At 62.0% G+C, this 106,381-nt stretch carries 90 protein-coding genes, 1 tRNA gene and 3 pseudogenes; 42 read left to right on the forward strand and 52 right to left on the reverse strand.

Going from position 1 to position 106,381, the window contains the following annotated elements; translation table 11 throughout:
- Window positions 1-324: 324 nt before the first annotated feature.
- From ABIB91_RS30760 to ABIB91_RS30770, 3 genes are read right to left on the reverse strand one after another with little or no spacing between them, the layout of a single operon-like run.
- Window positions 325-675: a phasin gene (locus ABIB91_RS30760; RefSeq protein WP_007601250.1), complete on the reverse strand. Its 351-nt coding sequence runs from the start codon at window positions 673-675 to the stop codon at window positions 325-327.
- A gap of 17 nt (window positions 676-692) precedes the next feature.
- Window positions 693-1,556, reverse strand: coding sequence for an alpha/beta fold hydrolase (locus ABIB91_RS30765; protein WP_007601249.1), 864 nt, complete (start codon window positions 1,554-1,556; stop codon window positions 693-695).
- Between the two features lie 9 nt (window positions 1,557-1,565).
- Window positions 1,566-4,073, reverse strand: coding sequence for an alpha/beta hydrolase (locus tag ABIB91_RS30770; RefSeq protein WP_354170233.1), 2,508 nt, complete (start codon window positions 4,071-4,073; stop codon window positions 1,566-1,568).
- A gap of 133 nt (window positions 4,074-4,206) precedes the next feature.
- On the opposite strand from ABIB91_RS30770, the gene ABIB91_RS30775 reads away from it, so the two are divergent.
- From ABIB91_RS30775 to ABIB91_RS30795, 5 genes are all read left to right on the forward strand, one after another.
- Window positions 4,207-5,133, forward strand: coding sequence for an alpha/beta fold hydrolase (locus ABIB91_RS30775; protein ID WP_354170231.1), 927 nt, complete (start codon window positions 4,207-4,209; stop codon window positions 5,131-5,133).
- The gene (locus ABIB91_RS30780; RefSeq protein WP_007601246.1) at window positions 5,130-5,723 is read left to right on the forward strand and encodes a hypothetical protein; all 594 of its coding nucleotides are present in this window, start codon (window positions 5,130-5,132) and stop codon (window positions 5,721-5,723) included. The genes ABIB91_RS30775 and ABIB91_RS30780 overlap by 4 nt, the downstream gene beginning before the upstream one ends.
- Before the next feature lie 89 nt (window positions 5,724-5,812).
- Window positions 5,813-6,460, forward strand: coding sequence for a CoA transferase subunit A (locus tag ABIB91_RS30785; RefSeq protein WP_007601245.1), 648 nt, complete (start codon window positions 5,813-5,815; stop codon window positions 6,458-6,460).
- A 4-nt stretch (window positions 6,461-6,464) separates the two neighbouring features.
- Window positions 6,465-7,115 (forward strand): 3-oxoacid CoA-transferase subunit B, encoded by a 651-nt coding sequence (locus ABIB91_RS30790; RefSeq protein ID WP_007601244.1) that lies wholly within the window; start codon window positions 6,465-6,467, stop codon window positions 7,113-7,115.
- Window positions 7,116-7,126: 11 nt separating this feature from the next.
- Window positions 7,127-7,585: a MaoC family dehydratase gene (locus tag ABIB91_RS30795; RefSeq protein ID WP_007601243.1), complete on the forward strand. Its 459-nt coding sequence runs from the start codon at window positions 7,127-7,129 to the stop codon at window positions 7,583-7,585.
- A gap of 17 nt (window positions 7,586-7,602) precedes the next feature.
- Here ABIB91_RS30795 and fabI read toward each other — a convergent pair whose 3' ends face one another.
- The 4 genes from fabI to ABIB91_RS30815 are packed head-to-tail and all read right to left on the reverse strand — an operon-like array spanning window position 7,603 to window position 12,819.
- Complete coding sequence (gene fabI / locus ABIB91_RS30800) at window positions 7,603-8,391, reverse strand: enoyl-ACP reductase FabI (protein ID WP_007601242.1); 789 nt, start codon at window positions 8,389-8,391, stop codon at window positions 7,603-7,605.
- Window positions 8,388-9,602 carry an acetate/propionate family kinase gene (locus ABIB91_RS30805; protein WP_354170228.1) on the reverse strand — a complete coding sequence of 405 codons (1,215 nt, stop codon included), beginning with the start codon at window positions 9,600-9,602 and terminating at the stop codon, window positions 8,388-8,390. The genes fabI and ABIB91_RS30805 overlap by 4 nt, the downstream gene beginning before the upstream one ends.
- Before the next feature lie 5 nt (window positions 9,603-9,607).
- Complete coding sequence (locus ABIB91_RS30810) at window positions 9,608-10,570, reverse strand: phosphate acetyltransferase (RefSeq protein WP_007601240.1); 963 nt, start codon at window positions 10,568-10,570, stop codon at window positions 9,608-9,610.
- Between the two features lie 23 nt (window positions 10,571-10,593).
- Window positions 10,594-12,819, reverse strand: coding sequence for a DUF3141 domain-containing protein (locus ABIB91_RS30815; protein WP_354170226.1), 2,226 nt, complete (start codon window positions 12,817-12,819; stop codon window positions 10,594-10,596).
- A gap of 262 nt (window positions 12,820-13,081) precedes the next feature.
- Between ABIB91_RS30815 and ABIB91_RS30820 the strand changes: the two genes are divergently transcribed.
- From ABIB91_RS30820 to ABIB91_RS30850, 6 genes are all read left to right on the forward strand, one after another.
- A complete protein-coding gene (locus tag ABIB91_RS30820; protein WP_354170224.1) occupies window positions 13,082-13,615 on the forward strand; it encodes a GNAT family N-acetyltransferase in 534 nt (177 codons plus the stop codon).
- Window positions 13,616-13,885: 270 nt separating this feature from the next.
- Window positions 13,886-14,344 carry a hypothetical protein gene (locus tag ABIB91_RS30825; protein WP_354170222.1) on the forward strand — a complete coding sequence of 153 codons (459 nt, stop codon included), beginning with the start codon at window positions 13,886-13,888 and terminating at the stop codon, window positions 14,342-14,344.
- Between the two features lie 807 nt (window positions 14,345-15,151).
- Window positions 15,152-16,417 carry a glycosyltransferase family 2 protein gene (locus ABIB91_RS30830; RefSeq protein ID WP_354170220.1) on the forward strand — a complete coding sequence of 422 codons (1,266 nt, stop codon included), beginning with the start codon at window positions 15,152-15,154 and terminating at the stop codon, window positions 16,415-16,417.
- Window positions 16,414-17,466 (forward strand): HlyD family secretion protein, encoded by a 1,053-nt coding sequence (locus ABIB91_RS30835; protein ID WP_007601235.1) that lies wholly within the window; start codon window positions 16,414-16,416, stop codon window positions 17,464-17,466. Before ABIB91_RS30830 ends, ABIB91_RS30835 begins: the two co-directional genes overlap by 4 nt.
- Window positions 17,467-18,417: 951 nt before the next feature.
- Complete coding sequence (locus ABIB91_RS30845) at window positions 18,418-19,182, forward strand: outer membrane protein (protein WP_354170218.1); 765 nt, start codon at window positions 18,418-18,420, stop codon at window positions 19,180-19,182.
- 277 nt (window positions 19,183-19,459) lie between these two features.
- Window positions 19,460-20,509, forward strand: coding sequence for a SphA family protein (locus ABIB91_RS30850; protein ID WP_354170216.1), 1,050 nt, complete (start codon window positions 19,460-19,462; stop codon window positions 20,507-20,509).
- A 211-nt stretch (window positions 20,510-20,720) separates the two neighbouring features.
- On the opposite strand, the gene ABIB91_RS30855 is transcribed toward ABIB91_RS30850, so the two are convergent.
- The gene (locus ABIB91_RS30855) at window positions 20,721-21,254 is read right to left on the reverse strand and encodes an HdeA/HdeB family chaperone (RefSeq protein ID WP_007601232.1); all 534 of its coding nucleotides are present in this window, start codon (window positions 21,252-21,254) and stop codon (window positions 20,721-20,723) included.
- Between the two features lie 1,114 nt (window positions 21,255-22,368).
- Between ABIB91_RS30855 and ABIB91_RS30860 the strand changes: the two genes are divergently transcribed.
- Window positions 22,369-22,851, forward strand: a complete 483-nt coding sequence (locus ABIB91_RS30860) for a T6SS phospholipase effector Tle1-like catalytic domain-containing protein (RefSeq protein WP_354170214.1) — start codon at window positions 22,369-22,371, stop codon at window positions 22,849-22,851.
- Between the two features lie 1,320 nt (window positions 22,852-24,171).
- Here the strand turns inward: ABIB91_RS30860 and ABIB91_RS30865 are convergent.
- Together ABIB91_RS30865 and ABIB91_RS30870 are read right to left on the reverse strand one after the other, a co-directional pair.
- Complete coding sequence (locus ABIB91_RS30865; RefSeq protein ID WP_354170212.1) at window positions 24,172-25,761, reverse strand: ABC transporter substrate-binding protein; 1,590 nt, start codon at window positions 25,759-25,761, stop codon at window positions 24,172-24,174.
- Complete coding sequence (locus ABIB91_RS30870; protein WP_354170210.1) at window positions 25,758-26,315, reverse strand: MarR family winged helix-turn-helix transcriptional regulator; 558 nt, start codon at window positions 26,313-26,315, stop codon at window positions 25,758-25,760. The genes ABIB91_RS30865 and ABIB91_RS30870 overlap by 4 nt, the downstream gene beginning before the upstream one ends.
- A gap of 249 nt (window positions 26,316-26,564) precedes the next feature.
- On the opposite strand from ABIB91_RS30870, the gene ABIB91_RS30875 reads away from it, so the two are divergent.
- The 5 genes from ABIB91_RS30875 to ABIB91_RS30895 are packed head-to-tail and all read left to right on the forward strand — an operon-like array spanning window position 26,565 to window position 31,621.
- The gene (locus ABIB91_RS30875) at window positions 26,565-27,536 is read left to right on the forward strand and encodes an ABC transporter permease (protein ID WP_354170208.1); all 972 of its coding nucleotides are present in this window, start codon (window positions 26,565-26,567) and stop codon (window positions 27,534-27,536) included.
- Complete coding sequence (locus tag ABIB91_RS30880; RefSeq protein WP_502917027.1) at window positions 27,533-28,414, forward strand: ABC transporter permease; 882 nt, start codon at window positions 27,533-27,535, stop codon at window positions 28,412-28,414. The genes ABIB91_RS30875 and ABIB91_RS30880 overlap by 4 nt, the downstream gene beginning before the upstream one ends.
- Window positions 28,411-30,123 carry a dipeptide ABC transporter ATP-binding protein gene (locus ABIB91_RS30885; protein ID WP_354170206.1) on the forward strand — a complete coding sequence of 571 codons (1,713 nt, stop codon included), beginning with the start codon at window positions 28,411-28,413 and terminating at the stop codon, window positions 30,121-30,123. Before ABIB91_RS30880 ends, ABIB91_RS30885 begins: the two co-directional genes overlap by 4 nt.
- 35 nt (window positions 30,124-30,158) lie before the next feature.
- Window positions 30,159-31,058 (forward strand): polysaccharide deacetylase family protein, encoded by a 900-nt coding sequence (locus tag ABIB91_RS30890; RefSeq protein WP_279664056.1) that lies wholly within the window; start codon window positions 30,159-30,161, stop codon window positions 31,056-31,058.
- Between the two features lie 14 nt (window positions 31,059-31,072).
- On the forward strand, window positions 31,073-31,621 hold the full coding sequence (locus tag ABIB91_RS30895) for an LOG family protein (RefSeq protein ID WP_354170204.1): 549 nt from the start codon (window positions 31,073-31,075) through the stop codon (window positions 31,619-31,621).
- Window positions 31,622-32,145: 524 nt separating this feature from the next.
- Here the strand turns inward: ABIB91_RS30895 and ABIB91_RS30900 are convergent.
- The gene (locus ABIB91_RS30900) at window positions 32,146-32,283 is read right to left on the reverse strand and encodes a hypothetical protein (protein WP_354170242.1); all 138 of its coding nucleotides are present in this window, start codon (window positions 32,281-32,283) and stop codon (window positions 32,146-32,148) included.
- Here ABIB91_RS30900 and ABIB91_RS30905 point away from each other — a divergent pair.
- A pseudogene (locus tag ABIB91_RS30905) lies at window positions 32,269-32,677 on the forward strand (transposase); the annotation flags it as partial. The gene ABIB91_RS30900 and the pseudogene ABIB91_RS30905 overlap by 15 nt on opposite strands.
- A gap of 103 nt (window positions 32,678-32,780) precedes the next feature.
- Here ABIB91_RS30905 and ABIB91_RS30910 read toward each other — a convergent pair.
- From ABIB91_RS30910 to ABIB91_RS30955, 10 genes are read right to left on the reverse strand one after another with little or no spacing between them, the layout of a single operon-like run.
- Window positions 32,781-33,575 carry an SDR family NAD(P)-dependent oxidoreductase gene (locus ABIB91_RS30910; protein WP_354170202.1) on the reverse strand — a complete coding sequence of 265 codons (795 nt, stop codon included), beginning with the start codon at window positions 33,573-33,575 and terminating at the stop codon, window positions 32,781-32,783.
- A 26-nt stretch (window positions 33,576-33,601) separates the two neighbouring features.
- On the reverse strand, window positions 33,602-34,783 hold the full coding sequence (locus ABIB91_RS30915; protein ID WP_354170200.1) for a lipid-transfer protein: 1,182 nt from the start codon (window positions 34,781-34,783) through the stop codon (window positions 33,602-33,604).
- A complete protein-coding gene (locus tag ABIB91_RS30920) occupies window positions 34,780-36,315 on the reverse strand; it encodes a class I adenylate-forming enzyme family protein (protein WP_354170198.1) in 1,536 nt (511 codons plus the stop codon). Before ABIB91_RS30920 ends, ABIB91_RS30915 begins: the two co-directional genes overlap by 4 nt.
- 14 nt (window positions 36,316-36,329) lie before the next feature.
- Window positions 36,330-37,880, reverse strand: a complete 1,551-nt coding sequence (locus ABIB91_RS30925) for an AMP-binding protein (protein WP_354170196.1) — start codon at window positions 37,878-37,880, stop codon at window positions 36,330-36,332.
- Between the two features lie 9 nt (window positions 37,881-37,889).
- A complete protein-coding gene (locus ABIB91_RS30930) occupies window positions 37,890-39,125 on the reverse strand; it encodes a thiolase family protein (RefSeq protein WP_354170194.1) in 1,236 nt (411 codons plus the stop codon).
- A 9-nt stretch (window positions 39,126-39,134) separates the two neighbouring features.
- Window positions 39,135-39,773, reverse strand: coding sequence for an ABC transporter ATP-binding protein (locus tag ABIB91_RS30935; protein ID WP_354170192.1), 639 nt, complete (start codon window positions 39,771-39,773; stop codon window positions 39,135-39,137).
- A 59-nt stretch (window positions 39,774-39,832) separates the two neighbouring features.
- Entirely contained in the window at window positions 39,833-40,591 is a 759-nt protein-coding gene (locus tag ABIB91_RS30940) for an ABC transporter ATP-binding protein (RefSeq protein WP_354170190.1), read from the reverse strand.
- Window positions 40,588-41,487: a branched-chain amino acid ABC transporter permease gene (locus tag ABIB91_RS30945; protein ID WP_354170189.1), complete on the reverse strand. Its 900-nt coding sequence runs from the start codon at window positions 41,485-41,487 to the stop codon at window positions 40,588-40,590. The genes ABIB91_RS30940 and ABIB91_RS30945 overlap by 4 nt, the downstream gene beginning before the upstream one ends.
- A gap of 47 nt (window positions 41,488-41,534) precedes the next feature.
- Window positions 41,535-42,407, reverse strand: coding sequence for a branched-chain amino acid ABC transporter permease (locus ABIB91_RS30950; RefSeq protein WP_354170187.1), 873 nt, complete (start codon window positions 42,405-42,407; stop codon window positions 41,535-41,537).
- Window positions 42,408-42,454: 47 nt separating this feature from the next.
- The gene (locus tag ABIB91_RS30955; RefSeq protein ID WP_354170185.1) at window positions 42,455-43,639 is read right to left on the reverse strand and encodes an ABC transporter substrate-binding protein; all 1,185 of its coding nucleotides are present in this window, start codon (window positions 43,637-43,639) and stop codon (window positions 42,455-42,457) included.
- Between the two features lie 187 nt (window positions 43,640-43,826).
- Here ABIB91_RS30955 and ABIB91_RS30960 point away from each other — a divergent pair, with 187 nt between their 5' ends.
- Both ABIB91_RS30960 and ABIB91_RS30965 read left to right on the forward strand, forming a co-directional pair.
- Window positions 43,827-44,477, forward strand: coding sequence for a TetR/AcrR family transcriptional regulator (locus ABIB91_RS30960; protein ID WP_354170183.1), 651 nt, complete (start codon window positions 43,827-43,829; stop codon window positions 44,475-44,477).
- Between the two features lie 155 nt (window positions 44,478-44,632).
- Window positions 44,633-45,511, forward strand: a complete 879-nt coding sequence (locus ABIB91_RS30965) for a hypothetical protein (RefSeq protein WP_354170181.1) — start codon at window positions 44,633-44,635, stop codon at window positions 45,509-45,511.
- A gap of 614 nt (window positions 45,512-46,125) precedes the next feature.
- Here the strand turns inward: ABIB91_RS30965 and ABIB91_RS30970 are convergent.
- The 7 genes from ABIB91_RS30970 to ABIB91_RS31000 form a co-directional block, all read right to left on the reverse strand.
- A complete protein-coding gene (locus ABIB91_RS30970) occupies window positions 46,126-46,623 on the reverse strand; it encodes a Zn-ribbon domain-containing OB-fold protein (protein WP_354170179.1) in 498 nt (165 codons plus the stop codon).
- Window positions 46,620-47,813, reverse strand: a complete 1,194-nt coding sequence (locus ABIB91_RS30975) for a thiolase C-terminal domain-containing protein (RefSeq protein WP_354170177.1) — start codon at window positions 47,811-47,813, stop codon at window positions 46,620-46,622. The genes ABIB91_RS30970 and ABIB91_RS30975 overlap by 4 nt, the downstream gene beginning before the upstream one ends.
- On the reverse strand, window positions 47,813-49,093 hold the full coding sequence (locus tag ABIB91_RS30980; protein WP_354170175.1) for a CaiB/BaiF CoA transferase family protein: 1,281 nt from the start codon (window positions 49,091-49,093) through the stop codon (window positions 47,813-47,815). The genes ABIB91_RS30975 and ABIB91_RS30980 overlap by 1 nt, the downstream gene beginning before the upstream one ends.
- A 48-nt stretch (window positions 49,094-49,141) precedes the next feature.
- Complete coding sequence (locus tag ABIB91_RS30985) at window positions 49,142-50,329, reverse strand: ABC transporter substrate-binding protein (RefSeq protein WP_354170173.1); 1,188 nt, start codon at window positions 50,327-50,329, stop codon at window positions 49,142-49,144.
- A gap of 65 nt (window positions 50,330-50,394) precedes the next feature.
- The gene (locus ABIB91_RS30990) at window positions 50,395-51,357 is read right to left on the reverse strand and encodes a PDR/VanB family oxidoreductase (protein WP_354170171.1); all 963 of its coding nucleotides are present in this window, start codon (window positions 51,355-51,357) and stop codon (window positions 50,395-50,397) included.
- A 35-nt stretch (window positions 51,358-51,392) separates the two neighbouring features.
- Window positions 51,393-52,712 carry a Rieske 2Fe-2S domain-containing protein gene (locus ABIB91_RS30995; RefSeq protein WP_354170169.1) on the reverse strand — a complete coding sequence of 440 codons (1,320 nt, stop codon included), beginning with the start codon at window positions 52,710-52,712 and terminating at the stop codon, window positions 51,393-51,395.
- 36 nt (window positions 52,713-52,748) lie between these two features.
- The gene (locus ABIB91_RS31000; protein WP_354170167.1) at window positions 52,749-53,060 is read right to left on the reverse strand and encodes a hypothetical protein; all 312 of its coding nucleotides are present in this window, start codon (window positions 53,058-53,060) and stop codon (window positions 52,749-52,751) included.
- 162 nt (window positions 53,061-53,222) lie between these two features.
- Here ABIB91_RS31000 and ABIB91_RS31005 point away from each other — a divergent pair, with 162 nt between their 5' ends.
- From ABIB91_RS31005 to ABIB91_RS31015, 3 genes are all read left to right on the forward strand, one after another.
- Window positions 53,223-53,717 carry a MarR family winged helix-turn-helix transcriptional regulator gene (locus tag ABIB91_RS31005; RefSeq protein ID WP_354170165.1) on the forward strand — a complete coding sequence of 165 codons (495 nt, stop codon included), beginning with the start codon at window positions 53,223-53,225 and terminating at the stop codon, window positions 53,715-53,717.
- Between the two features lie 353 nt (window positions 53,718-54,070).
- On the forward strand, window positions 54,071-55,210 hold the full coding sequence (locus ABIB91_RS31010; RefSeq protein ID WP_354170163.1) for an acyl-CoA dehydrogenase family protein: 1,140 nt from the start codon (window positions 54,071-54,073) through the stop codon (window positions 55,208-55,210).
- 37 nt (window positions 55,211-55,247) lie between these two features.
- Window positions 55,248-56,462 carry an ABC transporter substrate-binding protein gene (locus tag ABIB91_RS31015; RefSeq protein WP_354170161.1) on the forward strand — a complete coding sequence of 405 codons (1,215 nt, stop codon included), beginning with the start codon at window positions 55,248-55,250 and terminating at the stop codon, window positions 56,460-56,462.
- Window positions 56,463-56,573: 111 nt separating this feature from the next.
- Here the strand turns inward: ABIB91_RS31015 and ABIB91_RS31020 are convergent, their stop codons facing one another.
- Both ABIB91_RS31020 and ABIB91_RS31025 read right to left on the reverse strand, forming a co-directional pair.
- Entirely contained in the window at window positions 56,574-57,350 is a 777-nt protein-coding gene (locus ABIB91_RS31020; protein ID WP_354170159.1) for an SDR family NAD(P)-dependent oxidoreductase, read from the reverse strand.
- Window positions 57,351-57,410: 60 nt separating this feature from the next.
- The gene (locus ABIB91_RS31025) at window positions 57,411-58,274 is read right to left on the reverse strand and encodes a MaoC/PaaZ C-terminal domain-containing protein (RefSeq protein WP_354170157.1); all 864 of its coding nucleotides are present in this window, start codon (window positions 58,272-58,274) and stop codon (window positions 57,411-57,413) included.
- 154 nt (window positions 58,275-58,428) lie between these two features.
- Here ABIB91_RS31025 and ABIB91_RS31030 point away from each other — a divergent pair, with 154 nt between their 5' ends.
- The 3 genes from ABIB91_RS31030 to ABIB91_RS31040 are packed head-to-tail and all read left to right on the forward strand — an operon-like array spanning window position 58,429 to window position 60,982.
- A complete protein-coding gene (locus tag ABIB91_RS31030; protein WP_354170155.1) occupies window positions 58,429-59,595 on the forward strand; it encodes a thiolase family protein in 1,167 nt (388 codons plus the stop codon).
- A gap of 1 nt (window position 59,596) precedes the next feature.
- A complete protein-coding gene (locus ABIB91_RS31035) occupies window positions 59,597-60,001 on the forward strand; it encodes a Zn-ribbon domain-containing OB-fold protein (protein WP_354170153.1) in 405 nt (134 codons plus the stop codon).
- A 21-nt stretch (window positions 60,002-60,022) separates the two neighbouring features.
- A complete protein-coding gene (locus tag ABIB91_RS31040) occupies window positions 60,023-60,982 on the forward strand; it encodes an NAD(P)H-dependent flavin oxidoreductase (RefSeq protein WP_354170151.1) in 960 nt (319 codons plus the stop codon).
- Between the two features lie 126 nt (window positions 60,983-61,108).
- On the opposite strand, the gene ABIB91_RS31045 is transcribed toward ABIB91_RS31040, so the two are convergent.
- The 10 genes from ABIB91_RS31045 to ABIB91_RS31090 all read right to left on the reverse strand — a co-directional run bounded on the left by ABIB91_RS31045 (window position 61,109) and on the right by ABIB91_RS31090 (window position 71,879).
- Entirely contained in the window at window positions 61,109-62,305 is a 1,197-nt protein-coding gene (locus tag ABIB91_RS31045) for an acyl-CoA dehydrogenase family protein (protein ID WP_354170149.1), read from the reverse strand.
- 8 nt (window positions 62,306-62,313) lie between these two features.
- A complete protein-coding gene (locus tag ABIB91_RS31050; RefSeq protein ID WP_354170147.1) occupies window positions 62,314-63,462 on the reverse strand; it encodes an acyl-CoA dehydrogenase family protein in 1,149 nt (382 codons plus the stop codon).
- A gap of 62 nt (window positions 63,463-63,524) precedes the next feature.
- Window positions 63,525-64,763, reverse strand: a complete 1,239-nt coding sequence (locus ABIB91_RS31055; protein ID WP_354170145.1) for a cytochrome P450 — start codon at window positions 64,761-64,763, stop codon at window positions 63,525-63,527.
- Between the two features lie 22 nt (window positions 64,764-64,785).
- The gene (locus ABIB91_RS31060; protein WP_354170143.1) at window positions 64,786-65,889 is read right to left on the reverse strand and encodes an NAD(P)-dependent alcohol dehydrogenase; all 1,104 of its coding nucleotides are present in this window, start codon (window positions 65,887-65,889) and stop codon (window positions 64,786-64,788) included.
- 67 nt (window positions 65,890-65,956) lie between these two features.
- Window positions 65,957-67,225, reverse strand: coding sequence for a cytochrome P450 (locus ABIB91_RS31065; protein WP_354170141.1), 1,269 nt, complete (start codon window positions 67,223-67,225; stop codon window positions 65,957-65,959).
- Between the two features lie 100 nt (window positions 67,226-67,325).
- Window positions 67,326-68,558: a CaiB/BaiF CoA transferase family protein gene (locus ABIB91_RS31070; protein WP_354170139.1), complete on the reverse strand. Its 1,233-nt coding sequence runs from the start codon at window positions 68,556-68,558 to the stop codon at window positions 67,326-67,328.
- On the reverse strand, window positions 68,555-69,439 hold the full coding sequence (locus ABIB91_RS31075) for a CoA transferase subunit A (protein WP_354170137.1): 885 nt from the start codon (window positions 69,437-69,439) through the stop codon (window positions 68,555-68,557). Before ABIB91_RS31075 ends, ABIB91_RS31070 begins: the two co-directional genes overlap by 4 nt.
- A 49-nt stretch (window positions 69,440-69,488) precedes the next feature.
- A complete protein-coding gene (locus tag ABIB91_RS31080; protein WP_354170135.1) occupies window positions 69,489-70,427 on the reverse strand; it encodes a CoA-transferase subunit beta in 939 nt (312 codons plus the stop codon).
- 55 nt (window positions 70,428-70,482) lie between these two features.
- The gene (locus ABIB91_RS31085) at window positions 70,483-71,364 is read right to left on the reverse strand and encodes a FadR/GntR family transcriptional regulator (protein ID WP_354236392.1); all 882 of its coding nucleotides are present in this window, start codon (window positions 71,362-71,364) and stop codon (window positions 70,483-70,485) included.
- Between the two features lie 26 nt (window positions 71,365-71,390).
- Window positions 71,391-71,879 (reverse strand): hypothetical protein, encoded by a 489-nt coding sequence (locus tag ABIB91_RS31090; RefSeq protein WP_354213155.1) that lies wholly within the window; start codon window positions 71,877-71,879, stop codon window positions 71,391-71,393.
- 78 nt (window positions 71,880-71,957) lie between these two features.
- Here ABIB91_RS31090 and ABIB91_RS31095 point away from each other — a divergent pair.
- A pseudogene (locus ABIB91_RS31095) lies at window positions 71,958-72,350 on the forward strand (acyl-CoA dehydrogenase family protein); the annotation flags it as partial.
- A 60-nt stretch (window positions 72,351-72,410) separates the two neighbouring features.
- Window positions 72,411-73,655 carry an acyl-CoA dehydrogenase family protein gene (locus ABIB91_RS31100; protein ID WP_354170238.1) on the forward strand — a complete coding sequence of 415 codons (1,245 nt, stop codon included), beginning with the start codon at window positions 72,411-72,413 and terminating at the stop codon, window positions 73,653-73,655.
- A gap of 67 nt (window positions 73,656-73,722) precedes the next feature.
- Here the strand turns inward: ABIB91_RS31100 and ABIB91_RS31105 are convergent, their stop codons facing one another.
- The 6 genes from ABIB91_RS31105 to ABIB91_RS31130 form a co-directional block, all read right to left on the reverse strand.
- A complete protein-coding gene (locus ABIB91_RS31105; RefSeq protein ID WP_354170131.1) occupies window positions 73,723-75,261 on the reverse strand; it encodes an acyl-CoA synthetase in 1,539 nt (512 codons plus the stop codon).
- A 101-nt stretch (window positions 75,262-75,362) separates the two neighbouring features.
- Entirely contained in the window at window positions 75,363-76,556 is a 1,194-nt protein-coding gene (locus tag ABIB91_RS31110; RefSeq protein ID WP_354170129.1) for an ABC transporter substrate-binding protein, read from the reverse strand.
- 216 nt (window positions 76,557-76,772) lie between these two features.
- The gene (locus tag ABIB91_RS31115; RefSeq protein ID WP_354170127.1) at window positions 76,773-78,914 is read right to left on the reverse strand and encodes a 3-hydroxyacyl-CoA dehydrogenase NAD-binding domain-containing protein; all 2,142 of its coding nucleotides are present in this window, start codon (window positions 78,912-78,914) and stop codon (window positions 76,773-76,775) included.
- Window positions 78,915-78,927: 13 nt separating this feature from the next.
- Window positions 78,928-80,136 carry an acetyl-CoA C-acetyltransferase gene (locus ABIB91_RS31120; RefSeq protein WP_354170125.1) on the reverse strand — a complete coding sequence of 403 codons (1,209 nt, stop codon included), beginning with the start codon at window positions 80,134-80,136 and terminating at the stop codon, window positions 78,928-78,930.
- Between the two features lie 90 nt (window positions 80,137-80,226).
- The gene (locus ABIB91_RS31125) at window positions 80,227-81,480 is read right to left on the reverse strand and encodes a cytochrome P450 (protein WP_354170123.1); all 1,254 of its coding nucleotides are present in this window, start codon (window positions 81,478-81,480) and stop codon (window positions 80,227-80,229) included.
- Between the two features lie 99 nt (window positions 81,481-81,579).
- The gene (locus ABIB91_RS31130) at window positions 81,580-82,554 is read right to left on the reverse strand and encodes a helix-turn-helix domain-containing protein (protein WP_354170121.1); all 975 of its coding nucleotides are present in this window, start codon (window positions 82,552-82,554) and stop codon (window positions 81,580-81,582) included.
- A 130-nt stretch (window positions 82,555-82,684) separates the two neighbouring features.
- Between ABIB91_RS31130 and ABIB91_RS31135 the strand changes: the two genes are divergently transcribed.
- The 4 genes from ABIB91_RS31135 (at window position 82,685) to ABIB91_RS41775 (ending at window position 86,680) form a co-directional block, all read left to right on the forward strand.
- Entirely contained in the window at window positions 82,685-83,893 is a 1,209-nt protein-coding gene (locus tag ABIB91_RS31135) for a CaiB/BaiF CoA transferase family protein (RefSeq protein ID WP_354170119.1), read from the forward strand.
- 69 nt (window positions 83,894-83,962) lie between these two features.
- Window positions 83,963-85,219, forward strand: coding sequence for an ABC transporter substrate-binding protein (locus ABIB91_RS31140; protein ID WP_354170236.1), 1,257 nt, complete (start codon window positions 83,963-83,965; stop codon window positions 85,217-85,219).
- A gap of 132 nt (window positions 85,220-85,351) precedes the next feature.
- Window positions 85,352-86,332, forward strand: a complete 981-nt coding sequence (locus ABIB91_RS31145) for an NADPH:quinone oxidoreductase family protein (RefSeq protein ID WP_354170115.1) — start codon at window positions 85,352-85,354, stop codon at window positions 86,330-86,332.
- Window positions 86,333-86,431: 99 nt separating this feature from the next.
- Window positions 86,432-86,680 (forward strand): hypothetical protein, encoded by a 249-nt coding sequence (locus ABIB91_RS41775; RefSeq protein ID WP_502917031.1) that lies wholly within the window; start codon window positions 86,432-86,434, stop codon window positions 86,678-86,680.
- Here ABIB91_RS41775 and ABIB91_RS31155 read toward each other — a convergent pair.
- The 6 genes from ABIB91_RS31155 to ABIB91_RS31180 form a co-directional block, all read right to left on the reverse strand.
- On the reverse strand, window positions 86,674-86,901 hold the full coding sequence (locus ABIB91_RS31155) for a hypothetical protein (protein ID WP_354170113.1): 228 nt from the start codon (window positions 86,899-86,901) through the stop codon (window positions 86,674-86,676). The genes ABIB91_RS41775 and ABIB91_RS31155 overlap by 7 nt on opposite strands.
- Before the next feature lie 317 nt (window positions 86,902-87,218).
- Window positions 87,219-87,294: transfer RNA gene (locus tag ABIB91_RS31160), tRNA-Lys, on the reverse strand.
- Window positions 87,295-87,483: 189 nt separating this feature from the next.
- The gene (locus ABIB91_RS31165; protein WP_354170111.1) at window positions 87,484-88,119 is read right to left on the reverse strand and encodes a Spy/CpxP family protein refolding chaperone; all 636 of its coding nucleotides are present in this window, start codon (window positions 88,117-88,119) and stop codon (window positions 87,484-87,486) included.
- A 196-nt stretch (window positions 88,120-88,315) separates the two neighbouring features.
- Entirely contained in the window at window positions 88,316-89,320 is a 1,005-nt protein-coding gene (locus ABIB91_RS31170) for a TRAP transporter substrate-binding protein (RefSeq protein ID WP_354170109.1), read from the reverse strand.
- A 223-nt stretch (window positions 89,321-89,543) separates the two neighbouring features.
- Window positions 89,544-91,106: a 2-isopropylmalate synthase gene (locus ABIB91_RS31175; protein WP_354170107.1), complete on the reverse strand. Its 1,563-nt coding sequence runs from the start codon at window positions 91,104-91,106 to the stop codon at window positions 89,544-89,546.
- 438 nt (window positions 91,107-91,544) lie between these two features.
- Entirely contained in the window at window positions 91,545-91,808 is a 264-nt protein-coding gene (locus ABIB91_RS31180) for a hypothetical protein (RefSeq protein ID WP_007601111.1), read from the reverse strand.
- A gap of 280 nt (window positions 91,809-92,088) precedes the next feature.
- Between ABIB91_RS31180 and ABIB91_RS31185 the strand changes: the two are divergent.
- The 10 genes and pseudogenes from ABIB91_RS31185 (at window position 92,089) to ABIB91_RS31230 (ending at window position 106,122) form a co-directional block, all read left to right on the forward strand.
- Window positions 92,089-93,308 (forward strand): annotated as a pseudogene (locus ABIB91_RS31185) (SMP-30/gluconolactonase/LRE family protein).
- A gap of 435 nt (window positions 93,309-93,743) precedes the next feature.
- Window positions 93,744-94,691 (forward strand): calcium-binding protein, encoded by a 948-nt coding sequence (locus tag ABIB91_RS31190; RefSeq protein ID WP_502917032.1) that lies wholly within the window; start codon window positions 93,744-93,746, stop codon window positions 94,689-94,691.
- Between the two features lie 10 nt (window positions 94,692-94,701).
- Window positions 94,702-95,805: an NAD(P)/FAD-dependent oxidoreductase gene (locus ABIB91_RS31195; RefSeq protein ID WP_354170103.1), complete on the forward strand. Its 1,104-nt coding sequence runs from the start codon at window positions 94,702-94,704 to the stop codon at window positions 95,803-95,805.
- Window positions 95,806-96,056: 251 nt separating this feature from the next.
- Window positions 96,057-97,298 (forward strand): ABC transporter substrate-binding protein, encoded by a 1,242-nt coding sequence (locus tag ABIB91_RS31200; RefSeq protein ID WP_354170101.1) that lies wholly within the window; start codon window positions 96,057-96,059, stop codon window positions 97,296-97,298.
- Window positions 97,299-97,399: 101 nt separating this feature from the next.
- Window positions 97,400-98,275 (forward strand): branched-chain amino acid ABC transporter permease, encoded by an 876-nt coding sequence (locus ABIB91_RS31205; RefSeq protein WP_007601104.1) that lies wholly within the window; start codon window positions 97,400-97,402, stop codon window positions 98,273-98,275.
- A gap of 1 nt (window position 98,276) precedes the next feature.
- Window positions 98,277-99,203, forward strand: a complete 927-nt coding sequence (locus tag ABIB91_RS31210) for a branched-chain amino acid ABC transporter permease (protein ID WP_219683503.1) — start codon at window positions 98,277-98,279, stop codon at window positions 99,201-99,203.
- A complete protein-coding gene (locus tag ABIB91_RS31215; RefSeq protein ID WP_354170098.1) occupies window positions 99,203-100,684 on the forward strand; it encodes an ATP-binding cassette domain-containing protein in 1,482 nt (493 codons plus the stop codon). Before ABIB91_RS31210 ends, ABIB91_RS31215 begins: the two co-directional genes overlap by 1 nt.
- Before the next feature lie 43 nt (window positions 100,685-100,727).
- Window positions 100,728-101,969, forward strand: a complete 1,242-nt coding sequence (locus tag ABIB91_RS31220; RefSeq protein ID WP_007601098.1) for an ABC transporter substrate-binding protein — start codon at window positions 100,728-100,730, stop codon at window positions 101,967-101,969.
- A gap of 172 nt (window positions 101,970-102,141) precedes the next feature.
- Window positions 102,142-104,655, forward strand: a complete 2,514-nt coding sequence (uvrA, locus tag ABIB91_RS31225; protein WP_354170095.1) for an excinuclease ABC subunit UvrA — start codon at window positions 102,142-102,144, stop codon at window positions 104,653-104,655.
- A 156-nt stretch (window positions 104,656-104,811) separates the two neighbouring features.
- Window positions 104,812-106,122 carry an ABC transporter substrate-binding protein gene (locus ABIB91_RS31230; protein WP_354170093.1) on the forward strand — a complete coding sequence of 437 codons (1,311 nt, stop codon included), beginning with the start codon at window positions 104,812-104,814 and terminating at the stop codon, window positions 106,120-106,122.
- Window positions 106,123-106,381 lie beyond the last annotated feature (259 nt).

A 106,381-nucleotide genomic window follows, 5' to 3' on the forward strand; every position in this document is an offset into this window, starting at 1 on the left:
CGCTTTCCACGGCATCTACACCTCCCGCAGAACAAAAGCGGAAAGTGTAACCCATGTGTCCGGTACGAACTGTCACCTATGTCTCGGGTCGCTCACCACATGACGCCAATCTGCGATATTTCCTCCGATCGTCCGCCTAAACGGTGGGTTAGATCAGGGTAGGTGCTCGCGCACGGGCAAGGCCTTCCGTCATGAGACGGCGGAACCTCGGAAAACCCAAATGCAGAGTTGCCTGGTGGGGTTTCATCACGTCACTCATTGATCCTAGTTGCTCAATAAACGATTCCCAGCTTTGCAAGCGACAGCGTCCGCGACGAGCGTGGCTCAATTCTTTGGTGCAAACGCTTCGGTCGCCGCCTTCATGGCAGACTCGCTCATGCTTTTGCTTTGCTCGGTGAGCAATCGCATTTGCGCCTGGAAAAAATCAGATTGAATCTCGAGCGCGTCCTGCATGTCCTTGGCCTGCATGAGTTTGTCGCCGAGGCCGAACGTCGCCGTGACGTTGCGTTGCATGTAGCCGCAGAACTCCTTGGCGTGGTTTGCTATCGGCAGCTTCGAGGCGTTCAGTCCCATTTCCAGCTGCTCGAAATACTCCGCGTTGGCCTTACGCAGGCGAAGAAGCGTCTCGGCGAGCATGGTGCGGATATCCGCTGCGGATGGATTGATATCGGCCATGGTGTCATTCCTCCTTGTTATGCCGCAAGTCCCCCGAACCACGCACCAAAATAGCCGGCGTAGAGCGCGGGCATTTCGAGATTCATCGAATGTCCGATACCGGGCACGACGACGAGGCGGCAGTCCGGCATTGCCGCGGCCATCGCATGAAGATCCGCGGGAGGGATCCAGCCGTCCCGTTCGCCCCACAATACCAGGTGCGAATGCCCGATCTCCGGCATGCGGCTCTCCAATTCCCGACTCTCCCGCTCGCGCGTGAGATTGACGGGCGTCCCGATCCAGATCCCTTCGGAGACGCCGAAGGTTTGTTCGATGATCCGGTCGAACAGCGCCTGGATGTCCGCGCCCCCTGGACGGAATTGCGGGACCTTATTCGGCGCCATGCTTTCCGGCACGAACAGCGATGAGGCCGCGGTCGCCATCACCGACCGGGTCACCTCCTTGCTCGCCATCATGGCGCGGAACAGCCCGATCTGGTCGGCATTAAAAGCCATGCCGAGCGGCGTGACCGGATCAAGCGCAAATACCCGCCCGAATCGCCGTGGCTGCATCAGGAGCATGCGGGCCGCGATGATGCCGCCGGTTGAATGCGTTGCAAGATGGCAGTAGTTGATGTCCAGGGTATCGAGCGCAGCCAGCATGTCCTTTGCGTGCTGCTGCATCGTGTAGTTGGTGTAATCAACCGCAGGTTTCGGCCGGTCGCTGTCGCCGCAGCCGCGCCAGTCAATGCCGATGACGCGAAGACCAGAAGGAAACAGCGGCGCAGCGAGTTCGATCCAGTCCTTGCTGGCGAGATTGCCGTGGATGAAGACGACGGTAATGTCGCCTTTGCCCCACTCTCGCCAGCCCAGCTGGACTTCGCCCGCCTGCACCATCGGCATGGACCGGTCCTACTTGTTCAGGCCGGCGGTGGGCGCGGCGCCGGCCGGCGTCGGTGCCACCGGCAAAGCAGAAGCTACCGAGCCCTTGATCATACGATCGGTTCCGACCGGCGACGACGTGTCGACGCTTCCGCGCGTCACGAAATCCACTACATCTACCGGGTATTCAACCGGGTTGTCCGTGTGGATGAAGTGCCCGGTCTCCGGATAAATCTTGAGGATCGGCCGGTTGCCCGCATTGGTCATGCGTGTCATGAAGGGCGTGATGGCATCGCGTCCGAGATCCGTCAGTCCATTGAACGCCGGCGTCGGGATGAACGGCTCCTTGTCGCCGAAGGCGAGAAAGATCGGAGCCTTGATCTGCGTGAGCCGCTCGTACAGGTTTTTCGGATCATCCTGCTGGAGCTCCGCTCCGATCGTGTAGACGTCGTAGATGAACACGTTGCACCACTGCTCGAGCTCCTTCGGATTGCCTTTAGTCAGCCCAACGCGCTGCTCGGTGTGGAAGCGGGCATATTCGCTGTCGCTGAAGAAATAGCCGCTCTTCGCCGCAGACACCGCGCCAGTCTCCGGATCGCGTTTCTTGAAATAGAAGAAGTCGCGGATGTTCTGCTCGTCACGCGCCTTCTCGGCGGCCAGAATGCCGGTCTGCTCCCAGGTCGCCCTCCACTTGTCGAAGTCATGATCGAAGGCCGGGTCGAACAGCGGCGCCTTTTTGCCCTTGGCGATGGTGATCTCGCGAGGATATTCCTCGAGACCTGATGGCGCCTCCAGCGCGAGACCCTGCACTGCATCCGGCCAGGTCAGGGCATAACCCATCACGAACTGACCGCCGAGCGAATGGCCGAGATAATACGCCTTCTTGACGCCGAGCTGGTTGACGACGAGATCGTAGATGACCTCGCGCATGTCCTGCATGGTGCGCGCCGGACTCTTGTCGAGATTGCCGGGTCCGGACATACCGTAATGCGGCAGGTCGGGCACGATCACGCGCAAGCCGCTACGCAGCGCATACTGCATGATGTTGCCGTAGTGCCCGCCGAACGCGCCTTTGCCATGGACGATCACAAGGATCTTCGGATCCTTCTCCGTGCCGGCGTATTCATCCATGTAGCCGATCTGCCAGGAATTTCCGCCCTTGTCTTTGGCATTGGCGTATTTGACCGGATAGGGATAGGTCACGAACTCTTTCCAGAACGACTTTTTGGGGTCGATGTTCTCGGCGACGCCGGGCACGCGATAATTCTTGTCAACGAATTTCTGCGCGCGGTCGAGGCTCGCCACATCATCCATGAAGGCAACGAACTTCGGGTCGTTCTTGCGCTGGTTGATGATCGGAAACACACCATAATGTGCGACAGGACTTTCCTGAGCGATAAGGTCCGCACCGGGTACACGGTCGACAGCCTTCTGAGCCAACTTGAAGTTCAGCCACAGGTCGTTGGTAATGTGCATCACCAGCGTGCGCGCCTGGATCCGGCCGAGATAAGCATTGATGTTGTGGGTCTCGCCGACACGGTTGCGCCAGACCAGGTCGACCGCATCGTAAAGCTTGGCACGGTTGACGACGTTCAAAGCCGCCTTTTCGTTCGGGGGGTCCCAATAAAAAATTTCGGGCTGGACGGCGCCCCAATTCTGGGTCGTACGGAACGCAAAGTCATAGCCGGTCATGCCGAGGATCGACCAGCCGAACGCCACGCCCGGCATCGGATGCTTCTCTTTGGGCAGCTTGTAATAATCACCATTCGTTTCCTGCCACACCGGATCGGATTCGATCGCCGCGGTCATCATCTGGAATGTCCAGTTGCCGACAGGATCTTCCCCATCCGACTGCGTGGTGCCACCGATCGGCATCATTGCGCCGATATATTCGGGATGCATCACGCCCCAGACATAGGTCTGCGTGCCGCCCATGGAAACGCCGGACACTAGGGCCACGCGCGCGACCTTCAGCCCGTCGCGCAGCATGCGATAATTGGCCTGGACCATGTCATAGTAGCTGTACTGCGGAAACTTTACGCCGAGACCGTCCGAAGGTTTGCTGGCGCCCCAGGTTCCGAGCGGATCGACCATGATGACATAATAACGATCCGTATCGATGGGACGGCCGGGACCAATAATTGGCACGGTGCCTGACAAGGCTGCTCCTTTGACCCACTGCTCGTACATGTCGGTGGCATCGCCGGAATAATATGAGTTGATGACGACGGCATTGGTGATCTCACCGGCGGCGTTGCGCCGCGGCGTACCGACCGCGATATAGGCGGTGTGCAATTTCCCGACGCCCAAAGATTCGAGCGTGACGCCGCCCTCGCCGCCATTCTCCCACTTCGAGGGATCGGCCAGATCGTACTTGCCCCCAAGTCGAAAATTCGCGATCTCGTAGGTCTTCTTCAGCCCGTCATGCTGCATCTGCGACGAGCGGCGCGTGAAGGGCTGCGCAACCGCGAGCGATGTCCCGATCAACAGCAACAGCAGGCTGATGAGATATCGCCGCATGACATGTCTCCCGACCATGGCGAATTCCTCCGGCAGGCTTTGATTTTGCCAAACGCTAGGAGAGGACGCGGCGCGACCCTTGATCTAGCGCAAGGGAATTCGCACTGCCCGCGCGAGTGTCTTGGCACCGAATTACATGCCGGACGCCGCGATGCCTTTCCTCACGCACGGCTCCTACCGGATCCGGTATGAGCTCGACGGTCCTGTGACGGCGCCGGCCTACGTGCTGGTCAATGGACTGACTCAATATTCCGAACTGTGGACCGCTTATCGCGACGCGCTCATCGCACGGGGATTTCGCGTTGCGACGTTCGATCTGCTCGGCCAGGGCGCCTCCGACAAGCCTACGCTTTTCATCAACCAGGACGACCATGTCCTTGCGCTGCATCGCCTGATCGAGATGCTCGGCGAAGGTCCAGTCTTCCTCAGTGGAATTAGCTTCGGCGGCCTGATCGCGCTGCGCTACGCGATCGAGCATGGGGCGCGCCTCTCGGGTCTGGTGCCAATGAGTTGTTTTGCCGAGCTTTCGCCTCAACTTCTCCTGATCGGCAACGCACTACGCACCGGCCTAATTCTGGGTGGAACCGGCTATCTCCAGGATCTGCTGCTGCCGATGAATCTGTCCGATGAATGGTTGAAGCCGCTGCTGGATAAGCTCGACGGTGTCAAGCGGCAGGGCTGGCTGGTCAATGACCTCTACGCGCTGCAGAACCTGATGGAGTCGTTCCTCGACTTCCAGCCGCTGACGCCGCAACTCGCCTCGATCGCCGTCCCAACCATGATCCTGAACGGAGAGTTCGACTTCCTGACGCCGCGCGCCCTACACGAGACGCTGCGAGTCGGAATCCCCAACAGCGCGCTCGTGATCATCCCGGGCGCCTATCACGCTTTCACGTTGGAAAAGGGTGCGCTCACAGCCGACCTGCTCGCGCGCTTCGCCGATGACGTGCTGGCCGGACGCTGGCAAGGTAACAAAGCGGTCTGGATTGCGCCCGAAGACCCTGGTGGTGAGCTCACTCCATTTCCCGCCAGCTACGACCATCTGCGTGCCATCCCCGTCCAGAGGACCCGGGCATGAGCGGACTTCTCGGACCACTCGACTCCGAAGGCCGAGTGCCGCACAGCCAGCAGACTCGCGTCGCCGCTTTCCTGATCTCGGCCCATGGCGCTCTCGCAAGGCAATTCGCCCTCGCCCTGCCGGCGAAGTTCGAGGCCGGCTGGCAGACAGAATTGAACGCTCAGTTCTACCGAGAGAGCGAGATCGTGTCGCTTCTGATGCGCGCAACCACATGGGTGCCGGACCTTGCCCTGGGCTATATGGCCATATCCTGGGAGGCCGCCTGGCTTCCGACGCCGAACGAAGGCATTGCCGATCGCATTCTTTGGCAAGCAGTCCACCTCGCCACGCTCGCGCATGCCGTCCACGCCGGGATCCGGCCAGCGGCGTTACTACCGCTTGAGGCAAACCCGAATGACCCCTTCGTGATGGCGCTACGCCGCATCGAGTTCGAGAGCGGACGTCTGTTGCAGGCGCAAATCCTGTTCCTGAAAGGTCCCGACCTGTTACCCTTCCGTGGCACCGTCAGCACAGTCCTGGAAAGCCGACACACCGAACTGCGCAAGCTCTGGCACGACGCGCTCGCGAGCGTGGGAATCGTCCGCGAATGATGCGGAGCCTTGACGCAGATCAAAGCAGCGCGATTTCCGCCCTCCAGCATTCATCGACGCCCTGCACGCGCCGACCGGAGTTCTCCCTCATGAAGGCCATCTCCCTCGAAGAAGCCGTCGCGATGATCCCGGTCGGCGCGAGTGTCATGGTCGGCGGATTCATGGGTGTCGGAACACCGGAGCGCCTGCTCGACGAGGTGGTGCGGCAGAAGAAGGGCGGTCTGTCGCTGATCTGCAATGATGCGGCGATCCCCGGCAAGGGCGTCGGCAAGCTGTTCGATGCTGCGCTGGTCGCGCGATTGACCGCAACGCATATCGGTCTCAATGCGAAGGCACAGCAGCAGATGCTGGCAAACCAGATCACCGTCGATCTGGTACCCCAGGGAACCTTCGTCGAGCGCATTCGTGCGGGTGGATGCGGGCTAGGTGGAGTTCTGACGCCAACCGGCGTCGGCACGCTGGTTGCGCAGGGCAAGCGCGAGATCGAAGTCGACGGAAAGCCTTTTCTGCTGGAGACAGCCTTGCGTGCACAGTTTGCGCTAGTGCACGCCTTCCTTGCCGACTACCTCGGCAACTTGGCGTACGCACTGACCTCGCGCAACTTCAATCCAGTCATGGCGATGGCCGCCGACACCGTGATCGTCACCGCGGAGAACATTGTGCCAATCGGCGTGATCGCGCCCGACCACGTCGTGACCCCGGCGCCGCTCGTCGACTACCTCATTACAAACGGGTGACGACATGGATCCGCAGATCATCATCGCCCGGCGCGTCGCCAAGGAGCTTCGGAGCGGCGACCTCGTCAATCTCGGCATCGGTATCCCGACGCTCGTCGCGAACTACGTTCCAACGGACCTGAAGGTATTCTTCCAGTCGGAAAACGGCCTGATCGGAACGGGGCCTATCCCCGAGCAAGGCCTGGCGCATCCGACGCTAACGGACGCAGGGGGGCGCCCGATCAGCGCGCTGCCCGGGGCCTCGACCTTCGACAGCGCGATGTCGTTCGGACTGATCCGCGGCGGCCATGTCGACGTCACGGTGCTTGGCGGCCTTCAAGTCGATGCCCATGGCCATCTCGCCAACTGGATGATCCCGGGCAAGATGGTTCCAGGCATGGGCGGCGCCATGGATCTCGTGAGCGGCGCGAAGCGGGTCATCGTCGCCATGCAGCACGCAGCAAAGGGCAAGTCGAAGATTGTTGCGAAATGCAGCTTGCCGCTCACCTCGGCGCGGCCAGTGAATCTAGTCGTCACCGACATGGCTGTCATCGGCTTTGCCGATGGCACGGCGACGCTTCTTGAGACCGCGCCGGGCGTCACGATCGGCGAAGTGATGGCTGCGACTGAAGCCGACCTTCTCGTCGGCGACCATGTCCCGGAGATGATGATCTGAAGGTGAAGGACATGCGGATATTCGGCAATTTTGATGAGATAAGATCTGCGGTCGGTACCGAAATCGGCGCTAGCGACTGGATCGAGGTAACGCAGGACCGGATCAACAAGTTTGCGGAAGCGACCTGCGATGAACAGTGGATCCATGTCGACCAGGAGCGCGCGAGGAAAGAAATGCCCGGCGGCACTACCATCGCCCATGGCATGCTGTCCCTGGCGCTGGCACCGATGTTCATCCGCTCGGTGATGGGGTTAAAAGGCCTCCGAAACACCCTGAACTACGGCGCCGACAGGATCAGGTACCTTTCGCCGGTCCCGGCGGGCTCAAAGCTGCGTGGCCGCGTCAGCGTTGCTGAGACGGAGGATGTCCCTCCCGACGGGCTGCGCGTGAACTATCATCTGGTCATCGAGATCGAAGGCGGCAATCGACCGGCCTGCGTGGCCGAGCTAATCGCCCTGCACTATCGCTGAGTCGCATCCCGTCCCCTTCAGTCGATGATGTGATAACCACCATCAATATAAAGAACGCTTCCTGTAATGAGCTTGGCGCCGTCGAGCGCGAGAAATGCCGTGGCGTTGCCGACGTCTTCAATGCTGACCAGGCTGCGCGACGGGGCCTTGGATTGCGCCTTGTCCATCAGTTCGTCGAACTCTGGAATGCCTGATGCCGCTCGCGTAGCCAGCGGCCCGGGCGAAATCGCGTGCACGCGGATGCCCTTCGGCCCAAGCTCGGCGGCGATGTAGCGGACGGAGGCTTCGAGCGCCGCCTTGGCCACACCCATCACATTGTAGTTTTCGACCACCATCTGGCTGCCGTAATAGGTCATCGTGAACATGGTGCCGCCGTTCTTCATCAGCGGCTCGGCCAAATGCGCCATGCGCATGAAGGACCAGCAGGAGACCTCCATCGTCTTCAGGAAGCCGTCGCGACCGACGTCCACCACACGTCCGTGCAAGGCTTCCTTCGGTGAGAATGCGATCGAGTGCAGCAGGAAATCGAGCTGGCCCCAGTCCCTCTCGACCCGGGCAAACACTTCTTCGGTCTGCCCCTCCGTCATGACATCGAGTGGCATGAAAATAGACGCCTCAAGTGCCTGGGCAAGAGGCTCGACGTGCTTCTTCGCGCGGTCGTTCAGGTAAGTGACAGCTAGATCGGCACCAAGCGCACGAAAGGCCTTGGCGCATCCCCACGCGATCGACTGGTCGTTGGCGATGCCCACGACGAGGCCTTTTTTCCCCTTCAGGGCAATCTTGGTATCCGGAAATACGGGAATCATGATGCCCTCTCCTGTCTTTGATTGCTCGATGTTCTGTTCATCAGCACTGACAGAGTGTGCTGCGCGATCATCAGCTCCTCGTCGGTCGGCACCACATAGACTGGAATGCGACTGTCGGGACCCGAGATCAGCTGTGAGTGGCGCGTATTCTCGGCTTGATTGAGGGTGACGCCCAGCCACGCAAGCTGGCCAGCGACATGCGCGCGAATTGTTGCGGAGTTTTCGCCGATACCAGCCGTAAACACAAAGGCGTCCAGCCCCTGCAGCGCTGCGGCAAGCATGCCGGCGCTGAGGCCTATGCGATAGCAGAAATATTCGACGGCCAGTCTGGCTCTCGGATCGTCACTGCTCTCCAGCACGCGCATATCGTTGCTGACGCCGGATAACCCCTTCAAGCCGCAATCGCGGTAAAGGAAGTTCTGGATGTTGGAGGCAGACATCCCCTTCTCGGAAATGAGATAGAGCACCACCCCAGGGTCGATCTGACCAGGGCGGGTTCCCATCGGAAGCCCGTCGAGAGCGGTGAAGCCCATAGTGCTTTCGACGCTTCGTCCCACGCTGAGAGCGCACATCGAGGCGCCGCTTCCGAGGTGAGCGACGATAACCCGCCCATTCGCAACTTTCGGCGCGACCTTTGGCAAGGTCTTCGCAATGTACTCGTAAGAGAGACCGTGAAAGCCGTAGCGGCGTACGCCCTCGGCATAAAGATGATGTGGAATCGCATAATGATCGGCCACCGCGCTATGTGTGCGATGAAATGCGGTATCGAAACAGGCGACCTGCGGAAGCTCCGGGAAATTGCCGAGAATCGAGCGGATCGGCGCCAGATTATGGGGTTGATGCAGCGGCGCGAGCGCGATGTACCGCTCCAGCCGGGTCACGACACCATGATCGAGCTGGATCGGCCGATCGTAGTCCGGGCCACCGTGAACGACGCGATGACCGACCGCGATCGGGTGAATGCGTTGCTCGTCCCGCAACCAGGCGCCGGCAATGTCCATCGCGGCCGGAACATCCGGCACCGCCTCGATCGGATAGGCGCGATCCGCAACCGGATCGCCGGTGGAGCCACTCGCGCGCAAACGCGGGCGGCTGCCGATCCCATCCATCTGCCCTTTCAGCTGTCGCCGCAATATTCCGTCCCCCTCGATCGAGTAGACCTGGAACTTGACGCTGGAGGAGCCGGCATTGACCACAAGGATGGTGTCCATGGCGTTCACGCGGCAATCGTTGGAGCACGCCGGCGCCGGGCATGGGCATACAGCGCTGCGACCGCGCACGAGGCCATCCGCGCACGCGCCGAATCCGCGCGTGAGGTCAGGACGACCGGGACCCGGGCTCCGAGCACGATGCCCGCGCCGTCCGCCTTGGCGAAATAGGCGAGGTTCTTTGCCAGCATGTTGCCGGCCTCCAGGTCGGGAACGACGAGGATCTGCGCGCGACCGGCGACCTCGGACTTGATCCCCTTGATGCGCGCCGCCTCCAGGTCGATGGCGTTGTCGAAAGCCAGCGGTCCGTCGAGGATCCCTCCGGTGATCTGCCCGCGATCCGCCATCTTGCAGAGTGCTGCCGCCTCGATCGTAGACGGAATTTTCGAGGTCACGGTTTCAACCGCTGACAGGATTGCCACGCGCGGTGACTTGCCGAATCCAGCTTCCACGTAAAGATCGATCGCGTTCTGGATGATGTCGCGTTTGGCGTCCAGATCAGGGAAGATGTTGATGGCCGCGTCCGTCACGAAGATGGTCTCGGCATAGGCCGGCACGTCCATCACGAAGACGTGGCTGATACGGCGGTCGGTGCGCAGGCCTCCGGCCTTCGCGGTGACCGCGCGCATCAATTCGTCGGTGTGCAAGCTGCCTTTCATCAACAGCTCACCTCGGCCGGCGTGGATCAGCTCTACCGCCTTTGCAGCGGCTTCATCGCTATGCGCTGCGTCAACGAGCTCGAAGGCCGCGATGTCGAGACCATGCCTGGCGGCCGTATCCCGGATCTTCCTTTCAGGTCCGACCAGGAGCGGCCGGATGATGCCGGCCTGTGCACTATCGACAGCGCCGCGCAATGAGCTTTCATCGCAGGGATGCACGACGATGGTTGGGGCCGGCGGCACGGCCTGCGCGGCCGCTATCAGACGGTCGTACTTGCTCGGGGACTGTGCCTGCGACGTGTCGGCTGACATGAGCCGGTTCCTTCCAGACAGCGTTACGATGCCTTCGCCTTGGGGTCGAAAGGGGCAACGTTCGACGCCCTCCCCGACGTTTCGGCGTCGAGACCGAACAGCTGCGCGACACGCTGCAGGCGGCTGGCGCGCTCGCCTGTGATGTCCTCGCTGGCCGACAGCACCTCGCTCATCGTCGTGAAAGCCGCGCGGCGCTGATTGACATCGTCGGGAAGCAACTTCGGGATAACGGCCAGCGCCGCCTCGCGATCGAGCAGCAGCATGAAGAACTGCTCGCGAACCAGCATCTTAAATTCGGCAAGCGCTAATCGCGCTCCGCTGTTGTCGTGACGAGCCTGACGCAACGCCTCGATGCTGCGTTCATCCACCATTCCTCTCGCCGAGCCGATATAAAGCAGGGCACGGATGGCCGCCTCGCGAAGCCCGCCTTCGCCAATCCTGGATCGGAGCTCGGCGATCCGTTTGTCGAGCATGGCACGGTGTTCGGCCGGCATCTCGCGCCCGCGCGACGGTTCAGCTTTCGGATCTATGCCGACCGCCGCCTGTAGCGCCGGGGAGCCGTAGACGTTGAGGAAGATCGCCTCGCTCATCGCTTCCTGCGAATCGCGCCAGCTGTCCAGCGCATGAACGATCTGCTTAGAGACCTGCTCCTGAAATGCCAGGAACGGATTGTCGTTCGAAACCGGCTTGCGGTTCTCTTCTAGCCCTTCCGCTGCCGATTTCACCGCCGTCATCCATGGATTCTGACTGCTGAAGGCCTCATACTGCGTCCGCAGCGGGTGCAGGTTACGCATCAAATCTGCCGTCTGCGGCGCCACCATGCCCTTGATCCAGGGCTGCACGAACTTGCGATAGGCGGCAAGATTAAGCTCCGAGACGCGTTTGGCCGCGGCAAAGCGCCGCTCGTCCTCAGGCGAATTGCCGCCCATGGCACGAATATCCTCGAGCGTTCGGGCCTCGCAGCGCATCACCCATTGGCCAACAACGAGATCGGAACTGGTGGTTTCCTCGTCCTTGGCTTCGAACGTCGCTTCGTAAAGGCCGGGCGGTAGTACATCGATCAGATCGATGTTGCTGGAAAATTCAGCGTGCTCCTTCTTGGCGACGCCGCCCGAGACGAAGATGCCGAGATGGCCGACGCTCTCGTGAACGGTATAGACGATCGTTTGCCCATAGGCCCTGATGTCATCCACGTCGGCGTAGCATTCGAGGATCCAACCCAGCGCCTGCTGCGGCGGAGTGATGTTGTCGCCCTTGGAGCAGAACACCACGATCGGCGAACTGATGTTGCGCAGGTCTACCTTCTGCCCGTCGGATAGGGTGATATTGCCAGCGGCCAAGTTGTTGCCAACGAAGAGTTCGTCGACAATGAACTGAATCTCCTCGGCGTTGAGATTGACGTGCCCACCCCACCAGCGCTCGAACTCGAGGTAGCGATCGGCTTCGGTATCCACCTTCGAATAGACATTGTACTGCTTGGTCCAGAGCGTGTTCGACGGGTTTTGGCCTTCGAAGTTCTGGACCAGCCAGGCACCATCGAACTTCCCACCGCCGAGATCGCTAACGAGCGCAGTTAGCCAGCTTCCGCCCAGCAGGCCGCCCGAATATCGCATCGGATTTTTACCATGCACGCCGGCCCAGTACGCGAGCGGGGCTCCGGCGATGATCAGTGGACCGAACAGATCCGGCCGAACCGAAGCCAGGATCATGACCGCCCATCCGGCTTGGCAATTGCCTATGACGCAGGGTTTCCCGTCAGCGTCCGGATGGAGACTGATCACCTTTTCGATGAACAGTGCCTCGGCACGCGCGATACGCTCGATCGTCTGGCCCGGCACCGGCTCCGGCAGGAAGCCGATGAAGTAGCAGGGATGTCCCGCCTTCATCGCGACGCCGATCTCGCTGTCGGCCTTGAACCCGCCGATCCCTGGACCGTGCCCGGCGCGTGGATCAATCACGATGAACGGCCGCCGTGTGGAATCGATCTCGACGCCGGCTGGCGGGATAATGCGGACAAGCGCGTAATTGACGGGCTCGTCCAGCTTGCGGCCATCGATGATCAGTTCGGCCGCATATTGCAGAACGTGTGGCGCGGTTTGGGCGACGTGCTCCCGATATTGGTCGCCGCGCCGGCGCATCACATCGAGAAAGAGTATGCTCCGTTGTCCAGCATCGACCATGTATTCAACGGCCGAGGCGACGAGACCGGACATCGAACCGCCGGGTGATCTAGGCACTTCCATCTGCATGCTCCGACCTCAATGTCGTATGAAGGCATCCAAAGCCCGCCGCAACTGCAGGCCTTTGATATAGGTCAATGCTGGACGACGAGTATGCCGACCCAGTCGTGTCACGTCGTCATCCCGCCCGAATGTGTCGAGCTGACTGCCGAGATTCAGGCCGCCCGCTTTTTGCGGGCCCTTGATACAAATCAAACGGGCAACCGACCGCCCCGTTCATAGACCAGCCTCAGGCCGACGTGTTTTCCGGCCGCCTGAGCCGAGACCTCGCATGTCGGACATCGCCAAATACAGCGTGACGGAACACTTGCGGGACGGCAGCACGGCCGAAATCCGAGCGCTGCGGCCGGCCGACGAGACGGCTGTCCTCGACGCGCTGGATCAGACCAGCAAGCAGTCGTTGCAGCGCCGTTTTTTTGGGATCAAGCGTCATTTCTCGGACAAGGAGCGCGCGTTCTTCATGGATATCGACTTCATGAATCACGTCGCGCTGGTGTGCGAGGTCGGGCAGCCCGAGCGGAGAATGATTGTCGGAGGCGCTCGATACGTCATGTTTGAGCCCGAACGAGCCGAGTTGGCCTTCGTCGTTGTCGACGCTTGGCAGGGCCGAGGCATCGGCTCCATCTTGATGCGCCACCTTGGCGAGATCGCCTCCAATGCCGGATTGCGTGAACTCATCGCGGAGGTCCTGCCCGAGAACAAGTCGATGCTGACGGTGCTCGGCAGGTTCGGCTTCAGGCCGGCCGGGAATCGCGACCCACAGGCAATGCATTTGGCGCTACTCCTGGGCAAAGAGGGGCAGTGATCAATGAGCGGTACATGGTTCGGGTCCGCGCTCAAACTCAACGCTGGTTCAGAGACCACAAGAACTCCAGCAGGATCATGCCGCGAGGTGCATCCGTCGGCGTTACGGAAAGCGTGGGCCGCCGGCATGAGCACGTGTTGCTGTAAGGCGGGTCCGAGAATACCGGACGCACCACCAGAGAACACGCTCTCGCGCATCGCCAAGCCGCGGGTTCTCTCGCGCACGAGCCATCATGAACCTTGCTGATGTCGCAGTCGTAAGAGGCACATTATGAAACCCTTTACTCTGCTGCTCGCTTCAGCATCTATGTTTGTATGCGCTGGCGATAGCCACGCAGTCGTGAGAATTGCCAATGACCGTGGTGGCTTGATTCAACGTTACCTTGATCGATATGATGAGTTGAATGAGACTGGCCAGACTGTGATTATCGATGGCCTCTGCGCGTCCGCCTGCACGATCGTATTAGCAAAGATCCCATCAGATAGAGTTTGCGTGACAGAAAGGGCAAACCTTGCTTTCCACGCAGCTTGGGATCTCAGCGCCGGCGGACGCCATATTACAAATCGAGAAGCTACACGGATGATCTATTCCATGTACCCGGCTCCAGTTCGGAGTTGGATCTCAGGCCGGGGTGGTTTGTCGCCTCACACAATCTTCCTTCGCGGTGCGCAGTTGCAGACGATATTTGCGCGCTGCTATTTGGACTCTGCAGTCTTCCTGCGGTCATAGTCCTTCGCCGGCGTCTGGCCTGCTATGTACAGCGATTGCCGCATGGGAAGTCGAAAAAGGCGCTTTGATCTATCTCAATTCTCTGACAGCAGCGGGCCTCAGTTTGAGGGAGTCGCGTCCATCGCTCCGCCGCGCCGGCCGGGCGGTTGGGCGCTTCCAGGGAGCTCGATATGATCAAGTCGCTCGGAATTGCCACGTTCGCCTTCTTCTTCGCAGTATCCGCTCAGGCGATGACACCTGCCCCGATTGCACAGCCCGAAAGCCTGATTACGGAAGTTGCTGCTGCCTGCGGCGTCGGTAGAACACGTATCAACGGCGTGTGCGTCGCACGGACGACGGTCCGTCAAACCCGTCGGGCGGTCCGCAGATGTGTTAGAGGGACAACGTGCTGATTGGTTGTCCTCAAGGACAATACGCAAAGTGGTTCGTCGTGATTAGATTTAGCAAGTACCGACCCCAACGGTACACCGACGCCCCCACCGGCCTCAGCCTTTCCAGACTGAGGCCGTCTTGCGCCTGAAAGGTTGGACGGACCGGTCACCTTGTGGGATTTATCGACGCGGCGAACAACTCCAACCGCAACGCTGATGCCGGCACGCCAACAATCAGCCTCAAGAGCAAGCTGTCATCGTCAACTGACGAAGCCAACGCTGCAGTTGAATAGCGCAGACACAAAAAGCAAATGTTTACGCAATTTACCACTCGACCATCAACGTGATGGTCTTCATTTTCCCGTCTGATAATTGCCTTGCGCGCCTTGTTTGGTCGGATGCTCGGAATGGTCCTGTCGTAGCGGAGGTGGCCGGCATGTCCGAAATGATGGAAGTGCTCGCCGGAACGAGTTTATTTCTACTCGCCTTCTCGCTGCTGATATTCGACATCCCCCGCTACACCTTGTCGCTGGTGTCTCTTGCTCTGTTCAGCTCGAAGCGGCGAAGCGTCGGCGGGACGGTTTGCCAGGCGACGGTAAGCGTGATTATCCCGACATTCAACGGCGGCTCCGGGCTTGCTCCTTCGATCAGCTCGCTGCGCCGGCAAACCCTCCGACCTGTCGAAATCATCGTCGTCGACGACGGCTCCACCGACGCAACACGCGCGGTCGCGGAGCGGGCGAAAGCGCAGGGCCTGGTTGACATGGTCATCTGCCATGGAACGCGCTGCGGCCGCAGCGCTGCCATCAACGCTGCAGCACGGTTTGCACGCGGCGATCTTCTTTTGACCGTAGATGCCGACACTGTCTTCGAACCGAACGCGGTTGAGCGCCTCGCGGCTGCCTTCGACGATCCGCTCGTCGCCGGCGCAAGTTGCAACATCGCGATCAGTAACGAGCGCGACTCGATATGGACAGGACTTCAAAGCGTCGAATACCTGATGTCGATCACCGCGGGGCGGTCGATCCTCGACGTGGTGGATGCGATCGCGTGTCTGTCCGGAGCCTGTTCCATGTATCGCCGGGATATTTTCGCGCAGCAGGGCGGGCTCGACGTCGGCCCGGGAGAGGATATGGAGTACACCTTGCGGCTCCGCAGACTCGGCTATGTCATTCGGTTCGTGTCCGACGCCTGGGCGGAAACAGCCGGCCCCGCAAGCGGCGTAAGTCTATTGCGACAGCGCGCGCGCTGGGATCGCGATGCTCTGCGCATCCGCTTCATGATGTATGGCGAGCTGAGTTTTCGCCATCCGCTGGAGCGTTTACCGGACACGATCCAACGGCTGGACTTCATCGTCTTTGATCTCGTCCCGACGCTCAGCCTGCCGTTCTACTTGGCCTACATTGTGCTGTTGTTCGGCTCGGATGCCGTGCTGTTTCTGTCGGCGGTCTACCTGGTGTTGCTCTGGATCTCGGTCTTCAATATGGCACTTGTGTTCGCCCTGTTCCATCGATCCGTCGGAACGTTTGGCTGGAAGATGGCTCTGATCTTTCCCTTTTACCAGGGTGTCTATCTGAAGTGCGCGCGGTTCTTTTCCTACTCTTCGGAAATCATCTTTGCCTCGTCGCGGAACGATGATTTCGTGCCGCCGCGCGTTCGCCGTGCACTATTCGGCGATCCGACGAAGGAAGTGGCCAAATGACCGTCACCCTAACACGACTCGATCCCCATATCCCCGATCCCATCGAGAGCCGTCGGCGTGCGGCCGGACGGGCCGTCCGCGCCGCCTATGCGACAATCGTATTCGGCATACTCGCATTCTTTGTCGTCTATTTCGGGAGGCCAATTCTTTATCTCGGCGGCCCGGGCAGCGTGTCCTCACCGAGATATTTGGTTTCACTGCCTTACATCGTGCAGATCAACAGCATCACCGTGCTGAGAGGTGCATCGGTCAAGGCCGGCGACGAAATCGGAAGGGTTCGGTCTCCGCAGCACGATGAGATTGTCGCCACCTATATGCGCTCGCTCGCGGACATCGCCGGTCGCAAAGCGGAACTGCGTGTTAAGGCCCGGGTTGCGCGCGAATCTCTCGACGCGGCGCGCTCACATCTGCGGCTTGCTGAGGAAGCTGTCGAACTTATCGCAAACTCATCGGCCGCGAGCCTGAATTACCGCATAGACATGTCCCGGGAGCGCGCCTTGGCGAACAAAGCCGTGGTCTCGCAGGAGGCGGAAGCCGCCGAAGCCAGCACTCAATTGGCCGCTCTCGACGAATTCAGCCGGCAACTCGGTGATCGCCTCGAAAAGGTTGAAAGCAGCTTTGCAGACGGGAGAGTCTTCGCGCCCATAGCTGGCATAGTCGCGAACAATCCTGCGCGCGCCGGCCAATCCCTGGTGGCGGGCACTCCGATTGCAGAAATTCTCGACCCCACGGATGTCTTTGTCGACTGGTACGTTCCTAACGAACGCCTGTCCGATCCAAAAGTTGGCAACGAAGTCTTTGTGCTGTTCGGCAACCGACGAATTCTGGGCAAGATCGCGGAAATCCTCCCGGTGTCAGATGTGTACCCCGGGGCGGGTTCGTCGGCGGCGCGCGAGCGTACCGCCTCGCAAATCGCGCGAATTCGCTTCAACCCAGGCGCTCATCGCCCGGCGCTGAACTCGGCCGTCGACGTTCACATGCACTACACACAACTGAGCGCGCGGATCGCTTCAGTGCTGGTGAGATTATTCGGGCTCGACGAGCTGTGAGAGTGCGCGAGGTGCAGCATGCAGGTCGAAGCGAACCAAACGGGTTGCCCGGCTTGCGGCTCCTCCACGCTAGAATTGTTTCCAGTATTCCACCACATGATGTGCGCCTATGTTGGTCCGGAGTATGACTTCACGCCAAACATCGCGGGATATACGTGCCCGAAGTGCTGCCGGGGCATTGTGCCAGCTGACCCAGCTTGCGAGATCGTGGGGACTAGCGCGCGCTGCACCCGATGTCGGGGTGAGATCGTCATGGCGCCAGAGTGTGCCGGCTAGCGCGTAAGGGTCAGCGGTCCGTCTTGTATGCCGGCAGCCCGAAAAGCTATTTCCGGCCGGGGCATTCACCCATTGGCACAAAGTGCACTGGCCAAGCACTGCGCATCTGCTTGTCTAGAGTGCGCCTTGCCGATTCTTTCCAGCCCCCAAGCTTCCAGGATTGGCGAGATCGTACAGGCCCCGGCGCGGCATCAGCTTCGCCGGGGCCACGGACGCGGGGATGGTCCTGGACTATGGACACAGAGGCAGATCGGCAACGAGGTTTGGAGTTGGGTCGCCGCTGGGCAGAGCATGCTTCGGCGCACGAGCTTGCCACCATGGTGAGCGGGTCGTTTGATGATCTCAGCGAAATTCTGCCGGCGGACGCATCTGATGAGTTCGTCGGCGGCTTCCGCGAAGGCGTGTTGCACGTCTGCGCGGGGCCTAGGATCTCAGCATAAGGGTGCGGAGATGAGACCAAGCGCCCTTGCCCCCCCATCGCGGAAAATTCCAGGCGGCCAGTTGACTGGTCAACATTCCTGACACAACTCAAACGCGCAAGTTGCTCAATTTTCCCAACTGTTGCCACGTAAGCACACCGAATTCCAGGCGGCTCAGCTAGCTTCGAGCTGGAATGCGGGACTGCCAAGAAAAGAGCCGGCATCGTTAGGGTGAAACGTGGATGGAGCAAAAAGAATGAAGAAGATTTGGTTGAGTGGCATGGCCTTGCTGGCCGTGAGCATGGCGGCACCCGCGTCAGCGGCTGATCTGGCTGCTAAACCTTATGTCAAGGCCCCGCCCCCGGTGATCGCGCCGATCTATGATTGGACCGGGTTCTACATCGGCGCCAACGGCGGTTGGGGACAAAGCCACGGCTGTGTGGATTTCGTGACGCCAGCAGGAACGGTCGCAGGTGGTTGCGCCGATCGCTCCGGCGGCCTCGCTGGCGGACAGATCGGGTACCGCTGGCAAACCAATCAGTTTGTGCTCGGCCTGGAAGCGCAGGGAGATTGGGCAGAAATCAAGAATACGCGCGTCAGTCTGATCGACCCGCTGATTTCGACAACCGGTAAGATTGACGCCATCGGCCTCTTCACGGCGCAGCTCGGCTGGGCGTGGAATGCCTCGCTGTTTTACGTGAAGGGCGGCGGCGCCGTGACGCGCAACCGATTCGATATATTCAACAACGTCACCGGGGTCGGCCTGGCATCGGCGGGCCACACGCGCTGGGGCGGCGCCCTTGGCGTGGGCTGGGAGTACGGCTTCACGCCCAATTGGTCGTTCGGTATCGAATACGACCATCTCTGGATGGGCCGTGATAATGCCGGCTTCGCAGGCATAGTCACTCCCGGAGGGTTCGTCCTCACCGGCAGCGGCGTCAGCCAGGATGTGGATATGGTCACGCTTCGGTTGAACTACCGCTTCGGTGGATACGGCGCACCGGTCGCGGCAAGATATTGATCGCACCCACCTTGGCAAACCAAAGCCCCGGCATGCCGGGGCTTTTTTGCGCTTATGAATCTTGGCGCTCGAGAAGCCGAGCATCTCCAGCGCAAGCACCTTGAGGGCTGCAACTGCGTCATCGCCCAAGACAATTGTCTCGAGCTGTTACCATTCTGTGTCGCATTTGGACGTTGCTTGTGCCTAGTAGTGAAGGCCGTCGTAACCTGGGTCCTGCGGTTCGCGGAGCGCTTTGCTGTAACAGCGCTTGCTGCAAGTACTGCCCAGAGGTTTGCAAATGGGATCAAACAAACAGGGAAGCTGCGTCATCGACTATCTGGCGGTGGCCGCTCTCGTGCTTTGCGCTGATGTTTCGCATGCCGACCAGGGCGGTAGCTCATTCTGGTTTCCGGGTCAGTTTGCAAGTCTCTCCGCGGTGCAGCAGACACCGGGCTGGGCGCTCAGTGTCATCGATTACCATTCCAGCGTCGCCGCCGCGGGGAGTGCTGCTGCGGCCAAAGAGATCCTGGCCGGCAAAATCCCCGCGAACGTCAACGTTAATTTGAATCTGCGTCTGAACGGGCGGGCCGATCTGGTCGCCCTTACGCCATCGTATACTTTCGCTACGGCGGAGCTTGGCGGTCAGTTGGTCGTAGGTATATCGGGCCAGTACGGCAGAGCCGCCACTAGTATCGCCGGAACACTGACAGCGATAGCCGGACCGATTGTGGTGACGCGTACCGGAATGCTCGAAGGCTCGCTTACCTCCTACGGCGACCTCGCGCCCTTCGCGCAACTACTATGGAACCTTGGCGTCGACAATTACATGGCTTACGTCACGGGCAATATTCCCGTCGGCGACTATGATCCGACGCGGATTCCCAATATCGGGCTCGGGCACGGCGCGATCGACATTGGGGGCGGCTACACCTATTTCGACCCGGCGGCAGGAAACGAAATCTCGGGCGTCGCCGGCCTGACCTACAATTTCAGGAATCCCGACACCCAGTACCGGAGCGGCATCGATTTCCACTTCGACTGGGGCGCATCGCACTCCCTCACTAAGCAGCTTTTCGTCGGCATTGTCGGATACGCCTACCAGCAAGTCACCGACGATTCCGGCCAGAACCCGATCCTCGGTAGTTTCAGGTCACGCGTTTTCGGTGTCGGTCCGCAAATCGGGTACAGCTTCCCGGTCGCAGACATGCAGGGCTTCCTTGGTCTGAGGGGATACGGCGAATTTGGTGCAGCGAACCGTCCCTCGGGATGGAACACCTGGCTAACGTTCACTATTTCCCCGTCCGCTCCCGCCGCCGTAGCCGCCAGGAAACATTTGGTTGTGAAATAAATCGGTTCCGAACTGGAAGGTCGGCTGCGGTCGGCCGAGGTCTCAAATGAGTCAAACTGCGAAAAACTCCAAGCTTCGCAAATCTTGTCCGACATGCGTCACTGAGCGAACCTCGATGAAATGCGCCGCTACTTGGCTGACGGCCATCAACAGGAGTCAAACTAATACAGGGCGCGCTCTGTTGCTCGCAAGCGGCGGGAGACTGGTCCAGCTAACTAGCTCTATTCTGAATGGCCGTTGGTAAAGTGCGGGATTTGTTCTTCTTGCAGTATGCGACGACCGCACTGGAGTTCCTCTGCAGGCGCTCGTAGTCCAATACACTGTTGCTTGCTGCTGCGTTGTAGTAGCCGCTCATGAAGTATCTTACAAAATCTTGATCCGCTGGACCGTATGCCAACCAAGTTCCGCAGGTGATCTTGTTAAAATCCAGCGTAGCGTTAGGCACCGCAGTTACGCCTATCGATTTTTCCAGCCCTACCATCACACTGGCATTCGGGTTGGACTGGCACCACCCTCTTACGTTTGTGACATTTGCCCGATGCAGGTCAAAATCAACAAACGTCCTCCGACTTTCATAACTAAACCAGCCGGTCATCCAAGCCGAAAATTTGCCCGACGGTGTAGCCGGCATGGCGAGATATTCGCTACAGGTGATGCTGCGAATGTCCGTCGTTGTGCCAAGCGCCTCACTGGCGAACGTTGGGGCGATTAGGACGAACGTAACGATACTGAACCTGCACCTCATTGTGACGACTCCCGTAACGAGTGACCGACAGACTAATCGCGATTTGCTGTCACAGGACCTGCATCCCGCGGCTCCAAAGAGTAATCACCCATAGTGGCAAGTGCCCGATTTGATCTAGATCAACCCACCAGGTAAGGAGGAGAGTCAGCCCGCTGCGCGGGACGCGATAAACTGCAAATCGTGTCACCGTTGTGACTGATGTCACGTGGAATCCCGTCTTGCCAAACACGTTCCAATGCTGTGCTTCGGTGTGCTCCCTGCCAGCGGGTCCCCGCGGCATGTGCAGGTCGCTCATTGATATTTGCCGATCGGACATTGACTTGGCGATCGGTTTTGCAAGGGGCTTTGCTAAACATAAGCATGCCGCGTTAGGCCGCGTTTGTCCGTGCGCGGTGGCTCTGTCCACCGCCCAGGGAGCGGCTTTTCTCGCGATGCGACGACAATTGCGATCTGTTCTCATTCGCCGGCGGTAACTGGCCTAATGTAGCCGGTAATGGCAAAAATCGATTTGCGAGCTGCCTGCTTGATCTGCTTCAATTCTCTTCTGGCTATCGGACGTAAGCTAAGCTTCTTGACAGGAGCAACAGCAGTGCCAAGCGCAGAACAGTGCCGAGAGTATGCTGCCAAAGCAAAGGAGGGGCGGATTTCTGCCCGCCGGTGCTCGGTACTAATGAATGTCGCCCGTAGCTGGACAGCGCTGGCCCACCAGCTTGAGAGCCTGACAGACATCGTCAAGGACGAGGCCAAGTGAAGGCTGCCTCGCTGGCCCGCACTGCGCCTCAATAATGAGCGACGACCGCATCCCCACCAAATTTGTACGATAGACGGGCGCGTACCACATCCAGTGTCTGACTTCCGCCCCTGTCCGCCGAACTAGGAGGGCTGGTGGAGATGGCAGTGAACTGGAGATGTGCGCTACCGAAGTCGTAGTGCTGGTACTCAAAGCGACCGATCCAGTTGCTGCCAAGCAGCTTCGCCTTGACGCCCGCGGAAGGCGCCAAGTTGATCCCGCCGCCCTCGGCCACAAATATCTGGGCGCGGCGCTCGTGACCTCCGGCATTGCGCTACTGATCGGGTTGCACTGGCTAGGTGGCTTCCTTCAGCCGGTCTTTCCATGGTCCAGATGGGTGGCCTGGATTCTGAGCTACCTCGGCATCGCCACAGCGCCGATTGCTTTTTTCATGAACTATCTGAAGATCGCGCCATCTTGCCCGGTTATGGATTCTGGAAGCGCCTGCAGACGGTGCATCTCGCTCCGCCGAAGCACAAATTCTACGACACGACCCTCAATCCGAGGGTGGGCTACGCTAAACATGCGATCTCGATCGACGAGAGCCGCGCCGATTTCAAGCGTGTCACTTGGTCGCCCACGGCCGAGAAGCAGGACAAACGAGACGTGCACGACAACCTTTTCTTCGAACAGGTCTGGTTTTCGGGCGTGCACGCCGATGTCGGCGGCGGCTATCTCGAGAACGAGGCTCGGCTCTCAGACGTCGCGCTCAACTGGTTGTTCGCCGGAGCTTCGCTCATCCCTGGCGGCCTGAAACGGGACGGCAGTATGCTACGGCTGTCGCCCAATCCCGCGGGTGCACAATGAGCAGGCGGGAGGCTTCCTCAAGGCCGGGTTCGTGACCTGCCGATCGACCCGGAGACGGAAGACTCGAGATCACCGATGCACAAATCGGTCTATCGGCGTTCGGAGCAGCGTCCGTTCTTCTCTACGATCGCATGGCGGCCTACCGCCCGGACAACATGAGGGTGCACGCGACTTCAACCACTACTTCGATGGGAACGCGGCGCAGCTGCCCCAATGCGCCGCCGATGACATTGAAAGGAAGTGGGAAGATGCCGACCATGTCTCGGGCGGCTCTGCCCCAGATGCAACATTGATGGAGCAGTTCTGTCGGGCGGCCTTCGAGACGCCTTTGGCCTCCGCGGAGACGAGGAGAGCACATCACAATGCCGAGAGTCGCCGCCCGGCCGTCAAAAAACACCGTTTGAAAAACCGTTTTAGTTCGGCCTTCTCAAACGGTTTCTCTCGCTAAGGTCTTGATTTAAATGGTGGGCGCACCAGGGCTCGAACCTGGGACCCGCTGATTAAGAGGCGTATGATTTCGCAACAAAATCAAACGTCATTCCGACAAACGTTTCGTTCAACCTGCATTGAACTCGCAATAGGATTTCTCGTTGTCGGAATGATTGCCCCGGGGGCACCGAGCGGTAATAACCTCGCTCGAAGTGCGCAAATGGCGGCGATTCAATGCGCGATCCACGTGGCCTCGGCAGGTTCAAATCCCGCAGGCGCAACCACCGATACCGACATTCGGTCCAAGTTGCGATCTGACTGAGTGACGCCCTGCGTCCCGAACGCAAGGGCTATCTGCTAAGTTATTGAATTTTATGAAATCGGCGTTCAACTTTCCTCGTTTTGTTCACGTTCGTTCGCCTATTTCGATGCGATTTCGTTACGCCTTGCCCAAGCAGAAACAAGGATCATGGCGCGAGCTCACTGACCGCTGGGTCAGGCAGCTTCCCCACCCGGCTTGGGGTTATGGTGCGCTCGGAAGGCGGAGAAAACACGTGCAGTTTGAGACCTTGATCGCCCGAAGTGTTCCTTAAGGCAGGCTTGGAGCCCAAAAGTGCATTTCAGCATGCATGTGGAGTGCGTGCATTTGTGCATAGCCTGCTGATCGGCATCCCGGTTTAAAGCAATCGCGTACAAGTGCGACGCGCGCCAATTCTCACGTCGGACTCAGATTATCTCGTCTCTTCCATGCCTAGCTCGTCCACCTCGTCGCGCTATCGCCAGGTGGCGCCTTTGTCGCCTTTCCCGGCCGACGGTTGCGGTAGCTCCCTCACACTTGTTCCGGCTCGCGCAGAACGACCATGAGCAGCGCGGCCCCGTCTGCCGACAAGCCTAGTCGATCCGGCGAATGTCCGTCGCCAGCGTATCCTCGTCCGACCGCGGCACGATGGTCAGCTTCTTGCGCATGGCCCAGGCGGAGACCACGGACGCGATGCCGAGATAGGGGCGGGCGGCGGCGACCAGGGCGTTGGCCTCCTTCAGCGCCTGCTCGCGCTTGGCCGTGTCCATCTCGACCGCGGCCTTCTCGATCAGCAGATCGATCGCCGGATTGGAATAGCCGCGCACGTTGAAGGTGCCGAGCTTGGTCGTGGGATTGAGCGTGTGTACCAGCGACGACAGCGTGTAGTTGGATTCACCCGTCAGGGTGCCCCAGCCCGACATCGTGAAGGAATAGTCGCCGCGGGTATTGGCCGGGAAGAACACCGCGCTCGGCACGGCGTTCGCCTCGGCGGCGATGCCGATCGCCGACAGCATCTGCACGATGGTGGTACCGACCTCCTTGTCGCCGGGCAGGCGGTCGTTGGTGAAGCTCAAGGTGACCTTGAAGCCGTTGGGATAGCCGGCCTCCGCAAGCAGCGCCTTAGCCTTCTTCAGATCAGGCTCCGGGACCTTGATGCTCGGATTATAGCCGAGGATGTTCGGGGTGATGAGCTGGGATTGCGCCGTTCCCATGCCCTCCATGGCCACATCAGCGATGGCCTGGCGGTCGATGGCAAGATCAATGGCTTCGCGGACCCGCGGATCCTGGAATGGGTTCTTCGAAAGCGGCGTCCCCTCCTTGCTGCTGATCTGCGCCGGCTTTTCCCTAAAATCGAAGGCGACGTTGAAAAGATAGACGCTGTTGGCCTTGACGACCTTGAGCGCGGCATCCTTCTCCAGCGTCGGGACATCGGATGCCGGCACACGGGCGATCACGTCGACCTGACCCGCCTTCAATTGCGCGACGCGGGTCGCGTCATTCGGCAGCTCCTTGCGAACCACCTTGTCCCAGGCGGCCTTGCCGCCCCAATAGCCGTCGAAGCGCTTGAGGACGAGCTCCTCCTTCGGCGTCCAGGACACGAACTGATAGGGTCCCGTCCCGATCGCGGCCTTGCCGGAGTTGAAGGCGACGCTCGCCTCCTCGGCCGAGTTCAGGCCTTTGGCCGCAACATGCGAGACGATGAACAGACGCACGAAATCATTCGGCAAGGTCGGCGCCGGACCATTGGTCTTGACGCGGATCGTATCGCTGTCGACGACCTCAGTGCTGGTGACGCGGCGGACATAGATCGTCGGGGGATTGGGACCAGCCACGAGCGGAATGCGCTCGATCGAGAACTTGACGTCCTCGGCCGTGAAGTCGGAGCCGTCGTGGAATTTGACGTTCTTGCGGAGCTTGAACTCCCAGGTGACGTCATCGATCGCGCTCCAGTTCTCGGCCAAGCCGGGCTCGAGCTGCAACTCGTTGCCGGAGCGGATCAGTGTATCGAAGATGTGCTTCATGGCCTCGGCATGGGAGCCGGCCGCGGTGAAATCCGGATCGATCGACAACGGCCCGGCGCGGACGCCGATCGTGAGGTCATCGGCGAAGGCGGGCAGGCCCATCGCCGCCGAAAGCGTCGTCGTCAGCAGCAAGGCGCGGGACACAGCGGCGATGTTCATTCTTCATTTTCCTCGGGAGTAAGGGATGTCGACCAGTCGGGATGATTGACGACGATTTTGGCGAGCAGCTCGGAGACCATCAATTGCTCGGCGGGCGTCAGCCCCGCCAGCATGATCTTCTCCCGCTCGACCATCGGCTGGGTGCATTCATCGACGATGCGCCGGCCCTTGGCGGTCAGATAGAGCACGAAGCTTCTGAGATCGGTCGGATCGACCTCGCGCCGGGCGAAGCCCCTGTCGAGCAGGCGCTGGATGGCGCGGCTGATCGTGTTCTTGGGAAAGCCTGAGGACGCGCTGACCGCGCTCGCCGTCAGCCCATCCTTCAGGCCGAGCGCGTAGATCACGACGAATTCGGCACGCTGGATGCCGTAGGTCTTCTCGATCCAGCGATAGACTGGAACGTTGAAGTTGAGCGCAAGGAAGTTGATGCGGAACGAGAACCAGCACGGATTGTCCCACAGCTTGGCCGCGACGAGATCGTCGACGGCGCCGGGCTCGACGAGCTCCCTGCCCCCATGGCGCAACAGCGCAGAAAACTCCGCCGTGTCCGTCAATCCCCACTCCACAGGCGCTTTTGCAACTCGTTCCATCTGGAACTTGAAGTCGCAAGATATTGCTGTCAATTTGTTTTTTAAGTACCACGCGGGACGTTCTCGACGCGAAGAAGAACATTCCACGGATTGACCGGAGAACAGTCATTTGCTGCCTAACCACAAGCCGCCCTGCACGCAAAGACGGCGCTGCTTGACGTCTGCGATCGATCCCGACTGGCGCGGCCTCTCGGAGCCGCGGAACAGCCGGTCATGATCGGCTTTGTGACCCAGCGGCTGTGGCAGGCCACGATCGTCATCATCGCGATGTCGATCCTTGTGTTCTGCGGCGTCTTTGCCATCGGCAATCCGATCGACGTTCTGATCTCGCCTGAAGCCACGCAGGACATCAGAACGGCCGTCATCAGCCAATACGGCCTGGATCAGCCGCTCTGGCGGCAATACCTGACCTTCCTATCGCGGCTGCTGCAGGGCGATTTCGGCCGCTCCTTCGTCTACAACATGCCGGTCGGCCAGCTCATCCTGTCGCGCCTTCCGGCGACGGCCGAGCTCACGCTGACCGCCGTCGCTATCGCCAGCCTCATCGGCATTCCCCTTGGCATGTATGCGGGATACCGGCCGCACGGCGTGCCCGCCAAGACGATCATGGCACTGTCGACGCTCGGTTTCTCGGTGCCGACCTTCTGGTTCGGCCTGATGTTGATCATGACCTTCGCGGTGCAGTGCGGCTGCCTGCCCGCCGGCGGCCGCGGCGCGACGCAATCGATCGCCGGCATCGAGTGGAGCGTTCTGACGCTGGACGGCTGGAGCCACCTCGCTTTGCCCGCGCTCAATCTCGCGCTGTTCAAGTTCGCGCTGATGATCCGCCTGGCGCAGGCCGGGACACGCGAGGCGATGATGAGTGATACCATCAAGTTCGCCCGCGCCGCCGGCCTGTCCGAATGGACCATCCTGCGCCACCACGTGCTGCGGCTGATCGCGATTCCGCTGGTCACCGTGTTCGGACTCGAGCTTGCATCCACCCTGGCCTTCGCGGTGGTGACGGAGACCATCTTCTCCTGGCCGGGTCTCGGCAAGCTTATCATCGACAGCATCACCTCGCTCGATCGTCCGGTCATGGTGGCCTACCTGATGTTCGTCACGCTCCTGTTCACGCTGATCAATCTGGCGGTCGACTTCGCCTATCTCCTGCTCGATCCGCGGCTGAGGAGAGCCGGCGCATGATGTCCAGAGAGTCCGGCCTGTATCGATTCTGGAGTGACTATTCGCGCAACCGCATGGCCGTCGTGTCGGCGGTGATCATCCTGGTGCTGGTCGGACTCGCGCTCTCAGCGCCGCTGATCATGCCGCAGGATCCTTACGACCTGTCGCATCTCGTGCTGCGCGATGCGCGCCGGCCGCCGGGCTACGTCGGGACCGACGGCTACACGCATTGGCTGGGCACGGACGCGCAAGGGCGCGACCTGCTGTCAGCGGTCGCCTATGGCCTGCGCATCTCGCTGCAGATGGGCGTGATCGCCACTGGACTTGCGCTTGCCATCGGCGCGACGGTCGGCTGCGGCGCCGCCTTTCTCGGCGGTCGCATCGAAAGCCTGGTGATGCGCATCGTCGACCTGCAGCTGTCGTTCCCGGCCATGCTGCTGGCCTTCGTCATCGCCGCCGTGCTCGGACAGGGCAAGGCCCAGCTGATCCTGGCCTTGGTCTTCGCGCAATACGCCTATTTCGCCCGCACCGCACACGGCGCCGCGGCCGCCGAGCGGCGCAAGGACTATATCGAGGCGGCGCTCTCCATTCCGCTCAGCTCATGGCGCGTGATCCGCCGCCATATTTTACCCAACGCGCTGCCCCCGCTCATCGTCGTCGCCACGGTGCAGGTCGCGAGCGCGATCTCGCTGGAGGCGACGTTGTCCTTTCTCGGCGTCGGCCTGCCGCCGACGGCACCCTCGCTCGGCATGCTGATCGCCAACGGCTTCAAATATCTCCTGTCCGGCCGCTACTGGATCTCGATCTATCCAGGCCTCGCGCTGATCTTCTTCATCGTTGCGATCAACATGGTCGGCGACCAGATCCGCGAACAGCTTAATCCGAGGCTCAAGCGGTGACATCCCCCCTTCTCGACATCACCGGCCTCAAGACGCATTTTCCGACTTCGCGCGGTCTGGTGAAGGCCGTCGACGGCGTCTCCTTCAGCGTTGGCAAAGGCGAGGTTCTCGGGCTCGTCGGCGAGTCCGGCTCCGGCAAGACGATGACGGGTTTTTCGATCATCGGGCTGCTCGACGAACCCGGCCGCATCGTCGCAGGCTCGGTCAAGCTGCAAGGACGCGAGCTGGTCGGCCTATCGGCCCGGGAGTTGCGCGAGATCCGCGGCAAGAGCATCTCCATGGTCTTCCAGGATCCGTTGATGACGCTCAGTCCCGTGCTGACGGTGGGCACGCAGATCCGACTGGCCCTGCAGGCGCACGAGAGACTCTCGGCTGCGCAGGCCCGCAAACGCGCGATCGACGCGCTGGCCCTCGTCCGCATCGCAGAGCCGCAGCGCAAGGTCGATTTCTATCCGCATCAGTTCTCCGGCGGCATGCGCCAGCGCGTCGCCATCGCGATTGCGCTACTGCACAGTCCCAAGCTCATCATTGCCGACGAGCCGACGACCGCGCTCGATGTTTCGATCCAGGCCGAGATCCTTGCCGAGATGAAGGATCTGGTGGCCAAGGTCGGCACCGCCCTGATCTGGATCAGCCACGACCTCGCGGTGGTGTCTTCCCTGGCGCAGCGCGTCGCGGTGATGGAGACCGGCCGCATCGTCGAGCTCGGCGCAACGCGCGACGTGCTCACAAACCCGCAGCATGACTACACAAAAAGACTGCTCAACGCGCTGCCGTCACGCTCCACGCCTGGACATCTGCTGGCGCGCCGCGCGGATGTGCGCGATGCCGCGCCGCCGCCGCGACAGCCGCGCAAGGCGCAGGCAACGGCCATCGGAGAACCGTTCCTGGTCCTCGACGGCGTGAGCAAGCAGTTCGGCAAGACACCCGGGCTTGTCAGCTCGGCCGCGGTCAGAGCGGGGCTTGTCGAATCGGAAAGCCCGGTTCGCGCCGTCGACGGCGTCAGCCTGACGCTCAACCGCGGCGAGGTGCTCGGCCTGGTCGGCGAGTCCGGCAGCGGCAAGTCGACATTGGGACGGATCGCGGCCGGCATCATCGTGCCGACCTCGGGCTCCGTACGTCTGGGCGGAGCGCCGCTGATGAGCAAGGACAGGACCCCGCGCAAGATCACCACGGCGGTGCAGACGGTGTTCCAGGACCCGTTTTCCTCGCTGAACGCGCGCATGCGAATTGGAGACATCATCGCCGAGGGTCCGCTCGCCCATGGGCTGATCAAGCCGTCGCGTGCCGACGGCTATGTCGCGCAATGGCTCACCGCGGTCGGGCTCGACCCGGGCTTTGCCGATCGCTACCCCCACCAGTTTTCCGGCGGCCAGCGCCAGCGCGTCGCCATCGCCCGCGCGCTCGCGATGCAGCCCGACGTCGTGATCTGCGACGAGCCCGTGGCCTCGCTCGACGTCTCGATCCAGGCGCAGATCATCAACCTGCTGATCCAGTTGCGCCGCGACCTCGACCTGTCCTTCATCTTCATCTCGCACGATCTCTCTGTGGTGCGCCATCTCTGTGACCGCGTCGCTGTGATGTATCGGGGCCAGATCATCGAACAGGGCCGGACGAGCGAGATCTACCAGGCACCGTCGCAGGCCTATACGCGCCGGCTTCTTGCCGCCGTTCCGACCCTGCCCCTGGCCGCCGCTTCGACCAAATGACCATCGCATCGCTCATCCCGATAGACGAGGACCCCATGACCGAGATCGCCGAGATGCAACCGTGGCAGTGGCCCGAGCCGCACTGGCGCACGCTGGTGAACCAGGTGCGCGCGGGCCGCTCGCTGCGCCCCGCGACCTGGAAGAACGGCGCGCGCTGCGCCGTCGCCTTCTCGTTCGACAGCGACCACGAGACCAGCGAGCTGCGCGACGGCGGCAAGTCGATCGGCCGCATGGCCTGGGGCGAATATGGCGCGCGCGTCGGCGTGCCGCGCATCCTGGCGCTGCTCAAGAAGCACGGCGTGCCCGCGACCTTCTACGTCCCGGCCGTGGTGGCGCTGTTGCATCCTGACGAGCAGCGCCGGATCGTCGCCGAAGGCCACGAGATCGGCATTCATGGCTGGATCCACGAGCTCAACTCGGTGCTGACCTATGAGGTCGAGCGTGAGCTGATGTTCCGCTCAGCCGACACGCTCGAACAGATCACCGGCGTGCGGCCGGTCGGTCTGCGCACCCCCTCCTGGGATTTCAGTCCGTCGACGCTGAAGATCGAGCAGGAGCTCGGCCTGTTGTATGATTCATCGCTGATGGCCGACGAGGATTGCTACGAGCTGCTGCTCCACGGCGCGCCGGCCGGCGTGATCGAGCTTCCGGTCGAATGGGTGCGCGACGATGCGGTCTATTTCATGATGCACCGCTTCCAGTCGCTGCGTCCTCACACACCGCCGACGGATGTCTTCGACATCTTCCGCCGCGAGTTCGACGCGGCCTGGGAGGATGGCGGCATCTTCCAGCTGACGATGCACCCCCACATCTCTGGCTATCGCTCGCGCATCTGGATCCTGGAGGAGCTGATCCGGCATGCGAAGGCCAAGGGCGATGTGTGGTTTGCGACGCACGCGGAGGTCGCCACGTGGGCGAGTGACCACGCGAGCTGAAAGCACTCCGCGCCTTGTTCAGACGAGCGCTACGCGCAACTTTCCTGGCCGAGAACCAGATCGGCCTTGTTACAGGCGGAGGATACGTTGGTTTGATGGGAGCCGTAGCCGATGCAGCAATTGCAGCCGGCGGAGAGGTTGTCGGCGTAATTCCGCGGCACCTTCATCAGAGAGAAATCGCATATTGCGGCCTCACTGAGCTCCATATCGTGGAGTCGATGCATGAACGAAAAACCCGCATGTCCGAATTGGCCGACGGTTTCATTGCCTTACCCGGCGGGGCCGGAACCCCGGAAGAAATCTTTGAGCAATGGACCTGGGCTCAACTCGGGCTTCATCCCAAACCATGCGCTCTACAGAACGTCGGCGGTTATTTCGATCCGCTCCTCTTGATGCTGCAAGGAGCAGTCAGGCAAGGATTCATGCGCGCGGAACACGCAACAATGCCCATAGTTCACGACGCGATCGAGCCGATATTAGATGCCTTTAGAGCGTACGCTCCTCCCGCTCAGAAGTGGGGCCCACGAACCGCTATAGCGGAGGATTTCCCAAGCGGGGCGTAGTGGATCCTTTCTAGCGCGGAAGCGCAAGGAGCATGTGACCTCCGGTTTCCCGCAACTGCCAACAAGGCTATTGCTATTCGTCTCATTCCGACTTCAATCGGAAGCGTCGCCTCTCGACTGTCATTTCAGGGTGAGTGTCAACAGGCGCTCAAGATTGACCCCTCTGCTGTCAGTTTGGTCAATGGGTTAACTTCGCCGATCGGCGCGCGGACCCCACGCCGATTGACAGACTGCGCTCAACAATCACCCCAGCATCGGCACCAAGCCGGCTAAGTGCAGGACCATTTCAGGTAGAACGGGCGAAGGGAATCGAACCATCGTATGCAGCTTGGCCGCGAACACATGCGAACGCTGGGATCGCGGAGAGGGGGATTCTCGACCGAAGGCCGCTGGCGCTCCAAAAACCCCAAGAAATAGTGCATTCCCGAAAAGGCCGCCGGAGGTTTGCGACTACCCGCTGTGTACCACTTTTCATGGCCGGCAAGGACTCGAAATTCAGGTGATTTCGAGGTGATTGGAAATGATCAACCCTCTTCGCGCGGCAGGTTGTGTACTGCCGTAATGCGTTTAGCGGCGGCGGCGACCACGGACATCAGCGCGGGATCGAGCTCCTTACGCGTCAGCCGCAGCGCGGCGCCGCCGACGCCTACGACCAGGAGCACAATCTCTATGTCTGTCCAGCCGGCAAGGTACTGAGCACTCTGGTGAATGACGGGGCAACACTGCTCTACCGCGCCAGCAAGTACGACTGCGATGCTTGCGAACTGAAGCCGCGGTGTTGTCCGAAAATGCCTGCCCGCAAGGTTCCGCGTTCAATCCACGAACAGGCCCGAGACGTTGCGCGCGACATCGCGAAGACCGATGCCTACGTCAAGTCGCGCCGTCAACGGAAGAAGATCGAAATGCTGTTCGCACACCTGAAGCGCATCCTACGCCTCGATCACCCCAGGTTGAGAGGCCCATTTGGTGCTCGGGACGAGTTCCTCCTGGCGGCCACCGCTCAGAACCGCCGAGCTGGCAAAGCTGATCCTGCCGCCTGCTTTGAAGCTCGCCTGAGCACCAGAGAGGCTCGCGTGCGCTTGTCTCTTCGATCTATCCCAAACGATTGGTTCACGGACTTTTTCAACACAATCCGCCAGAAGCGGTCGTTCAAGCGAGGTTATCCAGTTCGGCACGTGAGCGCACCATCGACGGGCAGAAGCACGCCTGAGATATATTTGGCTTCGTCCGAGGCGAGAAACAAGGATGCATGCGCCACGTCCCATGCCGTGCCCATCTTACCCATCGGGACCATGGCATCGCGCTTTGCGATCATGTCGTCCACAGAATCGTAGACATCCTTATAGGGTTCGACGATCATCGGCGTGTTGATCAGGCCGGGAAGAACCGCGTTGCAGCGGATTCCCTTCGATGCGTATTCGACCGCAATAGCCCGAGTGAAGTGGTTCACACCGGCTTTCGAGGAGTAATAGGAGATCATCGGCACACTGATCGTCGTGATCGATGCAATCGAGGAGACATTGACGATGGCGCCGCTCCCCTGCCGTACCATCTCCGGAAGCACGCGCTTGCAGGTCAGGAAGAACCCCTTCAGGTTCACGGACACGACGCGGTCCCAGCTTGCCTCATCAACCATCTCCGGGCCGCCGGGTTCGGCGATGCCGACATTGTTCTGAAGAATATCGATGCGCCCATGACGGGCCATGACACCGCCGACAGCTGAGTCGATGTCCGCAAATGATGTGATGTCGGCGCGCAAGGCCTCGGCCTTGCCGCCCTCGCCTTGAATAATCGCGACGGTACGCTGGGCCGATGCGAGGTCGCGGTCGACGCAGACCACCGTCGCCCCCTCACGCGCGAAGAGGACCGCCGTCGCCTTGCCGTTTCCCCAACCTTCACCGACGCAGCCGGCTCCCATGACGAACGCGATCTTGTCCTTGAGCCGCGGCGACATCCAACCGTTACTTCCCGAGTCTGATTTCAGTGCTTTTCGTAGAGCGTCACAACCGCCGCGCCGCCGAGGCCGAGATTGTGTTGAAGGGCCAAGCGCGCGCCATCGACCTGCCGCGCCTCCGCCGTACCGCGAAGCTGATGGACGAGTTCGTAGCACTGGGCGAGGCCCGTCGCCCCGAGTGGATGGCCTTTCGAGAGCAAGCCGCCGGACGGGTTGGTGACGAAACGCCCGCCATAGGTGTTGTCGCCGTCGATGACGAACTTTTCGGCCTCACCCTCACCGCAGAGGCCGAGCGCCTCGTAAGTGATGAGTTCGTTCTGCGCGAAGCAGTCGTGCAGTTCTATGACATCAATATCCTCCGGTGCCACGCCCGCTTTTTCATAAACCTTCTCCGCAGCCGACTTGGACAGGTCGAAGCCAACGACCCGCATCATGTCCCGCGTATCGAAGGTGCTCGGCCGGTCGGTCGTCATGGCCTGCGCGCGGATGCGGACCTTGTCGTTCAAACCATGTCGCACCGCGAAGGCTTCGGAGACCAGCACGGCTGCGGCCGCGCCGCACGTCGGCGGGCACGCCATCGAGCGCGTCATCACGCCTTCCCAGATCACCGGCGCCTGCATGACGTCGCCCTCTGTCATTTCCTTGCGGAAAAGTGCCAGCGGGTTTCGTGTGGCATGGCGGCTTGCCTTGGCGCGGATCTTGGCAAAGGTCGACAACTGCGTGCCGTACTTTTCCATGTGCTCCTTGCCGGCGCCGCCGAAGTAGCGCAGCGCCAGTGGAATCTCGCTATGGCCGACCAGTTCATCTGTCACCCGGTCGAAATCCGAGAACGGCGATGGCCGGTCTTCGAATATCGAGCCCAGGGCGCCCGGGCGCATCTGCTCGAAGCCGACGGCCAGGACGCATTCGGCCGCACCGCTCTCGATCGCCTGTCGGGCCAGAAACAGCGCGGTGGATCCGGTCGAGCAGTTATTGTTGACGTTGACGATGGGAATGCCCGTCATGCCGACTCGATACAGGACCTTCTGGCCAGCGGTCGAATCTCCGTACACGAAGCCCGCATAGGCCTGTTCGATGGCGTCGTAGCCGAGGCCTGCATCCCCAAGCGCGAGCTTGACTGCCTGCTCGCCCATTGCGTCGTAAGGAGCGGACGCGCCCGGTTTCGCGAACGGAATCATTCCGACGCCTGCAACGATCGTGGTCATCATGCGCTCCTTTGCTCTTCGCCCGGCGAGGCGGTAGTTTCGCTCTCGATGAGCTTCCTGATTTCGGTCTTGAGGATTTTTCCGTAGTTGCTCTTCGGCAGGTTTGGCAGAAACCGGTAGGACTTTGGCCGCTTGAAACGTGCGATGTGATCGATGCAAAAGGCATCGAGTTCCTCGGCCGTCACAGGTGTAGACGAGGCCACGAAGGCGACGACCTCCTCGCCCCAATCCGGGTGGCGGCGACCAATGACGCTGACCTCGGTAACGGCCGGATGGCGCAGCAGCACTTCCTCGACTTCGCGCGGATAGATGTTGGAACCGCCGGAGATGATAACGTCCTTCGAGCGATCCTTGAGGTACAGGAAACCGTGCATGTCGAACGTGCCGATGTCGCCGGTCCAAAGCCATCCGTCCCGCAGCGCCTGCGCCGTCGCGGATGGGTTGTTCCAGTAGCCGGCCATGACGACATCGCCGGCCACAATGACCTCACCGTTCTCACCTGGCGGCACGTCGTTTCCCTCTGCATCCACCACGCGGACGCAGACGCCGGTGCGCGTGATACCGACCGAGGAAAGCCGCTCGTCGAGACGGCCGTCGCCGATATCAAGATGCATGTGGGGCGGCAGATAGCTGATCGTGCAGGGCGACTCACCCTGGCCATAGGCTTGCCAGAGGCGCGGGCCGAGCACTGACAGAGCCCGCTTGAGGTCCTCCACGTACATTGGCGCACCGCCGTAGAAGATCTGGTCGAGGTTCTCTACCTTGAGATTTGCCAGGGACGGTGACGTGACGAGCCGGTTGACCATCGTTGGCGCGGCAAAGAACGAGCTACCGGGAAAGCGGTTGATGAGATCGACGATCTCGTCAGGTTGAAATCCTCCGCTTTCGGGCACGACATTGGCCGCACCCCGCACCAGATGGGCAAGCGCGAGCAGCCCGGCGCCATGCGACAGCGGCGCCGGATAGAGCGCAGCGTCGGTTTCATCGACAGCCCCGATGTCGGCCAGGAAACTCGTCGTCATGTTGTAGAGGTTGCGATGGGTCAGCATCGCGCCCTTCGGATAACCGGTGGTGCCGCTGGTGTAGAAGAGCCACGCAGTGTCTTCCGGCCCAACGGATGCTGGCAGGCAATCGGAAGGCGCCGTTGCGAGCATCGCGCGATAGTCATCGCCATCGACATCGACGACATTGCCCGGCTGCGACAGGCCGCCCTCGATATCGGTGAACAGCACCGATGCGGCGCAATTTTCGATGATATAGGCGAGCTCCTTGGGATGCAGCTTGGCATTGATCGGTGCCACCACGAGGCCTGCGAACCACGCACCGAACAGAATCTCGAAATATTCCGGACGGTTGGACAGGAACACGCCCACCCGTGAGCCCGGCGCAAACCCGCGGCCTCGAAAGGCTTCGCCAAGAGCAGCGCTGCGCTGCAAGAGTTGCGCATAGCTGTGGACCGTCTTGCGGCCGAGACAGACCGCCGGTCGCTCCGCGAAAGCCTTCGCCGCATTGGCAAGCACGATGGCGATATTCATCGGCGTTTCCCCGTTCAGATGACGCGCGTACGTCCTCTCCAGAAAGTCTCGCGGATATCCTTCTTCCGGACCTTTCCAACCGGACTGCGTGGCAGGCTCTCCCAAAACTCGACCGATTTCGGCGCCTTCACACTGCCCAGTTTCGACTTGCAGAGCGCGATGATCTCTTCGGGATCCGCGCTCGTGCCCTGCTTGAGCTCGATGACAGCCTTCACCGCCTCGCCCCATTTTTCGTCCGGTACGCCGATCACGGCGCAGTCCTGCACTGCCGGGTGCCCCCAGATGACCTGCTCGATCTCGCTCGGGTAAACGTTGAAGCCTCCCGAGATGATCATGTCTTTCTTGCGATCGACGATGTAGACGTAACCGTCATCGTCCTTGAAGCCGATATCGCCGGTGTGGTGCCAGCCGAACGTCGAGACCTCTTTGGTGGCCTCCGCATTCTTGTAGTAGCCAGGCATCACCAGGTTCCCCTTGACGACGATCTCGCCGCGTTCGCCGGCCGGCAGCAGTTTCCCGTCATCGTCCATGATCTCGACCGGCGTCAGAAGGGTCGGGCGGCCGCAACTCGCCAAGCGCTTTTCCTTCCCGGGATCGCCAATGACCAAATGATCCTGCGGTGACAAGAACGTGCACAGCATCGGAGCTTCGGCCTGGCCAAAGGTCTGCGTCATGACCGGTCCGAATATTTCGATGCACTCCTTCAGCTTGTCGACCGACATGGGGGCGGCGGCGTAAATGAAATGCTCGAGCGATGAGAAATCGTGTTGCTTGAGTCCTCGATGGCCGAGCAGCACGTAGATTGCCGTCGGAGGAAGAAACAGGTGAGTGACGCCTTCGGTTTCGATGGCATTCACCACCTTTGCAGCGTCGAAGCCCGGCAGGATGACCTGTGTCGCACCTGCGGCCATCAGCATCATACCAATGCCACCAGCCGCATGTGTCATCGGCGCGACGACGAGATGGATGGGCGGCTTCTTCACGGGCATCGAAGTGAAGAAATTCGAAATCATGGTTTCCCAGACCAAGTGGGTCCAGAGCACCCCCTTCGGGCGACCGGTCGTCCCTCCGGAGGAGAAAACCGATATGACGGCGTCCCGATCCTCCGGGATGTCGGGATCGCTCTCCGGCGCATCCGCGATCCAGTCCATAAGAAATGGAGCGTTCGCACCGGCCTTGTCGATGCAGACGTAGAGCTTGATCTTTGGACAATCCTTGCGAAACACCTGCAGATTGGCTTCGAATTCGCTGTGATAGAACAAGACCTCGACATCGCAATTGTCGAGGACATAGGCATTCTCGTCCGCAGTGTTGCGGGCATTGATCGGCACCCAGACATTGGCACCGCGCACGATGCCAAGGATGCACTCGAAGGCCGCCGCCGCATTCGGGCTATAGACCGCCGCCATCTGGCCAGGCCGCAGCCCGGCTGCCGCCAGCGCGTTGGCGATACGATAACTACGAAGCTGCACCTCGCGGAAGCTGCGAGACACGGTCGCGTCCTTCAGGCAGGTGCGCGACGGATCGATGCTGACGCCGCGATCGAAGAAATCAATTAACCGCATGACTGGCGCTCAACGTTCGAGGATCGTGATGCAGGCGGCTGCTTCCTCGTAACCATGAAAGCCACCGCCGTTTTCGGCAATGGCGTGATGCGCGCCTTCAACCTGCCGAGCGCCCGCCTCGCCACGAAGCTGCGTGACGAGTTCGTAGATCTGCGCAAGACCAGTGGCGCCGATGGGATGTCCTCGCGACTCCAGGCCGCCGGAGACATTGATGGGAATGCGGCCACCGAGCGCGGTTTCACCGTCGCGCACCAGACGGCCGCCATCGCCGATGGGCGTGAAGCCGAGCAGTTCGGCCTGGTGCAACTCCGCGAAAGCGCTGGCATCGTGGACCTCCGCCACCGACATGTCGGCGGGGCCCACCCCTGCGATCTCGTAGGCGCGTTTGGACGCAAGCCGACAAAGGTGCCTTTCAAGGTCGTCGGCCTCCCGGTCGGATCCTGAAGCGAGTACCGAGGCAGCGACGCGGATGGCCCGCGTCGCACCGAGCGCGCGCGCCTTCTCCGCCGAACACACGATGGCCGCGGCCGCGCCGTCGCTGATCGGAGCGCACATCGGCAGCGTCAGCGGCCAGGACACCTCGCGGGCCGCCAGAACGTCGTCAGCGGTCATCGAATCCTGGTATTGGGCTTTGGGATTGAGCGTCGAATGGCGATGGTTCTTGGCGGATACCTCGGCGATGTCGCGCTGGGTGGTTCCGAAGCGATGCATGTGGTAGCGCGCGAGTGACGAGTAGACATCCATGAAGACGCTGCGCTTGCCGCTGTTTTGCCCGGCGCCCGGCGGCAAAGCGAGGTCCTTGCCCAGCTCTGTAAGGCGGCGAATGCTGCCTTCCACATCATGCACGTCCCACGCCCCGTCGAAGATCGCAAAGGATATCTCCCGGTCCTTCGAATTCATCTTCTCCGCGCCGAGAGCCAGCGCCATATCGCCCTGCCCGGATGCGACATAGGCGAAAGCGGCATTGAGCGCCGTCGACGCGCTGGCGCACGCATTTTCGACGTTCATTACCGGAATATGCTCGAAGCCGAGCGCTCGCAGAACGAGTTGGCCGCGCACCAGATGCTGCCCCTCCACGACGCCCTGCGCCGTATTGGCGAAAAACGCGGCTTCCACATCGTTGCGGGATATTCCGGCATCGGCGATCGCCTCTTCAACAGCTCCACGCGCGATCGACTCGAGCCGATCGTCGAGGTGGCGACCGAACCGGGTCATGCCAACTCCAATGATGAAAACGTCGGTCATGGCTTCTTCCTAGACACTGATGAGGGATTCGATGCGGGCGCGGTCGGCCTGCAGTTCGGCGGTCGTGCCCGACCAGACCACACGTCCATTGTCGATGACAAACTGCCGGCGCGCGAGCTTGAGCGGAACCTTCAGGTTCTGCTCGACAAGGAGGATTGCAACGCCTTCCGCGTTGATGGTGCGGATGGCTTCGGTAAGGTGGTCGACAATGAGCGGCGCGAGCCCTTCGGTCGGCTCGTCGAGTAGCAGGACTTCCGGATTGGTCAGCAAACCCCGGCCGACCGCCAGCATCTGCTGTTCGCCACCGGAAAGCGTGTCGCCACCCTGCGTTGCCCGCTCCTGCAGGCGAGGGAACAATTGGTAGATGCGCTCCAGCGACCACGGCCCCTTGCGGCCCATCACGGTCGCGATCTTCAGATTTTCTTCGACAGATAGATTGGGGAAGATGCGCCTGTTCTCCGGAACGAATGCAAGACCCAGTCGTCCAAGTTCGAAAGGCTTCAGCGCGGTGATGTCGCGATCACCCATCAGCCGTCGTCCGCGATGCACGGCGTTGAGACCAATAGCGGCCTTCAATAGCGTGCTCTTGCCGGCGCCGTTACGGCCAATCAGCGAAACGACCTCTCCTGCGGCGACGTCGATCGACACATGATGCAGGGCCTGGGCCTTGCCGTAAAAGACATCGCAATCCTGAAGAGCCAGCGCACTCATTCGTCGTTCCCGAGATAGGCTGCGCGTACGGCCTGGTTGGACTTGATCTCCGCAGGAGAACCCGACGCCAGCAACTGGCCCTGAACCATCACGACGATTTCGTCGGAGATCTGCATCACGACGTCCATGTTATGCTCTATGAGCAAAACCGTTCGTCCCACGACGATGCGCCGTATCAGTTCGATCGCCTGATCGAGACGCTCGTGGCCGACGCCGGCGAGAGGCTCGTCGAGCAACAATACGCTGGGATCGCTGAGAAGCGCGAGGCCGACCTCGAGGGCCCGCTGGTCGCCGTGCGAGAGATTCTCGGCCGGAGCGTGCGCAAGTCGCTCCAGCCCAATCTGCTCAAGTGCCTTTTCGGCATTCTGCCGAACGTCGGCAAAGCGGCCGGCCGGCATCCAGAACGGCTGAACGCGGTACAGATGCGCGAAGGCCGCAAGTTTCAGGTTCTCCAGCACCGATATGCCGGAGAAGATCTTTGTGATCTGGAAACTGCGGCCCAGGCCGGCACGCGTCCGGGCATGAACGGAAAGATTCGTGATATCCCGCCCGTTGAGGATCACCTTCCCGCCGCTAAGGGTGGCGTGGCCCGACAAGGCGTTCATCAGCGTGGTTTTGCCGGCGCCATTCGGCCCGATCAAACCGTAGATACGCCCGGACTCGAAACTACGGCTGACGCCGGCGACCGCCTTGAGACCGCCGAACGCCACCAGGATATTCTCGCATTGCAACGAAATGCCGGTGCTCACACTCATTTCGAGGCACCTTTTCCGATCCGCCCGAGCACCGCGAACAGACCGGCTATGCCATTCGGCAGGAAGATTGTGCAGAAAATGAAGACGATGCCGAGAATGCCATACCAGTGCTGGGTAAACTGACTCAGTTCTTCCTTCAGGACCTCGAAGACCCCTACGCCGAGTACAGGGCCGAGCAACGTTCCCTTGCCGCCGAGCAATGTCATGATCAGCACGTCGCCCGAGGTGCTCCAGTGCAGCATCTGCGGGCTTACATAGAACATCAGCGAAGCCATCAACGCGCCACTCACGCCAGCATAGGCGCCCGATATCATGAACGCACACTGGCGCAGACGCTGCACGTTGTAGCCGATCTGCTCGGCCCGAACGTCGTTGGCCTGCACTGCTTTCAGCGCGTTTCCGAAGGGCGAGACCCGCAATACCCCCATGATCGCCACACCGACAACGAACACTGCGATGAGAAAGTAGAAAAAGTTGCGATTGTCGTAGAAGTCGATGCCGAACATGACCGGCCGCGGAACACCGGGAATGCCGTCCAGGCCGCCGGTGAACGCACGCAGTTTCGTGCTGGCCAGGATATAGATGAGCTGCGCGAGCGCGAGCGTCAGCAGCGAAAAGAACAAGCCTGACACGCGTAGCGCGAAGACGCTGAGCAGAAAGGCCAGCATCGCTCCGGCAAGGGCAGCCACCAGGAGCGCGGGCGCAAATCCGAACTGGGCTGCCAGCAACGCCAGGGCATATCCGCCGGCGCCGAACATGGCAGCGTGGCCGAAGGACAACATCCCGGCCATCCCGAAGATCAGGTCGAAGCCGACGGCGAAGAGACCCCAGATCAGAATCAGGCTGACCAGGTTCAGGCTCTCCTCGTTGGCCGACACGATCGCGACGACGATCATGGCAACGACAACCGCCGCCATGAGGATCTGACTGGGACGGAGCACGTTCATGCCGAACGTCCCTTGCGGCTGAATAAGCCCGATGGCCTGGTCATCAGTGTGACGATGAGCAGCACAAAGGTGATCAGCTCCACCCATTCGGGCGCATAGGTAAATCCGGCCGCGCGCGCCATACCCAGAAGAAGTGCGGCGAGGATAGCGCCTTTGATGTTTCCCAGACCGCCGATGATCACCACCACGAAGCAATCGATGATCACGCTGAAGCCCATACCGAGTTCGATCGGCACGAGCGGTGCCGCCACGACTCCGCCAAGCGCAGCAAGCCCGGAGCCGAGCGCAAACACCGCGGTGCGCACGCGAGCCACATTGATGCCCAGCGTCTGTGCCATTTCCGAGTCCGAACTGGCGGCGCGGATCACCATGCCGAGCCGGCTGCGATCGAGCAGGAGGAACAACAAGGCCGAGACAAGGGCTCCGAAGCCGATGATGAAAAGGCGATAGGACGGAATTTGGCTGCCCAGCATCGCAATCGGCTGCGAAAACAGCTCGGGCGTCGGCACCTGCTTGTAGTCGAGGCCCCAGACCAATCGGACCGATTCCTCGATAACGAGAATGAAGCCGAACGTGAGCAGCAACTGATAGATGTGATCGCGGCCGTAGACCGGCCGCAACGTCGTCACCTCCATCGCCGCCCCGAGCGCAGCGACGACAATCGGTGCGATCGCAAGCCCGATCCAGAATGAGCCAGTCCAGTGGACGATCTGGTAGCAGACATAAGCACCAAGCATGTACAGGGCGCCGTGGGCAAAATTGATCACGCCCAGCATGCCGAAAATCAGCGTCAGACCCGCCGCCAGCAGGAACAACAGGAAGCTCAAACTCAACCCGATAACGATCGTCGACACGTCAGAGATCCGCATTTCGTATCGAATGGTGAGGCGCCCGTTGCAGGCGCGCCTGGTGCAGGTCAACAGGCGTCGAACAATTTGGCCGCGTCGAACACTTCCGTGATTTTCATTGTCAGCGGCGGCAAGGGCGACTGTCCTTCAACTACTACGCCCCATAGACCTACCTGCGCCGCCTGGTGATCGCAGGCGCGCATGACCTTCTTGCCCTCGAGCGAGTTGTCTCGCGTGCTCTTTGCGAAGGCATCCACCCATGTTTCGCGATCCCAGCTTCCAGTGGAGTCGACCACATCAAGCCACCAGCTTATGCCGTCGTAAGCTTCGCCGGCAAAGCTCGAAGGCCATTCATTGTACTTTGCGCGGTAGGCTTCGACGAACTTCTTGTTCGCGGGGTTGTCGACGCTGAAATGGTATCGGACACCGGAATAAACACCGACCGACGCAGGCCCGACGCCCGCAGCAAGCGTCTCGTCCTGCAGAACCGGCCCGAACTGTACCTTGCTCTTGTTGAGGCCAACCTGACCCGACTGCTTGAGAAAGGTGACCGCGTCGTTGCCCGTGACAATGACGGCGATGCCATCGGCGTCGGACTTGGCCATTTTATCGACGATGACGGAGTAATCACGGTTACCGAGCGGCGCGTAGTCGTTGCCGACTATCTCGATACCCGCTTTCTTGGCTTCGTTGACGAACAAGTCCCAGCCGTCGCGGGTGGCCTGATAATCGGCGGTCACACCGTAGATCTTCTTCAGTCCCTTCACCTTCGCGAACTCGACACACATACGGATTTCCATGCCGAGCGTGTTGGATGTGCGGAAAGTATAGCGGGAACCATTGGGCCGTGTGATCTTGTCGTCGGCCGAGATGGTGACGAGCAGCGGTATCTTACGCTGGTCGGCGAGCCCCTGCAGGGCCAGGGTCGACGCCGATCCAACCGCCCCGAACATCATCTGGGCGCCGCCTGCCAGCACGCGGGTTGCCTTCTGAACCGCGGGCTGCGGTTTGGTCTCGTCGTCTTCCCATGACACCCGAATGGGTTTGCCAAGCACCTTGCCTCCGCGATCGGCAATGGCCAATTCCACACCCTGCCGCATGTCCTTGCCGATAATGCCGTAGGCTCCGGAAAACGCGAGAATGCCCGCGATGTGGAATTCGCCGGGTTCATCCGCGGCCAAGCCGCTCGTCGCTGGGTTTAAAGCCACCAGCGTCGCGCCTGCCGAACTCATCAAAAACGTGCGGCGATCCATGAAAACCTCCCAATAAAACTCTATGAGCGTATTGTTCTACTTTGTAGTAGGATGTCTCTTACTTTCGGGTAATTGTCAAGGAAAAGGAAGGGCCGATAGAATCAGCGACTTGAACCTTGACTGGATAATGTGCATTGAATTCGACGTGCGACGGTGCGTCGCTCCCGCAACTTGGGGAAGCAATCGAATGTCGAAGAAGCCTGCTGGTCGCAAGCGTCCCAATGTTTGGGAAAGCGTCGACTTGCGCCAGGAGCAGCATGAAGCGAAGCGTCGCCTCATCCTGAAACAGGCCGCGGTTCTGTTCGCCGACCGCGGCTTCCACGAGACAACGATCGACCAGATTGCCGAAGCGCTTCATGTCAGCAAACCGACGATCTACTACTACATCGAAAGCAAGGAGGAATTGCTCTACGATATAGCGCACACGGGCCTGGCGGATTTAAACGAGGCGCTATCCCGTGATCAAGGCGCAAAACTCCCGGCGATCGATCGTCTTGCGCAGTTCTTCACGATGTACGGCAGACTTATTCTATCCGAGTTTGGGGTGTGTCTGGCTCTCATCAGCGACCGTTCGCTCAACCCGCAATCGCGACGCCGGCTGCGAGCGCTTAAGAAGGAGTACGAAATCACTGTCCGCAAAATTGTCGATGATGGCCGGCGGGACGGCACTATTTTCGTGGACGATCCCAAGATGTTCACATTCGCAATTTTTGGTGCCTTCAACTGGGCCCCTCAGTGGTTTTCGAATAAAGGCCCATCCAGCCCGGATCAGATCATAGCTGCGATGTTCGAAGTGTTCCGGAAGGTGGCGGGTCAGAGAAGCCTGGGCGGCAATTAATGCCTTCCACACGGACCACGGGCTTCACCACCTCAACCCGCGGCACATGGCGATCGGCACACAGCCGCGCCCTTTAGGATTGTGCAGTACGAGCGGCTCGCACCGCATTGGCGCAGGATTACGGGGCCGCCGTCGATCGGGCGGAGAACGTCCTCTTGCCGGCCTTCGATAGCTGGCGATCTCGCGGCCTGACGGACATGGTGCCGGCAGCCGTCACGCCGGGATCGTTTGACCGGCTAGCGGGCGTGTTCAAGGCGCACCAGAAGTGGAAGGAGATCGATCACAAGACAAAGCGTCTTTATGAGCAAGGCTTGTCGCTATTCGCCAACCACAGGCTGAAGGATGGCACCCGAGCCGGCTCAAAGCAGATCTCAGATTTCACAAAAGGATTCGTAGACATTGTCTACGCGAAGCTGCTGGTCGTTGAGGAAAAGAAACCCGACGGCAGCATCGTGAAGCGTGAGCGTCGGCGCTTCGCCAACGTTGCCATGGTTGCGTGCTGGCGCGCATGGTTTGTCGGCCAGCGTGCGGAAGAGAAGAAAGTCCCTGCCATCAATCCGTTCTCTCGAATGGGGCTCAAGGCTCGCGCGCCAGGCCAGGCCGTACGGGAGACGCCGACAGCGACATGGGACGAACTCGTCGCCTTCCGTGCTGCCGCGATCGATCGAGGATATCGCTCTGTCGCGACCGCAGCACTCGTAACCTGGGAATGGCTGCAACGGGAAGAGCACGTCTTCGGCGCCTTCGAGATCTGGCACTACCGCCCGAAGGAGCGTCCGAACAGCGTCAAGATCGTACACCCCAAGAATCGAGAGGAAGCATGGTGGCCGCTCTTCGACGAGGCGGGCGAGGCGCTGTTCCCCGAGCTGATGGCCGAACTTGACGAGATTAAAAAGACGACAATCTCCGGCCTCGTCTTTCGGCGGGACCACGCGCATCGTAGGTCCCGCACCCCGATGCCATGGATCACCGAAAAGAAAGATCTCCGCTACCTCCGCGATGTCGAAGGAGATCATCCGAGCCGCCGGCCTTAGGAAGGAATCGTCGTTTACCTCGTTCCGGCATGGCGGCTTCACCGAGGGAGCAGACAGCGACTTAACGGACGCCGAACTGCGTGCAGCTGGTCGACACCGTTCGTCGCGGCAGTTGCCGACCTATGCGAAACGCCCACGCAAGCAGCTCATCTCGGGCACCAAAAAGCGCCGCGACGAGCCAACGAACGCAGCCGGTTTGTCGGACTAGCCGCTGACCGCCTGTCGGAATGGCCGGCTCGCAAAGTATCTAAGCTATTCAAAAGCTTGGTGGGCGCACCAGGGCTCGAACCTGGGACCCGCTGATTAAGAGTCAGCCACGGGTCAAATACAATCAATGACTTATGGATCGCACTACTGCGCTTATCCGGCCGCGAATGGGCATTTGTCGCACCACATTCCACTCCCACCTACAGGATCGGGGGCGGTCGATATCCCTTGACGAACTTAAGAGCTGATTCGGTTCGGCTGGAATCGCAATCGCCCCAGCGGATTTACCGCCGCGCCAGATCGGTGGCGTTGCGATGCGTCGGGAGGGCAGCTTAACTCCCGATGCGCGGCTCCTTTCGGCGAAGTTCCGTCCAACTTGGGAAGCTTTCAGCCCCTTCGTGCGCGTTTTACGAACGATCTATTGGCATTCCGCTGGCTGGCTTGCCTCCTGGCGACGACATGCGCCACTGCAACAGGGAATAGGGAGTGCTGGAATCAGGATGATGTTCGAAACATCCTTCGACCGCGGCTCCTATCTTCACCGGTTGCAGCGGATCACCCAGGAGATTGCCCACCATCCGCACCGATCCGGCATGGGGGATCTCCACCAGCACCGCGACATAGGGCACGTGCTGGCGCAGAGAGGCATGCGAGGGATGCCACACGCGCTCCCAGCTGAAGATGCGGCCCCGCGCCTCGATCTCGGTCCAGTCGGGATCGAAGGCATGGCAAACATTGCAGATCCATTCCGGGCCGAACTGCCATGAGCGGCAACGGCTGCAGCGCTGCACCAGGAGACGGTTTTTCCGCAATCCGCTCCAGTAGGGCGCGGACAGACCGTCGGGCTCAGGCACGGGGATCGGCAAACCGTCGGCCAGATAATTCGGCATCTCGGGGCTGCTCATAGGGTCGCCTCCGAACCAAGAAGCAGATTGCTGACCGGCGTGACCATGGGCCCGGCGATCACCAGGGCCACGTCTTTCCGCTCGACCTGGTTGGTCGAGGTGCCGCGGACCTGGCGCACGGCCTCGAGGACGAGCTCAAGGCCGTGCATATAGCATTCGGCAAGATTGCCGCCGCTGGTGTTGAGGGGAAGCCGCCCCGATGGCGCGGTGAGATTTTCGAGTGTGAGAAAATCATTGGTCTGCTCGGGCTCGAAGAAACCATGCTCGGCGAGCGCCATGACGACACCTCCGGTGAAGTTTTCATAGGCTTGAACCGTCCCGACATCGGAAGGGCCTAGCCCGGCCATGCGATAAAGGTCGGGAGCAACCGTGTCGAAGCCCGCGCTGGCGTAGTTCGGCGCATTGTGGGGAACGGCTCCGCTGCGGTGTCCTGCGCCCATGGCCGCGCCAAGCACGAAGACCGGCTTCTGCCGAAACTCCCGCGCACGCTCCTCCGAAACAACGACGAGCGCGGCGGCGCCGTCGTTCTCCATGCAGCAATCGTAAAGATGAAACGGTTCGACGATCCAGCGCGAGGCATCGTATTTTTCGATGTCGAGAGGCTTGCCATGCATGACAGCGCGCGGGTTTGACTGGGCGTGGTGATACGACGCGAGCGCGATCGCGCGCAAAGCCGCCTGGCTTACGCCATGCTCGTGCATGTAGCGCTGCACCTTCATCGCGAAACGCTGCGGCGGCGCCAGGACGCCATACGGCATCAGATAGGCCTTTTCACCGGAAATGGTCTCGATGCCGCCGACCTGTCCGAAGCGGCCATATTGGCCCTGCGCCAATGCGCGGAACACCACGACGCAGTCGGCCAGCCCGGCCACAATGGAGGCCGCGGCGTTGGCCACCGCGGCGCAGCAGCCGCCTCCTCCGCCGCCCCATTGCATGGTCGTCGTACGAAGCCGGTGCGTACCGAGCGCTGAGGCCAGCCGCGAGGCTTCGTTTCGATCGTCGCTGTAAGACGAGAAGCCGTCGATGTCACGCGGATCAAGTCCTGCGTCTTTGCACGCGGCGAGAATGGCTTTCAACGAGAGCTTGAACTCGGGATCCGGCGACGTGCCGTGGCGATAATAATCGGTCTCGCCAATGCCGACCACGGCAACGCGGCCCCTGAGCGTCCGCTGGTCACCGGGCTTTGACATCAGGCCTTGCTGCCTCGCGGCGCATTCGGACCGAACGCTCCGGCTTCCGCCAGGCTTGCCATCCGCCTGTCGTCATAACCAAGCAATTCGCGAAGCACGCTCTCAGTATGCTGCCCGACCGCGGGAGCTGCGACAGGATCGGCAATAGGCGTCTCTGAATAGCGGATCGGGAGGCTGACATTCGGCACCCATCCCACCCTGTCGTGCGGAATGCGCGTGACGATCCGCCGTTCCCTGGCCTCCGGGGATCGGATCGCGTCTCCCACGCTTCGCACCTGTCCGTGGGGAATGCCGGCGGCCCTCATCCGCGCCTGCCAGTGCTCCCACGGTTGCTGCGCAAATGCTTCGCCGAGAAGCGCAAACAGCTCGTCGCGACGCCCGATCCGATCAGACCCCGTCGCGTAGATCTCGGCCGAGGCCAAATCCCTGCGATCAAGGACCTGCGACATCAGACGCTGAAATATCTTGTCGTTTCCGCAATTGATGTAGAACGCGCAGTCCTTGGCCTGAAACACGCCGGACGGGCACGTGTCCGGACTGGTGTTTCCACCCCGTTGAGGATTCGCGCCGGTGAACAGATGCTGCATCGTTGCGTAGCCGGTCATCAGGACGGCGCTGTCGAACAGCGAAAGCTCGACCGCCTGTCCGAGGCCGGTGCGTTCGCGAGCAACCAGGGCGCCCAGGATCGCATTGCTCGCCATCATCGCCGTGCTGATATCCATGACCGGCGACAAGGCCCGTACGCCCTCGCGATCGGCGTAGCCGTTCATCGATACGAAGCCGCTTTCGACCTGGGCAATCGGATCGAAACCCAGCCGATCCGCAAACGGCCCGTCGCGGCCGTAGGCCGAGACCGAGCAATAAATGATCTGCGGCCTGATCTTGCGGCAGCTTTGGTAATCCAGTCCGAAGCGCTCCATGACGCCCGTCGAGAAATTCTCGACGATCACGTCCGCCGTCGCAATCAACTCCCGCACGATCGCGACCGCGCTCTCCGATTTGAGATCGAGCGCGACGCTGCGCTTGTTGCGGTTGGTCCAGAGAAACGGGGCGCCGAGCCCGAGCTCCTTGTCCATGGGTGGGTAGCGGCGAAGATCATCGCCGCGGCCCGGCACCTCGATCTTGATGACCTCCGCTCCCATATCGGCGAGTATCATCGTCGCGAACGGTCCGGCGATGAAGTGCGAGAAGTCGATCACCCTGATGCCATCCAGCGCGTTTGGCGCGCCGGAAGGACGGGGCGTATGCTCGGGGAATTCCGCTTCGAGCTGATTCAACATGGTGTTATCCGATAAATTGCTGTCATTGGACGTCGCGAGTCGCGTCGGTCAATTCGCTTTTGCGCTCTCGACCAGCGTGCAGCCGCCCTGGTCGAGCGGCCGAAACGCCTCGGGCCCGGAGAGAACGCCGATGTTTTCCAGCAGGTCCCATTTGCCTTTTGAGGTCTTGGGGTCCTTGGCCTTGAGGATATACATGTCGTGGATCGCGCGGCCGTCCGGACGGACCACCACGCGACCGTACAGCGCATCGTCAATCGGCTTTTCCTTCATCTTGCGGATGACGGCCTGCGCATCGTTCGTTCCGGCCTCGTGCGCCGCGTTCAGATAGGCCATGACGGACGAATAGACGCCGGCATGAAAGGCGGTGGGCGAGTGGCCGTGCCGGCGCTCGCTGAACTTCGCCGACCAGGCACGGCTGGCGTCATTGAGATCCCAGTAGAACGGCTGCGTGATGATCATGCCCTGCGCTGTCGCAAGCCCGCTCGATTCGATGTCGTTGGTCGTCGCCAGCAGCGCCGCAAATTGCCGTCCCTTCTCCTTCAGGCCGAATTCGGCAGATTGCTTGATGAGATTGACCGTATCGCCGCCGGCGGTTGCGAACGCGATCACGTCCGCGCCGGAGGCGTCGGCCTGGAGAATGAACGAGGCATAGTCCGGGCTGTTGATCGGCACGTTCACCGATCCGAACACGCTGCCGCCGCCGGCGGTGATGACGGACGTTCCATCGCGGACCATCGACTTCCCGAGCGCGTTGTCGGTGGCGATGAAGTACCATTTCTTGCCGCCGCGACCGACGAGATACTCGCCGATCGTGTGCGAGGACGCCCAGGTGTCGAACGTCCACTGGATGGTATTGGGCGAACAGAATTTTCCGGTCAGATCCGACGACGCCGCGCTTGACGCGATCAACGCGACCTTGCTGCCGCGCACGACCTCGTTGACGGCGAGCCCGACCGCCGAATTGGGGACATCCGCAACGGCATCGACCCCGTCCTGGTCCATCCAGCGCCGGGCGATCGCGGCGCCGATATCAGCCTTGTTCTGATGATCGGCCGAAATGATCTCCACCTTGAAGCCTGGATTGGCCTTCATGAACTCTTCGGCCGCCATCTTCGCGGCCGTGACCGAGCCCTCGCCGGCATTGTCCGAATACGGTCCGGAGGCATCGTTGAGAATGCCGATCTTCATGACGCGAGCAGAATCCGCCAGCGCCGGCGAACACACGGCAGCGATCATCAGGACTCCGACAAATTGCGATACGGATCTCATGCGTTTCATCCCTTGATTATTACTGCATTCCACTAGAGGTCCAAAACGAGCGTGCGCGTCCTGGAGCCCGAGCAGCAGATCATGATCGTCTTGTTGGAGGCCTGCTCTTCCTCGCTCAGATATTGATCGCGATGATCCGGTGTCCCTTCCAGCACGCGCGTCTCGCAGGTGCCGCAGACACCCTCGCTGCAGGCGTAGTTGGGAGAAATGCCGGCCTCGAGCAGCGACTCCAAAATGGTCTTGCCCGCTTCCACTGCGAGGGTGCGGTTGCTTCTGGCCAACCTGACCTCGAAGCCACCCTTGAGCGCCGGGGCCTCCCTGGCCTGGAAATACTCGAAATGGACGCAATCCTCGGGACGGTCGGCCGCGGCGGCCTCGAACGCTTCCAGCATCGGCGCGGGGCCACAGCAGTACAGATGAGCTTGCGCGGGCGCTTGCTTGACGATCGACGCCACGTCGAACATCCGCCCCGGGCGCTCGTCGTCGACGTCGACGTGTAGATTGAGATGGACGTTGGGCCGCAGGCTTCCGATGTCATCGAGAAACGCCGCCGCAGCACGCGTCCTCGCGGCATAGAACAGGTCCCAGCGGCGTCCCAGAAACTCAAGCCGCCGGATCATCGACAGCAACGGCGTGATGCCGATGCCCCCGGCGATCAGGACGGATGTCTCGGCATCTTCGCGCAGCGGAAAATTGTTCTTGGGGGCCGAAACCGGCAAAATATCTCCGACCCTGACATGGTCGTGGAGGAAGCTCGACCCTCCGCGGCTCGCGGCGTCTTTGTTGACCCCGATCACATAGCGATGCCGCTCGCGCTGATCGTTCAACAGCGAATAGCTCCGGATCATCTTGTCCGGCAGGTGCAGATCGATGTGACTGCCGGCCGTGAACGGATCGAGCTCGCCTCCGTCCGGCGGCACCAACTCGTAGGAATTGATGCGTTCGACCTCGTAGGTCATCCGCTTGACGCGAACCGGGATGACACGCTCGGTCATGGCGCCATCCTCCGCCAGTTGAGAGGACGTCCTGCTCACATCTCGTATCCGAAATCGGCGCCGAGCTTGGCCTGCATGAACGGCGCGCCGACGTCGACCCAGGAATCCTCCGGAGGAAGCCGCAAGGACACGGCTCGCACCATGAACACGTCGGGATCAACCACGCCCTTTGGCTTGGTGCCATGATCGCGATAGGCGCCCAGCGCTTCGAGGATGAAGCGGCGCGTCATCGCGATTCCGGTATCGCTCGAGCAGAGATTCTCTTTCGTCCGGTCGAAGATCGGTGAAACGCCGCTCTGGCAGGCACCGTCCTGCACCCACAGCCCGGGCAAACCCGAGAACCAGGTCGAGCGCTGGGACTCGTAGTCGAATTGGAAGCCGTTCTGCGGATTGTACCTGGTCCAGTAGCCGGCATAGGGGACCGTCGCGGGATGCTGAACGAGCGCGTTGCGACTGGCGTGCCCGCTCTCGCGACCATTGTGCCCTTCCGCGAAGATCTGCCGTGTCTTGGAGCGGAGCGGCTCGGAAGGATGGTATGAGAACATGATGCAGAGCGTGTTCTCGTCGTCGATCGGCACCCAGGCGTGCCCGCTGAGATCCGGGAACGGAGACAGCGGCGGGACCAGCGTGTAGAACGGGAGCATGAACTGGTTCACGCGCCAGTAGAGCGTGTTGGCGTCGTAGTTGCGCCGCGCAGCGATGCTCATCCCGAAATCCTGCTTGATGCATTCGAATGTCGGGCGAAGGTCCCGCTTCTGGATCCACGCACTCGTCGTGCCTTGGGCATCCAGGCGGCCATGGAGCAACGGCGCGTGCGCCGAATCGATCTCGCCTTCCACGGCCTGCAGCCAGTTGCACTCCTGGACGCGCAGGCTGACATGCACCTGCTCCTGCGGCACGAGATTCCATTCGACGTTCGGAAGCGGCGGCGGATCGGCCTGGTCGGGGCCCATATAGGTCCAGATCATGCCGTTGCGCTCGCGGCTTTGGTACGCCTTGATGCGCACCCGCTCCTTGAGACGGCTACGCACCGGCTCTGCCGGCATATCCGCGACGGCCCCCGTCACGTCGAACTTCCAACCGTGATAGACGCAGCGCAGCCCGCAATCCTCGTTGCGACCGAAGATCAGGGGAGCGCCCCGATGCGGACAGGCCTGGTCGACCAGGCCCACGCGCCCCTCGGAGTCCCTGAAAGCGACCAGATCCTCGCCGAGCAACCGGATCCGCCGCGGCTGGCCGTCCGGGGTCAGATCGGCCGAAGGCAGAAACGGAATCCAGTAGAGACGGAAGAGTTCGCCAAGCGGCGTGCCCTTTCCGACTCTCACCAGCCGCTCATTGTCTTCATGTGAGAGCATGACAGGTCTCCATTTCGAATCGAAGGCATCAGGTCGTTATGGGTTTGCCGCGGTGAGCAGCGGAGCCACGCGCTCCGCCAGGCCGAGGTCGCGTACTGTCCAGAGTGGATCGCATGTTGCGAGCGGCTGGCGCGGTGTCGGAGGCTGCCGGCCCTGCTCGACCAGGCCGACGATGATTTCGATCCGTCGCCGCTCGAGATCCCGGAGCGCGTGTTCGACCACAGCGCCTTCCGCCGCGCAGCCCGGCAGTTCCGGATAAGCGAGGCGGATCAGCCATTGTCCGGGCGCCGTCTCCACAGCTTCCGCTTCGAGCAGATAAGGGACCGCCAGCAATTCGCGCAGATGCAAAGTGACCTCCCTGGCAATTGATACGTATACGTACTATAATTCCAATGCTCTTGCAATGGCTCTAATTCGGCCAATTACGCCGCATTGCGGTAGAGTTGAGCTCGCCGACCCAAGCTGTTACCCGCGAGGCGACCGTCAGGAATCGGAGCGAGGTTGAAGCACATGAGCGCAGGCAAACGCACGGAAACGGATACAGCAGCGGAGCTTGCGCGCACCTGGCAACTCGAAGGCGGCATCGGATTTCTGTTGCGGCTGCTCGAGGCCCGGTATGACGGTCTCTACCAGGCCCTGACCCGACAGAGCGACATCACGCCACGGCAGTTCGGCGTGCTCATGGCGCTCTACCAGCAGGGTCCGATGACGGCGTCCGTTCTCGCCGACCGCATCAGCTGCGACCGGAATACACTCAGCGAGATGCTCAAGCGCATGGCCGGGCGGCGGCTGGTCTCAAAGAAGAGCAATCCGGAAGATCGCCGTTCCATCCAAATCCAGATTACCGCCAAGGGCGAGGAAGCTTTGCTTGCGGTCATTCCAGCGGCAGCCGAGCTGCAGAGCCTGATGCTGGCGCCCCTGCGCAAGGAAGATCGGGCTCATTTCCTGAAGTGCCTGCTCGCGATCGCAAAGGCCTCCCCCGTCGCCGGCGTGCCGGACGAGTGACACCGGTCGCCTCGGCGAGGCCGTCGCCTGGTCGCGCGGCCCATCGCGCCAGCGAGATCTCCCCGACCTGCCGTTTGGAGACCTCAGGACCCCTGCTCGGGCTCTTATGCCTCCGCGACGTCTCGTTGGGGACTGCCGCGCCTCGGCGTCCCACCTTCAGATATTGATGCCGTGTCCGGTCTGGCGGTCCAGCTGATTTCGCCGCTCTCGAATGCCGCCGGGTAGGGCGCGGCCGGAGGGGGGCCGGAGAAGACGCCGGGCCTTTCGGCGCCCGACCTACTTGCCAGTCCTGCCGGTCAAAGATATATTGGTCCAACCATTGATCTTACCCAGGCAAGGAGGGCGCCGCCATCATGAGCTTCACCGAGGAGCAGGTCGCCTTTCGCGACAGCGTTCAGAAAGTTGTCGCCAAGCACGTCGCCCCGATCGCCGCCGAGATCGACGCAACGGATCGCTTTCCCGAGGAGATCGTCAAGATTTTCGGTGAAATGGGGCTGATGCAGCTCTGGGTGCCCGAGCAGTATGGCGGTCCCAACGGCAACCTCACCATGATGTGCATCGCACGCGAGGAGATCGCGAAAGTCTCGCCGGCTTGCGCGTCGATTGCCGGCCTCAACACGATGTTCATCATGCCGCTGCTGCACTTCGGCTCAGAAGAGCAGCGCAAGCGATTCCTCCCCATCATTGCCGAGGGCGGCGTCGTCACGGCCATCGCCATTTCCGAGCCCCAAGCGGGATCGGACGTCTCGGCCCTCAATACGCGGGCTCGCAAGGACGGCGACAGCTACGTCATCAACGGCAGGAAACAGTGGTGCAGCTACGGCGTCGCCGCCGACTACATCGTCCTGATGGCGCGAACCAGCGACAGTCCCGGCTCGGACGGCATCAGCGCATTCATTCTCGAGCCGAAGAAAATGCCGGGCATCAGCTTCGGTCGCCATGAGCGCAAGATGGGTTTCCGCGGGGCGCCAAACACGCCGATCTTCCTGGACAACGTCCGCGTACCCGCCGAAAATCTCGTCGGCGAAGAAGGCAAGGGCTTCAAGGCCTCGATGCGCGCGCTCGACCTCAATCGGCCGACGATCGGTGCCCAATGCGTCGGCCTCGCGCAAGGCGCGTTCGAAGCGAGCCTCGCCTACGCCAAGGAACGAAAGCAGTTCAGGAAGAGCATCTCCGAATTCCAGGGCGTCCAGTTCATCCTGGCCGACATGGCCATGCAGATCGAGGCGGCACGTGCGCTGGTGTACGAATGCGCCCGCGCCGGAGACGCCGGCGACTGGAAGCGCCTCAACCTGCTCGCGAGCATGGCCAAGTGCTTCAGCAGCGACATGGCGATGAAGGTGACGACCGACGCGGTGCAGGTCTTCGGCGGCTATGGCTACACCATGGATTATCCGGTCGAGCGGATGATGCGTGATGCCAAGCTGACCCAGATCTTCGAGGGAACAAACCAGATCCAGCGCCTCGTCATCGCGCGCGAGCTGCTCCGATAGCCGCCAAACCAAGAAACACAGACGTGGAGGAACGCCCTTGAGCCGTACATCGGTGCTGACATCGTGCTCTCTGTTCGCAGCCACGCTCCTGTCCCTCTCGGCCGCGTATGCCCAGAAGACTTATGATCCCGGCGCCAGCGACACCGAGATCAAGCTCGGTCAATCGACGCCGCTCAGCGGCCCGGCCTCCGCGTTCGGCGCAGGGGCAGGACGGGCAGTGGTCGGCTACTTCGACATGGTCAATGAGGGGGGCGGGATCAACGGACGCAAGATCAGCTTCACTCAGCTCGACAACGCCTACAGTGCGCCGAAAGCCGTCGAGCAATCCCGAAAGCTCATTGAGGATATCGGCGTCCTTGCCGAAGTCGGTACGATAGGGACCGCACCGAACGTCGCCATCCAGAAGTATCTCAACTCCAAGAAGGTGCCGCAACTCTTCATCACGGCGGGAGGACGCCGCTTCAACGATCCCAATCAATTTCCCTGGACCGTTCCGCTCTATCCCGACTTCGAGACCGAAGGCCGCGTCATCGCCAAATACATCCTCAAGGCCAAGCCGGAGGCGAAGATCGGCGTTCTCTATCAGAACGACGATTACGGGAAGGATTATCTCAAGGGCCTGCGCGCGGGACTCGGCGCGAAGGCGGCTCTGATCGTTGCCCAAGCCTCCTATGAAGTTTCCGACCCAACCATCGACTCGCAGATCGTTCAGTTGAAGTCCGCCGGCGTCGACACGCTGATCGAGCAGTCTTCGGCCAAGGCCGCGGCGCAGTCGATCCGCAGGGTTCATGAACTGGACTGGCATCCGCTGCACATCATCGGTGGCTCGACCGCCTCCGTCGAGACGGTGTTGAAGCCGGCCGGCCTTGACGCCTCGCGCGGACTGGTCACCACGCAGTTTCTCAAGCAACCGGGCGACCCGGCCTGGGCCGACGACGACGAGGTCAAGGCCTACAAGACTTTTCTCAAGAAGTATGCGCCGTCGGTCAATCCAGACGATTACTCGGTGCTCGTCGCCTACATGAACGTCAACGCGCTAGGGGCCGTTCTGAAGGCCTGCGGCGACGAGTTGACCCGGGCGAACCTGATTCGGAAGGCGACGTCCCTGCACGGCGAGCGAATGCCGATGATGCTACCGGGTATCACCATCAGCACCACACCCGAAGATTACACGGCGTTCAAGACGCTGCGCATCGCCGTTTTCGATGGAACCAGCTGGAGCCTGTCCGGCGAGCCGATGACGGCGGATTAGGAGAAAACGAGCCGGTGGGCCGCGTCTCGTGCGCGCCCACCGCAAGTTTTGCCTGCGCCTTTCGACACTGCCGAATATTGAGATCCCTAGGCAGGGACCAAGACAGTAGCGTCAAAGACTGATGTGGAAGCCGCCGTTGACTCCGATGTGCTGGCCCGTCGTGTACGAGGACGCATCGGAGAGCAGGAAGCAGACGGTCCGCACCACTTCATCTGCTGTCGCCCAGCGTGCCAGCGGGATCTGCGCCAACATGCCATCACGGAATTTCTCGCCGCGTACGACCTCGGTCATCGGCGTTTCGACCACGCCAAAGCAGATCGAATTGGTCCGGATGTTGTATTTGCCCCACTCCCGGGCCGCGGTCATGGTCATGCCGAGCAGTCCGGCCTTGGCGGCGGCATAGTTGATCTGGCCTACCGACCCCTTTCGTCCCGCATCAGACGAGATGTTGACGATGGCTCCTCCCGAGGCGTCGCCGTCCTTGGCGCGCTGCACCAGGTGACGTCCCACCGCCTGCAGCCAGATGAACGCGCCCGTGAGATGAACGTCGATGACCTCGCGCCATTGGTGCATGCTCATCTTTTCGATCAGCGCGGGACGAATGATGCCGGCATTGTTGACCAGTCCGTTCACCGAACCGAACCGGCCGACGGCATCTGCGACGGTGCTCGCGGCCAACTCCGCGTCCGTGACGCTGCCGATGACTTTCATCACCCGCTCCGCAGGCAATGCCGCCAGGACGGCCCCAAGCCCCTCGCCGTTGAGATCGACGGCGAGGACGTTCGCCCCCAGTTCGATCGCCAATTTGACCGTTGCCTTGCCGATCCCCTGTGCGGCGCCGGTGACGACGATCGTCCGGCCTTGTAGGGACACCATGTTTTTCGTCATTCCCAATTCCTCAGTTTCTGGTGAAGTCCAACACATTGTGTGCGCACCGCTTCGCGCGAATCAGGTCGTTGCCCAGCCGTGACTGAGAACCAGCGCATCGCGCTCGACGACACGCGCCTGAAATGCGATGCGGTCATCGAGGCGCCAGCATTCGAGCTGGATCGTGTCTCCAGGAAAGACCGGCGCGGACATCCGGGCGCGGATCGTCTTCAGCCCTGCGGGATCTCCGTCGCAGAAGGTTTCCACCAAGCCGCGACAGGCAAATCCGTAAGTCGCAAGCCCGTGCAGGATGGGCCTCCGGAAGCCGGCCTTGTTGGCAACCGCGGGGTCGATATGCAGGGGATTGAGGTCTCCCGACAGGCGATAAAGCACGGCCTGGTCCGGGCGCGTGGGTAACGTGATGACGCGGTCCGGCCTACGATCGGGGACTGGCGTCGGAGCGGCGGCGGGTTCGTCGCCGCCGGCGGCTTGTGAGAAGCCGCCATCGCCGCGAAGGAAGAGCACCTGCTCGCTGACGGCCACCAATCGTTGGTCAGCTTCGTCCCATAGTTCCTTCTCGACATGCATGATGGCGCCCTTGCCCTCGCCCTTGTCGACAAGCCGCGCGACGCGACTCTTGCCGATGAGAACTCCGCTTGGAGGAAGTGCGGCATGCATCTGGACGGACTGCTCGCCATGCACCATTTTCGCAAAATTGATGCCCAGCTCCGCATGGTCCCTCATCCAGGCCCCCGGCGAGGCCAGAACGGTCGCCATGGTCGGAAGTGGCACGAGATCCTTTTCGTAGACGAGGCGCAGTTGCCGCTCATCCGATGGATCGCTCGCGGCACCGACGCCGAGTGCGTAGAGAATGGTGTCTCTTGCCGTGTAGGCGTGGCGGACGTCGCCGGAGCGCCAGGCCCGCGTCTTTGCATAATCAACCATCGCCGACAGCCCTCCCCTCGGGACCGGTCCCGCCAAAAACAGATGCAGCCCTATTGGTCTTTGGTTGAACCAATGATATAGACCCGGCCTGTCGTGGTCAACAATGCACAGTGCAGATGGGCGGCCAGCGGCTGACATGAGCTCGAGAGACCTGATGAGCATTCGACGCAAAGCCTGCATCGCGGGCGCCTACGAGCACCCCACCCGAAAAGCACCGGACAAGACCGTCGCCCAGCTGCACGCCGAATGTGCGCGCGGGGCCCTGGAAGACGCTGGCCTGCGCCTTGAGGATGTCGACGGCTATTTCTGCGCGGGCGACGCGCCGGGCCTCGGCGCGAACAGCATGGCGGACTATCTGGGGCTCCGGCCGCGCCATGTGGACACCACCGACACCGGCGGGTCCGCCTATTTGGTTCACGTCTCGCATGCCGCCCAGGCGATTGCCATGGGCAAGTGCGACGTGGCCCTGATCACGCTCGCGGGCCGGCCGAGAAGCGAGGGATCGAGCGGCGTGGCGCCAAGGCTCGTCGGCGCCGGAACGCCCGATGTACCCTGGGAGGCGCCTTATGCCCCCGTGACGGTCAACATGTATGCGCTGGCGGCGGCCCGCCACATGTACGAGTACGGCACGACGAGCGAACAGCTGGCGTGGATCAAGGTCGCGGCCGCGACTCACGCGCAGCACAATCCGAATGCGATGTTGCGCGAACAGGTCACGGTCGACGATGTCCTCGCCTCGCCGATGATCTCCGATCCCTTGCACCGCCTTGACTGTTGCGTCGTCAGCGATGGCGGCGGTGCCCTGCTCGTCGTTCGCCCCGAGATCGCGCGTTCGCTAAAGCGTCCCATCGTCAACGTTCTCGGCGCCGGCGAAGCGATCAAAGGTCAGCTCAACGGGCAGGTCGACCTGACGTTCTCGGGCGCAGCGTGGTCCGGTCCTCGCGCGTTCGGGGAAGCCGGTGTCAAGCCGTCCGACATCCAATATGCCTCGATCTATGACAGCTTCACCATCACGGTGCTGATGCAGATCGAAGATCTCGGGTTTTGCGAGAAGGGCAAGGGCGGACGTTTTGTCGCGGACGGCAATCTGATTTCCGGAGTCGGCAAGCTGCCGTTCAACACCGACGGCGGCGGACTTTGCAACAACCACCCTGCCAACCGCGGCGGCATCACCAAGGTCATCGAGGCCGTCCGCCAACTGCGCGGCGAAGCCCACCCCAAGGTGCAGGTTCCAAATTGCAGCCTTGCCCTGGCCCAGGGCACCGGCGGCCTGCTCGGCTCGCGCCATGGCAGTGCCACCCTCATCATGGAGCGCGCATGAGATGACGACGATGTATCAGGACCGGCCGCTCGGCTCAGCGGTGCATGACGCCGCAACGGAGCCGTTCTTTGCCGCAACGGCCAGCGGGTCGCTTCGCGTGAAAACCTGCGTTTCCTGCCGCAAGCTGCATTGGTATCCGCGGCCGCTTTGCCCCTATTGTCTCGGCGACACCGAATGGAGCGACGTCGCCGGCAAGGGTGAGATCTACAGCGTCAGCGTCACCCGCCGCGCCGGTCCCACACCCTATGCGATTGCCTATGTGCGGCTCGACGAAGGCATCACGATGTTGAGCAATATCGTCGATTGCGACCTCGATTCGCTGCGGATCGGGCAACGTGTCCAGGTCGTCTTCAAGCCGGCCGAGGACGGGACGATGATCCCGATGTTCGCCCCGGATCAGGGCTGACGACGACTCAGGAGCACCTTCATGTCGCTCGATCCAAAGCTTCGGCAATCGCTTTCGTTGCCTGCCGTCTGCGCGCCGATGTTCCTTGTGAGCGGCCCTGATCTCGTTCGCGAGGCCTGCAAGGCGGGCGTGATTGGCGCTCTGCCACGCCAGAACGCCCGCTCGTTCGACGAGTTCGCTGACTGGCTGCGCACGATCTCCGCGGATCTGCGCGAACACGCCGCGCAGGCGCCGGGACCGGTCGGTCCGCTTGCGGTGAACCTGTCTGCAAAGACGCCGGAAGACCAGATCGGAAGCCACCTCGATCTGTGCGCCGAACAAAACGTTGACATCGTCATCACCGTCGGCGGCAATCCCAGGATGATTGTTCAACAGGCGCATCATCGTGGAATAAAGGTCTTCCACGACATCACCAGCATCCCGTTCGCCGAGCGCGCCATCGCAGCCGGCGTCGACGGCCTGATCTGCATCGGCGCTGGGGGTGGCGGCCACTCCGGAACGATCAGCCACCTCGCATTGATCCGCAAGGTCCGCTCGATCTTCAACGGGACGATCGTCATGGCCGGTGCCATTTCCGACGGCGCCACCATCCGTGCGGCGGAAGTGCTCGGCGCCGACCTGGCCTATCTCGGGACCAGGTTCATCGCCACCAGGGAATCGCTGGCGCCCGACGAATACAAGCGCATGATCGTATCGCAGACGTCCGCAAACCTGATTTACACGGAGAAGGTTGCCGGCGTGGCCGCGAACTGGCTGGCCGCGTCGTTGCGCGCTGCTGGCCTCAATCCGGACGCCTTGCCCGAGCCGAAGGGTAAGGGCATGCGGCACGACCATCTGCCTGAGAGCGCGAAACCCTGGAAGAACCTGTGGAGCGCGGGTCAGGGGATCGATCTGATCGACGACATTCCGGCGGTAGCGGACCTGGTCCTGAAGCTAAAGCGGGAATATGCGGAAGCTTGCCAGATCCCCGCTATGGTCTGAGGTCGCTTCCGGACTCCGGCTTTCGACTCGCGTGAAGAACTGGCCGGGATCGCTCCCGGCCTTTGACGTCGACGCCTTGCCGGACCGTCCCCGGCGCGACCGCATCAATCTCATTCGGTGATTTCTTCAAAGCCCGAGCACCTGCTTGGCAATGATGTCGCGCTGGATTTCCGAGCTCCCGCCGAAGATCGTGTTGGCGCGGCCGTTGAGATGACGGGGCACCACGCTTAGGACTTCTTCCGGGATGAGCGGCCGGTCCTCAAGGGCATGGAGAGGACGGCGCGTTTCCTCCACCAGCGCATTTTGTCCGACCATTTCAACTCCCACGCGCGAGATGGCCTGGTGGATCTCGCTCGCACGCAGCTTGAGGACGGACGACACCGGTCCTGGATTTTCGCCTCTTTGCAGGGCTGACAACACCTGCAATTCGAGGAACTCCAGTGTCTGGACGTCGAGCTCGATTTCCGACAGTTTGGTTGCGATCTCCTGAAGCATTATCGCCTTGTAGGACAAGCCGGAGTTGGCCAATTCCCGCACCTTCTCGAGCGCATATCTCAGTTTCGGCGAGTTGATTCCGCCGCCCCGCTCGAATTCGAGCAGATACTTGCCGCAGGTCCAGCCCCGCCCTTCCTCGTCGACGAGATTGGTGAGGGGGACTTCCACCTCGTCGAAGAACACCTGATTGACGTCATGGTCCCCGCTGATCATCATGATCGGGCGAATGGTGATGCCGGGCGATGCCATGTCAATGAGCAGGAAGCTGATGCCGTCCTGTTGCCTCGGCTCGTCGCTGGTTCGGACTAGCGCGAACATGCGGTTTGCGAAGTGCGCATGCGTTGTCCAGATCTTTGTGCCGTTGACGACGTAGTGGTCGCCCCGGCGAACGGCGCGTGTCTTCAGCGAGGCAAGGTCCGATCCCGAGCCCGGTTCCGAATAGCCCTGGCACCACCGATCTTCGCCGCTTAGGATGCGAGGCAGGTAGAACTTCTTTTGCTCCGAGGTCCCGAAGCGCATCAAGACCGGCCCGACCATCTTGATACCCATGGGAGACAGCTGCGGCGCCCCTGCCGCGGCACACTCGGATTCGAAGATCCATCGCTGCGTCGCCGTCCAGCCCGGGCCACCATGCTCCCGGGGCCAACCGGGTGCGACCCAGCCTCGCTCATGCAAAGCCCTTTGCCATGGCGCGACGATATCGGGATCCGAGAAGAAGGACACGTTGAGGGAGCTGGCCCGCCGCAGCTCGGGAGAAAGACGCGCCGCGATGAATGCTCGCACCTCATCTCTGAACCGTAATTCCTCGGGCGTGAACGATAGCGACATGACTGACCTCATTCCGCTCGGGAGTTGCCAAATAACGTGGCGTGACGCTGGAGATGATAATCCACGCTTCCGAAAAGTGCTTCGAAGACCAGCAGCCGCTTGAAATAGAGGCCGAGATCGAGTTCGTCCGTGACGCCCATCGCGCCGTGGAGTTGCACCGCTTGCTCCGCGACATTGCGCGCGCAGCGGCCGATTTTCACCTTGGCGCCGGACGCGGCGAGCGACCGCTGCGTCGAATCGGTATCGGCTCCCACGAGAAGAGCCGCACGCGCCGCCATCGCTCGGGCCTCCTCGCATTCAACATACATGTCGGCCAGCCTGTGACGGATCACCTGGTTCGCCGCGAGCGGTCGGCCGAATTGCTTGCGCACCTTTGTATAGTCGAGCGTGGCATCGAACATGCTTCTCATCATGCCGGCGGCCTCTGCGCTGAGCGCAACAATCGCCCGATCGACGACGCTCTGGATGGTCGGCAGCACGTCCGCACCGGTTCCGAGCCGCGCATCGGGCGCAAGCCGGACTTGGTCGAATGTCAGTTCCGCGACGCGGCCCCCACCGAGACGTGGTGCATCGCGCAGCGTCACTCCTGCGGCATCCTTCGGCACCAGGAAGAGAGCAAGTCCGGCGCCCTGCGCACCGGGCAAACGCGCCGACACAAGGTGGACGTCCGCAGAGACTGCGTCGAGCACGGCGATCTTGCGTCCGTGGAGCGTCCAACCATGATCGTCTGTCTGCGCCACGGTGTGGACCTCGGAAAGACCTGCCCTTGCGTCCGACTCGTAGTGAGCGAACGACAACAGACGTTCGCCGTTGATGATGGCCGGCAGCAACCCCTTCTGCTGCTCTTCCGTGCCGCATTCGGCAACCAGGGCCCCAGCCAGCAGCACCGTCGAGAGATAGGGCTCGGTCGCTAGTCCCCGGCCGAACTCCTCCATCAGGATCGCGACCTCGACGGGCCCTCCGCCGAAGCCGCCAACCTCTTCCGGAAATGGAAGCCCGAGCCAGCCCAGATCCGCAAACTTGCGCCAGTTGTCGGGCTTGAATCCCATGGGATCCTGCATCGCAGGGCGACGTGCGGCCGGGTCGCAATGTTCAGCAATAAACCGTTGCGCGCTATGGCGCAGCATCTGCTGCGCTTCGCTCGGCGTCAGATCCATCCCTCAGCTCCACACATCACACCTACCGGTCCCGCTTTCCGGGCGCGCAGATCGGTCATCTTCTAATGGAGTCGCGAGAAACGGATTGGAAGCCGCTTCAAGCCGCCGACGAAGGTGGTCTCGGTCCAGGCCGGCTCGCCAGCAAGTTCGATTCCATCGACGCGCGAGAGCAGCTCGCGCATGAAGGCAATCATTTCGACCTTCGCGAGATACATTCCAAGACAGGCGTGGATGCCGAAACCAAAGCCGACGTGGCGGTTCGGCGTCCGGTCGGCGATAAATGCGAAGGGACGCTCGAAGGCATCCTCATCCCGATTCGCAGACGGATAGGCCATCAGCAGGTTATCGCCTTGTTTGATGGTCTTGCCGCGCAACGTATAGGTCTCGGTCGCGGTCCGGAAGAAATGCTTCACCGGAGATACCCAGCGCACCATTTCCTCGACGGCTGCGGGAATGAGATCTGGATTTTCCTTCAGCTTCCGCATCTCTCCGGGATTCTCGATCAAGGCGAGCAGACCGCCGGAGAGCGTTGCGCTGGTCGTGTCGTGACCGGCACTGGCGAGCGCCACGTAATAGGACGAGGTCTCGAATTCGCCTATCGGCTTGCCGTCGACCTCGGCTGTCGCAATGATGCTGGCGAGGTCGTCCGTGGGATTCTGCCGTCGTTCCCGCGCCACCTCCTTGAAGAAGTTCACATAGGCGAAGGTGGCATCGATCAGGTCATTGCCACGCTGCATCTCCGCATCGCCGCCGCCGAAATACGCTCGGGTGATGTCGAGCAGTCGCTGGCCATGTTCATCCGGAATTCCGAGGATGAGCATGATGACCTTGAGCGGATACCACCCTGCGACATCCTTGTAGAAGTCGCACTCGGTTCCCTTTTCCAGCATCTGGTCGACACTGGTCCGTGCGATCAAAGCGATCCTGTCTTCGAGATGACGCACTTCACGCGGCTGAAACCAGGCATGCGTGATCTTCTTGTACTTGGCATGATCCGGATTATCCATATGATTGATCGCGCGAACCAGCATTGGACGGCCCGCCATCGCTTCCCGGACCTTTGTCTCGAAATCGATGGACAACAGCTTGGTGCGCGGCGCGTTGATGAACCTCTCGTTCTGCCGTTCGATCTCGATGACATCCTGATGCTTGCTGATTGTCCAGAACGGACGGAAGCCCGGAGGTTCGGTCCAATGCACGGGATCTTCCTTGCGAAGGGTCGAGAACAGGACATGCTGCCTGTCGAGAGCACCGTAAGTTTTGTCGTCGACGATCGCCTGATCTAAATTCGTATCTTGCATCGCATCCTCCCTGGCTTCCCGTTCAGTTCATCCGCAGCACCGGCTTGACGATTGCGCCGGTTTCCATGTCCTCGACCGCTTGGTTGATCTTTTCAAACGGATAGAAGCTGACAATCCTGTCGAGCGGCAGCCGCCCTTGGCGGAAGAAGTCGACGAGGCGCGGCAGGAAGATCGTGGGCACGGCATCACCCTCGACGACGCCCCGCACCGTCAGACCTCCGCCGACCAGGACGTTCGCCTCCACAGGAAACCGCGTCCCGCGCGGCGGTGCGGCGACCTGAGCGGATGACCCGCGCTGCCGCAGGCACGCGATCGAGGCCGCGACCACCTCGGGCACACCCGTGGTGTCGATCGAATGATCGACGCCGCGGCCGCTGCCGAGCGCGGCGACTGCCTTGGCAAGTTCGGATGTCCGGCCGTCGACTATGTGGGTTGCTCCGACGTCGCGCGCTCGGGCAAGCCGTTCGCCCCGGATGTCGACGGCAACGATCGTGCTGCAGCCCGCCAGCTTGGCAGCCATGATCGCCGCCATCCCGACCGCGCCGACGCCAAACACCGCGATTGACGCACCGGGCCGAGGGGACAGCACGTTGAGTACTGCGCCCGCGCCGGTCTGTATCCCGCATCCCATGGGCGCGAGCAGCGCGAGCGGCAGATCCTTGCCGATCTTCACGACGTTCCTCGCCGTGGCAATGGCATGGGTTGCGAATGCCGATTGCGCAAAGAAGGAGCCGCCAAGCTCGGCGCCGCGGTAACGGAGCCCTGAGCCGCCGCGCCGCTGACCGAACAGGTTGATCATCCCAAACTCATCACAATAGCCGGGCGCGCCGAGTTGGCACTGTCCGCATGCGCCGCACGAGCCAAAGCTCATCAGCACGTTGTCTCCCTCGGCCAGCCCGACCACGCCCGGACCGATGCGTTCGATCACGCCCGCGCCCTCATGACCGAGAACCTTGGGTAGCGGCACGGGGATATGCTGCAGTTTCACCGCGAGATCGGTATGGCATATGCCGCAGGCCTCGATGCGCACCAGCACCTCTCCGGGCGCAAGATCATCGGACAGATCGCAGCTGATCAGCTCGAACGGGCGGTCCGGCGCAACTGCGACTGCGGCTGTGATCTTCATGCTCGTCTTCTCTCTTGCAATTGCGCAGTCCTCGTCAAACCATGCGGAAACGATGTGTGGCGAGCGATCAATGGAGTTGAAAGCGGATCGGGAGCCGCTTGGGCCCGTTGACGAACCAGGAAACGGTCATTGCTCCGGCGCCGTCGAGCTCGACGGACGAAATCCGCTGTAACAATTCCTCGAAGAGGATCCGCATCTCGAGCTTGGCAAGATACTGTCCGAGGCACAGATGGGCCCCGTAGCCGAAGGCGAGGTGCCGGTTCGGCGACCGGTCGATCCGGAACGCGTCAGGATCCTGGAAGACGGCTTCATCCCGATTGGCGGAGGCGTAGCAGAGCATGAGCCAATCGCCGCGCGGAATGGAGCGGCCGTCGAGTTCGGTGTCCTCGGCCGCCGTGCGCATGAAATGCTTGACCGGCGTGGTCCAGCGGATCGCCTCGTCGACAAAGCCGGGGATCAGGGCAGGATTGGCTTTCAGCCGCTCGAACTGCTCCGGATGCTCGCAAAGCGCCCACATCCCGCCTGCACTCGAGGACGATGTCGTGTCGTGGCCGGCGGTGGCGATCGTCACGAAATAGCTCAGCGCATCCAGGTCGGAAATCGGTTCGCCGTCGATCTGCGCATTGGCTATGACGCTTGCAAGATCATCGGACGGATTGGCGCGCCGGTCCGCAACCACGGACGAGAAGAACTCGCCGAACTCCGAGACGACGTCCGACAGAGCCGCGGCGCCGTCATTTTGACCCTTGCGCGCGTTGTCCGGGTCCTTGGTGCCGAAGAACTCCTGCGTCAGGCGCAACATCCTGGGCTCATGAACCGGATCGATGCCCAGGATCGTCATCACGACCCGAAGGGGAAACCCGAGTGCGATTTCAGAGACGAAGTCGCAACGCCCGCGGGTCATCGCGAGGCGATCTGCATAGCTTCTCGCGATGTCGCGAATCTTGCCTTCGATCGAACGCAAATTGCCCGGCGTGAACCATTTCTGCGTCAATGCCCGGAACTTGGGATGATCGGGCGCATCCATCTGCACCAGGGTGCGGAGCAGCCCGTTGCCACCCGTTGCCGCCTCGATCCTGGCTTCGGCTTTGCTGCTCTGCAACGCCACCGGGCGATCACTGCTGCGAAACAGCTTGCTCTGCTGGCTGACGGTCTGAATGTCCGCGTGGCGCGTGACGACCCAGAAAGGGTTGAAGCCGCGCGGGCTGGCCTTTCCGAGCGGCTGATTGACGCGCAGCCAGCGATAGGCATCGAAGATACGCTGAGTGCCATAGGCCGCGGGGTCCGTCAGCACGGCCACGATATCGTCGGGGATTTGAAAATTTGCAGCGCTCAACCCTGGTCCCCTCTTTCATGTCGCCGTGCTCAAGGGGTCCAGGACGGAAGCCCAGCGGCAGGCGATCAACGACTTCTACATTCCTGATGACCCATAGCGGCTACTCGGCCGCCGCGACGGTCCTCTCTTCCACGCCGCGAAGAACTTTGCTCTCGCGCAGCGCCGCAATCGCCTGCGGACTCAGCCCCAAGAGACTCTGCAACAGCCTTGGTCCATCCTCGCCGAGCGCAGGCACCTTGTTCCGGACATTGGCCGCGCTGTGCGCGAACCGGAACGCCGGATTGGGAATACGTAGCGGCCCGGCCCCGTCATCGATCTCCTCAAATACGCCGCGCTCCTGGATGGGCGGCAGCGCCATGGTCTCGCGGATGGTCCGGTACTGAGAGCATGGCACACCGGCTTCGGTGAGGATCGCCTCGCATTGCGCGGCCGTTCGCGATGCCGCCCAGTCGTCGAGCAGGTTCATCAATTCGGACCAGTGGTGCTCGCGGGCGCTGCTGGTTGCGAAGCGCGCATCGCTAATCCATTCCGAATGGCCGACGCCGCGGGCCAAAGCCTCGAAATTGTTCTGACTCACGGGAGCGACGAGCAGAAAGCCGTCGCTGGCCTGCGTGGGTCGATAGAGCGGCCGGCGGCGCTCGGCCGGGAATTGCGCTTCCTGGCACTCGTAGACCAGCATGCCCACCATGGCATCGAGCAAGGATACGTCGACATGGTCGCCCTGCCCCGTCTTGAGTGTCCGAAACAGCGCGGCTTGAATGGCTCCGAATGCCGTCGAGCCGCCGAGAACGTCGGCAATGAAGATTCCGTTCTTCAGCGGACGCTCGACATTGCCCTCCTGATAATCGAGGTTTGCCATGTCGTAGCCCGAGGTTGCGTGGAGCACCGGCGCATACGCACTCCGTCCGGACCAGGATCCCTCCTGGCCGAAACCCGAGATCGAGCAGTACACGAGCTTGGGATTGAGCTTGGCAAGGGTTTCGTAGTCCAGCGCGAGCCGCCGCATCACGCCGGGGCGGTAGTTCTCCACGAGCACGTCGCACTGGGGTACCAATTCGTAGATCAGCTTGCGAGCCTCAGGCTGCTTGAGATCCAGAGCGATGCTGCTCTTGCCGGCGTTGAGCTGCGCGAAATAAGCACTCCGACCATCCCGCATCGGCGGACGCAACCGGATGTGGTCGCCCTCCGGCGGCTCCACCTTGATCACCTCGGCGCCGAGGTCCGCCATCAGCCGCGTGCAATAGGGGCCGGACATCATGGCAGTGAAGTCGAGGACGCGAATTCCGTCGAGGATTCCAGGCCGGGCCGATCCGGTCGGCATATCGATGCTCATTTCAGATTGGTTTCGGAGACCGCAAGCGCCGCCAGCCGGCTGCCGCCAATCGTGTCGAGATAAGCGCTGGACGAGGCGTTGCGGACATACCGGTCAAGATAGAAGCTGAAGGCTTCTGCGCCGGCGCTGCTCTTCACATATTCCTTCAAATGCGCTTCGTCGGAGCGGTACAGTGAGGGTGAGGCCGTCGGATGCGCGCCGAAAGGCGCTTCCACGATCGCATCGACCATCGCGCTCGGCAGCTTGGTCAGATGATTGCTGCGCCTGATCGTGTCGGTCGACACGATGCGATCGACCGAGACGATCACCCGCCGGGACGCCTGGGCGATCATCGCGTCGAAGAAGGGTGGCCCCAAATGCTGGACGTTGCCATGCTCGTCAGCCTGCTGGGCGTGCAGCAGGCAGACGTCCGGCTTGACGGCGGCGACAGCGAGCATCTTGCGCTCGCCGGGCTTGGACGGCAGCGGCCAGTAATGCTCCGGCGCAAACTTCGGCAGATCGGTCCCGAGGTCGGGCACCGGCATGTAAGGCAGGTCGCAAATGCCCGCCCGCAGTCCGCCGGCAATGCCCGGTCCATCCAGATCGTAGACCCTGAGCGCGCCACTCTCCGCGTGACGCCGGAAATGCGGCGCCAAGCCGAACTGCTCGAAGCTGATGAAGACGCAGACGGTGGAGGCGACACATCCCGCACCGATCAGCATGTCCGGGGCGATCGAGCCGGGCGCAGGGATCAGGTGCAGGTCGCGTGCGCCCTTGCGGATCAACGCGCGCACGAGCGCCATCGGCTGCGAATTGAATATCCAGCCGCCAAGGGCGACTTTGGCTCCGTCCGGGATCCCGGCTACGGCCTCATCGACGGAAACGATCTTGCTCTTGGTCATGGGACTTCAGCTTGCCTGTCGGTCTGATTGGAGGAGATCCGTCTCGTGATCAGGGAAATTTGCGCCGGAGATCGCCACGCCGGTCGACATGTTTGCGCAGCAACTCGAGCTCATGATCGGTGGGCATGGTCGTCACCGGGGGCGTCCCCTCAACGACGATGTCGAAGGCCGTGGAGTCGCGGATCTGCTCGAGCGACACGCCTGGACTGATCGACTTCACGCGCATGGCCTTGCTGTCGGGCGTGAAATCGAAGACCCCAAGCGGCGACAGCACCAATCTGGGACCGCCGGGTGGCAGACCCATGCGCTCGCGGGAATCGCCGCCTTCCATGTGACCGGGGCCGCACAGGAAATCGACCCGCGGCACGAACGCGCTCCGGTCGTGGCGGGTCAGGCACACGTAGAACCGCTTGGCTAGACCGCAAAGTGCGCTGATGCCGACGGTTCCCGGTCCGCGCACGCGCGGCTTACGTTGATCACCGACCACCACCGTATTGATGTTGCCGAAGCGGTCGACCTGCAGTGCCGACAAGATGGCAAAATCAAAGAAGTGGACCTTCCAATCGATGAAGTCGATCATGACCGGCAGATCCATCCAGGACTCCGCGGACTCGAGGTTCTCGTAGTCGGCAGTCGACAGCAGATGATCGCGCGTCGGATTGACCATTCCGCCGGGACCGGAAATCCACCACAAGCGCGGCGCCTGCAGGCGGCGCGCGAGATTGCAGGCCGCAAGCTGGATGTCGGAATTGGTTCCGATGATGACCTTCTCGCCATCAGCGATATCGCGCGCCAGCAACACCGCCAACGTTTCTCCGAGAGACGGATTTGTAGCCATTTGCCCGCGACCTATTGGTTGAACCATTGCCACAGTAGCATGGTCGGATGCCATGTCAACGGATCCGCCGCGGGCGGAGGGGAGACCGCGCGTAGTGCTATCGGGCAATTTGGACGTGAGCGGTCGTCGACCGGCCGCGTGCGTCTGCATTCCATCCGGGATGGACGCGTACAGGCGACAGATCGAGGTTGCGCAGTGAGTGGATTTAACGCTGCGTAGTCGGGGGAGACCGGCGGCCGCGTGGAGCGGCTTTGGTGGCTGACGCACTCTCGGCAGCCTGAATGCGCGACATGTAGCTGCGCTGCAGCCGCTTCAGGCAGGATTCCATTTCGGCCACGGCAGCTTCGGCCTCGCCTGCAGTGAAGTGTTCCATGAAGCGACGGCGTGACGGAAGCACGAAGCTGTTGTCGTACTCGCCGATCCGCTGCACGAAATGAGTGAGCACGTCGAGCACCCCGTTCATGACAATGACCATGATCGGATTATCGGTGAGGCGCGCCAGCATTCTGTGGAATTCGATGTGCCTCTCGGCGCGGCCTGCGAAGTCGCCCCGGCGGCGCGCATCCTGCGCTTCGTCGATATTGCGGTTCAGCATGTCGATGTCCGCGGCCGTTGCGCGTCGGCACGCTTCCCGGACCACGACAGATTCGAGCCAGATGCGGGCCTCGGTCAATTGCGCCGGCTGGATGGTACCGACATGGTACATGTCCATCAGCCCGGTCGCGATAGCCTCACCGCTGTGCTGGCTGATGAAAGCGCCCCCGCGGGCCCCCTTCTGCAGGCGGATCAGACCGGCGTGCTCGAGCGAGCGCAAAGCCTCACGAAGGGTATTGCGAGAGACGCCAAATTGCTCCGACAGCGCCCGCTCGGATGGCAGACGGTTGCCGACCGCGAGTCTCCCGGTGGAGAGCTCCGTTCGGATCTGAGCGGCAATCTCGTCGAACGCGCGGGGCGACCTAATTCGTTGGAACTGCGCTATCGGCGCAGCCTCTGTCTTGGATTTCGCCGGCAATTGTGAAGCGCTCATATCCACCCGGATGGTTCGAAGCTGCAGCGACATATAGGCGAAGCCGACGATTCTCGCCATAGCGCGTTGGCGTTGACCGCGACTTCTCACAAAAGTAGAATGGTAGGACCAAACTGCAAAAGGCCGCCAGAATGCTGCGGGAGTTGCCCTCGGACGAGGATCGTCAGATCTTGAAGGAAGCCGTCCGGGGATTCTTTGAGGACGTGTCGGACAAGGCCGCCCAGGCGACCCCTTGGCTGTGGAAGAAACTGGCCGCCCAGGGTTTGACCCAGATTGCAGCCTCTCCCGCCGAAGGCGGCTTGCGCGAGATTGTGCTGGTCCAGGAAGAGGTTGGCCGCATTGCGTGCCGTGCACCGCTCGCGGATGCAGCCCTGATCAACCTCATGCAGCTTCGAGGCCGCGACAATGGCCGTGCCTTGACGTCTTTTGTAGATGAGCTCCATCGCGGTGACGCGGTAGTCGCCGTGTCTTTTGCAGGCTTCGACCATGATGGAGCCGCAGGCTCGGCGAAAATGGAAGCGGATCGCCTGGTTGCGGAGCTGGGATTCGTCGAATCCGCCGACATCGTTACGCATCTGGCCATATTCGTGCATGGCCCGGCACTGGCTATCGTCGAGGCCGGCGAAGGTGTTGCCGCTGAACCGACCCCGGTGATGGGAAAGGCGGGCAGGTGGCGGGTTCGCGTCGATGCGGTTCCGATCGTCCTGGTGCCGTTCACGGATGCCGAGGTCCGGGACCTTCTCACGGTCGCGGCCCTGGGTGAGAGCGCGCGGGCGTTCGGCGCAGCCCGGCGCGCGTTCGAGCAGGCCGTTGCCTATGCCGGCGAACGTCGGCAATTCGGACAACCTATCGGACGTTTCCAGGCCATCCAGCACAAGCTCGCGAACTGCCACATCGCTTTGCGCGCGGTACAGCTGACGATTGCGAATGCCGCCGCTCAATATGATCTGGAAGCCGGGCAATGGCGCTGGTTCGCAGCCGCAGCCCTGGCCACCGCTGCCGGTTCTCTTCGCCAGGTATCGCTTGAGACCCAGCACGCCTTCGGCGCGATCGGCTACAGCGAGGAGCATGACGCTCCGCGGCACTTCAGGCAGGTCCATGTCGGCATGCTTCGTCATGGCGGCCAGCGCCCGCCGGTCGAGCAACTCGCGAGCCATTTTCTCGATCACGGCAGCGGTGCGTTTCCCGAATACGATCTGGGGGCGTCCGGAAATGCCTTCCGCAACGAGGTTCGCGCCTGGCTCGACGGGTATTGGTCAGGCGAGCGTCGCGCGCGGCACGAGCAGCTCTCCTTCCATGAGCGGGAGTATGACCGCGAATTTGCTCGGGCGCTGGGCCAGACCGGCTGGATTGGCCTCAACTGGCCGAAACGGTTCGGCGGTCAGGAGCGAGGCGCCTTCGAACAGCTTGCCTTCATGGAGGAGATGGAGCGCGCCGGCGCGCCGCGTGTCGGTGCGCCCGTGCAGGCCGCGATGCTCCAGGTCTACGGCACGCCAGAGCAGCAGCGCCGCTATCTTCCGGAAATCCTGCGAGGGGAAGCCATCTACGGCATGGGCTACAGCGAACCACAAGCCGGCTCCGACCTCGCGTCGCTGAAGACCCGCGCGGTTCGCGACGGCGACCATTATGTGATCAATGGGCAGAAGATCTGGACCACGACCTATTGGGGCGAGTACATGCTGCTCGCGACCCGCACCGATCCGAATGCGACACCGCCTCATGCAGGCATCACCATGTTCATCGTTCCGATGACGACGCCCGGCATCACGATCCGCCCTTCCGAAACGATGTATGGCGGCACCTTCGCCAACATCTTCTATGACGACGTGCGCGTGCCGGCAGAAAACCGCATTGGCGCCGAAGGTGAAGGCTGGAAGGTGCTGACCGGGGCGTTGGCAACCGAACGCGGCTTCATCGGCGGCGGGATCGTGCTCAAGGTTGCCGGCATGTTCGAACTGCTGTGCGGGCACATCCGTATCGCCGAACGCCACGGTAAGCTGATGCGGCACGATCCTGTCGTGCGCGCCAGGGTTGGTACGCTCGCGGCTGAAATCGAGGCAGGACGGCGCATGATGGTCCATTGCGCCGAGCTGGTCGACAAGGGCGAGACGCCGCCCGACGAAGCGGCCGTTAGCAAGGTCTATTCCGGCGAGTTGATGGAGCGCTTCGGCGAGACCGCACTCGATCTGCTCGGGCTGGAGGCCTTGGTCAGCGAGGGCGACCCTGGCGCCGTGCTGCACGGGCGCATCGAACAAAATCTCCGACATTCGCTGATGTGGGTCATCAGCATCGGCACCAATGAAATCCAGCGCAGCTTGATCGCCCAACGCGGACTTGGATTGCCGCGATAGGGAGGCCGAGGTCAGATGTCGCAGAGAAAAATCCTCCACAGCCTCCGCAGAGAGCCTGACGATCTAACTAGATGCGCCTGCCCGTATCGCTCCAGAAAGGATCCTTGAGCCGGCGCTTGAATATCTTCCCGCTTTCCTCGCGCGGAAGCGCTGCATGGAAATCGATCCGCCGCGGCACCTTGTATTTGGCGATACGTTCGGCGAGATAGGCCCGCACCTGCTCCGTCGTGAGTTCATGGCCAGGTTCGAGTTCGATTGCGGCAGCCAGCGACTCGCCGAACTCATCGTCGGGTATGCCGAACACGGCGCAGTCGCGGACGCCGGGACATTGAATCAGAGCCGATTCAATCTCGGCAGGATAGATGTTGACCCCGGCCGAGATCACCATGTCCGACCGCCGATCGCACAGATATAGCCGGTCGTTCTTGAGATAGCCGACATCGCCAACGCTGATCAGCCCGTCCCGCTCGACCGATTTTCGCTTGGCGGCGTCGTTGAGGTAGACGAAATCCGCCAGCGAGTCCTGACGAACGTAGATCTCGCCCACCTCGCCCGGCGCAACCGGCTTGCCGTCGTCGCCGTAGAGCGCAATCCGGGCACCCGGCGTGAGCCGCCCGACGCTGCCGGGGTGAGCCAGCCAATCTTCCGGCGTGCTCAGCATGACGGCTCCAACCTCCGTCCCGCCGTAGGTCTCGTAAATGACCGGCCCCCACCAATCCATCAGCGCCTGCTTGATCTCCGGCGCGCAGGGCGCGCCCGTGTGGATCACCCATCGCAGCGAGCTCACATCGTATCGGCGGCGGGTCTCCTCCGGCAGACGCATCAGACGGACAAACATGGTGGGAACCATGACCGCATGCGTGATCCTTTGCCGCTCGATGAGCGCCAGCGTTTCTTCCGGCTCGAATTTGGATTGGAACGCGATGAAATCGGCCTGTGCGATGGCCTGACGCAAACAGGCGTTCGGAGACGCATGATAGAGCGGACCGCCGATCAACACGCGCACGCCGGGTGCCATGCCGTAGACCGCCCGCATCAGTTCCCCATACGCTTTGGCCTGCTCGGCCGTCGCAGGTTCGCGCTTCACGCCCTTCGGGTGTCCCGTCGTGCCCGACGTGTAGATCAGCGTAGCGCGGCTGCGCGGCGGGGCGCTGCTCCAGGGCTGGAATTCCGCCAGCCAAACCGGCCAGCTGCGGTCCGATACACTCGGCTTCTCGGCACCTTGCGGAACGCCGAACTGCCGAACGAGTTCGGGCGGCGTCGGTACGCTCAGCACGAGAATCCCGTCCAAGACCTCCTTGAGCTCGTCGCGAACTGCCGCGAGCAGATCGGCATGAGCCACCAGGACTTTGGGCTTCGCGTCCTTGAGGACGTAAGCGATTTCCTGCGCCCGACCGTGCCAATTGATCGGCACGCAATAGGCGCCGATCAGGGAGGCGGCCTGTGTCGCCTCGACGAAGGCGAAGTCGTTGCGCAGCAGAACCGCAACAGTATCCCCCTCGCAGACTCCGGAAGCATGCAGGCCGCTGGCTGCGCGAGCCGCGTTCGTGAGCACCTCTTCGCGCGCGCGCGCTGTTCCATCGAGAAAAATCAGTGGCGAAGTCATCATTCCTCTAACAATGTTCTGCGTGGGGCGTGAGAGCGGCTTCTGGTGAAGCGCACGACTGTTCGGCCGCTTGTCTGGTGATCATTCTGCAAAACGACCCACTACTGCGTTGCAAGTTTACAGTCCGGATTTGGCGCCTCCGACATCAACTCTTCGGCTTTCATACGTCGGACGATCTTGAAATAGTCCCACGGGGCTTTTGATTCCTCCGGCGACTTGACCTGGAGCAGGAACATGTCGCGCATCACGCGGCCATCTGCTCGGATCTTGGCCAAAGGTGTCGTGAGATCTGAAATCGGCAGCTCGTGCATCTTCTTTGCGACCTCAGGTCCGGATGTCGAGCCCGCCGCCTTGACGGCCTTCAGATAGTGCGTGATCGAGCTATAGACTCCCGCCTGCAGAGCGGAAGGCGGTCGCCCCATCTTCTCCCTGAACCGACTTGCGAAACTGCGCGTGTTGTCATCCGTATCCCAGTAGAATGCTGCCGTCGTATAGATGCCCTTCATACGATCCAGCCCCAGGCTGTGCACGTCGGACTCGAACAACATGAGGCTCGCGATGCGCATTCCCTTCTGCAGGAGGCCGAATTCGACGGCGTTCTCGATGAGAAGCACCCCGTCGTGGCCGGCAAAGGACGAGGCAATCGCGTCCGGCCGCGCTTCCTGGGCGGCCAGAAGCAGCGAGGCATAATCCGACGTCCCGATGGCCACGCGCCGCGTGCCGACCAGTTGTCCACCGGTCTCCTTCACGACCTCCGCGACCGCCCGCTCCATTTGGTGTCCGAAGGAATAGTCGGGGCCAACCACGAACCACTTCTTCACGCCGGATTCCGCTGCGCTCAGGACGGGCGCGCGCGGAAGCACGCTGGTGTCGAACGTCCACACAAAGCCCGTCGGCGAGCACGACTTGCCGTAGAGATCGAGGGTCCCGGCCCCGGAGATCAGGGCGATCTTCCCCTTTGTATGGGCGAGATTTTGGATTCCGAGCGCAATGGTGGACACGGGTATGTCGGCAATGGCTTCAACATGCTCCTCGTCGAACCAGCGTCGGGCGATGGTCAGGCCAACGTCCGGCTTCAGTTGGTGGTCGGCCGAGACGATCTCGATCGGTCGGCCAAGGACGGTGCTACCGGCGTCGCTGACCGCCAGTTCAGCGGCAACGACCGAGCCGCGACCGACCGTATCGGCGATGACTCCGGACATGTCGGTCAAGACACCGATCTTCAGCGGCTCTCCAACCGCCAGACCGCTCCACAGGAACAAGCCGAGTCCCGCGGCCGCGACGCGTCTTGCCATGAGCAGCTGCCTCCCATTTTATTGGTTGTACCATTGATACATGATGGCGATGGACCCCGCAAGCCCATTCGACCGAACATTCGGCGCGGCCTTTTGTCGGCCTCCGCCGGACAAGAGGTAAGGGAGGCGTCGAGCGCAATCCGCAAATTTCCTGGCTTCGGGCGGGCCACCCACAATCAGTACGACGCGAGGCTCTCCGCTTCCGGCATGCCCTCGTCAGGCGCAGAATCGGCGGTCACCGTCGGCCATCTGCACCAGCATGCGCGGGGCAAGAAAGCGGTCGCCGTATTTCGTAGCGAGCTCGGAGGCCCGTAGAGCGAAAGCCCTGGCTCCAATCATGTCGATGTACTGAAGAGGCCCGCCGGTCCAGCGCGGATAACCGATGCCCAGCACCGCACCGATGTTTGCGTCTCGGGAAGATTCGATGATTTTTTCCTCGAGACAGCGTACGGCTTCGATGGCTTGGACAAAGAGAAAACGGTCGGACAACTCCTCGATAGGAATTTGTGCCGAACTCGGCGGAAAGTGGTCGCGCAAGCCGGGCCAGATTCGTTTTTTTCCACCGGTGGGATATTCATAGAAGCCGCCGCCACCGCCTCGACCGGGCCGCTTCAACACGTTGACCATCCTGTCTACAACGGCCCAGTGAGGATGGGCAGGCGCCGGCTTACCCCCGGCCTGGAGGTCAGCGATGGTCTGGAGGCGAACGCTCCAAGCCAGCGCAAGAGAGGTTTCATCCATGACGGCGAGAGGGCCTACGGGCATTCCGGCCCAGATCGCCGCGTGTTCGATTGCTGCAGGATCGACGCCCTCCGCCAGCATCGCGCCTGCCTCGCGCGTGAAGGTTCCGAACACGCGGCTCGTGAAGAAGCCGCGGCTGTCGTTCACCACGATCGGCGTCTTGTTGATCTGCCGCACGAAGTCGTAAGCCCGGGCCAAAGTCTCTGCCGACGTCATCGCTCCCTTGATGATCTCGACGAGCGGCATCCGATCGACGGGAGAGAAGAAATGCAATCCAATGTAGCTCGCCGGCTTGGCCGAGGCTTGCGCGAGCCCCGTGATCGGAAGCGTCGACGTGTTGGAAGCGAAGATGCCCCCGTCCGCCAAATATGGCTCGGCCTCCTGAGTTACGCTGCGCTTGAGGTCACGATCTTCGAACACCGCCTCGATGATCAGTTCCGATCCCGTCAGATCGCTCGGGTTCTCGGTCGGCTTGATCAAGGCAAGCGCAGCGCTCATGCGATCCACGGACAACCGGCCTTTCTCGACCTGTTTCTGAAGCCCGCTCTCGATCTGCGATTTGGCTTTTTCGGCCTGCTCCCGGCTTACGTCCTTCAAAACGACGGAGATGCCCCGCTGCGCGGCGACCTGGGCAATGCCACGACCCATCAGTCCGGCACCCAACACCCCGATTCGCCCGAAGCTGGCGTCGGGAACGCCTTCCGGCCGGCCCTTCCGGGCCTTGATGTCGTTCATCTGGAAGAAGAACGTCCCGATCATGTTCTTGGCCACGCCACCAACCGCGACCTTCGCGAGGTAACGGCTCTCGATCCGACATGCCGTGTCAAAATCGACGGCGGCCCCTTCGACCGCCGCGGACATCGCGGCTTCCAGGGCTGGGTAACGCAGGCGGTGTTTCTTCATCAGCAACGTGGGCGCGGTTCGCAGCCAAGCCAGAGGCGCCGCGGCATTGGGCGTCGATCCTGGAATGCGAAAGCCTTTGCGATCCCACGGCTGGCCGGCCTCGGGGTTGTCCAAGATCCAGCTGCGCGCCTTCGCGAGCAACTCTTCCTTATCCTGGGCGAGCCCACTCAGCAATTTCAGTTCAAGAGCGCGTTCCGCACCGAAGACTGCGCCGTCGAGGACGAGAGGCATCGCAGCTTCGAGCCCCAGCATGCGGACCAGGCGCACGATACCTCCGGCCCCCGGAATGAGACCGAGAGTGGTCTCTGGAAGACCGAGCTGAAGGCCTCCGTCATTGATAGCGAAGCGCGCATGACAGGCGAGGCCGAGCTCGAAACCGCCGCCGAGCGCCCCGCCATTGATGGCCGCGACCACGGGCTTGCCCAACTTCTCCAGCCGGCGCATCGGCGCCTTGGTGGCTTCGGCACGGGCAAAGAGCGCCGCTGCGTCCTCGGCGGCGAGAAGCCCCTTGAGATCTCCGCCGGCAAAGAACGTCGGCTTACCCGAGGTGAGGATCACACCGACTATCTTCTCGCGTTCCTGCTCGATCCGCTCCACCGCCCCGCGGTAAGCGTCACGAAACGCCTGGGTCATGGTGTTGACGGCCTGCCCCGGCATGTCCATGGTCAGCGTCACGACGCCCTGATCATCCCTTGCATAATCGATGGCGGTCATTCCGAATCCCCGATCAAACACGTTCAATGACAGTTGCGACGCCCATGCCGTCAGCAGCGCACAATGTGACAACGCCCCGCTTCAGCTCGCGCCGCTCTAACTCGTCGAGCAACGTCCCAAGCAACACGCATCCGCTTGCGCCCAAGGGATGCCCGAGCGCGATGGCGCCGCCGTTGACGTTGACTTTCGCCAGCGGCACCTTCGTTTCATCCAGGAAGCGCAACACAACGCTGGCGAACGCTTCGTTCACCTCGTAGAGATCGATGTCTTCGAAGCTCAAGCCCGCCTTGCGGAGCGCCGCTTCCGCGACCGGCGCAGGCCCGGTGAGCATGATCGTCGGTTCGACGCCGAGCGCGGCCGTCGCGATGATCCGCGCGCGTGGCTTCAGTCCGAGTTCGCGCCCCTTGTCAGGGCTTCCGATCAGCATGAGCGCAGCGCCGTCGACGATGCCCGAGGAATTTCCGGCCGTATGAACGTGCCTGATCTCCTCGACCTGAGGATATTTTGACATTGCGATGGCATCGAAACCGCCGAACTCGCCCATCTCGGCAAAGGACGGCTTGAGCTTCGCCAGGCCTTCCATCGTCGCATCTGCCCTGATTGCCTCGTCCGCCGCAAGCAGGACGACGCCATTGATGTCGCGCACCGGCACGAGAGATCGATCGAAGCGCCCTTCGTCGCGCGCCTGGGCCGCCAGGCGTTGCGAGCGCAGCGCGTAGCCATCGATATCCTCGCGCGCACGACCATCGAGCGTGGCCAGCAAGTCCGCGCTCACGCCTTGCGGAATCATCTTTAGCTCGAACGACAGCCGCGGCTGATGATCACGCACACTCGGCGCCGCGCCGATGCCCATGCGCGACATCGACTCGACGCCGCCGGCGACGATCAGATCGTCCCACCCGGAACGGATCTTCTGCGCTGCGAGATTCACGGCATCGAGGCCCGAGCCGCAATAGCGGTTGAGCTGAAGGCCCGGCCCCGCCCAATCCCATCCGGCGGCGAGCGCGGCGGTCTTGGCGATCACGCCACCCTGCTCGCCATACGGCTGCACGCAGCCGATCAGAACATCGTTGATCAGCGCGGTGTCGATTTCAGTCCGCCGCTCCAGCTCTTGCATCAGCCCGGCCAGGAGTTGAACCGGCCCCACTTCGTACAGCGCGCCGTCCGTCCTTCCCTTGCCTCGCGGCGTGCGGATCGCATCGAAGATAATCGCTTCACTCATTTCTGATTCCCGAAGTCGGCCTGAAAGATGATGTCGGGGCGCCCCGCGACAACGCACGGCACCCCGACCATCCGGCACGCGATGGCGTGATCACTGCGCCGGGCAGCTCTTCATACGGTACGTGATGGGCAACCGCTTCGGGCCACTGACCAGATTGGCCTCAATCCACGCGGGCTCCCCCGCCAGTTCGATCGAGTCCACCCGAGCAACAATTTCCGTGAACAGCGCTTTCATCTCCATCCGCGCAAGGTTCAGGCCAAGGCACTGGTGCGCGCCGTGCCCGAAAGCGATATGGCGGTTGGGCGTCCGATCGACCCGGAACGTGAAAGGATCGACGAAAACCTCCTCGTCGCGATTACCGGATGGAAAGCACATCATGAGCGAATCGCCGGCACGGATCTGCTTGCCCCGAAGCTGATAGTCCTGAGTCGCCGTGCGGAAGAAGTGCTTCACCGGCGAGGTCCAGCGCAACATCTCTTCGACTGCGGAATTCAGCAGCTCCGGCGACTCGCGCAACCGACGGAACTCCGCCGGATGCTCGATCAACGCATGCAATCCACCGGCCATCGCCGAACTTGTCGTGTCATGGCCCGCGGTCGCAATCACCAGGTAGTACGAGAGTCTCTCGAAGACTCCGGCCGGATTGCCGCCGACCGACGCATTGGCGATTACCGAGGCGAGATCGTCCTTCGGGTTTCTGCGACGGTCCTCCGCAATAGCGCCGAAGTAAGCAAAAAACTCCTGAGCCGCGACTTGGCGGCCTTGGAAATTGTTGCTTCCTCCCGACAAATCCTTGTCCGACGAGGCGAGCAGCGCCTGCGTGAGCTTGAGCATCTTGGCGTCGTCTTCGCGCGAAACGCCGAGGATCGTCATGATGATCCGCAGCGGGTACCAAAGCGCGACGTCGTTGACGAAATCGCACCGGCCACCGCGCTCGTCCATCACAGCGACAAACTCTGCGGCGAGATCCTTGATCTCCTCCTCGATCTTGCGCAGGTTTACCGGCATGAACCACGCCTGTGTGATGCCGCGGTAAGCACGATGGTCGGGCTCGTCCATGGTGATGAGCGTCCTGACTAATTTCGCGTTCCCCGCGCGGACTCGTCTTTCTTCCTCCTGGATCGGCACGAGGCTACTACGCGGATCGTTGATGAATTTGTCGTTCTGCCGCTCGATTTCGACGATGTCGCTGTGCTTTGCGATGGTCCAGAACGGCCGATAGCCTACAGGTTCGGTCCAGCGAACGGGATCGCTTCGCCGCAGTTCGGCGAAGATTTCGTCGTACTTGCCGGGCGTTCCGTACGTGACAGGGTCTACGACCTGATCATCGATCCGTCCGACCATCGTCTCCTCCAGATGTTTGATTATTTTGCGACACCCTAACATCGGCACGAAACTCAAACCTGCCTCACAGCGCCAAGCACTTGACGCAGGGTGCCAAGTTTATCTCGCAGGAGCCTGCCCGTCGGTGCGGGACGACGACCATTGCCTGGGCGATTGACCGTACCGTGCCCGGAACGCCCGGCTGAAATGCGCGGGGTCGACGAAGCCGACGAGGTACGACACGTCGGTGATGCTCTGAGGCTCCTCCGCGCGGTCTCGCAACAATCGCGCAGCTCGCGCGAGACGTAGCTCTTGGACCAACCCCATAGGCGTCTGATTGATCCGGCGGACCAGCCGGTACAGCGAGCGGCGGGACAGGCCGACAGATCGGCCGATGGCGTCGGGGCCCAGATCGGGATTACTCAACTGAACCTCAATGGCCTGTCTCACCTGGTCGATTTTCCCAGCGTTCGGGATGAAGGCGCTCCGTTTGGCGGCGCTCGCAGGTAGACTTGCCTCCACCGCATCCATAAACAGAACTTCCATCGAAGCCTGAATGCGCAAATTCGGCCATTCGGCAGATCCCAGTGCCTCGGAAATCATTGAGAGTGCAACCCGGCTCTCAGCCGACCTCGCCAGGCGGGTTCCGCCAAGCTGAGAGCGCGGCCAATGTTCGCAATATCGATGACTAACGGTCGCCCCGATCGTTCGACTCCCGTCCGGAATCAGAAATGAAGTCGGCACGGAAGCGTCAAAGATGGCCCATTCGCCGGCCCGGAGTTCCGTCGCACGATCAGACTGCTTCACGAATGCGCTTCCGAATCGCTGCAGCAAAATAAAGCAGCTTCCCGTCTCGGTCGGATCGATCGAAAATCCGTACGTGTCGTTGGCGGGGCCCAGTCCAGATGCGGCGACATAGTTGTCGACCAGCAGTGCATCGCCCAGTCGCTCAAGTCGTCCCCACACAGAGAACGAATGCGCCCGCCTCGTGTAGCGGCTTCCCGCGAAGTGCGGCTCGATAGCGGAGTGCCATTCGTCCGGCGACGTGAAGCGCCGGTGCATCGCGGAAATCGAATTGACGGCGTTGTTCGGCATTCAGCTCTCCACGGGTTATTTTATGAATGGTTGAACCTTTGCGTCAATCGTGATAGATGGATGGAAATCGGACGATCTGGCTAGTCTTGTACAGCCGGCAACAAGTCTGCTTGGCGGCAGGGAGGATCTCGTGGCCGGCGTGTTCCAGGGTCTGAAAGTCATTGACAGCGCCACCTTTGTCGCAGGGCCGGCGGCGGCCGTGATCCTTGCGGACTTCGGCGCGGACGTCGTCAAGATCGAGCCGGTCGGCGCCGGAGATCCGCAGCGCGCTCTCGGTCGACTCCCCAACCTGCCAAAGGCCGACCACAATTACGCGTGGACCATTGCCGCGCGCAGCAAGCGCACGCTTGGGGTAGACCTCAAGAACGAGACTGGTCGAACCATCCTGCGGCAGCTCGTACGTTCCGCCGATGTTTTCATTACCAACCAGTCCCCGGCTTCCCGCTCCCGGCTCGGGATCAGCTATGAGCAGCTTTCGCAGATCAATCCGCGTCTGGTCTATGCGGCTCTCACCGGCTACGGCGAGACAGGCCCCGAGGCTGAAAGACCGGGATTCGACGCCCACGCCTATTGGGCTCGATCGGGATTGGCCGATAACGTGCGATCCGACAGCGAGAGTCCTCCCGCATCACCTACTATGGGAATGGGCGATCAGCCGACTGCCGTCACTCTCTACGCAGGGATCGTCACGGCGCTTCTTCACCGGGAGCGCACGGGCCTGGGAAGCTGCGTCACGACTTCGCTGCTTGCCAACGGAGCCTGGTCGAATGCGGCATCGATCCAGGCGGTCCTGTGCGGCGGCGAGATACAATACCGCCTGCCGCGGAAGGCGACCCGGAACGCTTTGACGTGCTTTTACCGGTGCGCTGACGACCGCTGGTTCATGATCAGCCTGGTGCAGGAGGAACGCGACTGGCCTCGGTTCTGCAAGGCAATCGGCCGCTCCGCATTGATCGAGGATTCGCGCTTCTCGGCGCTTGCAACACGGCGCACCAATGCGGCCGAGCTCGTGGCGATTCTCGACGAGCTGTTTGCGACCCGTGTCTCGTCCGACTGGCACCACGTATTTCAGGGGGCCGATCTGACCGCAGCGATCGTGACAAAAGCCGGAGATCTGGTCGGCGACGACCAGATGTATCATGCCGGCGCGCTTGTTGAAGCCGAATGGATGCCGGGACATGGCGCAATCGTGGACAGCCCGTTCCGAATAAGCGGCGTAACGAAGAGGCCACCGAAACCCGCTCCGGAATTGGGCCAGCATAGTGGGCAGATCCTGGAGGAGCTTGGATATTCCGACGAGGACATTGCTCGCCTGAAAGACTCCGGCGTCGTGCGCTGATTGACGTACCAACGGGCCTCCCCGGCCCTAACCTTTTTCCAGCACAGCAGCAGCCTGAGCTGCTGGCGTATGTCGATAGGTGGATCAACCGTGCTACCAAGACACCTGCCCCAAGTCGTCGCCGTTGCCTTGGCAGTAAGCTTTGCGGCTCTGCCGGCCAATGCAACCGAAAAGAAATACGATCCCGGCGTCACAGACAACGAGATCAAAATCGGAAATATCGCTCCCTATAGCGGGCCAGCGTCGGCCTACGGCATCATCGGTCGCACCGCCGCGGCGTTTTTTCGAAAGGTGAACGATGAAGGTGGCATCAACGGGCGCAAGATCACGTTCATCAGCTACGATGATGCGTTCAGCCCGCCGAAGGCCGTGGAGCAGGCGAGAAAGCTGGTCGAGAGTGACGAGGTACTCATGATCTACCAGTCGGTTGGAACGGCTTCCAACGCGGCGATCCAGAAGTTCCTGAATGCGCGGAAGGTGCCGCAGCTCTTTATCGCAAGCAATGCGACGCGCTGGGGCGATCCGGGACATTTTCCCTGGACCATGGGGTGGCAGCCGAACTTCCAGAGCGAAGGGCGCGCGTACGCGAAATACATCCTGCAGAACCATCCCAACGCGAAGATCGGCATTCTCTGGCAAAATGACGACGGCGGGCGAGATCAGGTGAAGGGCTTGCGTGATGGGCTGGGCGAAAAGGCCTCGATGATCGTCGCCGAATCCTCGTTTGAATTGTCCGAACCGACGATCGACCCTCACATCGCGCGGCTGAGAAACTCCGGCGCGGACATTTTCGTGTCCTGGACCACGCCGAAAGCAAGCGCTCAGGCCATCCGCAAGCTCGCAGAACTCGACTGGAAGCCGGTCGTCTTCCTCGCAGGCGTCTCCACGTCGGTTGCGAGTGTGCTCCGTCCTGCCGGTCTGGAGAACGCCAAAGGGATCATCTCGAATGCCTATTTGAAGGACCCCGGCGATTCCGCCTGGAGCAACGATGCGGCCACAAGAGATTGGAATGCGTTCATGGACAGGTATCTTCCCGATGGCGACAAGGCAGATCGCGTCATTGTCTATAGCTACGCGGTTGCCCACACCTTGCTCGAGGTCCTCAAGCGATGCGGCGACGACCTCACGCGCGACAACATCATGCGGCAGGCGGCGAACTTGAAAGACCTGGATGTTCCGATGCTCTTGCCAGGCATCAAGATCAATACGTCTGCCAAAGACTATTTTCCGGTCGAACAGATGCAGCTCATTCGCTTCGACGGTCAGAGATGGCAGCCTCTGGGAGAGGTGATCGACGGCGAAGTCGGAAGCGCCGGGACGAACTGAAGTGAGCTCGAGACAGTTCTTACCGAACGAAAACGCATTCGCGCGTCAATGCAATCCGCCGAAAGCTGATTCATCGACGGTCAGGCCGAATGAGGGAATTGGCTGCAATGCCGGCATGTGGCGGGGAATTCAATGAAGGCAGTCGTCGTTGAGAATTATTCGTCGATAGATGAAGTTGAATTGAGGCAGGCTCCCATGCCTGCACTCGTGCCGGGTTCGTTGCGCGTGAGAGTGCGGGCGGTGGGAATCGGCTTCGTCGACGGCCTTAAAGTGCAGGGCCTCTACCAGACGAAGGACCCGCTGCCATTCATTCCCGGAACAGAATTCGCGGGCGAGGTCGAGGCTGTGGGCGACGGGGTAACTGGCTATACCCCGGGCATCCAGGTGATGGGCATGGTCCGCTCGGGCGCACTCGCGGAGTACGTTACTGTTCCAGCCGAGGCGGTATGCATTCTCCCCGATGGTGTTTCCGCGGAGGCAGGCGCCTCTTTTCGCGCCAATTATCTCACGGCCCACTATACGCTGACAGAACGTGCGAAGCTGAAATCCGGCGAACAGATGCTCGTCCTGGGCGCAGCTGGAGGAGTCGGAACGGCCGCGATACAGATGGGCAAGCTAATCGGTGCCCGCGTCATTGCTGCAGCGTCGACCGAAGAGAAACGTGAATTTGCCCTCGGCCTTGGAGCAGATGCAGCGATCGACTACACACGCCCGAATTGGCGCGAGGAGCTCAAGGATCTGACCGAGAACCGTGGCTGCGACGTCATCGTCGATCCCGTTGGCGGGGCGATCTCGCTCGAAGCATTTCGCTCAATTGCCTGGAAAGGGCGGCACCTCGTGATCGGCTTTGCCGCGGGCAACATTCCCGCTCTCCCGTTCAACCTTCCGCTTCTCAAGGGCGGCGCGCTCCTCGGCGTCGATATGGCGCAGGTCCCGCGGCGCGAGCCGGAGGTGTACCGGCGCATCCTGACAGACTTGCTTCGCTTGCTGAGCGAAGGACGATTGAAGCCGGCGGTCGGCAAGATTTTCGATATCGAGGACTTCCAAGATGCATTCAAGGCACTCGCCGGCCGCCAAACATGGGGCAAGGTGGTTGTGAGAGTTGCTCCTTGAGCGCACCGGAACCGTTCCTCCACTTGCGACTCGAGTTAACATGACCGTCACGAACCGAGGATCGCAACGCGGTTGCGCCTGTCTTTGGCGGCGGCTCCGATGCTCAGGGTATCGGGCGTCGACCTCGTCACCGCGGTATGCCGTTCGGGGGTGATTGGCGCCTTCCCTACCGCGAGAGGAGAAAAAGCCAATCCCTTGACCAAACCCCGAATAGAAAACCATACAGAGGTGGCTCTCTTCTCGGTGGGAAAACCGGCTCAGTTTGGTCAAGCCGAAGAGGTTGCCTCCGCCATCATCAAAGCCGGAGGCGAGATGATCGCTTCGCAACCAAGTGCTGGCCTTCAATGATCGGCTAGCCGGCAGAATACCTGTTTCAGTTTCGACCATGTCCGCCGCCGCGCGCCCAAGGCACCATCAGGGCGTAGCCCGGCCTCGCGGACGATGCCGGCGGCGCGATCGGACTCGCGCTGGAGCTCTTCGCGGGTAATGATCCCGGTCGGCCCTGCGGCCGCGTCGACATCGACCGCGGCGACCCCACCCGGCAGCGCCTTGACGTCGCCCCCGATCACCCTGCCCCGGCGAACAAGCGAATGCGCACGGGGCCGCGACGCTTTGGAGAAATTCTCTGGCTTGGCGAAGCCATCGGGACACGACGGGCAAAGCAGATCGTCCGTTTTGCTCGCTCTGATATCCAATTCTACGACGAGCACGTAATCGACCTGTACCATCCGATCTGCGCGCCATATCGAAAGGGTGAAAGTACAGAAACAAAGGAAAGTCGCGCAGCAATCCGACCGTAAAATCTCCGACAACAAAACGTTGCACGAAACTCGTTTTGTTCTCAGCGACCCTTCTCGTTAGTTCTTGAAGAAGAAGGCTTATTGCTTGGTGGGCGCACCAGGGCTCGAACCTGGGACCCGCTGATTAAGAGTCAGCTGCTCTACCAACTGAGCTATGCGCCCGAAAGGCGGTTAAAGCCTTGCGAGGCCGGTCGTTTAGCAAAGCGATCCGGGTCTGGCAAGCGATGGCACGTAAGTTTTCCAAGGCTATGACAAGGGTATGCCAAGGGCGTGCCCACATCCCCCAAAAAAGCGAAAAGCCGCTGGATTCCAGCGGCTTCGCCAGGGTTGAGCGGGGCCACCCTTGCAGGCTCAGAGCCGGCCCTCGCGGTCCCCGTCCGAGCCGCCGTCGCGGTCGAAACGGTCACGGTGGAAGTGGTCCATACCGCGCTCCATCATGCGGTCCATGCCACGCTCCATGAAGTGGCCGCGCGGGCCGTCTTCGCCACCGCCGAACGGGCCGCGGTGGCGGGTCAGCACGGCGAGGCGCCGCTTCTGGCCCTCGTCCAGGGTCTTGTAGAGCGGATCGGCGGCATCGGCGATCTTCTTCAGGGCCGCCGACGTCGCCCCCATGTCCTCGGCGCGCTGGCGCAGGCGGGCGACCGGATCCTCCGGCCTGTCGGCATCCTTGTTGGCGTCCTTATTCGCGTCCTTGCCGGCATCGCCGGGACCAGCATTCATCCGCGCATTGGCGCGATCGATGCGCAGCTTGGCGAAGTCGCGCACGGCGGCCTCGACCGGCGGCCACAGCTTTTCCTGGTCGGCGTTGAGCTTCAGCCCGGCATGGACCGCGGCGATCCGCGCGTCGACCATGGCGGCGCGGTCTTCCGGGTTCATGCGGATGTGGCGCATGTGCTCGTGCATCCACGGGCGATGATAATGGGCATAGACCGCGCCCGAGCCGGCGATGCTGAGCACGGCGATGGCGGCGATGGTGAACTTCCTCATGCGAACTCTCCTCTGGAAGGATGCCACGAGGATGGGCGCAGCGCGGCTTACGTGCAACTTACAACTTGGACAGGAAGCGCGTTCTGTCGAAGATGTAACGCTCCTGAACTTTCATTCAGTCGCAATCGGTAATCATTCGCAACAAAAAGGGGCTTCCGCGCCCGGCACGGAAGCCCCCATTCATCATCCGTTCAAATCAGTTCGTCGTGCTCTTCGCTTCCTTCTGGAATTCGTCGATCAACGGTTGCCCGATACGGCTTGCGGCGTCCTTGTAGACCGGCTCCATGGCCTTGCGCATCGCCTCATCCTGCTCCGGCGTGAGCTTGATGATCTCGCTCTTGCCGCTCTTCCTGATCTCGGCGAGCGCGTCCTCGTTCTCCTTCTGCGACTGCGTATTGTTGAAGTCGGTCGCTTCCTTCATCGCCTTCGTCAGCTGGTCGCGGATGTCGGTCGGCAAATCGTCCCAGAACTTCTTGTTCACGATCACGACGTAACCGATATAGCCGTGATTGCTCTCGGTGATGTACTTCTGCACCTCGTGCATCTTCTGGGTATAGATGTTCGACCAGGTGTTCTCCTGCCCGTCGACGACGCCGGTCTGCAGCGCCTGGTAGACTTCGCCGAACGCCATCACCTGGGGCAGCGAGCTGAGCGCCTTGAACTGGGCCTGGAGCACGCGCGAGGACTGGATGCGGAACTTGACGCCCTGATAGTCGGCCGGCGTCACCAGCTTCTTGTTGGCGCTCATCTCCTTGAAGCCGTTGTCCCAATAGGCAAGGCCGGTGATACCCTTCGGTTCGAGCAGCTTGAGCAACCTGGCACCGAGCGGACCTTCCGTCACCTTCCGCAGCGTCTTCAGATCGGGGAGGATGTAGGGCAGATCGAATACCTCGAACTCGCGGATGCCGAGCGGGCCGAACTTGGAGTTGGACGGCGCCAGCATCTGCACGCTGCCGAGTTGGAGCGCCTCGAGCTCTTCCTTGTCCTTGTAGAGCGTCGAGTTCGGGTAGATCTCAACCTTGACCTTGCCGCCGGTATACTTCTCGGCGAGCTCCTTGAATTTCTCCGACGCCTTGCCCTTCGGCGTGTCGGTGGCCACCACGTGGCTGAACTTGATGATGATAGGCGCTTGGGCCGACGCCGGCCCGGTCAAGCCAAGTGCCAGGACCGCCATGGACGCAGCGATCGCGAAGGTGCGCATAATCTCTCCCTGTTGTTGTTTGGGCCACCCGGCGCGCGGGCGGCCGATCCTATACCGGTTGCATCAATAGCGGCTGGAAGGCGGAGCCGCTATTGGCCCTTAGCAGGGCAGCTATTCGCCGCCACATGCAGAGTCATTCCGGGGAGGTCCGTTAGGACCTAACCCGGAATCTCGAGATTCCGGGATCTCGCTTCGCGAGCCCCGGAATGACGAACTTCGTTCGTCAGCTTGCCGCCGCGGTCGTCACGGTGTCGCGCTGGCGTTTCATGACGATCTTGTTCAGTGCGCCGAGATAGGCCTTTGCCGAGGCCACCAGCGTATCCGGATCCGCCGCGCGCGCGGTCATCGCACGTCCCTCATGCGACAGCCGCACCGAGACTTCGGCCTGCGCGTCGGTGCCTTGGGTCACTGCGTGGACCTGGTACAGCTCGAGCTTGGCTTCGTGCGGCACCAGACGCTTGATGCAGTTGAACACCGCGTCAACCGGACCGTTGCCCTCGGCCTCCTCGATCTTGATCTGGCCGTCGACGTCGAGCTTCATGGTCGCGCGCTGCGGGCCATGGGTGCCGGCGATCACGGTCAGCGAGGTCAGCTTGATGCGATCGTGCGAAGCCGCCATCTCCTCGTCGACCAGCGCCTCGATGTCCTCGTCGTAGATGTCCTTCTTGCGGTCGGCCAATGCCTTCATCCGTGTGAACGCGTCTTCCAGCTGGTTCGGGCCGAGCTTGTAGCCCATCTCCTCCAGCTTGTGCACGAAGGCGTGGCGACCAGAATGCTTGCCGAGCACCAGCGAGGACTGCTTCAGGCCGACCATCTCGGGCCGCATGATCTCGTAGGTGGAAGCGTCCTTCAGCACGCCGTCCTGATGGATGCCGCTCTCATGCGCGAACGCGTTGCGGCCGACGATCGCCTTGTTGTACTGCACCGGGAACGAGGTCGCCGCCGACACCACTTTCGAGGCGCGGGTCAGCTGCGTGGTGTCGATCTTGTTCCAGAACGGGAATTTGTCGTTGCGGACGTTGATCGCCATCACGATCTCTTCCAGCGCGGCGTTGCCGGCACGCTCGCCGATGCCGTTGATGGTGCACTCGACTTGGCGCGCGCCGCCGACGACGCCGGCCAGCGAGTTCGCCACCGCCATGCCGAGGTCGTTATGGCAGTGCACGGAGAACACCGCCTTGTCCGAGTTCGGCACGCGCTCGATCAGCGTCTTCATGAAGTGGGTGTATTCGTCGGGCGTGGTGTAGCCGACGGTATCGGGAATGTTCACCGTGGTGGCGCCAGCCTTGATGACGGCTTCGACGATGCGGCACAGATAATCCATCTCGCTGCGAGTGCCGTCTTCGGCCGACCATTCGACGTCGTCGATCTGGTTGCGGGCGCGCGCGACCATGGCAACCGAAGTCTCGAGCACCTGCTCCGGGGTCTTGTTCAGCTTCACCCGCATATGCAGCGGCGAAGTCGCGATCACGGTGTGGACGCGGCCCCGCTTGGCGAATTTCACCGCCTCTGCGCAGCGGTCGATGTCGGCCGGATGGGCGCGCGACAGACCGGCGATGACAGCGTTCTTGGAGCGGCGGGCGATCTCGCTGACCGCCTGAAAGTCGCCTTCCGAGGTAATGGGGAAGCCGGCCTCGATGACGTCGACGCCCATATCGTCCAGCATCTCGGCGACTTCGAGCTTCTCCTCGAAGGTCATGGTGGCGCCGGGGCACTGCTCGCCGTCGCGCAGGGTGGTGTCGAAAATGATGACGCGGTCCTTCTCGGACTTGTTCACGGAGGCCATTTCGAAAATTCCTTTTGAGCTTTTGCGCCGTCAGTCTTCTAGGCGCTTGAGGTGTCCGGTGATCTCGACCAACCCCTGAGCGCCCAGGCGCATGGCGCCCAGCCGGCCCTCAGGGGCAAGTAAGAAGAAGCCCGCCAATCAGGAGGGTGGGCAGCAGCGCGGCCGGGATCGTGGCGGCGGCCAGAGCCACCTCCCCCGAAATCCCATCGATTTGGCCGCGAATCAGCATTGCCAGACCCTTTTGAGCCCTCAAATCCTCGGTCAAAACCGTTGACGGTTGGTTGCCGGGAGGCTCGATGCGTCGTTTCTAGACGAGAAATGGCAGCAACCGCAACGCCAAAAGATGGACAGAAGGGCTGACATGGTCGCACCGCCGGATGCGTGGAGGGACCCGGTGCCGGTGTGTCTGGCCGATTGGACCCAGGCGAGACCGTCGAGCTACGCCGTACGGCGGGCGCGAGCTCTGCTCTCCCAGCGGTTCAGCATCTGACCGAGCTCGCCGGTGGCAACCGGCGCAGCCCTGCCGGCGATCGCGATCTCGTTGGTGTTGGCGGGCTCGTTGGCACTGAGCCAATCCGGCTCGCTGTACTCACGCCAGCGGCGCGCCTCGGCTCGCCTTTTGCGGGAGACGTAGTCGCGGGTGAAATAGCCGGCCGCAAATGCAATCCCGAGCAGCAAAACCAGTACGACGACAGCGACCACAGTGAACTCCGACTTACGCCCCCGAATAACGTTCTGCCAGCATCGCGCGGGAGGTCAAGGCTTGACATGCTCCACAGCTCGGCGATGCCCTGAACGCAATTCCGGTAAACCCCGTCACGCCGGATGAATTTGTCGTTTCCATGTTCGACGTTGCAGCGCTTTTGCCGCCCCGCTCTCGCTGAGGATGCGTACCTCCCCCTCGCAACCGTCATCGGACCGGACTAACCTTGCCCTGCTCGGCCGGATCAACCGGCTAGCCGAACATGACCGGGAGGATGCGATGACACGCCAAAAGCAGCGTGACCAGGATGCTGCGCTTTCACGACGAACGCTCGTTCAGGGACTTGCGCTCGGCGCCGCCACTTTTGTCGGCGCCGGCTCCGCGCTGGCCCAGACCGGACCTGCCGCGCCGCCGACGACGATCACCACCCCGCCACGCGATTTCGGTCCCAACGGCGCGCCGACCACCTATTTCTGGGACCCCGATGTCATCGCGGTCGATCCGTCCTTCAACAATCTCGCGCAGCCCAACACGGCGATCAAGCGTCTCTATACGGGCCTGCTGTGGGCTGAAGGCCCGGCGTGGAGTGCACAGGGCCGCTATTTGCTCTGAGCGACATTCCCAACAACAGGCAGATGCGCTGGAGCGAAGACGACGGTCGCGTCAGCGTGTTCCGTTCGCCGTCCAACAACTCCAACGGCAACTCGTTCGACTTCCAGGGCCGTCAACTCTCCTGCGAACATTTGACCCGGCGGGTGACGCGTTATGAACATGACGGTACCGCGACCGTGCTTTGCGACAACTACAACGGCAAGAAGCTGAACTCGCCGAACGATGTCGTCGCCCATCCTGACGGCAGCTACTGGTTTACCGATCCGCCCTATGGCGGCCAGCTCTACGAAGGTGAGCCCGACGCCGCGGGCGGTCCGAGCAATTCCGGCGGCAAGCTCAATCCGCGGATTGGCCAGCCCGCCGGCTTCGCGCCGGGCAAGCGCGAGCTGCCGACCAATTGCTATCGCATCGACCCTAGCGGCCGCGTCGATCTCGTCGTCACGGAGGAGCAGGTGCCCGACCCGAACGGGCTGTGCTTCTCGCCGGACTTCAAGAAGCTCTACGTCGTATCAACCGGCAAGGGACCCGGCGACACCGGTCCCGGCGGCAAGGATGAGATTTTCGTGTTCGACGTCGGCGGCGACAACAAGCTGTCGAACCAGAAGCGATTCAGCGAGTGCGTGATCGACGGCGTGAAGTGCGGGCCGGACGGCGTGCGCTGCGACGTCAACGGCAATGTCTGGGCCTCCAGCAATGCCGGCCGTGCCGTCGGCTACAGCGGCGTGACGACGTGGTCGCCAGACGGCAAGCTCCTCGGCCGCATCCGGCTGCCCGAAGTGTGCGGCAACATCTGCTTCGGCGGCCCCAAGCGCAATCGCCTGTTCATGGCCGCGAGCCAATCGCTCTACGCGGTGTATACCGCCACGCAAGGCGCAGGCCCGGGCTGAGCCCGCGCGCGCGATCGCAAGCACGGGCGTCGGCGTGGACCGCCGGCGCCCGCGGTTCCCTGATCGCAATCAAGCTACGCCCCGAGCAAATCTCCGCCATCAATCCAACGAAGATTGAATCGCGCGGCAAAGCCGCAGCGCGGTGCGAAGGCATGATGCTCTTCGTTCTCGCGTCCGACTTGAACCGGGAGTTGCGCGATGCGCCGTATGCCAAACGACACCATCATCGTCAGCGTTGGGGACCAGGAATTTGTCACTGAGTTCGGAGACCCGGGCCTGCCGAACGACGCCCGGGGCGGCAGCGACAACATGATCGCGACCGTCGACGGGGGCAACGCGGTCCTGATATTCGTTGGCGACGACCAGACCCTGCAAGGACATTCTCACGGCGGAAACGACCAGCTCTCTGCGACCGTCACAGGCTTTGGGGACTACGTGTTCGTCGACGGCGATGCGCAGGCGATGTCCGGCGACGCCCATGCCAGCAACGATGTGCTTCATGTCGATGCATCGACATCGATCTACGCGACCCTCGGTGTTTTTGGCGACGCCGAAACCGCCATGTCGGCCGACACGAGGGGCGGCAATGATGTCGTCGTTGCATCGATGGGAAACAGAGCGTCCGGCACGTTCAGCGGAGACTCCGGCAATTCCATGAGCGATCATGCGCATGGCGGCAATGATATCCTCAGCGTGACCCAGGCCGGCAGTTATGGCGGCGCTTCGATATCGGGCGATGCCCTCGTCTCCATGAGCGGCGATGCGCGCGGCGGCAACGACATCCTCATCTACACCGTCGGTGCCGCCGCCCAATCCGGCGGCGCGTCTCTGGTCGGCGACGCCGGCTACATGAGCGACGATACTCGCGGCGGCAACGATGTCCTAATCGCGGCGGTCGACGGCAACCCGGACTCCACGTCCATCGTGCTCGTCGGAGACGCCTCGAACATGTCAGGCAATGCGCATGGCGGAGATGATATCCTCCTCGGCAGCAGCCGCGACGATCTGCTGTATGGCGATGCACAGACCTACGCCCCGTTCACAGCCGGCTCGATCACGGGCGGCAAGGACATGCTGAATGGCGGTCGCGGAAATGACCAGCTCTGGGGCGGACCGAACGACGACAGATTCGTCTTCGACAAAAATTCTGGTCTGGACGTGATCAACGATTTCGACCAGGGCAACAAGGCCGTCGGCAGCACGGCGCGAGAGCATGATGTGATCAATTTGCACGATTACGGCTTCGCAGACTGGGCGGCGCTGAAAAGCCTGGTCAGTGATGACAGTACGGGAAATGCGGTGATCCACCTGACGGCGACCGATACGATTACGCTGGAGGGGGTCCATACCGCGGATCTCCATGCGAAGGATTTCATTGTGTAAGAGGGAAGTCATGCGCGTTGTGATCTGCGGCGGCGGCGTGATCGGCGCCTGCACCGCTTGGTTTCTCCGCCGCCGCGGCGTCGAAGTCATCGTCGTGGAGCGGACGGACGTCGCGGCCGCAGCGTCAGGCAAGGCGGGCGGATTCCTCGCGCGCGACTGGTGCGAGGGCTCGCCGCTCGATGCGCTGGCGCGGCGGAGCTTTGCGATCCATGCGCAACTGCCGGACGAGATCGCAGGCGATTGGGGCTATCGCCCGATGAGCGCTTATAGCGGCTTCGTTGCCGCCGATGGCCATCCGCGCCGGGATGCACCGTCCGCGCTCGGCTGGCTCAGCAACGGCGTCATCATCGCGCAGCGCATCGGCACGATGGAGTCCACTGCGATCGTTCACCCCAAGAAATTCACCTCAGCCGTGATGAACGCGGCGCTCGCGGAAGGCGCCGAGTTTCGTCCCGGCCAGGTGACCGGCATCATGCGTGATGCAGATGGCACGACCGCGACAGGCGTCGAGGTCGACGGCCGCATCGTCGAGGCGGACGCCGTCGTGATCGCGATGGGACCATGGTCTCTGCTCGCCGCGCAATGGATGAGCCTGCCCGCCGTCTACGGTCAGCGCAGCCCGAGCATCGTGTACGACACCGGCACGAATGTGCCGGCCGATGCGCTGTTTCTGGAGTCTGAAGAGAATGGCAGTGCCGTGTCGATCGAGGTCTTTCCTCGCGCCGACGGCAGCACGCATATCACCGCTCTCTCCGACATCGTGCCGCTTCCGCTCGATCCGGCTACCGTGACGCCGGACCACGACGCGATCGCGCGCCTGCAAACCATGTCCGAGCGGCTGTCGCCACTGTTCCGATCCGAGAGGATCATTGCGCGACAAGCCTGCTTCCGGCCGGTGACACAGGACGGCCTGCCGCTGATCGGCAAGGTGCCGCAAAGTGAAGGTCTGTACGTTGCGACCGGGCACAATGTGTGGGGCATCCTGAATGCGCCCGCCACGGGCGAGGCCATGGCGCAACTGATCGCGGAGGGTGCGACACGCAACGTCGACATCTCGCCATTCGATCCGGCCCGCCTCGCGCCGCTCGATCCGTCGCTGCTGCAAGCGCGCTGAGCCAACGCGACGGCATCGCCATTCAGCGATCGGGTTGCTGTGCGCCTGCGATAGCTACGCATGCCTACCGACGAAATCTGCATGCCTGCGCGTGAAACGGGTCCGGCAGCTTTCCTGCCCGCTATTTGCGCAGCGCTAGACTTTAGTCCGTGCCTCACAATCCTGGACGCGGTTTCACTTGCCGAGAATGTCTCCGCCGGTATAGTCGCGGCATAATGGCTCACAAGAGGCCTGTTAAGGGAGAGAACAAGATGAAGAAGCCGCTCTCTGTTGCGTTGCGGATAGCACTCGGTACCGCCGCGGCCGCTGTGTTGATGACGTCAGGCGCGGCACTTGCGGCCGACCCGATCAAGATCGGTGTGATCGCGGAAGCGCAGGCGATTGCCGGCGCCTCCATCCCCCAGGCGGCACAGCTCGCCGCCGACGAGATCAACGCCAATGGCGGCGTCGAGGGCCGCAAGATCGAGATCGTCTCTTACGACAATCACTCGTCCTCGGCAGATTCGGTCCGCGCGTTCCAGCGCGCGGTAAACGAGGACAAGGTCAATGCGGTCATCGCCAGCTACATCAGCGAAGTCGTGCTGGCGCTGGAGCCCTGGGCCTCGCGGCTGAAGACGCCGTTCGTCACGCCCGGTGCCGCTTCCAACGAAATCAGCAAGAGCGTGCATGCCGATTACGAGAAGAACAAGTACACCTTCCACGGCTATTTGACCTCCGCCGCGCTGGCGCTTTCCGTCTGCGACGGCGCCAAGGACCTGCTGGTCGACAAGATGCACATGAAGACCGCCGTCATCATGAGCGAGGACGCCGCCTGGACCAAGCCGCTCGACGTCGGCTATGAGGAATGTCTGCCCAAGATCGGGCTGAAGGTGCTCGACCACATCCGCTTCTCGCCCGATACCACCGACTTCACGCCGATCTTCAACAAGATCGAGGGCTCCAAGCCCGACGTGATCATCACCGGCATCTCCCATGTCGGCGTGCAGCCGACGGTTCAGTGGAAGAACCAGCAGGTGCCGATCCCGATGTTCGGCATCGCCTCGCAGGCCACCAACGAGACTTTTGGCAAGGACACCAATCAGGCGGCCGAAGGCGTGCTCTACCAGGGTGTCTCCGGCCCAGGCGTCGCGGTGACGCCGAAATCGGTGCCGTTCGCGGAAGCCTTCAAGAAGAAGTTCGGCAACTATCCCTCCTATGCCGGCTACACCGCCTATGACGAGGTCTACTACATCGCCGACGCCGTGAAGCGCGCCGGCTCGACGGACGCCGACAAGCTGGTCGATGCGCTCGAGAAGACCGACTGGGAAGGCACGATCGGCCGCGTCCAGTTCTACGGCAAGGACGATCCGTTCACGCACTCGATCAAATACGGCAAGGGCCTGATCACCGGGCTGATGCTGCAATGGCAGGGCGGCAAGCAGAGCGCGGTCTGGCCCAAGGAAGTCGCCAAGGTCGACATCAAGTTCCCGAGCTTCATCAAGCTCTCGAACTAGCAGGACACGCTCCCGGGACCAGCTCCCGGGAGCTTCCGCATGCGGCCCCCGCACGTTGCCCAAGCAACATCGTCTCTCATAAATCAGATTGCCAATCCTAGATGCGTGCTTTCCAGATTCTGATCGATGGCTTTGCCATCAGCGCTCTCTATGCTCTCGGCGCCACCGGCTTCACGCTGATCTTCGGCGTGTCCGGCGTCCTCAACCTCTCTCATGGGGCCATCATGGTGGCAGCAGCGGTGGCGGCCTGGGCCGCCGCCAGCATCCTGAATGTCGGCACCTATGCCGGCGCACTGATCGGTGTCGGTGTCGCCCTCCTCACATCCTTCGCCACCTATTTCGCAGTGGTGAAGCCGATCCAGGACTCCCGGCGCATCCCGAATGAAGAGAAGGAGATCTTCGTCCTCACCGGCACGCTGCTGTGGGGGATCATGATCCAGGAGGTGATCGCTTATTTCTTCACTAACAACGCCAAGACCGTGTTGCCGATCGTCGAGGGCGTCGTCGAGATCCTCGGCGTACGCACGCCCAGCAACGAGATCTTTACCGCGATCGTGTGCTGCTTCGTCATCGCGCTGTTGTGGCTCCTGGTGAACCGCACCCGCACCGGCAAGGCGGTGCTCGCGGCCTCGATGAACCCACGCGGCGTCACCCTGCTCGGCCTCGAGCTCACCAACATCTACGTCGTGGTGTGGGCGATCTACGGCATTCTCGCCGGCATCGCCGGCGTGCTGCTCGGAATGTTCCTCGGCGTCAGCTCCTACAGCGTCGGACCGCTAACCGCGAGCGCGTTCTCGATCGTCGTGCTCGGCGGCCTCGGCAGCGTCTCCGGGTCGCTGATCGCGGCCTTTGTGGTCGGTTATCTCGAAACGCTCACGGCCTATCTGGTCTCGCCGGCCTACCGCACCATTCCGGCGCTGCTGCTGCTCGTGTTCGTGATGTACATCCGGCCCCAGGGCCTTCTGGGGAGGCGCTGAGATGGCCAGCTTCTTTACGACCCGCCTGTTCTTCATCTCGCTCGCGCTGGTGGTGATCGCAGCCACGCTGCCGCTTTATGTCTCGGGCTATGTGCTCGGCTTGCTCACCGTCGCCTTTTACTTCGGCGTGTTCGCGATGGCGTGGGACCTGCTGTTCGGCTTCGCCGGCGAGGTCAATTTCGGCCCGACCTTCCTGATCGGCGTCGGCGCCTACACCGCCGGCATCCTGAATGCCCAGTTCGGCTGGTCGGTTTACGCCTGTATCGTGCTCGGCGCGCTCGCCTCCGTCATCGCCGGCCTCGTGTTGGCGTTGCCGGCGCTTCGGGTGCGCGGACCGTATTTCGGCCTGACCACGCTGGTCGCGGTGCTGATGCTGCAGAATTTCATCGTGGTGTTCGCCGATCTCACCGGCGGCGAGATCGGGCTGACCATTCCCGACGTCATCTCCATTAACGCCGGTGTCAATTACTGGATTGCGCTCGGCTTCATGACGATCTCGGCGGCGATCCTCTATGGCCTGTCGCAATCGCCTGTTGGCCTGGTGCTGCAAGCCAGCGGCCAGGACCCGGTGCAGGCCGGCGCGCTCGGCTTCAACATCGTCAAGCACAAGCTCGCCGCCTTCATCGTCAGCGCGTTCTTCTCAGGGTTATCAGGCGCGCTGCTGGTGTTCTATTTCGGCACCGCCTCGGTCGGCACGGTGGTCGACGTCGCGGTCGGCGTTAACGTGATCGTCTCGGCCGTGCTCGGCGGCCGCCGCACCGTACTCGGTGCGGCGCTGGGCGCGATCTTCCTGATCGTCGCCGGCGAGTTCCTGCGCCCGACCGGCGAGCTCGCGACCTTCATCGTTTCGGCCGTCGCGCTCCTCGTCGTGCTGTTCTTCCCCGGCGGCTTCCTCGGAGCGGCCCTCTCGCGTGAGGCGCGCTCGTGATGGATATGCGATCTTCAAACCGGGCCGTGCTCGAAGTCCGCGGCCTGACCAAGCGCTTCGGCGGATTGACGGCAGTGAAGAACCTCGGATTCGAGGTCAATAGCGGCGAGATTTTTGGCCTGATCGGGCCGAACGGCTCGGGCAAGTCGACCGCGATGAAGAGCGTGATGGGCATCGAGCGCCCGACATCAGGCGAAGTGATCTTCGAGGGCGAGGACGTGGCCGGCCTTCCCGCGCACAAGATCGCGCGCAAAGGCTTTGGCATGGTGTTCCAGCATTCGCGGCCGCTCAACCGGCAGACCGTGCTGGAGAACATCATGGTCGCGCTGCTGCCGGACAGCCTGTTCATGCTGTTTCCGGACAAGGCGCTGGTCGAGCGAGCCAAATGGATCGCCGACCGCGTCGGGCTCGGCAGCGTGATGAACCGCCGCCCGCCGACGCTGCCTTTCGCCGACCTGCGCCGGCTCGAGCTCGCCAAGGCGATCGCGCGCGACCCCAAGGTCGTGCTGGTGGACGAGCCCTTTGCCGGGCTGACGCGGGCCGAGGTCGAAATCTTCTCCGAGCTGATCCGCAGTTTTCGCGACGAGGGCCGCGCGGTGATGCTGGTCGACCACAACGTCAAGAGCGTCGCGGCGCTGGTCGACCGTGTGCTCGCGATGTATCTCGGCGAGGAAATCGTCACCGGCAAGGCCGAGGACGTCATGAAGAACGAGACGGTGCGGCGGGTCTATCTCGGCGGCGCCATCGAGACCCATGCGCGGCCCGAGACCAGCTTCAAGGACAAGGTGCCGCTGCTCCAGGTCGAGAATGTCAGCGTGTTCTACGGCAAGGCGCAGGCGCTGGAGAACGTCTCGATCCACGTCCATGAGGGCGAGTTCGTCTCGATCGTCGGCCTCAACGGCGCAGGCAAGACCACATTGTTCAACACCATCTCCGGCTTCCTGCCTTATAGCGGCGAGATCGTGCGCAACGGCGAGAAGCTGCGCGGCACGACGCCGGCCAAGATCGCCCGCAGCGGCCTCGTGCAGTGCCCGGAATCGCGCGAGCTGTTCGGCGAGATGAGCGTGCGGGAAAACCTCGATCTCGGGGGGCAACATCTGGCCGACGACAAGCGCGCGGCACAGCTGGCCTGGCTGTTCGAGCTGTTCCCGATCCTGAAAGAGCGTCAGGGCCAGATGGCGCAAACGCTGTCCGGCGGCGAGCAGCAGATGCTTGCGATCGGCCGCGCGCTGATGATGCAGCCGCAGATCCTGATCCTGGACGAGCCGACGCTGGGCCTCGCCCCCGTCATCCTCGAACTCTTGTCCAAGGCCCTCACGAGGCTGCGGCAGACGACGTCGATCACGGTGCTGCTCGGCGAGCAGAACGTGACCTTCGCGCTTCCACATGCCGACCGCGTCTATGTGCTCGAGCATGCAAGGATCGTCTGGGAGGGCGATCCCGGCCGCTTCGCCGCGGAGGCTGGCGCCGATTTTCTCTGATTCGCCCATACCAACAACAAAACAAGCAAAGGGAAAAACGACCATGCGACCATCCCCGAATTTGAGCAGCAGCTTCCTCCTCGCTTCCGCGCTGGCGCTGTGCCTCGCCGCTCCCGCCTACGCCCAGTCGAACGACCCGATCAAGATCGGCGTCATCGCCGAAGTGCAGTCGATCGCGGGGGCCGCGACGCCCGGCGGCGCGCAGATCGCTGCCGACGAGATCAACGCCAAGGGTGGCATTCTCGGCCGCAAGATCGAGATCGTGACCTACGACAACAAGAGCTCCTCGGCGGACTCGGTGCGTGCGTTCCAGCGCGCGGTGAGCGAGGACAAGGTCTCTGCCGTGATCGCAAGCTATATCAGCGAAGTCGTTCTCGCGCTCGAACCCTGGGCGGCGCGGCTGAAGATGCCGCTGATCACGCCCGGCGCGGCCTCGAACGAGATCACCAAGGCGATCCACAACGACTACGAGAAGAACAAGTACACCTTCCACGGCTATCTGACCTCGGCCGCGCAAGCCCAGCTCGTCTGCGACGCCGCCAAGGATCTCCTGGTCGACAAGCTCAAGTTCAAGACGGTCGCGATCATGAGCGAGGACGCCGCCTGGACCAAGCCGCTCGACGTCGGCTACGAGGCTTGTCTCCCGAAAGCTGGCCTCAAGGTCGTCGAGCACGTGCGGTTCTCGCCTGATACCACCGACTTCACGCCGATCTTCAACAATATCGAGGCCAAGAAGCCGGACGTGATCGTCACCGGCATCTCGCATGTCGGCGTGCAGCCGACGGTGCAGTGGAAGAACCAGCAGGTGCCGATCCCGATGTTCGGTATCAGCGCGCAGGCGCTGAGCCCGACCTTCTGGAAGGACACCAATGGCGCCGCCGACGGCGTCCCGTCGCTGGCGGTCGCAACGCCCGATGTCGCCGTGACCTCCAAGACGAAGCCGTTCGCGGCCGCCTTCAAGGCCAAGTTCGGCTCGCCGCCGGCCTATACCGGCTACACCGCCTATGACGAGGTCTACTTCATCACGGAGGCGATCAAGCGCGCGGGCTCGACCGATCCCGACAAGATGGTCACTGAACTCGAAAAGACCGACTACGAGGGCACGATCGGCCGCATCCAGTTCTACGGCAAGGACGACGAGTTTACCCACGGCATCAAGTCCGGTCCGACGACCGTTTCGGGTCTGGTCTTCCAGTGGCAGGACTCCAAGCAGGTCGTGGTCTGGCCCGAGAAGATCGCGGACGGCAAGCTGAAGTTTCCGAGCTTCGTGAAGCTGTCGCAGTAACACGCCGGACTGGGCACCGGCCCGGTACCGAGCGCCCCATCAGCCTTGCAAGGCCCGTCGCTTCGACCGCGACGGGCCTTCGCTTTGTGCAGAATGCCACTGGTACGCTGTCATCGGTGGACCCATCCTGCGATCCTGTCGTTACCCCCCCAGGCGCGGCCGGAGCAGCCAGATGGACGACCGATCAAGACGACCCGATGGCCTGATGCAGGACGACGGCTTCGTTCGCGTGCGAGGCGCGCGTGAGCATAACCTCAGGGACGTCGACGTCCGCATTCCGCGCAACGCCCTCGTCGTGTTCACGGGCGTGTCGGGCTCCGGAAAATCCTCGCTCGCGTTTGGGACGATCTACGCCGAGGCGCAACGGCGATATCTGGAATCGGTGTCGCCTTACGCGCGGCGCCTGTTCCACCAGATGCAAATCCCCGAAGTCGACGACATCGAAGGGCTACCACCCGCCGTCGCGCTCCAGCAGCAGCGCGGCGCGCCGACGACGAGATCGTCCGTCGGCAGCGTGACGACCATCTCGAACCTGCTCAGAATGCTCTATTCCCGCGCCGGCGACTACCCGCGCGGACAAAAGATGCTCTATGCGGAATCGTTCTCGCCGAACACGCCGGAAGGCGCCTGCCCGACCTGCCACGGTATCGGCAGGATGCTCGACGTCACCGAAAAGTCCATGGTGCCCGACGACACCCTCACCATCCGCGAGCGCGCTGTCGCGGCCTGGCCGAGTGCCTGGCAGGGGCAGAACCTCCGGGACATCCTGACGACGCTGGGCTACGACGTGGACAAGCCCTGGCGTGAGCTGCCCAGGAAGGACCGCGACTGGATCCTGTTCACGGAGGAGCAGCCGACCGTTCCGGTCTATGCCGGTTACGACTTGGCCGAAGTCAAACGGGCCCTGCGCCGCAAGGAGGAGCCGAGCTATCAGGGCACGTTCACCGGCGCCAAGCGCTATGTGATGCAAACCTATGCCAAGTCCGAAAGTGCGATGATGAAGCGCCGCGTCGCGCAATTCATGATCACCCAGGACTGCCCAACCTGCCATGGCACGCGATTGAAGCCCGAGGCACTCAAGGTCAAATTCGCCGGTCTCAATATCGCTGAAATGTCGCACCTGCCGCTCAAGAAGCTGCAGGAGGTGATGAAGCCTTTCGCGAAGGCTTCGACGGATGGGGCATCGGAGAAGACCATCGTCGCCAGGCGCATCTGCGAGGATCTGTCGGCGCGATTAGCCGTCCTGCTCGACCTCGGGCTCGGCTATCTCGCTTGCGAGCGCAGCACGCCGACGCTGTCGCCCGGCGAGTTGCAGCGGCTGCGACTTGCGACACAGGTCCGCTCCAACCTGTTCGGCGTCGTCTACGTGCTCGACGAACCGTCCGCCGGCTTGCATCCCGCCGACACCGAGGCGCTGCTGCGGGCGCTGGACCGGCTGAAACACGCGGGCAATTCGATCTTCGTGGTCGAACACGAGATCGAGGTGATCAGGCATGCCGACTGGCTGGTGGATGTCGGCCCTGACGCCGGCGAAAGCGGCGGAAACATCCTCTATAGCGGACCGCCTGCAGGGCTCGGGCAGGTCGCGCAATCGCGAACCGCCGATTATCTCGCGCATCCCCGAAAGCCACTGCCGACGGTCCGCCGCGAACCGAAAGGTCACCTGAAGGTCAGGGGTGTGACCCGCAACAATCTTCGCGGCTTCGACGTCGATATCCCGCTGGGCGTTCTTGCCAGCGTGACCGGCGTGTCGGGCTCCGGCAAATCGAGCCTGATCAGCCAATTCCTCGTCGATGCCGTGGCGGAGCATCTCGGCCATGCAAGGGCCGCGGACCCGGACGACGACAGCCTGGCACCCACGGTCGAGACATTGGGCGGCAAGATTGTCGCCGGCCTCGACCAGATCGATCGCCTCGTCGTGGTGGATCAGAAGCCGATCGGCCGCACGCCACGATCCAACCTCGCGACCTATACCGGCCTGTTCGACCACGTCAGGAAGCTGTTCGCCGCGACGCCGCAGGCAAAATCCCGCCGCTACGATGCCGGGCGCTTTTCCTTCAATGTCGCGAAAGGCCGATGCAGCACCTGCGAGGGCGAGGGATTTGTCTGCGTCGAGCTTCTGTTCCTGCCCAGCGTCTACGCCCCCTGCCCGACCTGCAAGGGCGCGCGTTACAACGACAAGACGCTGGAGGTGAAGATCCGCGGAAAATCCATCGCCGATGTGCTGGCGATGCGCGTCGACGAGGCCTTCGAATTCTTCCGCGAAGATGCAACCCTGAACCGGTCGCTATCGGTCGTCCGCGAGGTCGGCCTCGGCTATATCCGCCTCGGTCAGTCCGCCACCGAACTGTCGGGTGGCGAAGCCCAACGCATCAAGCTCGCGACCGAGCTCATGCGCCCGCAACGCGGTCACACGCTCTACGTCCTGGACGAGCCGACCACCGGACTTCATCCCAGGGATGTCGAGCGGCTGATCGCCCAGCTCGAGCGCATCGTGGACGCCGGCAACAGCGTGGTCGTGGTCGAGCATGACATGGACGTCGTCTCTCACAGCGACTGGATCATCGACCTCGGTCCCGGCGCCGGCGACGAAGGCGGCCGAATCGTTGCGTCGGGGACACCGCGAGAGGTCGCCAAGGCTGGCGGGAAGACCGCGGGCTATCTCGCCCGTCGCTTGAAACAGTAGCGCGCGATCTCGTCGCCGCCCATTTCGCAATTGCGTTCTGCGTCGCGGAGGCCAGACCCCGACTTTCGCCATGTTGACTTTCTGCCGCCCCGCTCCCCATACTTCGAAAAAAGATAACAAGACCAAATCATAGAACGGTTTTTGAGGGAGGATAGGATGCCGACTTCACGCAGGCAGCTGCTGAAGGGCTCGGCGGCTGCCGCCGCCGTACTCAGCCTCGATTGGACACGCGCCCAGGCGCAAGCCGAGAATTTGCGCATCGGCCTGATCTACGACCTCACCGGTCCGTTCGCCGCCGGCGGCTCGGTCGCCTCGTCGGTCGGGGCGCAGATCGCCATCGACCTCGTCAATGAAAAAGGCGGCATCGGCGGCAAGACCAAGATCATTCCGGTCGCGGCGGACTCGCAGAGCAAGGCCGACGTGGCGATCAACGAGGCCGAGCGGCTGATCAGCCAGGAAAAGATCGACATCATCAACGGCGTCTATTCCAGCGCGCATGCGGTGCCGATGGCGGCGAAGGTCGAGCAGCAGAAGAAGATCCTCTGGATCACGACCGCGGTCTCGACCGCCGTGTTCAAGGACAAGAATCTGCAATACGTGTTTCGCGCGCAGATCCATTCCGATCAGTACGGCCAGGCCTTCGCGGGGTTCGTCGCCGAGCACGCGCAAGGCAAGCTCGGCATGGACCCGAAGGACGTCAAGGTTGCGCTGATTCACGAGGACGGCCCTTATGGCGTCGGCGTCGCGGCGGCGGACGAGGCCTATGCCAAGCAGGCGGGCATCCAGGTCGTGATGCGCGAGGGCTATTCGGCTTCCGCCCCTGATCTGTCGGTGCTTGTGACCAAGCTCAAGCGCGCCAAGGTCGATGTGATCTCGCATGCCGGCTACAACCCCGACATCACCCTGTTCCTGCGTCAGGCCCGCGAGAGCGGCCTGCGGTTCAAGATGCTGTTCGGCGCCGGCGCCGGCTACAGCCAGCTCGACAAACTGCGCGCGACCTTCGGCCCCGACATCGATAATTTCTGCAACATCGATCCGGTGCCCGCGCAACTGCTCGATCCAGCCAAGCTTGCGCCTGGAATCGGCGATCTGACCAAGACCATGGTCTCGCGCTACCAGGCCAAGACCGGCGCCACCGACGTGCCGCCGCATTGCTCGATGGGTTTCAACCAGACCTGGATCCTGCTCAACAACGTGCTGCCGGTCGCCAAGGAGAAGTACGGCAGCTTCGAGCCCGAGGCCATTCGCAAGGCCGCGCTCGACGTCGACATTCCCGCCGGCGGCACCATCCAGGGCTATGGCGTGAAATTCTTCCCGCCGGGCACGCCGCTCTCCGGCCAGAACGAGCGCTCGACCCCGGTCGTGATGCAAAATGCCGGCGAGCACATCTCGGTGGTGTGGCCAACGAACATCAGGACGCGGGACCCGGTGTTTCCGCTGCCGAAGGGATCGACCTACGGGACGTAGGATTCAAGCCGCGCAGACGGTGCGTCCCTCTCCCCTTGCGGGAGGGGTGGCTCGCCGCGAAGCGGCGAGACGGGTGAGGGGTTGTCTCCGCGAGCTATCCTCTTGCAGCTGCGTTTGCGGATAGAACCCCTCATCCGGCGCTTCGCGCCACCTTCTCCCGCAAGGGGCCTGTTGCGCTATTGGCTTTTGAGGCTGAAGACGTCGAGAGAGAAGGTCTGGGTCGCGACAGGCTCCGGCCAAGACTGTGATTGTCGCCCTC

The organism is Bradyrhizobium sp. JR4.3, from assembly GCF_040547695.1.
Taxonomy (GTDB): Bacteria; Pseudomonadota; Alphaproteobacteria; order Rhizobiales; family Xanthobacteraceae; genus Bradyrhizobium; species Bradyrhizobium canariense.

Bases quoted from the DNA above. Each gene is read 5' to 3' on its own strand.
- ABIB91_RS30760 (WP_007601250.1), bottom strand. From the start codon at position 675: ATGGCCGATATCAATCCATCCGCAGCGGATATCCGCACCATGCTCGCC.
- ABIB91_RS30765 (WP_007601249.1), bottom strand. From the start codon at position 1,556: ATGCCGATGGTGCAGGCGGGCGAAGTCCAGCTGGGCTGGCGAGAGTGG.
- ABIB91_RS30770 (WP_354170233.1), bottom strand. From the start codon at position 4,073: ATGGTCGGGAGACATGTCATGCGGCGATATCTCATCAGCCTGCTGTTG.
- ABIB91_RS30775 (WP_354170231.1), top strand. From the start codon at position 4,207: ATGCCTTTCCTCACGCACGGCTCCTACCGGATCCGGTATGAGCTCGAC.
- ABIB91_RS30780 (WP_007601246.1), top strand. From the start codon at position 5,130: ATGAGCGGACTTCTCGGACCACTCGACTCCGAAGGCCGAGTGCCGCAC.
- ABIB91_RS30785 (WP_007601245.1), top strand. From the start codon at position 5,813: ATGAAGGCCATCTCCCTCGAAGAAGCCGTCGCGATGATCCCGGTCGGC.
- ABIB91_RS30790 (WP_007601244.1), top strand. From the start codon at position 6,465: ATGGATCCGCAGATCATCATCGCCCGGCGCGTCGCCAAGGAGCTTCGG.
- ABIB91_RS30795 (WP_007601243.1), top strand. From the start codon at position 7,127: ATGCGGATATTCGGCAATTTTGATGAGATAAGATCTGCGGTCGGTACC.
- fabI (WP_007601242.1), bottom strand. From the start codon at position 8,391: ATGATTCCCGTATTTCCGGATACCAAGATTGCCCTGAAGGGGAAAAAA.
- ABIB91_RS30805 (WP_354170228.1), bottom strand. From the start codon at position 9,602: ATGGACACCATCCTTGTGGTCAATGCCGGCTCCTCCAGCGTCAAGTTC.
- ABIB91_RS30810 (WP_007601240.1), bottom strand. From the start codon at position 10,570: ATGTCAGCCGACACGTCGCAGGCACAGTCCCCGAGCAAGTACGACCGT.
- ABIB91_RS30815 (WP_354170226.1), bottom strand. From the start codon at position 12,819: ATGCAGATGGAAGTGCCTAGATCACCCGGCGGTTCGATGTCCGGTCTC.
- ABIB91_RS30820 (WP_354170224.1), top strand. From the start codon at position 13,082: ATGTCGGACATCGCCAAATACAGCGTGACGGAACACTTGCGGGACGGC.
- ABIB91_RS30825 (WP_354170222.1), top strand. From the start codon at position 13,886: ATGAAACCCTTTACTCTGCTGCTCGCTTCAGCATCTATGTTTGTATGC.
- ABIB91_RS30830 (WP_354170220.1), top strand. From the start codon at position 15,152: ATGTCCGAAATGATGGAAGTGCTCGCCGGAACGAGTTTATTTCTACTC.
- ABIB91_RS30835 (WP_007601235.1), top strand. From the start codon at position 16,414: ATGACCGTCACCCTAACACGACTCGATCCCCATATCCCCGATCCCATC.
- ABIB91_RS30845 (WP_354170218.1), top strand. From the start codon at position 18,418: ATGAAGAAGATTTGGTTGAGTGGCATGGCCTTGCTGGCCGTGAGCATG.
- ABIB91_RS30850 (WP_354170216.1), top strand. From the start codon at position 19,460: ATGGGATCAAACAAACAGGGAAGCTGCGTCATCGACTATCTGGCGGTG.
- ABIB91_RS30855 (WP_007601232.1), bottom strand. From the start codon at position 21,254: ATGAGGTGCAGGTTCAGTATCGTTACGTTCGTCCTAATCGCCCCAACG.
- ABIB91_RS30860 (WP_354170214.1), top strand. From the start codon at position 22,369: ATGGTCCAGATGGGTGGCCTGGATTCTGAGCTACCTCGGCATCGCCAC.
- ABIB91_RS30865 (WP_354170212.1), bottom strand. From the start codon at position 25,761: ATGAACATCGCCGCTGTGTCCCGCGCCTTGCTGCTGACGACGACGCTT.
- ABIB91_RS30875 (WP_354170208.1), top strand. From the start codon at position 26,565: ATGATCGGCTTTGTGACCCAGCGGCTGTGGCAGGCCACGATCGTCATC.
- ABIB91_RS30880 (WP_502917027.1), top strand. From the start codon at position 27,533: ATGATGTCCAGAGAGTCCGGCCTGTATCGATTCTGGAGTGACTATTCG.
- ABIB91_RS30890 (WP_279664056.1), top strand. From the start codon at position 30,159: ATGACCGAGATCGCCGAGATGCAACCGTGGCAGTGGCCCGAGCCGCAC.
- ABIB91_RS30910 (WP_354170202.1), bottom strand. From the start codon at position 33,575: ATGTCGCCGCGGCTCAAGGACAAGATCGCGTTCGTCATGGGAGCCGGC.
- ABIB91_RS30915 (WP_354170200.1), bottom strand. From the start codon at position 34,783: ATGATGACCACGATCGTTGCAGGCGTCGGAATGATTCCGTTCGCGAAA.
- ABIB91_RS30920 (WP_354170198.1), bottom strand. From the start codon at position 36,315: ATGAATATCGCCATCGTGCTTGCCAATGCGGCGAAGGCTTTCGCGGAG.
- ABIB91_RS30925 (WP_354170196.1), bottom strand. From the start codon at position 37,880: ATGCGGTTAATTGATTTCTTCGATCGCGGCGTCAGCATCGATCCGTCG.
- ABIB91_RS30930 (WP_354170194.1), bottom strand. From the start codon at position 39,125: ATGACCGACGTTTTCATCATTGGAGTTGGCATGACCCGGTTCGGTCGC.
- ABIB91_RS30940 (WP_354170190.1), bottom strand. From the start codon at position 40,591: ATGAGTGTGAGCACCGGCATTTCGTTGCAATGCGAGAATATCCTGGTG.
- ABIB91_RS30945 (WP_354170189.1), bottom strand. From the start codon at position 41,487: ATGATCGTCGTCGCGATCGTGTCGGCCAACGAGGAGAGCCTGAACCTG.
- ABIB91_RS30950 (WP_354170187.1), bottom strand. From the start codon at position 42,407: ATGCGGATCTCTGACGTGTCGACGATCGTTATCGGGTTGAGTTTGAGC.
- ABIB91_RS30955 (WP_354170185.1), bottom strand. From the start codon at position 43,639: ATGGATCGCCGCACGTTTTTGATGAGTTCGGCAGGCGCGACGCTGGTG.
- ABIB91_RS30960 (WP_354170183.1), top strand. From the start codon at position 43,827: ATGTCGAAGAAGCCTGCTGGTCGCAAGCGTCCCAATGTTTGGGAAAGC.
- ABIB91_RS30970 (WP_354170179.1), bottom strand. From the start codon at position 46,623: ATGAGCAGCCCCGAGATGCCGAATTATCTGGCCGACGGTTTGCCGATC.
- ABIB91_RS30975 (WP_354170177.1), bottom strand. From the start codon at position 47,813: ATGTCAAAGCCCGGTGACCAGCGGACGCTCAGGGGCCGCGTTGCCGTG.
- ABIB91_RS30980 (WP_354170175.1), bottom strand. From the start codon at position 49,093: ATGTTGAATCAGCTCGAAGCGGAATTCCCCGAGCATACGCCCCGTCCT.
- ABIB91_RS30985 (WP_354170173.1), bottom strand. From the start codon at position 50,329: ATGATCGCTGCCGTGTGTTCGCCGGCGCTGGCGGATTCTGCTCGCGTC.
- ABIB91_RS30990 (WP_354170171.1), bottom strand. From the start codon at position 51,357: ATGACCGAGCGTGTCATCCCGGTTCGCGTCAAGCGGATGACCTACGAG.
- ABIB91_RS30995 (WP_354170169.1), bottom strand. From the start codon at position 52,712: ATGCTCTCACATGAAGACAATGAGCGGCTGGTGAGAGTCGGAAAGGGC.
- ABIB91_RS31005 (WP_354170165.1), top strand. From the start codon at position 53,223: ATGAGCGCAGGCAAACGCACGGAAACGGATACAGCAGCGGAGCTTGCG.
- ABIB91_RS31010 (WP_354170163.1), top strand. From the start codon at position 54,071: ATGAGCTTCACCGAGGAGCAGGTCGCCTTTCGCGACAGCGTTCAGAAA.
- ABIB91_RS31020 (WP_354170159.1), bottom strand. From the start codon at position 57,350: ATGACGAAAAACATGGTGTCCCTACAAGGCCGGACGATCGTCGTCACC.
- ABIB91_RS31025 (WP_354170157.1), bottom strand. From the start codon at position 58,274: ATGGTTGATTATGCAAAGACGCGGGCCTGGCGCTCCGGCGACGTCCGC.
- ABIB91_RS31030 (WP_354170155.1), top strand. From the start codon at position 58,429: ATGAGCATTCGACGCAAAGCCTGCATCGCGGGCGCCTACGAGCACCCC.
- ABIB91_RS31035 (WP_354170153.1), top strand. From the start codon at position 59,597: ATGACGACGATGTATCAGGACCGGCCGCTCGGCTCAGCGGTGCATGAC.
- ABIB91_RS31040 (WP_354170151.1), top strand. From the start codon at position 60,023: ATGTCGCTCGATCCAAAGCTTCGGCAATCGCTTTCGTTGCCTGCCGTC.
- ABIB91_RS31045 (WP_354170149.1), bottom strand. From the start codon at position 62,305: ATGTCGCTATCGTTCACGCCCGAGGAATTACGGTTCAGAGATGAGGTG.
- ABIB91_RS31050 (WP_354170147.1), bottom strand. From the start codon at position 63,462: ATGGATCTGACGCCGAGCGAAGCGCAGCAGATGCTGCGCCATAGCGCG.
- ABIB91_RS31055 (WP_354170145.1), bottom strand. From the start codon at position 64,763: ATGCAAGATACGAATTTAGATCAGGCGATCGTCGACGACAAAACTTAC.
- ABIB91_RS31060 (WP_354170143.1), bottom strand. From the start codon at position 65,889: ATGAAGATCACAGCCGCAGTCGCAGTTGCGCCGGACCGCCCGTTCGAG.
- ABIB91_RS31070 (WP_354170139.1), bottom strand. From the start codon at position 68,558: ATGAGCATCGATATGCCGACCGGATCGGCCCGGCCTGGAATCCTCGAC.
- ABIB91_RS31075 (WP_354170137.1), bottom strand. From the start codon at position 69,439: ATGACCAAGAGCAAGATCGTTTCCGTCGATGAGGCCGTAGCCGGGATC.
- ABIB91_RS31080 (WP_354170135.1), bottom strand. From the start codon at position 70,427: ATGCAGACGCACGCGGCCGGTCGACGACCGCTCACGTCCAAATTGCCC.
- ABIB91_RS31085 (WP_354236392.1), bottom strand. From the start codon at position 71,364: ATGGCGAGAATCGTCGGCTTCGCCTATATGTCGCTGCAGCTTCGAACC.
- ABIB91_RS31090 (WP_354213155.1), bottom strand. From the start codon at position 71,879: ATGCGTAACGATGTCGGCGGATTCGACGAATCCCAGCTCCGCAACCAG.
- ABIB91_RS31100 (WP_354170238.1), top strand. From the start codon at position 72,411: ATGCTTCGTCATGGCGGCCAGCGCCCGCCGGTCGAGCAACTCGCGAGC.
- ABIB91_RS31105 (WP_354170131.1), bottom strand. From the start codon at position 75,261: ATGACTTCGCCACTGATTTTTCTCGATGGAACAGCGCGCGCGCGCGAA.
- ABIB91_RS31110 (WP_354170129.1), bottom strand. From the start codon at position 76,556: ATGGCAAGACGCGTCGCGGCCGCGGGACTCGGCTTGTTCCTGTGGAGC.
- ABIB91_RS31115 (WP_354170127.1), bottom strand. From the start codon at position 78,914: ATGACCGCCATCGATTATGCAAGGGATGATCAGGGCGTCGTGACGCTG.
- ABIB91_RS31120 (WP_354170125.1), bottom strand. From the start codon at position 80,136: ATGAGTGAAGCGATTATCTTCGATGCGATCCGCACGCCGCGAGGCAAG.
- ABIB91_RS31125 (WP_354170123.1), bottom strand. From the start codon at position 81,480: ATGGTCGGACGGATCGATGATCAGGTCGTAGACCCTGTCACGTACGGA.
- ABIB91_RS31130 (WP_354170121.1), bottom strand. From the start codon at position 82,554: ATGCCGAACAACGCCGTCAATTCGATTTCCGCGATGCACCGGCGCTTC.
- ABIB91_RS31140 (WP_354170236.1), top strand. From the start codon at position 83,963: ATGTCGATAGGTGGATCAACCGTGCTACCAAGACACCTGCCCCAAGTC.
- ABIB91_RS31145 (WP_354170115.1), top strand. From the start codon at position 85,352: ATGAAGGCAGTCGTCGTTGAGAATTATTCGTCGATAGATGAAGTTGAA.
- ABIB91_RS41775 (WP_502917031.1), top strand. From the start codon at position 86,432: ATGCTCAGGGTATCGGGCGTCGACCTCGTCACCGCGGTATGCCGTTCG.
- ABIB91_RS31165 (WP_354170111.1), bottom strand. From the start codon at position 88,119: ATGAGGAAGTTCACCATCGCCGCCATCGCCGTGCTCAGCATCGCCGGC.
- ABIB91_RS31170 (WP_354170109.1), bottom strand. From the start codon at position 89,320: ATGCGCACCTTCGCGATCGCTGCGTCCATGGCGGTCCTGGCACTTGGC.
- ABIB91_RS31175 (WP_354170107.1), bottom strand. From the start codon at position 91,106: ATGGCCTCCGTGAACAAGTCCGAGAAGGACCGCGTCATCATTTTCGAC.
- ABIB91_RS31195 (WP_354170103.1), top strand. From the start codon at position 94,702: ATGCGCGTTGTGATCTGCGGCGGCGGCGTGATCGGCGCCTGCACCGCT.
- ABIB91_RS31200 (WP_354170101.1), top strand. From the start codon at position 96,057: ATGAAGAAGCCGCTCTCTGTTGCGTTGCGGATAGCACTCGGTACCGCC.
- ABIB91_RS31205 (WP_007601104.1), top strand. From the start codon at position 97,400: ATGCGTGCTTTCCAGATTCTGATCGATGGCTTTGCCATCAGCGCTCTC.
- ABIB91_RS31210 (WP_219683503.1), top strand. From the start codon at position 98,277: ATGGCCAGCTTCTTTACGACCCGCCTGTTCTTCATCTCGCTCGCGCTG.
- ABIB91_RS31215 (WP_354170098.1), top strand. From the start codon at position 99,203: ATGGATATGCGATCTTCAAACCGGGCCGTGCTCGAAGTCCGCGGCCTG.
- ABIB91_RS31220 (WP_007601098.1), top strand. From the start codon at position 100,728: ATGCGACCATCCCCGAATTTGAGCAGCAGCTTCCTCCTCGCTTCCGCG.
- uvrA (WP_354170095.1), top strand. From the start codon at position 102,142: ATGGACGACCGATCAAGACGACCCGATGGCCTGATGCAGGACGACGGC.
- ABIB91_RS31230 (WP_354170093.1), top strand. From the start codon at position 104,812: ATGCCGACTTCACGCAGGCAGCTGCTGAAGGGCTCGGCGGCTGCCGCC.